Annotated in this window: 105 protein-coding genes, 1 pseudogene and 1 riboswitch (1 of these 107 cut by a window edge); of the genes and pseudogenes, 52 read left to right on the top strand and 54 right to left on the bottom strand. The window is 58.8% G+C overall.

Annotated elements, in window-relative coordinates; genetic code table 11:
• Positions 1–1,755: the 3' portion of a cation-transporting P-type ATPase gene (locus ACOI6Z_RS09400; protein WP_050532962.1), read on the top strand. 933 nt of this gene lie to the left of the window's left edge; 1,755 of the gene's 2,688 nt are visible here — the last part of the coding sequence; the start codon falls outside the window, past its left edge; the stop codon is at positions 1,753–1,755.
• 77 nt (positions 1,756–1,832) lie between these two features.
• On the opposite strand, the gene ACOI6Z_RS09395 is transcribed toward ACOI6Z_RS09400, so the two are convergent.
• Positions 1,833–3,116: a putative acyl-CoA thioester hydrolase gene (locus ACOI6Z_RS09395; RefSeq protein ID WP_065812185.1), complete on the bottom strand. Its 1,284-nt coding sequence runs from the start codon at positions 3,114–3,116 to the stop codon at positions 1,833–1,835.
• Positions 3,117–3,330: 214 nt separating this feature from the next.
• Between ACOI6Z_RS09395 and hutI the strand changes: the two genes are divergently transcribed.
• From hutI to ACOI6Z_RS09365, 6 genes are all read left to right on the top strand, one after another.
• Positions 3,331–4,590, top strand: a complete 1,260-nt coding sequence (gene hutI, locus ACOI6Z_RS09390) for an imidazolonepropionase (RefSeq protein WP_074423100.1) — start codon at positions 3,331–3,333, stop codon at positions 4,588–4,590.
• Positions 4,587–5,543, top strand: coding sequence for a formimidoylglutamase (gene hutG / locus ACOI6Z_RS09385; protein ID WP_420687230.1), 957 nt, complete (start codon positions 4,587–4,589; stop codon positions 5,541–5,543). The genes hutI and hutG overlap by 4 nt, the downstream gene beginning before the upstream one ends.
• A 57-nt stretch (positions 5,544–5,600) precedes the next feature.
• On the top strand, positions 5,601–6,326 hold the full coding sequence (locus tag ACOI6Z_RS09380) for a histidine utilization repressor (protein ID WP_023288907.1): 726 nt from the start codon (positions 5,601–5,603) through the stop codon (positions 6,324–6,326).
• 142 nt (positions 6,327–6,468) lie between these two features.
• Entirely contained in the window at positions 6,469–8,157 is a 1,689-nt protein-coding gene (gene hutU / locus ACOI6Z_RS09375) for a urocanate hydratase (protein WP_023288908.1), read from the top strand.
• The gene (gene hutH, locus ACOI6Z_RS09370) at positions 8,154–9,689 is read left to right on the top strand and encodes a histidine ammonia-lyase (RefSeq protein WP_032455192.1); all 1,536 of its coding nucleotides are present in this window, start codon (positions 8,154–8,156) and stop codon (positions 9,687–9,689) included. Before hutU ends, hutH begins: the two co-directional genes overlap by 4 nt.
• A 98-nt stretch (positions 9,690–9,787) precedes the next feature.
• On the top strand, positions 9,788–11,170 hold the full coding sequence (locus ACOI6Z_RS09365) for an amino acid permease (protein ID WP_023288910.1): 1,383 nt from the start codon (positions 9,788–9,790) through the stop codon (positions 11,168–11,170).
• Positions 11,171–12,548: 1,378 nt separating this feature from the next.
• On the opposite strand, the gene ACOI6Z_RS09360 is transcribed toward ACOI6Z_RS09365, so the two are convergent.
• Together ACOI6Z_RS09360 and bioA are read right to left on the bottom strand one after the other, a co-directional pair.
• The gene (locus tag ACOI6Z_RS09360) at positions 12,549–13,025 is read right to left on the bottom strand and encodes a kinase inhibitor (RefSeq protein WP_002895575.1); all 477 of its coding nucleotides are present in this window, start codon (positions 13,023–13,025) and stop codon (positions 12,549–12,551) included.
• Positions 13,026–13,095: 70 nt separating this feature from the next.
• Entirely contained in the window at positions 13,096–14,385 is a 1,290-nt protein-coding gene (bioA, locus tag ACOI6Z_RS09355) for an adenosylmethionine--8-amino-7-oxononanoate transaminase (protein ID WP_065812215.1), read from the bottom strand.
• 212 nt (positions 14,386–14,597) lie between these two features.
• Between bioA and bioB the strand changes: the two genes are divergently transcribed.
• The 4 genes from bioB to bioD are packed head-to-tail and all read left to right on the top strand — an operon-like array spanning position 14,598 to position 18,246.
• Positions 14,598–15,638, top strand: coding sequence for a biotin synthase BioB (gene bioB, locus ACOI6Z_RS09350; protein WP_049014538.1), 1,041 nt, complete (start codon positions 14,598–14,600; stop codon positions 15,636–15,638).
• Positions 15,635–16,792: an 8-amino-7-oxononanoate synthase gene (bioF, locus tag ACOI6Z_RS09345; RefSeq protein WP_065812183.1), complete on the top strand. Its 1,158-nt coding sequence runs from the start codon at positions 15,635–15,637 to the stop codon at positions 16,790–16,792. The genes bioB and bioF overlap by 4 nt, the downstream gene beginning before the upstream one ends.
• On the top strand, positions 16,776–17,531 hold the full coding sequence (gene bioC, locus ACOI6Z_RS09340; RefSeq protein ID WP_420687228.1) for a malonyl-ACP O-methyltransferase BioC: 756 nt from the start codon (positions 16,776–16,778) through the stop codon (positions 17,529–17,531). Before bioF ends, bioC begins: the two co-directional genes overlap by 17 nt.
• Positions 17,524–18,246 (top strand): dethiobiotin synthase, encoded by a 723-nt coding sequence (bioD, locus tag ACOI6Z_RS09335; RefSeq protein ID WP_065812182.1) that lies wholly within the window; start codon positions 17,524–17,526, stop codon positions 18,244–18,246. The genes bioC and bioD overlap by 8 nt, the downstream gene beginning before the upstream one ends.
• Here bioD and ACOI6Z_RS09330 read toward each other — a convergent pair.
• Complete coding sequence (locus tag ACOI6Z_RS09330; RefSeq protein ID WP_017900923.1) at positions 18,188–18,910, bottom strand: ABC transporter ATP-binding protein; 723 nt, start codon at positions 18,908–18,910, stop codon at positions 18,188–18,190. The genes bioD and ACOI6Z_RS09330 overlap by 59 nt on opposite strands.
• Positions 18,911–18,996: 86 nt before the next feature.
• The gene (locus ACOI6Z_RS09325) at positions 18,997–19,209 is read right to left on the bottom strand and encodes a hypothetical protein (protein ID WP_044521787.1); all 213 of its coding nucleotides are present in this window, start codon (positions 19,207–19,209) and stop codon (positions 18,997–18,999) included.
• A 410-nt stretch (positions 19,210–19,619) separates the two neighbouring features.
• Here ACOI6Z_RS09325 and uvrB point away from each other — a divergent pair, with 410 nt between their 5' ends.
• Positions 19,620–21,641 carry an excinuclease ABC subunit UvrB gene (gene uvrB / locus ACOI6Z_RS09320; RefSeq protein WP_004886127.1) on the top strand — a complete coding sequence of 674 codons (2,022 nt, stop codon included), beginning with the start codon at positions 19,620–19,622 and terminating at the stop codon, positions 21,639–21,641.
• Between the two features lie 252 nt (positions 21,642–21,893).
• On the opposite strand, the gene pmrB is transcribed toward uvrB, so the two are convergent.
• The 4 genes from pmrB to yvcK form a co-directional block, all read right to left on the bottom strand.
• The gene (pmrB, locus tag ACOI6Z_RS09315) at positions 21,894–22,991 is read right to left on the bottom strand and encodes a two-component system sensor histidine kinase PmrB (RefSeq protein WP_023288917.1); all 1,098 of its coding nucleotides are present in this window, start codon (positions 22,989–22,991) and stop codon (positions 21,894–21,896) included.
• Between the two features lie 3 nt (positions 22,992–22,994).
• A complete protein-coding gene (pmrA, locus tag ACOI6Z_RS09310; RefSeq protein WP_023288918.1) occupies positions 22,995–23,666 on the bottom strand; it encodes a two-component system response regulator PmrA in 672 nt (223 codons plus the stop codon).
• Positions 23,666–25,306 (bottom strand): phosphoethanolamine transferase EptA, encoded by a 1,641-nt coding sequence (gene eptA / locus ACOI6Z_RS09305; RefSeq protein WP_050532957.1) that lies wholly within the window; start codon positions 25,304–25,306, stop codon positions 23,666–23,668. Before eptA ends, pmrA begins: the two co-directional genes overlap by 1 nt.
• 103 nt (positions 25,307–25,409) lie before the next feature.
• On the bottom strand, positions 25,410–26,315 hold the full coding sequence (gene yvcK, locus ACOI6Z_RS09300) for a uridine diphosphate-N-acetylglucosamine-binding protein YvcK (RefSeq protein WP_023288920.1): 906 nt from the start codon (positions 26,313–26,315) through the stop codon (positions 25,410–25,412).
• A 208-nt stretch (positions 26,316–26,523) separates the two neighbouring features.
• Positions 26,524–26,662: riboswitch (molybdenum cofactor riboswitch) on the top strand.
• Between yvcK and moaA the strand changes: the two genes are divergently transcribed.
• The 6 genes from moaA to ACOI6Z_RS09270 all read left to right on the top strand — a co-directional run bounded on the left by moaA (position 26,650) and on the right by ACOI6Z_RS09270 (position 30,112).
• Positions 26,650–27,639: a GTP 3',8-cyclase MoaA gene (moaA, locus tag ACOI6Z_RS09295; RefSeq protein WP_065812180.1), complete on the top strand. Its 990-nt coding sequence runs from the start codon at positions 26,650–26,652 to the stop codon at positions 27,637–27,639. (Overlaps the previous riboswitch by 13 nt.)
• A gap of 23 nt (positions 27,640–27,662) precedes the next feature.
• Complete coding sequence (gene moaB / locus ACOI6Z_RS09290) at positions 27,663–28,175, top strand: molybdenum cofactor biosynthesis protein B (RefSeq protein WP_023288921.1); 513 nt, start codon at positions 27,663–27,665, stop codon at positions 28,173–28,175.
• 3 nt (positions 28,176–28,178) lie between these two features.
• On the top strand, positions 28,179–28,667 hold the full coding sequence (moaC, locus tag ACOI6Z_RS09285) for a cyclic pyranopterin monophosphate synthase MoaC (RefSeq protein WP_004886142.1): 489 nt from the start codon (positions 28,179–28,181) through the stop codon (positions 28,665–28,667).
• Positions 28,660–28,908 carry a molybdopterin synthase sulfur carrier subunit gene (gene moaD, locus ACOI6Z_RS09280; protein ID WP_023288922.1) on the top strand — a complete coding sequence of 83 codons (249 nt, stop codon included), beginning with the start codon at positions 28,660–28,662 and terminating at the stop codon, positions 28,906–28,908. Before moaC ends, moaD begins: the two co-directional genes overlap by 8 nt.
• Before the next feature lies 1 nt (position 28,909).
• On the top strand, positions 28,910–29,362 hold the full coding sequence (gene moaE, locus ACOI6Z_RS09275; RefSeq protein ID WP_023288923.1) for a molybdopterin synthase catalytic subunit MoaE: 453 nt from the start codon (positions 28,910–28,912) through the stop codon (positions 29,360–29,362).
• 45 nt (positions 29,363–29,407) lie between these two features.
• Positions 29,408–30,112 (top strand): Bax inhibitor-1 family protein, encoded by a 705-nt coding sequence (locus tag ACOI6Z_RS09270; protein WP_032455204.1) that lies wholly within the window; start codon positions 29,408–29,410, stop codon positions 30,110–30,112.
• 544 nt (positions 30,113–30,656) lie between these two features.
• Here ACOI6Z_RS09270 and ACOI6Z_RS09265 read toward each other — a convergent pair.
• From ACOI6Z_RS09265 to ACOI6Z_RS09255, 3 genes are read right to left on the bottom strand one after another with little or no spacing between them, the layout of a single operon-like run.
• Complete coding sequence (locus tag ACOI6Z_RS09265; protein ID WP_023288925.1) at positions 30,657–31,622, bottom strand: lysylphosphatidylglycerol synthase domain-containing protein; 966 nt, start codon at positions 31,620–31,622, stop codon at positions 30,657–30,659.
• On the bottom strand, positions 31,619–32,863 hold the full coding sequence (gene clsB, locus ACOI6Z_RS09260) for a cardiolipin synthase ClsB (protein WP_065812178.1): 1,245 nt from the start codon (positions 32,861–32,863) through the stop codon (positions 31,619–31,621). The genes ACOI6Z_RS09265 and clsB overlap by 4 nt, the downstream gene beginning before the upstream one ends.
• Positions 32,860–33,621: an endonuclease/exonuclease/phosphatase family protein gene (locus ACOI6Z_RS09255; RefSeq protein WP_023288927.1), complete on the bottom strand. Its 762-nt coding sequence runs from the start codon at positions 33,619–33,621 to the stop codon at positions 32,860–32,862. The genes clsB and ACOI6Z_RS09255 overlap by 4 nt, the downstream gene beginning before the upstream one ends.
• A 131-nt stretch (positions 33,622–33,752) precedes the next feature.
• Here ACOI6Z_RS09255 and ACOI6Z_RS09250 point away from each other — a divergent pair, with 131 nt between their 5' ends.
• On the top strand, positions 33,753–34,163 hold the full coding sequence (locus tag ACOI6Z_RS09250; protein WP_012542390.1) for a YbhQ family protein: 411 nt from the start codon (positions 33,753–33,755) through the stop codon (positions 34,161–34,163).
• On the opposite strand, the gene ACOI6Z_RS09245 is transcribed toward ACOI6Z_RS09250, so the two are convergent.
• The 6 genes from ACOI6Z_RS09245 to ACOI6Z_RS09220 all read right to left on the bottom strand — a co-directional run bounded on the left by ACOI6Z_RS09245 (position 34,125) and on the right by ACOI6Z_RS09220 (position 40,867).
• Positions 34,125–35,231, bottom strand: coding sequence for an ABC transporter permease (locus ACOI6Z_RS09245; RefSeq protein ID WP_420687223.1), 1,107 nt, complete (start codon positions 35,229–35,231; stop codon positions 34,125–34,127). The two genes, ACOI6Z_RS09250 and ACOI6Z_RS09245, sit on opposite strands and share 39 nt — an antisense overlap.
• A 129-nt stretch (positions 35,232–35,360) precedes the next feature.
• Positions 35,361–36,494, bottom strand: a complete 1,134-nt coding sequence (locus ACOI6Z_RS09240; protein ID WP_023288929.1) for an ABC transporter permease — start codon at positions 36,492–36,494, stop codon at positions 35,361–35,363.
• Positions 36,484–38,223, bottom strand: a complete 1,740-nt coding sequence (locus ACOI6Z_RS09235) for an ATP-binding cassette domain-containing protein (protein WP_023288930.1) — start codon at positions 38,221–38,223, stop codon at positions 36,484–36,486. The genes ACOI6Z_RS09240 and ACOI6Z_RS09235 overlap by 11 nt, the downstream gene beginning before the upstream one ends.
• The gene (hlyD, locus tag ACOI6Z_RS09230; RefSeq protein ID WP_023288931.1) at positions 38,216–39,211 is read right to left on the bottom strand and encodes a secretion protein HlyD; all 996 of its coding nucleotides are present in this window, start codon (positions 39,209–39,211) and stop codon (positions 38,216–38,218) included. Before hlyD ends, ACOI6Z_RS09235 begins: the two co-directional genes overlap by 8 nt.
• Positions 39,211–39,870, bottom strand: coding sequence for a transcriptional regulator CecR (gene cecR / locus ACOI6Z_RS09225; RefSeq protein WP_023288932.1), 660 nt, complete (start codon positions 39,868–39,870; stop codon positions 39,211–39,213). Before cecR ends, hlyD begins: the two co-directional genes overlap by 1 nt.
• A 73-nt stretch (positions 39,871–39,943) precedes the next feature.
• Positions 39,944–40,867, bottom strand: coding sequence for a LysR substrate-binding domain-containing protein (locus ACOI6Z_RS09220; protein WP_065812177.1), 924 nt, complete (start codon positions 40,865–40,867; stop codon positions 39,944–39,946).
• On the opposite strand from ACOI6Z_RS09220, the gene ACOI6Z_RS09215 reads away from it, so the two are divergent.
• From ACOI6Z_RS09215 to ybiB, 8 genes are all read left to right on the top strand, one after another.
• The gene (locus ACOI6Z_RS09215) at positions 40,859–40,996 is read left to right on the top strand and encodes a hypothetical protein (protein WP_032428692.1); all 138 of its coding nucleotides are present in this window, start codon (positions 40,859–40,861) and stop codon (positions 40,994–40,996) included. The genes ACOI6Z_RS09220 and ACOI6Z_RS09215 overlap by 9 nt on opposite strands.
• A 288-nt stretch (positions 40,997–41,284) precedes the next feature.
• Positions 41,285–42,619: an MFS transporter gene (locus ACOI6Z_RS09210; protein ID WP_065812176.1), complete on the top strand. Its 1,335-nt coding sequence runs from the start codon at positions 41,285–41,287 to the stop codon at positions 42,617–42,619.
• A gap of 50 nt (positions 42,620–42,669) precedes the next feature.
• Positions 42,670–43,419, top strand: coding sequence for an SDR family NAD(P)-dependent oxidoreductase (locus ACOI6Z_RS09205; RefSeq protein WP_044521813.1), 750 nt, complete (start codon positions 42,670–42,672; stop codon positions 43,417–43,419).
• A 13-nt stretch (positions 43,420–43,432) separates the two neighbouring features.
• Complete coding sequence (locus tag ACOI6Z_RS09200; RefSeq protein WP_023288936.1) at positions 43,433–44,278, top strand: transketolase; 846 nt, start codon at positions 43,433–43,435, stop codon at positions 44,276–44,278.
• Positions 44,278–45,270 (top strand): transketolase family protein, encoded by a 993-nt coding sequence (locus tag ACOI6Z_RS09195; RefSeq protein WP_050532951.1) that lies wholly within the window; start codon positions 44,278–44,280, stop codon positions 45,268–45,270. Before ACOI6Z_RS09200 ends, ACOI6Z_RS09195 begins: the two co-directional genes overlap by 1 nt.
• 215 nt (positions 45,271–45,485) lie before the next feature.
• Positions 45,486–46,829 carry an ATP-dependent RNA helicase RhlE gene (rhlE, locus tag ACOI6Z_RS09190; RefSeq protein ID WP_065812175.1) on the top strand — a complete coding sequence of 448 codons (1,344 nt, stop codon included), beginning with the start codon at positions 45,486–45,488 and terminating at the stop codon, positions 46,827–46,829.
• Positions 46,830–47,021: 192 nt separating this feature from the next.
• Positions 47,022–49,178 (top strand): ATP-dependent DNA helicase DinG, encoded by a 2,157-nt coding sequence (gene dinG / locus ACOI6Z_RS09185; protein WP_065812174.1) that lies wholly within the window; start codon positions 47,022–47,024, stop codon positions 49,176–49,178.
• A gap of 29 nt (positions 49,179–49,207) precedes the next feature.
• On the top strand, positions 49,208–50,176 hold the full coding sequence (gene ybiB, locus ACOI6Z_RS09180) for a DNA-binding protein YbiB (RefSeq protein ID WP_048334492.1): 969 nt from the start codon (positions 49,208–49,210) through the stop codon (positions 50,174–50,176).
• A 109-nt stretch (positions 50,177–50,285) separates the two neighbouring features.
• On the opposite strand, the gene ybiJ is transcribed toward ybiB, so the two are convergent.
• The 4 genes from ybiJ to ACOI6Z_RS09160 form a co-directional block, all read right to left on the bottom strand.
• A complete protein-coding gene (ybiJ, locus tag ACOI6Z_RS09175) occupies positions 50,286–50,546 on the bottom strand; it encodes a DUF1471 family protein YbiJ (RefSeq protein WP_004176772.1) in 261 nt (86 codons plus the stop codon).
• Positions 50,547–50,831: 285 nt separating this feature from the next.
• Positions 50,832–51,098: a DksA/TraR family C4-type zinc finger protein gene (locus ACOI6Z_RS09170; protein ID WP_023288941.1), complete on the bottom strand. Its 267-nt coding sequence runs from the start codon at positions 51,096–51,098 to the stop codon at positions 50,832–50,834.
• Between the two features lie 23 nt (positions 51,099–51,121).
• The gene (locus ACOI6Z_RS09165; RefSeq protein WP_065812214.1) at positions 51,122–51,382 is read right to left on the bottom strand and encodes a DUF1471 domain-containing protein; all 261 of its coding nucleotides are present in this window, start codon (positions 51,380–51,382) and stop codon (positions 51,122–51,124) included.
• A 141-nt stretch (positions 51,383–51,523) separates the two neighbouring features.
• Positions 51,524–52,138: a flavin reductase family protein gene (locus tag ACOI6Z_RS09160; protein ID WP_023288943.1), complete on the bottom strand. Its 615-nt coding sequence runs from the start codon at positions 52,136–52,138 to the stop codon at positions 51,524–51,526.
• Positions 52,139–52,234: 96 nt separating this feature from the next.
• Between ACOI6Z_RS09160 and rlmF the strand changes: the two genes are divergently transcribed.
• Entirely contained in the window at positions 52,235–53,149 is a 915-nt protein-coding gene (gene rlmF / locus ACOI6Z_RS09155) for a 23S rRNA (adenine(1618)-N(6))-methyltransferase RlmF (protein ID WP_044521825.1), read from the top strand.
• On the opposite strand, the gene ybiO is transcribed toward rlmF, so the two are convergent.
• The 6 genes from ybiO to rhtA form a co-directional block, all read right to left on the bottom strand.
• The gene (ybiO, locus tag ACOI6Z_RS09150; protein WP_065812172.1) at positions 53,150–55,345 is read right to left on the bottom strand and encodes a mechanosensitive channel protein; all 2,196 of its coding nucleotides are present in this window, start codon (positions 55,343–55,345) and stop codon (positions 53,150–53,152) included. It lies immediately after the preceding gene.
• A 110-nt stretch (positions 55,346–55,455) separates the two neighbouring features.
• Positions 55,456–56,178, bottom strand: coding sequence for a glutamine ABC transporter ATP-binding protein GlnQ (gene glnQ, locus ACOI6Z_RS09145; protein ID WP_004212183.1), 723 nt, complete (start codon positions 56,176–56,178; stop codon positions 55,456–55,458).
• The gene (gene glnP / locus ACOI6Z_RS09140) at positions 56,175–56,834 is read right to left on the bottom strand and encodes a glutamine ABC transporter permease GlnP (RefSeq protein WP_002895837.1); all 660 of its coding nucleotides are present in this window, start codon (positions 56,832–56,834) and stop codon (positions 56,175–56,177) included. The genes glnQ and glnP overlap by 4 nt, the downstream gene beginning before the upstream one ends.
• Positions 56,835–56,959: 125 nt before the next feature.
• On the bottom strand, positions 56,960–57,706 hold the full coding sequence (gene glnH / locus ACOI6Z_RS09135; RefSeq protein WP_004886198.1) for a glutamine ABC transporter substrate-binding protein GlnH: 747 nt from the start codon (positions 57,704–57,706) through the stop codon (positions 56,960–56,962).
• Positions 57,707–58,122: 416 nt separating this feature from the next.
• The gene (dps, locus tag ACOI6Z_RS09130) at positions 58,123–58,626 is read right to left on the bottom strand and encodes a DNA starvation/stationary phase protection protein Dps (protein ID WP_004886200.1); all 504 of its coding nucleotides are present in this window, start codon (positions 58,624–58,626) and stop codon (positions 58,123–58,125) included.
• A gap of 237 nt (positions 58,627–58,863) precedes the next feature.
• Positions 58,864–59,751: a threonine/homoserine exporter RhtA gene (rhtA, locus tag ACOI6Z_RS09125; RefSeq protein WP_023288946.1), complete on the bottom strand. Its 888-nt coding sequence runs from the start codon at positions 59,749–59,751 to the stop codon at positions 58,864–58,866.
• Positions 59,752–60,102: 351 nt separating this feature from the next.
• Between rhtA and ompX the strand changes: the two genes are divergently transcribed.
• On the top strand, positions 60,103–60,615 hold the full coding sequence (ompX, locus tag ACOI6Z_RS09120) for an outer membrane protein OmpX (RefSeq protein WP_004886207.1): 513 nt from the start codon (positions 60,103–60,105) through the stop codon (positions 60,613–60,615).
• A 96-nt stretch (positions 60,616–60,711) separates the two neighbouring features.
• On the opposite strand, the gene ACOI6Z_RS09115 is transcribed toward ompX, so the two are convergent.
• Positions 60,712–62,292: a phosphoethanolamine transferase gene (locus ACOI6Z_RS09115; protein WP_023288947.1), complete on the bottom strand. Its 1,581-nt coding sequence runs from the start codon at positions 62,290–62,292 to the stop codon at positions 60,712–60,714.
• A gap of 268 nt (positions 62,293–62,560) precedes the next feature.
• The gene (mntS, locus tag ACOI6Z_RS09110) at positions 62,561–62,686 is read right to left on the bottom strand and encodes a manganase accumulation protein MntS (RefSeq protein WP_023288948.1); all 126 of its coding nucleotides are present in this window, start codon (positions 62,684–62,686) and stop codon (positions 62,561–62,563) included.
• Between the two features lie 185 nt (positions 62,687–62,871).
• Between mntS and mntR the strand changes: the two genes are divergently transcribed.
• The 4 genes from mntR to ACOI6Z_RS09090 all read left to right on the top strand — a co-directional run bounded on the left by mntR (position 62,872) and on the right by ACOI6Z_RS09090 (position 66,785).
• Positions 62,872–63,345 carry a manganese-binding transcriptional regulator MntR gene (mntR, locus tag ACOI6Z_RS09105; RefSeq protein ID WP_004886216.1) on the top strand — a complete coding sequence of 158 codons (474 nt, stop codon included), beginning with the start codon at positions 62,872–62,874 and terminating at the stop codon, positions 63,343–63,345.
• Positions 63,342–64,454, top strand: coding sequence for an anion transporter (locus tag ACOI6Z_RS09100; RefSeq protein ID WP_032455222.1), 1,113 nt, complete (start codon positions 63,342–63,344; stop codon positions 64,452–64,454). The genes mntR and ACOI6Z_RS09100 overlap by 4 nt, the downstream gene beginning before the upstream one ends.
• A 169-nt stretch (positions 64,455–64,623) precedes the next feature.
• On the top strand, positions 64,624–66,000 hold the full coding sequence (locus ACOI6Z_RS09095; protein ID WP_065812171.1) for a glycoside hydrolase family 1 protein: 1,377 nt from the start codon (positions 64,624–64,626) through the stop codon (positions 65,998–66,000).
• Positions 66,001–66,068: 68 nt separating this feature from the next.
• On the top strand, positions 66,069–66,785 hold the full coding sequence (locus ACOI6Z_RS09090; protein WP_065812170.1) for a GntR family transcriptional regulator: 717 nt from the start codon (positions 66,069–66,071) through the stop codon (positions 66,783–66,785).
• Positions 66,786–66,932: 147 nt separating this feature from the next.
• Here the strand turns inward: ACOI6Z_RS09090 and ldtB are convergent, their stop codons facing one another.
• Positions 66,933–67,847, bottom strand: coding sequence for a L,D-transpeptidase (gene ldtB, locus ACOI6Z_RS09085; protein ID WP_032428696.1), 915 nt, complete (start codon positions 67,845–67,847; stop codon positions 66,933–66,935).
• Positions 67,848–68,024: 177 nt separating this feature from the next.
• Positions 68,025–68,940 (bottom strand): annotated as a pseudogene (locus tag ACOI6Z_RS09080) (tyrosine-protein phosphatase).
• A gap of 48 nt (positions 68,941–68,988) precedes the next feature.
• Between ACOI6Z_RS09080 and ACOI6Z_RS09075 the strand changes: the two are divergent.
• A complete protein-coding gene (locus tag ACOI6Z_RS09075; RefSeq protein ID WP_023288955.1) occupies positions 68,989–70,581 on the top strand; it encodes an ABC-F family ATPase in 1,593 nt (530 codons plus the stop codon).
• Between the two features lie 374 nt (positions 70,582–70,955).
• Here the strand turns inward: ACOI6Z_RS09075 and ACOI6Z_RS09070 are convergent, their stop codons facing one another.
• Positions 70,956–73,319, bottom strand: a complete 2,364-nt coding sequence (locus tag ACOI6Z_RS09070; protein ID WP_065812168.1) for a glycoside hydrolase family 31 protein — start codon at positions 73,317–73,319, stop codon at positions 70,956–70,958.
• A 15-nt stretch (positions 73,320–73,334) separates the two neighbouring features.
• A complete protein-coding gene (locus ACOI6Z_RS09065; RefSeq protein WP_004886240.1) occupies positions 73,335–74,636 on the bottom strand; it encodes an MFS transporter in 1,302 nt (433 codons plus the stop codon).
• Positions 74,637–74,936: 300 nt separating this feature from the next.
• Here ACOI6Z_RS09065 and ACOI6Z_RS09060 point away from each other — a divergent pair, with 300 nt between their 5' ends.
• A complete protein-coding gene (locus tag ACOI6Z_RS09060) occupies positions 74,937–76,010 on the top strand; it encodes a LacI family DNA-binding transcriptional regulator (RefSeq protein WP_032429114.1) in 1,074 nt (357 codons plus the stop codon).
• On the opposite strand, the gene ACOI6Z_RS09055 is transcribed toward ACOI6Z_RS09060, so the two are convergent.
• The 6 genes from ACOI6Z_RS09055 to moeA form a co-directional block, all read right to left on the bottom strand.
• Entirely contained in the window at positions 76,007–77,272 is a 1,266-nt protein-coding gene (locus ACOI6Z_RS09055) for a DUF1479 domain-containing protein (RefSeq protein WP_420687215.1), read from the bottom strand. The genes ACOI6Z_RS09060 and ACOI6Z_RS09055 overlap by 4 nt on opposite strands.
• 140 nt (positions 77,273–77,412) lie before the next feature.
• Positions 77,413–78,228, bottom strand: a complete 816-nt coding sequence (locus ACOI6Z_RS09050; protein WP_023288961.1) for a Cof-type HAD-IIB family hydrolase — start codon at positions 78,226–78,228, stop codon at positions 77,413–77,415.
• 179 nt (positions 78,229–78,407) lie between these two features.
• The gene (locus ACOI6Z_RS09045) at positions 78,408–80,840 is read right to left on the bottom strand and encodes a formate C-acetyltransferase/glycerol dehydratase family glycyl radical enzyme (protein ID WP_065812167.1); all 2,433 of its coding nucleotides are present in this window, start codon (positions 80,838–80,840) and stop codon (positions 78,408–78,410) included.
• A 5-nt stretch (positions 80,841–80,845) separates the two neighbouring features.
• Entirely contained in the window at positions 80,846–81,745 is a 900-nt protein-coding gene (locus tag ACOI6Z_RS09040; protein ID WP_065812166.1) for a glycyl-radical enzyme activating protein, read from the bottom strand.
• Positions 81,746–81,901: 156 nt separating this feature from the next.
• Positions 81,902–82,657 (bottom strand): molybdopterin-synthase adenylyltransferase MoeB, encoded by a 756-nt coding sequence (moeB, locus tag ACOI6Z_RS09035; protein ID WP_032455232.1) that lies wholly within the window; start codon positions 82,655–82,657, stop codon positions 81,902–81,904.
• The gene (gene moeA / locus ACOI6Z_RS09030) at positions 82,657–83,892 is read right to left on the bottom strand and encodes a molybdopterin molybdotransferase MoeA (RefSeq protein ID WP_065812165.1); all 1,236 of its coding nucleotides are present in this window, start codon (positions 83,890–83,892) and stop codon (positions 82,657–82,659) included. The genes moeB and moeA overlap by 1 nt, the downstream gene beginning before the upstream one ends.
• 235 nt (positions 83,893–84,127) lie before the next feature.
• Here moeA and iaaA point away from each other — a divergent pair, with 235 nt between their 5' ends.
• The 5 genes from iaaA (at position 84,128) to gsiD (ending at position 90,425) form a co-directional block, all read left to right on the top strand.
• A complete protein-coding gene (gene iaaA, locus ACOI6Z_RS09025) occupies positions 84,128–85,069 on the top strand; it encodes a beta-aspartyl-peptidase (RefSeq protein ID WP_065812164.1) in 942 nt (313 codons plus the stop codon).
• 16 nt (positions 85,070–85,085) lie between these two features.
• Entirely contained in the window at positions 85,086–86,945 is a 1,860-nt protein-coding gene (gsiA, locus tag ACOI6Z_RS09020) for a glutathione ABC transporter ATP-binding protein GsiA (protein WP_023288967.1), read from the top strand.
• A 32-nt stretch (positions 86,946–86,977) separates the two neighbouring features.
• A complete protein-coding gene (gene gsiB / locus ACOI6Z_RS09015) occupies positions 86,978–88,519 on the top strand; it encodes a glutathione ABC transporter substrate-binding protein GsiB (protein WP_023288968.1) in 1,542 nt (513 codons plus the stop codon).
• A gap of 72 nt (positions 88,520–88,591) precedes the next feature.
• On the top strand, positions 88,592–89,512 hold the full coding sequence (gene gsiC / locus ACOI6Z_RS09010; RefSeq protein WP_004886274.1) for a glutathione ABC transporter permease GsiC: 921 nt from the start codon (positions 88,592–88,594) through the stop codon (positions 89,510–89,512).
• A gap of 1 nt (position 89,513) precedes the next feature.
• Positions 89,514–90,425, top strand: coding sequence for a glutathione ABC transporter permease GsiD (gene gsiD, locus ACOI6Z_RS09005; RefSeq protein WP_023288969.1), 912 nt, complete (start codon positions 89,514–89,516; stop codon positions 90,423–90,425).
• Positions 90,426–91,225: 800 nt separating this feature from the next.
• On the opposite strand, the gene rimO is transcribed toward gsiD, so the two are convergent.
• Entirely contained in the window at positions 91,226–92,551 is a 1,326-nt protein-coding gene (gene rimO / locus ACOI6Z_RS09000) for a 30S ribosomal protein S12 methylthiotransferase RimO (protein WP_023288970.1), read from the bottom strand.
• Positions 92,552–92,786: 235 nt separating this feature from the next.
• A complete protein-coding gene (locus tag ACOI6Z_RS08995) occupies positions 92,787–94,028 on the bottom strand; it encodes an oligosaccharide MFS transporter (RefSeq protein ID WP_044521877.1) in 1,242 nt (413 codons plus the stop codon).
• 371 nt (positions 94,029–94,399) lie between these two features.
• Here ACOI6Z_RS08995 and bssR point away from each other — a divergent pair, with 371 nt between their 5' ends.
• Together bssR and ACOI6Z_RS08985 are read left to right on the top strand one after the other, a co-directional pair.
• Positions 94,400–94,783 (top strand): biofilm formation regulator BssR, encoded by a 384-nt coding sequence (bssR, locus tag ACOI6Z_RS08990; protein ID WP_023288972.1) that lies wholly within the window; start codon positions 94,400–94,402, stop codon positions 94,781–94,783.
• Positions 94,784–94,898: 115 nt separating this feature from the next.
• Complete coding sequence (locus ACOI6Z_RS08985) at positions 94,899–96,008, top strand: PQQ-dependent sugar dehydrogenase (RefSeq protein WP_044521879.1); 1,110 nt, start codon at positions 94,899–94,901, stop codon at positions 96,006–96,008.
• Between the two features lie 2 nt (positions 96,009–96,010).
• On the opposite strand, the gene ACOI6Z_RS08980 is transcribed toward ACOI6Z_RS08985, so the two are convergent.
• Complete coding sequence (locus tag ACOI6Z_RS08980; RefSeq protein WP_023288974.1) at positions 96,011–96,637, bottom strand: glutathione S-transferase family protein; 627 nt, start codon at positions 96,635–96,637, stop codon at positions 96,011–96,013.
• Positions 96,638–96,892: 255 nt separating this feature from the next.
• Here ACOI6Z_RS08980 and dacC point away from each other — a divergent pair, with 255 nt between their 5' ends.
• Positions 96,893–98,095 carry a serine-type D-Ala-D-Ala carboxypeptidase gene (gene dacC, locus ACOI6Z_RS08975; protein ID WP_004201290.1) on the top strand — a complete coding sequence of 401 codons (1,203 nt, stop codon included), beginning with the start codon at positions 96,893–96,895 and terminating at the stop codon, positions 98,093–98,095.
• Between the two features lie 53 nt (positions 98,096–98,148).
• On the opposite strand, the gene deoR is transcribed toward dacC, so the two are convergent.
• Positions 98,149–98,907 (bottom strand): DNA-binding transcriptional repressor DeoR, encoded by a 759-nt coding sequence (gene deoR, locus ACOI6Z_RS08970; protein WP_023288975.1) that lies wholly within the window; start codon positions 98,905–98,907, stop codon positions 98,149–98,151.
• A gap of 102 nt (positions 98,908–99,009) precedes the next feature.
• Complete coding sequence (ybjG, locus tag ACOI6Z_RS08965; RefSeq protein WP_023288976.1) at positions 99,010–99,603, bottom strand: undecaprenyl-diphosphate phosphatase; 594 nt, start codon at positions 99,601–99,603, stop codon at positions 99,010–99,012.
• A gap of 326 nt (positions 99,604–99,929) precedes the next feature.
• Here ybjG and kdeA point away from each other — a divergent pair, with 326 nt between their 5' ends.
• Complete coding sequence (gene kdeA / locus ACOI6Z_RS08960; RefSeq protein WP_004201293.1) at positions 99,930–101,162, top strand: multidrug efflux MFS transporter KdeA; 1,233 nt, start codon at positions 99,930–99,932, stop codon at positions 101,160–101,162.
• Between the two features lie 38 nt (positions 101,163–101,200).
• On the opposite strand, the gene ACOI6Z_RS08955 is transcribed toward kdeA, so the two are convergent.
• Positions 101,201–102,013: a Cof-type HAD-IIB family hydrolase gene (locus ACOI6Z_RS08955; protein ID WP_050532933.1), complete on the bottom strand. Its 813-nt coding sequence runs from the start codon at positions 102,011–102,013 to the stop codon at positions 101,201–101,203.
• Positions 102,013–103,215, bottom strand: a complete 1,203-nt coding sequence (locus ACOI6Z_RS08950) for an MFS transporter (RefSeq protein WP_044521889.1) — start codon at positions 103,213–103,215, stop codon at positions 102,013–102,015. The genes ACOI6Z_RS08955 and ACOI6Z_RS08950 overlap by 1 nt, the downstream gene beginning before the upstream one ends.
• 82 nt (positions 103,216–103,297) lie before the next feature.
• Between ACOI6Z_RS08950 and ACOI6Z_RS08945 the strand changes: the two genes are divergently transcribed.
• Positions 103,298–103,861 carry a TetR/AcrR family transcriptional regulator gene (locus ACOI6Z_RS08945; protein ID WP_044521890.1) on the top strand — a complete coding sequence of 188 codons (564 nt, stop codon included), beginning with the start codon at positions 103,298–103,300 and terminating at the stop codon, positions 103,859–103,861.
• 174 nt (positions 103,862–104,035) lie between these two features.
• On the opposite strand, the gene ACOI6Z_RS08940 is transcribed toward ACOI6Z_RS08945, so the two are convergent.
• The 7 genes from ACOI6Z_RS08940 to ACOI6Z_RS08910 all read right to left on the bottom strand — a co-directional run bounded on the left by ACOI6Z_RS08940 (position 104,036) and on the right by ACOI6Z_RS08910 (position 109,106).
• The gene (locus tag ACOI6Z_RS08940) at positions 104,036–104,779 is read right to left on the bottom strand and encodes a hypothetical protein (RefSeq protein WP_110275292.1); all 744 of its coding nucleotides are present in this window, start codon (positions 104,777–104,779) and stop codon (positions 104,036–104,038) included.
• Positions 104,780–104,784: 5 nt separating this feature from the next.
• A complete protein-coding gene (locus ACOI6Z_RS08935) occupies positions 104,785–105,252 on the bottom strand; it encodes a Panacea domain-containing protein (RefSeq protein ID WP_039029590.1) in 468 nt (155 codons plus the stop codon).
• Between the two features lie 165 nt (positions 105,253–105,417).
• Positions 105,418–106,437: a tyrosine-type recombinase/integrase gene (locus ACOI6Z_RS08930; protein ID WP_122117458.1), complete on the bottom strand. Its 1,020-nt coding sequence runs from the start codon at positions 106,435–106,437 to the stop codon at positions 105,418–105,420.
• Positions 106,438–106,516: 79 nt separating this feature from the next.
• Positions 106,517–106,888 (bottom strand): ASCH domain-containing protein, encoded by a 372-nt coding sequence (locus ACOI6Z_RS08925; protein ID WP_044594528.1) that lies wholly within the window; start codon positions 106,886–106,888, stop codon positions 106,517–106,519.
• On the bottom strand, positions 106,866–107,939 hold the full coding sequence (locus tag ACOI6Z_RS08920) for an N-acetyltransferase (protein WP_249476367.1): 1,074 nt from the start codon (positions 107,937–107,939) through the stop codon (positions 106,866–106,868). Before ACOI6Z_RS08920 ends, ACOI6Z_RS08925 begins: the two co-directional genes overlap by 23 nt.
• A 10-nt stretch (positions 107,940–107,949) precedes the next feature.
• Positions 107,950–108,534 carry a hypothetical protein gene (locus tag ACOI6Z_RS08915; RefSeq protein WP_039029586.1) on the bottom strand — a complete coding sequence of 195 codons (585 nt, stop codon included), beginning with the start codon at positions 108,532–108,534 and terminating at the stop codon, positions 107,950–107,952.
• 11 nt (positions 108,535–108,545) lie between these two features.
• Positions 108,546–109,106, bottom strand: coding sequence for a phage repressor protein CI (locus ACOI6Z_RS08910; protein WP_044594064.1), 561 nt, complete (start codon positions 109,104–109,106; stop codon positions 108,546–108,548).
• Between the two features lie 125 nt (positions 109,107–109,231).
• Between ACOI6Z_RS08910 and ACOI6Z_RS08905 the strand changes: the two genes are divergently transcribed.
• From ACOI6Z_RS08905 to ACOI6Z_RS08875, 7 genes are all read left to right on the top strand, one after another.
• Positions 109,232–109,453 carry a hypothetical protein gene (locus ACOI6Z_RS08905; RefSeq protein ID WP_004223867.1) on the top strand — a complete coding sequence of 74 codons (222 nt, stop codon included), beginning with the start codon at positions 109,232–109,234 and terminating at the stop codon, positions 109,451–109,453.
• 32 nt (positions 109,454–109,485) lie between these two features.
• Complete coding sequence (locus tag ACOI6Z_RS08900) at positions 109,486–109,995, top strand: phage regulatory CII family protein (protein WP_007848791.1); 510 nt, start codon at positions 109,486–109,488, stop codon at positions 109,993–109,995.
• Positions 109,996–110,002: 7 nt separating this feature from the next.
• Positions 110,003–110,203 carry a phage filamentation protein Fil family protein gene (locus ACOI6Z_RS08895; RefSeq protein WP_071990042.1) on the top strand — a complete coding sequence of 67 codons (201 nt, stop codon included), beginning with the start codon at positions 110,003–110,005 and terminating at the stop codon, positions 110,201–110,203.
• On the top strand, positions 110,167–110,508 hold the full coding sequence (locus ACOI6Z_RS08890) for a DUF5347 domain-containing protein (RefSeq protein ID WP_007848792.1): 342 nt from the start codon (positions 110,167–110,169) through the stop codon (positions 110,506–110,508). The genes ACOI6Z_RS08895 and ACOI6Z_RS08890 overlap by 37 nt, the downstream gene beginning before the upstream one ends.
• 66 nt (positions 110,509–110,574) lie before the next feature.
• A complete protein-coding gene (locus ACOI6Z_RS08885; protein ID WP_122117460.1) occupies positions 110,575–110,811 on the top strand; it encodes a DUF2732 family protein in 237 nt (78 codons plus the stop codon).
• The gene (locus ACOI6Z_RS08880) at positions 110,811–111,038 is read left to right on the top strand and encodes a TraR/DksA family transcriptional regulator (RefSeq protein WP_334261764.1); all 228 of its coding nucleotides are present in this window, start codon (positions 110,811–110,813) and stop codon (positions 111,036–111,038) included. Before ACOI6Z_RS08885 ends, ACOI6Z_RS08880 begins: the two co-directional genes overlap by 1 nt.
• Positions 111,039–111,057: 19 nt before the next feature.
• The gene (locus tag ACOI6Z_RS08875; RefSeq protein ID WP_420687208.1) at positions 111,058–113,439 is read left to right on the top strand and encodes a replication endonuclease; all 2,382 of its coding nucleotides are present in this window, start codon (positions 111,058–111,060) and stop codon (positions 113,437–113,439) included.
• Positions 113,440–113,533 lie beyond the last annotated feature (94 nt).

Below are 113,533 nucleotides of genomic sequence, written 5' to 3'. Positions count from 1 at the left end.
GCGATTATCCGCAAGCTGCCGACGGTAGAAACCCTCGGCGCGATGACCGTTATCTGTTCGGATAAAACCGGGACCCTGACCATGAACGAAATGACGGTGAAGGCGGTGATCACCGCGGACAGCGTCTATCGGGTGGAAGGGGACAGCTATGAGCCGGTCGGTAAAATCCATGCTATCGACGACCCGTCGCCGGTTGCGGTGGCGCCAGGATCGCTTCTTGAGCGCTATCTGCGCACCATCGATCTGTGTAACGACAGCCAGCTTATCAAAGAGGAAAGCGGGCTGTGGAAAATCACTGGCGGCCCCACCGAGGGGGCATTGAAGGTGCTGGCGGCGAAGATAACCCTGTCGCCGCAGCCCAGCGAGTTGCGCAGTAAAATTCCTTTTGATTCGCAATATAAATACATGTCGACGCTTTACCGGCTGGGCGAAGAGGAGGTGGTGCTGGTCACCGGCGCGCCGGATGTTCTGTTCCGCCTGTGCCAGTATCAGCAGAGCGACAGCGGGTTGCAGCCGCTGGATCTCCCGTACTGGGAAAGCAAAATTGAAGAGTACGCCCGGGAGGGGCTGCGAATGGTGGCCGCGGCCTGGAAGCCGGCTGCCGCAGGCCAGACCGAGCTGACCCATCAGGATCTGCAGCAGGGGGTCATTTTATTAGGGGTTGCCGGGATGATGGATCCGCCGCGTCCGGAAGCGATCACGGCGATTGCCGACTGCCTGCAGGCCGGGATCCGCGTGAAGATGATCACCGGCGACCACCCGCAAACGGCGATGAGCATCGGCAAAATGCTGGGGATTGGCAATGCGGGGAACGCCATTACAGGGCGCGAGCTGGAGGTGATGGACGACGCGCAGCTGAGCGTGGCCGCGCAGCAGTTCGATATCTTCGCCCGCACCAGCCCGGAAGATAAGTTCCGTCTGGTGCAGGCTCTACAGAGCAAGAAAGAGATTGTCGGCATGACCGGAGACGGGGTGAACGATGCCCCGGCGCTGAAGCAGGCTGACGTCGGCGTGGCGATGGGGATCAAGGGGACCGAGGTGACCAAGGAAGCCGCCGATATGGTGCTGACCGATGACAACTTCGCCACCATCGCCAGCGCGGTCCGCGAGGGGCGCCGGGTGTATGACAACCTGAAAAAAACCATTCTTTTTGTCATGCCGACCAACCTTGCGCAGGGGTTACTGATCGTGATCGCGCTGCTGGCGGGCAACGTACTGCCGCTGACGCCGGTGCTGATCCTGTGGATGAACATGGCCACCTCCGCCACGCTGTCGTTTGGTCTGGCGTTTGAAGCCGGTGAGAAAAATATTATGCGGCGGCCGCCGCGCGACCCGAAACTGCACGTGATGGACGGCTTTGCCATCTGGCGCGTGGCGTTTGTGGGGTCGATGATTGCGGTCAGCGCTTTTATTCTCGAAGCCTGGCTGCAGCCCCGCGGCTATTCGCCGGAGTTTATCCGTACCGTGCTGTTGCAGACTCTGGTCACCGCCCAGTGGTTCTATATGCTGAACTGCCGCGTGTCGGATGGTTTCTCGTTGACCAAAGGTCTGCTGGCTAACAAAGGGATCTGGATCGTCAGCGGCGTGCTGCTGGTGCTGCAGCTGCTGATTATCTATGCGCCGTTTATGCAGATGCTGTTCGGCACCACCGGGCTGCCGTTCCGCTACTGGGTGATCACCTTTATCATCGGCTTCGCCATGTTCCTGATTGTGGAGCTGGAAAAACCGCTGACCCGCAAATGGCGAACCGCCTGACGGCGTGAAGCGTTGAACGAAAAAGGAAAGAGGGGGCATCGCCCCCTCTTTTTATTGTGCTGTGCCGGTATCGCGATTTATTGTTTCGGCTCGGCGACCACGCTGCTTCCCACGCCGCGGTTGTTATATTCCCACATACGGTTGAAGCCGTTGTCGTTGAGGTTGCGCTGCAGATTGCCTTTGTCATCCGCGCTGCCGGTGTTGCCGCTGAACGGACGGCCGGAGCCTACCGCCGCCGCCCACGGCTGGGCGATGTTAAAGCCTTCATTGATGGCGCTGTCGCGGATCACGACCTGGCCGTTGCTGTTACCGTCAACGTCCAGCGCGCGGCCGAGCTGCGCGACGTTATCCCCGGAGGCGGTGAAGCGGCTGTTGGTCGCCAGGAAGCCGTAGGTCATGCTCTTCAGGGTGGCCGGCGCGAAGACGTAGGCTTCTTTCTGAGTACGCGAGTTCACCACGCGGAAGTCGGTGTTATCAAACACCACGGCGCCGCGGCCAGAAACGATATCCACGTCGCCTTCAATATAGCTGTTCGTCACCAGGGTGCGGGTCTGACGGTTGTCCTGCAGACGGTTCTGCACGCCGCTGTTGGTCACGAAGAAGGTGTTCTGGCGACCAAGAATGTTCACTTTATCGATCTGCACCTGGTCGCCATCGCTGCGCAGGGCAACGGCCTGGTGGGTGCCGGCATCGACGCTGTCGCCCAGGTTGTTGGCGATGGTCAGGTTCTGCAGCTGCAGGCCGTTATTCTGCGACCAGAAGACCGCGGAGCACATCACGCCGACGGTGGCGGTGGATTTGCTCTGGCAGCTGTCGAACATATACCACGCTGGTTTGCCCGGCATGTATTTGCCACCCGGATTGACCAGACGACGCCAGGTGTTGCGATCCATTTCGGAATCAATGGCTTCGCTGATCTTCACGTCGATCGGTTTATCGCCGGTACCATACAGGGTCAGGGCGCCCGGCGCCGCCGGAACGTAGACGGTGCCCGGGTATTCGCCCGGCATGATGGCGATAAACAGACGACGGTTAGAGTGGCGGGCAATCGCCGCATCCACCGCCGCCTGGACGGTGGTATGCGTCACGCCCTGGGTTCCCGCCGGGCCGACGATAAAGTCAGGCTGCGCCGGCAGGCTGATGGCGGACGGCGTCCAGGCCGCGGCATTGGGGGTCAGCGACTGGAAATAGGCCGCCTGGGTAAAGTTTTTCGCTTCATCGGCGTTCAGAATGGGACGCGCGGTGGTGCCCGGTGCAGTCTGCGTTGAGGGCTGTTGATCGGCAGGCGTCGAGCTACAGGCGGACAGCGTCACGCCGAAGGCCAGCGCCAGCGCCAGACGGGAAACGGAATATGTGTTCATGTTGCTCCGGGCAAAATTAAGCGTAGTGAAATACCCCGGCTGAGACGCCAGGGTATAAGTCCTTTAAAACCTGCTGTTTTATACTAACTTGAACGAAACGGGAAGACGTGGGCTGAAAAACTTACCTTCTTTACGCAATACGCCGCGTCGCCGGACGGTCTCCAGTCACAAATAAATAACATTTACTCGCGCTTTTGTTGACATTCCCGGCGTTATGAAAATAAATGTCTATACAACCCATGACAAGTTGAACGCTATGACTGAAGCCACCTCCGAACGCGTTATCTGGCGAAACGCCCGTCTCGCCACCCTGAACCCTGATGCTTCACAACCGTACGGTCTGCTGGAGCGCCACGCGCTACTGGTTCGCGACGGTCGCATTGCGGCGATCGTCCCCGAAGATGACCTCCCCAGCGGGCGCAGGATCGATCTCGAAGGCCGGCTGGTCACGCCGGGATTAATCGACTGCCATACCCACCTGATCTTCGGCGGCAGCCGGGCGCAGGAGTGGGAGCAGCGGCTGAACGGCGTCTCCTATCAGACCATCAGCGCCAGCGGCGGGGGGATTAATGCCACCGTGCGCGCCACCCGCGACAGCAGCGAAGCCGAATTACTGGCGCTGGCGCAGCCGCGTCTGGCCCGCCTGCTGCGTGAAGGGGTGACCACCCTGGAGATCAAATCCGGCTACGGTCTCGATCTGCAAAACGAACGCAAAATGCTGCGGGTCGCCCGCCAGCTGGCGCGTGATAACGCGGTGGAACTCTCGGCGACGCTGCTCTCCGCCCACGCCACGCCGCCGGAATATCAAGGCGACGCCGACGGCTATATTACGCTGGTCTGCGACACTATCCTGCCGACGCTGTGGCGGGAGGGACTGTTTGAAAGCGTTGACGTCTTCTGCGAAAACGTCGGCTTCAGCCCGCAGCAAACCGAGCGGGTGTTTCAGGCGGCGCAGGCGCTGGGCATTCCGGTTAAAGGTCACGTTGAACAGCTCTCCTCGCTGGGCGGCGCCCAGCTGGTGAGCCGTTATCACGGACTGTCCGCCGACCATATTGAATATCTGACGGAAGAGGGAGTGGCGGCGATGCGCGAAAGCGGCACCGTGGCGGCCCTGCTGCCCGGCGCGTTTTACTTCCTCAATGAAACCCGCAAACCGCCGGTGGAACTGCTGCGCAAGTACCAGGTGCCGATGGCGGTGGCGACCGATTTCAACCCCGGCACCAGCCCCTTCGCCAGCCTGCATCTGGCGATGAATATGGCCTGCGTCAAGTTTGGTTTAACGCCGGAAGAGGCGTGGGCCGGCGTGACGCGCCATGCCGCGCGGGCGCTGGGGCGGCAGAACAGCCACGGTCAGCTGGCGGCGGGCTTTGTGGCGAACTTTGCCATCTGGGATGCCGAGCATCCGGTCGAGATGGTGTATGAGCCGGGGCGCAGTCCGCTCTGGGGACGCGTGGTACAAGGAGAATGGCAATGATGCTGTGGCAAGCTACGCCCGCCAACCTTTGGCAGGGGCGCGATGATAGTGCGGAAGCGCCGAATGCGCTGCGCCTGTTTCAGACCATCCCCCGCGCGGAACGCTTCGCGCCGCAGGCGCTGCCCGGCGATATCGCGCTGCTTGGCTTCGCCTGTGACGAAGGCGTCCGGCGCAACAAAGGGCGTACCGGAGCGGCTGACGGCCCGGCGACCCTACGCCGGGCGCTGGCCAATATGGCCAGCCATCAGGGCCACGACCGCTGCGTGGATATGGGCACGATTAGCGTCGATGGCGAACAGCTGGAAGCCGCGCATCAGGCGCTGCGCGAGGCGGTGACCGCCTGCCAGCGCGCCGGGAAACGCACGCTGGTTCTGGGCGGCGGCCACGAGACCGCCTTCGGTCATGGCGCGGGGGTACTGGATGCCTTCCCGGGCGAAAAAGTGGGCATTATGAATCTCGATGCGCATCTTGATCTGCGCGTTGCCGAGCGCGCCAGCTCCGGGACGCCGTTCCGCCAGCTGGCGCTGGAGTGTGACGCGCAGCAGCGCGCTTTTCACTATACCTGCATCGGCGTCAGTCGGGCGGCCAACACCCAGGCGCTCTGGGAGGAAGCGGCGCGACGCGAGGTGGCTATCGTGGAGGATCTCCTGGTGCTGGAGGCCTTCGAAACCCGGGTGCTGGCGGAGCTTGAGCGCAACATCGCGCAGTACGATCGTCTGTATCTGACCATCGATCTGGACGTGCTCCCGGCGCGGGAAATGCCGGCGGTGTCGGCCCCGGCGGCGCTGGGCGTGCCGCTGGCGACCCTGCTGCGCATCGTTGAGCCGCTGTGCCGCAGCGGTAAGCTGCAGGCGGTGGATCTGGTGGAGTTCAACCCGCAGTTTGACATTGACGGTCAGGGCGCCCGCGCGGCCGCCCGTCTGGCATGGCAAATCGTCCATTGGTGGCAGTAGCCATTCCGGTATATTCTGGGTGTTTCGCCGCCCATTTTGCAAAAGGAAAGCCAGGCTATGTTTTCACAGCAACCCCGTTCCGCGCCCGCGCCTTTTTATGAGAAGGTGAAGCAGGCTATCGGTGAAAAAATTCACAGCGGCGTCTGGCGACCGCATGACCGTATCCCTTCCGAAGCGGAGCTGGTGGCCCAGTTCGGCTTCAGCCGGATGACCATCAACCGCGCGCTGCGCGAGCTTACGGATGAAGGCCTGCTGGTCAGGTTGCAAGGGGTGGGGACCTTTGTCGCCGAGCCGAAAGGGCAGTCGGCGCTGTTTGAGGTGCGCAGCATTGCCGAAGAAATTATTGCCCGTCACCATCAGCACCGCTGCGAGGTGCTGCTGCTGGAGGAGACACGGGCGGATCATATTCAGGCGGCGGCGCTCAGCGTAGCGGAAGGCACCCGCATCTTTCACTCGCTGATGGTGCATTACGAAAACGAGGTGCCGGTGCAAATCGAAGATCGCTGCGTCAATGCCGCGGTGGTGCCGGACTATCTCCAGCAGGATTATACCGCCACCACGCCCCATGATTATCTGTCGCTGATCGCCCCGTTAACAGAAGGTGAACATATTGTTGAAGCGGTGCAGGCCACGGCGGAAGAGTGCGCGCTGCTGCATATTCACGCCCACGATCCCTGCCTGCTGATCCGCCGCCGCACCTGGTCGACAACCCACATCGTCTCCCACGCGCGCCTGCTGTTCCCCGGTAGCCGCTATCGTCTGCAGGGCCGCTTTGGCTCCTGATCCACGCTGGCGTCAGCAAAACGTGATTGCTGACGCAATATAACAAAATTGTATCATTTCTGTTAAATCCTGGCTTGCGCATGCTTGTATAGACAAGTATATGTATCTACGTAAACAACGTTCATTGTCAGGAGAAACCCCGATGTCGCAAAGCAAATATCGCCAGCTGGACGTCCGTGCGCCAAGAGGCACGACGCTGACCGCGAAGAGCTGGTTGACCGAAGCCCCGCTGCGTATGTTAATGAATAACCTCGATCCCGATGTCGCCGAAAACCCGCACGAACTGGTGGTCTATGGCGGTATTGGTCGCGCAGCGCGCAACTGGGAATGCTATGACGCTATCGTGAAGGCGCTGAAGAACCTGGAAAGCGACGAGACCCTGCTGGTCCAGTCCGGCAAGCCAGTGGGCGTTTTCAAAACCCATGAACACTCGCCGCGCGTGCTGATCGCTAACTCCAACCTGGTTCCGCACTGGGCGACCTGGGAACACTTTAACGAGCTGGATGCCAAAGGGCTGGCGATGTACGGCCAGATGACCGCCGGCAGCTGGATCTACATTGGCAGCCAGGGCATCGTCCAGGGCACCTACGAAACCTTCGTCGAAGCCGGTCGCCAGCACTATCAGGGCAGCCTGAAAGGCCGCTGGGTGCTAACCGCCGGGCTGGGCGGCATGGGCGGCGCGCAGCCGCTGGCCGCGACGCTGGCCGGCGCCTGCTCGCTGAATATTGAATGCCAGCAGAGCCGCATCGATTTCCGTCTGCGCACCCGCTACGTGGACGAACAGGCCACTTCTCTGGATGACGCCCTGGCGCGTATCAAGAAATACACCGCCGAAGGCCGGGCTATCTCCATCGCGCTGTGCGGCAACGCCGCGGAGATCGTGCCGGAGCTGGTGAAACGCGGCGTGCGCCCGGATATGGTCACCGACCAGACCAGCGCCCACGACCCGCTGCACGGCTATCTGCCGAAAGGCTGGAGCTGGGAAGCGTATCAACAGAAAGCCGAATCCGATCCGCAGGGCACCATTCTGGCGGCGAAACGCTCGATGGCCGACCACGTGCAGGCGATGCTGGCCTTCCATGAGATGGGGGTGCCGACTTTCGACTACGGTAACAACATTCGCCAGATGGCTCAGGAAGTGGGCGTCAGCAACGCCTTCGATTTCCCGGGCTTCGTGCCGGCCTATATCCGCCCGCTGTTCTGCCGCGGTATCGGTCCGTTCCGCTGGGTGGCGCTCTCCGGCGATCCGCAGGATATCTACAAGACTGACGCGAAAGTGAAAGAGATCATCAAGGATGATAAGCATCTGCACCATTGGCTGGATATGGCGCGCGAGCGCATCAGCTTCCAGGGACTGCCGGCGCGTATCTGCTGGGTCGGTCTGGAATGGCGGCAGAAGCTGGGCCTGGCGTTTAACGAAATGGTGCGCAGCGGCGAAGTCTCCGCACCGATCGTGATTGGCCGCGATCATCTTGACTCCGGCTCCGTCGCCAGCCCGAACCGCGAAACCGAAGCGATGCGCGACGGCTCTGACGCGGTCTCTGACTGGCCGCTGCTGAATGCGCTGCTCAACACCGCCAGCGGCGCGACCTGGGTGTCGCTGCACCACGGCGGCGGGGTAGGCATGGGCTTCTCGCAACACTCCGGGATGGTTATCGTCTGCGATGGCACCGATGAAGCGGCAGCGCGTATCGCCCGCGTCCTGCACAACGACCCGGCCACCGGCGTGATGCGTCATGCCGACGCGGGGTACGAGATTGCCATTGAATGCGCGGCAGAACAGGGTCTGAATCTTCCGATGGTGGCGGCAACGCAGGGGAACGCGAAATGAAATCTTTAACTCTGATCCCGGGTCAACTCAGCCTGTCGCAGCTCCGCGACATCTACAGCCACCCGGTGAATATTGCCCTCGACAGCGGCGCGTTTGCCGCCATTGACGAGAGCGTGGCCTGCGTCAACGCTATCCTTGCCGAAGGGCGGACCGCCTACGGCATCAACACCGGTTTTGGCCTGCTGGCGCAGACCCGTATCTCGACGGAAGATCTGGAGAACCTGCAGCGTTCGCTGGTGCTGTCCCATGCGGCGGGCGTAGGCGAGCCGCTGGACGATGACCTGGCGCGCCTGATTATGGTGCTGAAGATTAACAGTCTGTCCCGCGGATTCTCCGGGATCCGCCTGAGCGTGATCCAGGCGCTGATTGGCCTGGTGAATGCCGGCGTGACGCCGTGGATCCCGGCGAAAGGCTCCGTCGGCGCCTCCGGCGACCTCGCGCCGCTGGCCCATATGTCGCTGACCCTGCTTGGCGAAGGTAAAGCGCGGGTACGCGGCGGCGACTGGCTGCCGGCCACCGAAGCGCTGCGTCAGGCGGGGCTGGAGCCGATTACCCTGGCGGCGAAAGAGGGGCTGGCGCTGCTCAACGGCACCCAGGCGTCGACCGCTTTTGCCCTGCGCGGTCTGTTCGAAGCCGAAGATTTGTTCGCCTCTGCGGTCGTCTGCGGGGCGTTAACCACCGAAGCGGCGCTGGGCTCTCGTCGTCCGTTTGATGCGCGCATCCATGAAGTGCGCGGCCAGCGCGGGCAGATTGACGCGGCGGCGCTGTATCGCCATCTGCTGACCGACGACAGCGCGATCTCGCTGTCGCACCATAACTGCAGCAAGGTGCAGGACCCGTACTCCCTGCGCTGTCAGCCGCAGGTGATGGGCGCCTGCCTGACCCAGATCCGCCAGGCGGCTGAGGTGCTGCTGGCCGAAGCCAACGCGGTGTCCGATAACCCGCTGGTCTTCGCCGCCGAGAATGACGTGATCTCCGGCGGTAACTTCCACGCCGAGCCGGTGGCGATGGCGGCGGATAATATCGCGCTGGCGATTGCCGAAATCGGCTCGCTCTCCGAGCGTCGCATCGCGTTGATGATGGACAGCCATATGTCGCAGCTGCCGCCGTTCCTCGTCAAAAACGGCGGGGTGAACTCCGGGTTTATGATTGCCCAGGTCACGGCGGCGGCGCTGGCCAGTGAAAACAAAGCGCTGTCGCACCCGCACAGCGTCGACAGCCTGCCGACCTCCGCCAACCAGGAAGATCACGTCTCGATGGCGCCGGCGGCCGGTCGCCGCCTGTGGGCGATGGCCGAGAACACCCGCGGCGTACTGGCCGTCGAGTGGCTGGCGGCGGCGCAGGGGCTGGATATGCGCGAAGGGCTGACCACCAGCCCGCTGCTGGAAGAGGCGCGCCATCTGCTGCGCGAACGCGTCCCTCACTATACGCAGGATCGCTACTTCGCCCCGGATATCGATAATGCCATTGCGCTTCTGGCGGCCCGTCACCTGACGCGTCTGCTGCCTGCCGTACTGCCAGGCCTGCACTAATCACCGTTGTTCTCTGTACCCGCGTCGGGGGAAATCATTCCCCCGACCGCCCTACATCGCATATTTGTCGTCAAATAAAAAAACCAGGACACCTGTATATGCAACAACAACACAAGCCACATCTGCTGCGCGGGCTCAATGCCCGACACATTCGATTTATTGCGCTCGGCTCCGCGATCGGCACCGGGCTGTTCTATGGCTCGGCTTCCGCCATCAAGGCGGCGGGCCCGGCGGTGCTGCTGGCCTATTTGATTGGCGGCGCGGCGGTGTTTATCGTCATGCGCGCGCTGGGCGAGATGGCGGTGCGCAACCCGGTTTCCGGCTCCTTCGGCAGCTATGCCCGCCAGTATCTCGGCCCGCTGGCCGGGTTTATTACCGGCTGGACCTACACTTTTGAAATGGTAATCGTCGCCCTGGCCGACGTGACCGCCTTCGGCATCTATATGGGATTGTGGTATCCCGATGTCCCGCGCTGGATCTGGATCCTCAGCATCATCTTCTTTATCGGCGCCATGAACCTGTGCAACGTGCGGGTGTTCGGCGAGATGGAGTTCTGGCTGTCGCTGGTGAAGGTGGTGGCGATTATCGCCATGATGCTGGCGGGGGCGGGGATCATCTTCTTTGGCTTCGGCCATAGCTTCCCGGCCACCGGGCTGGAAAATCTCTGGAGCCACGGCGGCTTTGCCCCTAACGGCTGGCAGGGCGTTATCGCTTCGCTTGGCATCGTGATGTTCGCCTTCGGCGGGGTGGAGATTATCGGCGTCACCGCCGCGGAAGCGAAGGATCCGAAGAAGGTCATCCCGCAGGCCATCAATACCATTCCGCTGCGCATTATCCTGTTCTACGTCTGCACCCTGGCGGTGCTGATGGCGATTTTCCCGTGGAACAGCTTTGGCGAGCAGGGGAGTCCGTTTGTGCTGATTTTCGACGGTCTGGGGATCCCGGCGGCGGCGACAATCCTTAACATCATCGTGATCAGCGCCAGCATCTCGGCGATTAACAGCGATATCTTCGGCGCCGGACGCATGATGTACGGCATGTCGAAGGAGGGGCTGGCGCCGAAAAGCTTCCAGCGCATCGCCAGCAACGGCGTACCCTGGATGACGGTGGTGGTCATGGGCGGCGCGCTGCTGGCGGCGGTGGTGCTGAACTATCTGATCCCCGAGCAGGTATTTGTGCTGATTGCTTCGCTGGCGGCATTCGCCACGGTGTGGGTATGGCTGATGATCCTGCTCTCCCATTTCGCCATGCGCCGTAGTTTGTCTGCCGAAGAGCGCAGCCAGATTGCCTTCCCCGTTCCGTTCTGGCCGGTGGCGCCGCTGTTAACGCTGCTGTTTATGGGGCTGGTCATCGCTGTGCTGGGGATGTTTGCCGAGACGCGGATGGCGCTGATCGCCGGCCTGGTCTGGCTCGGGCTGCTGACGGTGGTGTGGTACGCGCGGGTGCGTAAAACCGCGCTGCAGGTTGTCACTGAGCAGTAAATCAGATCTCCCCGGCGGCGCGGCGCTTGCCGGGGCGACGAGGTGTAGGCCTGTGAGAGGACCCCGTAGGCCGGGTAAGGCGCAGCCGCCACCCGGCAAAATCACCATGCAACAGGGTTGCCTGGAAGGTAATCAATACTTTCCCGGCGGCGCGGCGCTTGCCGGGTCTGCGAGGTGTTGGCCTGGGAGAGGACCCTGTAGGCCGGGTCAGGCGCAGCCGCCACCCGGCACAAAATCGGCTCTGTGCCTGCTGTCATCGCCCGGTGGCGCTGCGCTTACCGGGCCTACGAGGTATGAGCCTGTGAGAGGGAACTGTAGGCCGGGTAAGGCGCAGCCGCCACCCGGCAAAATAACGGCACAACCGGAAATGTCTTGTTCGCACTGCGCCTGGCAGGGCTACAACTTCTATGTCAATTCCGGGCAGATTGCGCTCCCGGTTAATTTTCTGCGTTATGTCTCTTACGGTGGAGGGAGCGCACAGGGGGCGGCCAGTCGCCGCCGCCCCCTGTACCCCCGGGCTCCGGCCAGCAAAATCGCCGCTACGCGGTACCTTCGACTTATCCCTGCAGGCTTCGGGTCGGGCCGAGGCAGCGTCCGTGCAAAACACGGCCCTCAGCCCGCATCCATGCGGGCTGCCCCGGCCTTCCGGGAACGTCTCAGCGATTTTGAGGCCGTCAGCACCGGCAGTTTCAGCAACAATGGTGAATAAATTAACGACAGGTCGCACGAACCCCAGGCCGGGTCAGGCGCAGCCGCCACCCGGCAAAATAACGGTACAACCGAAAATGTCCTTGTTCGCACTGCGCCTGGCAGGGCTACAACTTCTATGTTAATTCCGGGCAGATTGCGCTCCCGGCTAATCGTCTGCGTTATGTCAATCATGGCGCAGGGAGCGCACAGGGGGCGGCCAGTCGCCGCCGCCCCCTGTACCCCCGGGCTCCGGCCAGCAAAATCGCCGCTGCGCGGTCCCTTCGACTTATCCCTGCAGGCTTCGGGTCGGGCCGAGGCAGCGTCCGTGCAAAACACGGCCCTCAGCCCGCATCCATGCGGGCTGCCCCGGCCTTCCGGGAACGTCTCAGCGATTTTGAGGCCGCCAGCACAGGCAGTTTCAGCAAGGCTGGTGAATAAATGAACGACAGGTTGCACGAACCCCAGACCGGGTCAGGCGCAGCCGCCACCCGGCAAAATAACCATGCAACAGGGTTGCCTGGAAGGTAATCAATACTTTCCCGGCGGCGCGGCGCTTGCCAGGCCTACAGCTACGTGTATTTATTTGATATGTAAGTGTTATCTGGTAAAGATGAGTGTAGCGCCACCTGAAAAACACATGGCGCCGCAGGTAGCCCGGATAAGGCGCAAGCCGCTATCCGGGGGAAGATTAACTGAACAGGGCGGTGATGGAGGCGCTGGCGAGGGAATGGAAATGGACGTTAAAGCCGACCATTGCGCCGCTGGCCTCGGCATCCACTTCAATTTTCTCGACGTCCAGGGCGTGGACGGTAAAGATATAGCGGTGGGTTTCGCCCTTCGGCGGCGCTGCGCCGCCGTATCCCGCCTTGCCAAAATCGGTGCGGGTCTGAACGGCCTCTTCCGGCAGCTCCGCCTGGCCGGAACCGGCCCCCTGCGGCAGGACGCGCGTATCCGCAGGCAGGTTAGCCACCACCCAGTGCCACCAGCCGGAGCCGGTCGGCGCATCCGGATCGTAGCAGGTCACCACAAAGCTTTTGGTTCCTGCGGGCACATCATCCCACATCAGATGCGGCGAAATATTGTCGCCATCGTAGCCCATGCCGTTGAAGACGTGACGATTAGGCAGCTTACCGCCGTCCTGGAGATCGTGACTGATCAGTTTCATGCTTCATCCTCATTGATAATGCGCTGATTAACCAGGAAGTGTAGCCTGCACCACGACGCAATTCCGCTATTTATTCGCTAAAAAATGTTTCGTCCTGCACCGCCAGGTTAACGGCGCGGGTCAGGCGGGACAGCTGTTCAGGCGTGATGATATACGGCGGCATCAGGTAGATCAGGCGGCCAAACGGTCGGATCCACACCCCCTGCTCGACGAAAAAGCGCTGCAGGGCAGCCATATTGACCGGGCGACAGGTTTCAACCACGCCAATAGCGCCCAGCACGCGGACGTCGGCGACCAGGGCGGATCCCCGCGCCGGAGCCAGCTCGGTCTGCAGCTGGGCTTCAATCGCCGCCACCTGCCGCTGCCATTCGCCGCTCTCCAGCAGGCGCAGGCTTTCGCTGGCCACCGCGCAGGCCAGCGGGTTGCCCATAAAGGTTGGGCCGTGCATAAAGCAGCCGGCTTCACCGTTGCTGATGGTTTCCGCCACCTCGCGGGTGGTCAGCGCGGCGGAGAGGGTCATGGTGCCGCCGGTCAGCGCCTTGCCCAGACACAGAATATCGGCGGCGATACCGGCGTGCTCGCAGGCGAACAGCTTGCCGGTGCGGCCAAAGCCGGTGGCAATCTCATCGGCGATCAGCAGTATCCCTTCCCGGTCGCACATTTTACGCACCCGCTTCAGCCACTCCGGATGGTACATCCGCATCCCGCCCGCGCCCTGTACGATCGGTTCGAGGATCACCGCGGCGATGTCGTGACGGTGCGCGGCCATCAGGCGGGCAAAGGGCACCATATCCATTTCATCCCACTCGCCGTCAAAGCGGCTCTGCGGCGCGGGGGCGAACAGGTTATCCGGCAGATAACCCTGCCACAGGCTGTGCATCGAGTTCTGCGGATCGCAGACCGACATCGCGCCGAAGGTATCGCCGTGATAGCCATTGCGGAAGGTCAGGAAACGACGACGCGGTTGGCCTTTCGCCTGCCAGTACTGCAGGGCCATTTTCATCGCCACCTCAACCGCTACCGAACCGGAGTCGGCGAGGAATACGCACTCCAGCGATTGCGGGGTCATTGCCACCAGCTGACGACACAGCGCCACCGCCGAAGGGTGAGTGATCCCGCCGAACATCACGTGCGACATCTGGTCGATTTGCGCTTTCATCGCCGCATTAAGACGCGGGTGATTGTAGCCGTGGATCGCCGCCCACCAGGAGGACATACCGTCAATCAGCTGTTCGCCGCCGGCGAGGGACAGCTCGCAACCGTGGGCGGAAACCACCGGGTAGACCGGCAGGGGGGAAGTCATAGAGGTGTAGGGGTGCCAGATGTGGCGCCGATCGAAGGCGAGATCGTCCAGGGTCATAAGCGACTTGTAAACCATTTTGAAAACATTTAGGTTTACAAGTCTACACTGAACTTACTTACAATGAAACGTACACAAAATATTTCGCGCAGCATCGAGGCGGCAAGTGAGAACATCCCCAGCAGCATAGTTCACTATCTGACAGGGGTGTGCGAGTGCAGCCAACAAAGAGGCTGTGTGAAACAGGTAGTGTACGACCTTTGGAGAGGAAAATGGCTCACCACCCCCGCTGGACAATGTCGCAAGTTACGGAATTATTTAATAAACCGCTGATCGACCTGCTATTCGAAGCGCAGCAAATCCACCGTCAACACTTTGATCCGCGCCAGGTGCAGGTCAGCACCCTGCTGTCGATCAAGACCGGCGCCTGTCCGGAAGATTGTAAATATTGTCCGCAGAGCGCGCGTTATAAAACGGGTCTCGAAACCGAGCGCCTGATGGAGGTCGAGCAGGTTCTGGAGTCCGCCCGTCAGGCAAAAAACGCCGGCTCCACGCGTTTTTGCATGGGAGCGGCGTGGAAAAACCCCAACGATCGCGATATGCCCTATCTGGAGCAGATGGTGAAAGGGGTGAAGGCTCTGGGGCTGGAGTCGTGCATGACGCTCGGCACTCTGACCGACAGCCAGGCGCAGCGCCTGGCCGAGGCGGGCCTCGATTACTACAACCACAACCTTGATACCTCGCCGGAATTTTACGGCAACATCATCACCACCCGCACCTACCAGGAGCGCCTGGATACTCTGGACAAAGTGCGTGACGCCGGGATCAAAGTCTGCTCCGGCGGTATCGTCGGGCTGGGGGAGACCGTGAAAGACCGCGCTGGCCTGCTGCTGCAGTTGGCCAACCTGCCCACGCCGCCGGAAAGCGTGCCCATCAACATGCTGGTAAAAGTCAAAGGTACGCCGCTGGCGGATAACGACGACGTCGACGCTTTCGATTTTATTCGCACTATCGCCATCGCGCGCATCATGATGCCTACCTCTTACGTGCGTCTCTCCGCCGGCCGCGAGCAGATGAACGAGCAGACCCAGGCGATGTGCTTTATGGCCGGGGCGAACTCCATTTTCTACGGCTGCAAGCTGCTGACCACGCCGAACCCGGAAGAGGACAACGATCTGCAGCTGTTCCGCAAGCTGGGGATCAACCCGCAACAGACGGCGGTGCTGGAAGGCGACAATGAGCAGCAGCAGCGTCTGGAGCAGGCCTTACTCACCCCGGACACTGAGGAATATTACAACGCGGCGGCGCTATGACCTGGCAGCAGCGAATCGATCGGGCGCTGGACGAGCGACGGGCGGCGGATGCCCTTCGCCGCCGCCTGCCGGTGACGCACGGCGCCGGGCGCTGGCTGGAGCGGGAAGGGGAGCGCTGGCTTAACTTCTCCAGCAATGACTATCTCGGCCTGAGCCAGCATCCGGCGATTATCGCCGCCTGGCAGCAGGGGGCGGAACGTTATGGCGTCGGTTCCGGCGGCTCGGGACACGTAAGCGGCTATAGCGAGGCCCACCGTGCGCTGGAAGAGGAACTTGCCGACTGGCTGGGCTACCCGCGCGCATTGCTGTTTATCTCCGGCTTTGCCGCCAATCAGGCGCTGATCGCCTCCCTGGCGGATAAAGAGGATCGGATTGTGGCCGACCGCCTGAGCCACGCCTCCCTGCTGGAGGCGGCCAGTCTGAGTCCGGCGCAGCTACGCCGTTTCGGCCACAACGATCCGCAACAGCTCGCTCAACTGTTGGCTAAGCCGCTGGCGGGCGAACAGTTGGCGGTCACCGAAGGCATTTTCAGCATGGACGGCGACAGCGCGCCGCTGGCGGCCATTCACGCCGCGGCGCAGGCCGCCGGGGCGCTATTGCTGGTGGATGATGCCCACGGCGTCGGCGTGGTCGGCGACGAAGGACGCGGGAGCTGCGCCGCGCAGGCGGTGCGCCCTGAGCTGCTGGTGGTTACCTTCGGCAAGGCGTTCGGCGTCAGCGGCGCGGCGGTGCTGTGCGATGACGCGCTGGCCGATTATCTGCTGCAGTTTGCCCGCCATCTGATCTACAGCACCGCGATGCCGCCCGCCCAGGCGGTGGCGCTGAGCGCCGCGCTGCGGGTGATTCGCAGCGATGAAGGCCAGCGCCGCCGCGACACCCTGGCCGCCCGTATCCGTCAGTTCCGCGCGGGGATGGGCGAGACGTCGCTGGGTTTGACCGACTCCGTCAGCGCGATCCAGCCGCTGATCGTCGGCGATAACGGCCGGGCGCTGAGCCTGGCCAGCCGTCTGCGCGACGCGGGCTGCTGGGCAACGGCGATCCGTCCACCGACGGTGCCGGTCGGCAGCGCTCGTCTGCGCCTGACCCTGACCGCCGCCCATCAGGCTGAGGACATTAACCGTTTACTGGAGGTGCTGCATGGCCACGGTGAATAAGCAGGCGGTCGCCGCGGCGTTTGGCCGGGCGGCCAGCGGCTATTCGCAACATGATGAACTGCAGCGGCGCAGCGCGGAACTGCTGCTGCGCCAGCTGGCGCGTCGCGATTTTCCCCGGGTGCTGGATGCCGGCTGCGGCCCAGGCAGCATGAGCCGCCGCTGGCGTGAGGCGGGCAGCGTGGTGACCGCGCTGGATCTCTCCCCCGGGATGCTGGCCCAGGCGCAGCGTAACGACGCCGCCCAGCATTACCTGCTGGGCGACATTGAGGCGCTGCCGCTGCCCGATGCCTGCGTCGATCTGGCGTGGAGCAATCTGGCGGTGCAGTGGTGCGACGATCTGCGCGCAGCCCTTGGCGAGCTGTACCGGGTGGTGCGTCCCGGCGGCAGCGTGGCGTTTAGCAAGCTGCTGGCCGACTCGCTGCCGGAGCTCAATCAGGCGTGGCAGGCCATCGACGACCGGCCGCATGCCAACCGTTTTCTCAGCGAAGCGGCGGTGCGCGAGGCGCTGAGCGGCCTGCGGGCGTCCGGCGAGGTGCATCAGATTAGCCTGCCGTTCGTCGATGCGCTGAGCGCCATGCGATCGCTGAAGGGCATCGGCGCCACCCATTTGCACCAGGGGCGGGCATCGGCCCCGCTTAGCCGCGGCAAACTGCGCGAGCTACAGCTGGCCTGGCCGCAGCGGCAGGGCGTCTGCCCGCTGACGTATTCTCTTTTTACAGGAGTCATTGAGCGTGACTAAACGTTTTTTTGTCACCGGGACCGACACTGAAGTCGGGAAAACCATCGCCAGCAGCGCCCTGCTGCAGGCGGCGAATCAGCTGGGTTTTCACACCGCCGGCTATAAGCCGGTGGCTTCCGACAGCGAGCTTACCGCCGCCGGGCTGCGTAATGAAGACGCGCTGGCGCTGCAGCGTCATAGCCGGGTCGCGCTGCGCTATGAGCAGGTTAACCCGTATACCTTCGCCGAGCCGACCTCACCGCATATCATCAGCGCCGACGAAGGACGGCCGATCGCCGCGGCGAGGCTCTCCAGCGGGCTGCGCGAGTTAGAACGCCTCGCCGACTGGGTGCTGGTGGAAGGGGCCGGCGGCTGGTTTACGCCGCTTTCGGAAACCCTGACCTTCGCCGACTGGGCGCAGGCGGAGCAGCTGCCGGTGATTCTGGTGGTGGGCGTTAAGCTCGGCTGCATCAACCACGCGATGCTTACCGCCCAGGCGGTACGCCAGGCGGGGCTGCCGCTCGCGGGGTGGATCGCCAATGACGTGCTGCCGCCGGGCAAGCGCCACGCCGAGTATCTGGCGACGCTGAAAAACCGGCTGGCCGCGCCGTTCCTCGGTGAAATACCGTGGCTTGCCGATATCGCGCAGCGCGACGATCTCGGCCAGTATCTGGACCTCAGGGCGCTGGATCCGGCGTCATCCACTGCGCCAGCAGCGGTTCGTCCAGCGCCATAATATCGCCTTCGGCGACGTTACGGCCCCGGTGCAAAACACAGAAACGATCCGCCACCCGGCGGATAAAGGGCAGGTGCTGCTCGGCGAGCAGCACCGTCAGGCCGATATCGCGATTCAACCGCAGCAGCAGATCCGCCAGCTTTTGCAGACAGCGCGGCCCTCTGCCGCGCGAGGGTTCATCAAGGATCAGCAGCCGCGGCTGGACAATCAACGCCCTGGCCAGCGCCAGCTGGTACTGATCGTCGTCGCTCAGCGAGGCGCCTTTGCGCTGCCGTAGGGCATAGAGTTCGGGAAAATGTTCATAGATTTCGCCGCCGCTGGCGTTAGCCCCGGGTTTCCCGGCCGCGAGGGCAATATGTAGATTCTCTTCCACGCTGAGCTGGGAGAAGATGCGTTTATCCTGCGGCACATAGCCGATACCGATGGCACTGCGCGACTGGGCCGACAGGGGGGTGAGATCCTGCGGCGGGGCGCCAATGTCATGCCAGGTCATCCGGCCGCTGGCCACCGGCAGGTGCCCGGCAATGCAGTTAACCAGGGTGGTTTTTCCCATGCCCTCGCGTCCCAGTACGCCAATGCACTCCCCCGGGCGTAGTTCAAGATCGACATTCCACAGCGAATGCTGGTTGCCGTAAAAGTGATTTACTGCCTGTAAATTCAACATGGACGTTTTCTCCTTATCCTGGCGTCAGGGCGACAGAAAGATGCTGCAAAACTCTTGCCAGGAAAAAGAACGCTCGGAAAAAAACGCTAAACGCCGATACCATCAGGCACAGCCAGCGCCGGGGCTGCACTTTTCCGGTGCCCGACGCTAAAGGGTGGTGCAAAAAGCAGCAAAAATCGAGCGGCTTTAAGCGGATAGTTATCAAAAATAGTTCGATAAAAATTTTTCGCCGCGCGGTTTAGGCAGCCAGACGATTTGCGCCGGGCGGCGGCGGTCTTGGGCTGCAGACAGTTATCCACTATTCCTGTGGATAACCTTGTGTATTAGAGTTAGAAAACCTGCGGTAAGCTAGAGCGTACGCGGCTTGCGGCTGAATTGGCGCGAAAGGCGTCTTTTCTTTAAAAGCATTAAATATCAGCTTGTTAGATAAAATCAATGGGTGTAAGAAAAGCGTCATCTTCTGCCATAAAACTTTCACCCGTCCGCTTGACAAATGTTAAAAGGTAAAAATTTCTGGGGATAACCCTGACGGCCGGAGGATTATTCCGCCCGGCGCGCGTTTTATATCCCGGTTGCCGGCAAAAAAGGCCAAATCGTGGCGCTATCATAATCACGTACTGTTTAAATATCCAGTATATTTTGTTGGCAAAAAACGGCCCGAGGGGTAGAATTAAACACCGGCCGCTAAATCTTTTTCAGGTTCTGATTGATGAGTAAATCGTTTGTTCTGCATTCCGCCTTTCGCCCCTCCGGAGACCAACCGGAAGCCATCCGCCGCCTGGAAGAGGGGCTGGAGGATGGGCTCGCGCATCAAACGCTGCTGGGGGTCACCGGCTCCGGTAAAACCTTTACCATCGCCAACGTGATTGCCGATCTGCAGCGGCCGACGATGGTGCTGGCGCCAAACAAAACCCTGGCGGCCCAGCTCTACGGCGAGATGAAAGAATTTTTCCCCGAGAATGCCGTCGAGTATTTCGTCTCCTACTACGATTACTACCAGCCGGAAGCCTACGTCCCCAGCTCAGATACCTTCATTGAGAAGGACGCCTCGGTAAACGAACATATCGAGCAGATGCGCCTGTCGGCCACTAAAGCGCTGCTTGAGCGGCGCGATGTGGTGGTGGTGGCCTCGGTCTCGGCTATCTACGGCCTCGGCGACCCGGACCTGTATCTGAAAATGATGTTGCATCTGACGGTGGGGATGCTGATTGACCAGCGGGCGATCCTGCGCCGCCTGGCCGAGCTGCAGTATACCCGCAACGATCAGGCCTTCCAGCGCGGCACCTTCCGCGTGCGCGGCGAGGTGATCGACGTCTTCCCGGCGGAATCCGACGATATCGCCCTGCGCATTGAGCTGTTTGACGAAGAGGTTGAGCGCCTGTCGCTGTTCGACCCGCTTACCGGCCATGTGGAATCGACGGTGCCGCGCTACACCATTTATCCCAAGACGCACTACGTGACGCCGCGGGAACGCATCGTCCAGGCGATGGAAGAGATTAAGCTGGAGCTGGCGGAGCGGCGCAAGGTGCTGCTGGCCAACAACAAGCTGCTGGAAGAGCAGCGCTTAACCCAGCGCACCCAGTTCGATCTCGAAATGATGAACGAGCTGGGCTACTGCTCGGGCATTGAAAACTACTCGCGCTTCCTCTCCGGGCGCGGGCCCGGCGAGCCGCCTCCCACCCTGTTCGACTACCTGCCGGCAGACGGCCTGCTGGTGATCGACGAATCCCACGTCACGGTGCCGCAGATCGGCGGCATGTACCGCGGCGACCGGGCGCGCAAAGAGACGCTGGTGGAGTACGGCTTCCGCCTGCCGTCGGCGCTGGATAACCGGCCGATGAAGTTTGAAGAATTCGAAGCGCTGGCGCCGCAAACCATCTACGTGTCGGCGACCCCCGGCGCCTACGAGCTGGATAAATCCGGCGGCGAGGTGGTGGATCAGGTGGTGCGTCCGACCGGTCTGCTGGACCCGATCATCGAAGTGCGGCCGGTGGCCACCCAGGTCGACGACCTGCTGTCGGAGATCCGCCTGCGCACGGCCATCAACGAGCGCGTGCTGGTCACCACCCTCACCAAGCGGATGGCGGAAGACTTAACCGAGTACCTTGAGGAGCACGGCGAGCGGGTGCGCTATCTGCACTCGGATATCGACACCGTCGAACGTATGGAGATTATCCGCGACCTGCGTCTTGGCGAGTTTGACGTGCTGGTGGGGATCAACCTGCTGCGTGAGGGGCTGGATATGCCGGAGGTGTCGCTGGTGGCGATCCTCGATGCGGACAAAGAGGGCTTCCTGCGCTCCGAACGCTCGCTGATCCAGACCATCGGCCGCGCGGCGCGCAACGTCAACGGCAAGGCTATTCTGTACGGCGATAAGATCACTCCCTCGATGGCGAAAGCCATCGGTGAGACGGAGCGGCGACGGGAGAAGCAGCAGCGCTACAACGAAGAGCATGGCATCGTGCCGCAGGGGCTGAACAAGAAAGTGGTGGATATCCTGCAGCTGGGCCAGAGCCTGGCGAAAACCAAAGCCAAAGGGCGCGGTAAAGCGAAGGCCGTCGAGCCTGCCGGGCTCAGCGGCGTGGATATGACGCCAAAAGCGCTGCAGCAGAAAATCCACGAGCTGGAAGGGCAGATGATGCAGCACGCGCAGAACCTCGAGTTCGAAGAGGCGGCGCAAATTCGCGACCAGCTGCATCAGCTGCGCGAACTGTTTATCGCCGCCTCCTGAGTGTTGGCGCATACCGCCGGACGGGGATAGGCGAGGGGGCAGTGAAGGTACGGCGCTGCGCTGACCGTTCCGCAGCCAGATAACCCACGGCGGAGAAGAAAAAAGGCCGCAAAGCGGCCTTCTTAATGTTTGCTTAATCTCGCCAGGCGACACTATCCTCAACCTGATGAGGATAGTGCCCATGCAAAAAATCAACTTCCGTGAATATCTGGCGGTCGCCACCGCCCTGGTCATTATTGTTGCCTTCTTCCATCAGTGGGTGCTGACGTTCTGACCCGCACGCCGCGGGAATAACACCCACGCGCGGACCCCTGGCCCCGGCTGGCGGTTATGCAAAAAGAACTGGGCGTCATGCAGCTGAGCAATGCGCGTGACGATGCTCAGTCCAAGCCCTATGCCGCCGTAGCGACTGTCCATGCGTACAAAGGCCTTACTGAGTTCGCCGCTTTTCGCCTCATCAATTCCCGGTCCTTCATCTTCCACTGCCATCACCGGCATCAGACCCGCTTTCACCGACACGCGGATCGTCGACCCTTGCGGGCTGTAGCGATGGGCATTCTCCACCAGATTGCGCAGAATGACGCGGATGAGCGTCGCGTCGCCAGAGACGACGGCCTCGCTTTCGACATCCGTCAGCAGCAGCCGTTGCTGGCGCTCGGCCAGCATGGTCTCCAGCTCATCCTGCAGCGGTTTGACCACGTCATCCAGCAGCAGCACCTGCTGATAGCTGCCGGCGGAAAAGGACTGACCGACGCGTGCCAGCTGCAGCAGCTGCGAAATGCTGGTGGTCATCTGGTCGAGGCGCTGGATCAGCGGGTCGACGCCCATGCCATGCACTTTCGCCAGCAGCTCAAGGTGCAGCCGCAGCCCGGCCAGCGGGGTGCGCAGCTCATGCGCCACGTCGGCGGTAAACAGCCGTTCGCGGTCAAGGGTCAGATTGAGGCGGGAAACCAGCTGATTCAGGGCGGTGGTCACCGCCGTCACCTCAGGTACCGATTCGCTGAGCACGATGGGGGTGAGGTTGTCCGGCGTGCGACTCTCCAGCTCGCTTTGCAGACGTGAAAGCGGGCGGGTGATTTTGCGTACCGCCAGCATGCTGATATACAGCGCCAGACCCACGATCAGCAGGCTCGGCACCAGCAGGCTGGCGACCGCTTCCCTTACCTCATGCTCCACATGCTTCTGATTGTTGTGCCCTTCGATGGCGCTGGCCACCAGCAACTGGATCTGCTCTTTGCTCTCATGCCATAGCCAGAAGACGCTGATCAGCTGACAGACCACCAGAATGGCGCCGATGGTCAACAGCAGCCGGTGGCGCATGGTCCAGTTTTCGGTTGCAAACAGAGCCATGGTCTATTCCGTCTCGTTGTGGTTAGCCAGCATATAGCCGAAGCCCCTGACGGTGCGGATCCGCGATTTGCCAATCTTATCGCGCAGGTTGTGGATGTGCACTTCCAGGGTATTGGTCGCTGGCTCATTGTCCCAGCTGTAGATATCGTTGTAGAGGATCTCGCGATGTACCGGGCTGCCGGCTTTCATCATCAGTCGCGATAGCAGGGCATACTCCTTCGGCGTCAGATCCAGCGCCGTCTCACCGAGCCACACCTGGCGACGGGTGACGTTGAGGCGCAGGTCGCCGACGCTGATTTCGTTATCGCCCTGATTATTATGCCGACGGAGCAGGGCGCGAATGCGCGCGTTCAGCTCTTCCAGGGCAAAGGGTTTCACCAGATAGTCATCCGCGCCGGTGTCGAGACCGCTAATGCGATCCTCAAGGGTATCGCGGGCGGTGAGGATCAGCACCGGCTGAGTCATTTTCTCCCGTCGCATGCGGGCGAGAAAATGCAGGCCGTCTTCGTCCGGCAGGCCAAGATCGAGCACGATCAGGCTATAGTGATTGCTGGCCAGCGACAGCGCCGCTTCGTGCGCTGTGGAGACGCCGTCGCACACGTATCCTTCACTTTGCATCGCCAGGATTAACCCCTGCAACAGCAGCGCATCGTCTTCAATGACTAAGATTTTCATCAACCAGCCTCTCTACATGGCGTTAAAATATCATCTGCCGCCTGGTACTCGTGGGTGCTGACGCCGAGCAGGCCGAGCAGGGTGGAGAACAGATTATCCTGCGAGTAATTCTCTTTTTTCGCTCGCTGCTGCAGACACTGCGCGGAAATGCCGTAGCGTTGCTGGTAGTCGGCAGAGAGCCACATCACCATCGGCACGTGTTTCTGCGTATCGGGCGCGATAGAGTACGGCAGACCATGCAAATAGACCCCATCTTCCCCTAACGACTCGCCGTGGTCGGAAAGATAGACCAGGCTGGTAGTGAATTTGTCCTGTTTCGCCTGCAGGAGTTTTATCGCTTTATCCACCACGTGGTCGACGTACAGGATGGTGTTGTCATACGTGTTGGTCAACTGCTCCCGGGTACAGCCCTGGATCTCATTGGTGTCGCAGGTTGGGGTGAATTTTTTGAATTCAGCCGGATAGCGATTGTAGTACGTCGGCCCATGGCTGCCGATGGTATGCAGCACAATAATGCCATCCTGTTGCAGGTTATCGATATAGCTGTCGAGATGATGGAACAGCACGTCATCGTAGCACTCGCCGTCGATGCACTGCCCGGTTAGCTTCAGATCGGTCACGTTCTGATGCGGTACCCGATCGCAGGCCCCCTTGCAGCCGCCATCGTTGTCGTTCCACAACACCTGAATGCCGGCGCGCTGCAGAATATCCAGCACCCCTTCCTGATGATGGGCCAGCTCTTCGTCATAGTGCGCGCGCGGCATGTTGGAGAACATGCACGGCACCGAGACCGCCGTGGCGGTTCCGCAGGAGGTGGTGTGCGGGAAGTAGATCACCCCGTCCTGTTGCATCAGCGGGTTGGTGTCGCGCGGATATCCGCCCAGCGAGAAGTTGTCCGCCCGGGAAGTTTCGCCCAGCACCACAATCGTCAGGTTCTTACGGGGACCGTTATGCATCACCGGTTTCTGTTTGGCATCTTCGCCAATCTTCACCAGCGGCAGGTTGTCCATGCGATGGTGCGCATACCAGGAGTTCACCGCCACAATGCTGTTGGAGGGGCTCAGGGATTTCACCAGCTCCTTGTTGTTGCGAAACAGCGAGGCATAGTCTTTATAAAAGAGGACGGCAATCAGGACGATCAGCAGCGCGGAGGCCACCATATTCACCAGGCGCCAGGCCACGCCGCGCCATAGCGTGGCCGGTTTACGAATTTTAACCCACCAGGCGACCAGCACCGCCAGCACCCCGGAGAGGCCAAGGACAACGATCATTTCGCCGGAGAGCAGGGCAAAGCTCTCCGCTGGGGTGGTGTCGAGGATGTTGGTGATCATGCTGCGGTCGATCACCACGCCGAAGCTCCAGATGAAGTACTGCGCCGATGCGCTGAGCAGAATAAAAAGGCTAATCACCAGCCGGTCAAGCTTGAGAAACGAGGCGAGGGTGGTGAGGATATTCATCACGCTGAATGCCACCAGCGGCATACTCAGAAACACCAGCGCGGTGTGCAGGTTGTTCACCGGCAGCAGCGTATACGCCTGGCGGTAGAAGGCGAGGTTAAGAAAAAGCCCGATATAGACCGCGAAAATAATCAGATAAGTCGTGCGGCTGACGACCGGCCGACGCAGAGGCAATAACGACATAGTACATACCCACAGGAAGAGATAAGGGTATAGTGCCAGCTCTGTTTTAAGACAACCTTAAGATTTTAAGGTGCGCCGAAAACCGAGCCTTCGGCGCGCAGGATCAGCCCGGCAGCTGGAGCGCTTTCTCCAGCGCCCCGCGAAGCAGCGCCCGGTCATGGCGATAGGGCACGTCGCTGGCTTCCAGCGGCGTCTGGATCACCAGCCGGTCGTCGATGCCGCTGATATCGGCTTTTGGGCCGGCGATGACTGCATCCACCACCCGCTTGCCCACGTAGCGCTCCATAATCGCGATGCGCTCCGCCAGCGAGAGCCTCGCGGCCGGGCTGTGCTCTTTGCCGAGGTTATCAATAAACACCATCGGCGCCGGAGTGCGGCGCAGCGCCTGGGCCATCTCGTCAAGCAGCAGGATCGGCAGCAGGCTGGTATAGAAACTGCCCGGGCCGATGAGGATCAGATCGGCTTCGGCGATGGCCTCTACCGCCTCGCGGGTGGCCGGTACCGGCGGGGTGAGCATCAACTCCTGCGGCACGCTATCCAGCTGATCGATATTCACTTCACCGTATACTTCATGGCCTTCATGATCGAGCGCCATTAAATCCACCGGTTGTTCCGACATCGGAATAAGAAAAGCGTCCACTTTGAGCAGGTTTCTGATCAAATTGATCGCTTCTAACGGCCGCACGCTGAGGTGATCCAGCGCCTTTAACATCAGATTTCCCAGGTTATGGCCGGAAAGCTCGCCATTGCCGCTAAAACGGTACTCAAACATCGCCGACGCCACGCTCGGCTCGGCGATTAACTGATTGATGCAGTTGCGCATATCGCCCCAGGCAATGCCGCCTTCCGAGCGGCGGATCCGCCCGGTGGATCCCCCGTTGTCGGTGGTGGTCACAATGCCGGTCAGCCGTGAGCCCAGCGAGGAGAGGGAGGACATCACCCGACCCAGACCATGCCCGCCGCCGAGCGCCACCACCCGATCCAGGTCAGCGAATGTACGATTGCGCATAGAAATTCCTTATTTCACATAAACGGCCACACACTACCCGATCTACCCCTAAAAGACGATGGGAGGAGCCCGACAAACTGACCGATATCAAGGCAAAAAGATGATTTATGGCTATTCTGTAACGAAAATGCACGAAGGTAGCGATATATACAAGAATATATAGCGAAATCGCAAATGGCGAAACCGCCTGGAACGCGCTACTATCGGCATAACCTGTTAACACTCTAGCCTCTTCGCCTGTGTCAAAAGATATGGCGGTTTGGCCGCGACGCCCCCGGTTGTCGCCAGGGCGTGGGAAGAAATGACCGCGTCTCCCGTATTTGGAAAGGTGTATATGGCCTCACAGCTTACCGATGCATTCGCGCGTAAGTTTTATTACCTGCGTCTGTCGATTACCGATGTGTGCAATTTCCGTTGCACCTACTGCCTGCCGGATGGCTACAAGCCCGGCGCCGTCAATAACAACGGCTTTCTCAGCGTAGACGAAGTGCGCCGGGTTACGCGCGCTTTCTCCGCGCTGGGCACTGAAAAAGTTCGCCTCACCGGTGGGGAACCCTCCCTGCGCCGTGACTTCACCGAGATCATCGCCGCCGTGCGTGAAAACCCGGCGATCCGTCAGATTGCCGTCACCACCAACGGTTACCGCCTGGCGCGCGATGTCGAACGCTGGCGCGATGCCGGGCTGACGGCGATCAACGTCAGCGTCGATAGCCTCGACGCCCGCCAGTTCCATGCCATCACGGGCCAGGACAAATTCCACCAGGTGATGGACGGGATTGACGCCGCTTTCGCCGCGGGCTTTGACAAGGTGAAGGTGAATACCGTGCTGATGCGCGATGTTAACCATCACCAGCTTGATACCTTCCTCGCGTGGATCCAGCCGCGTCGAATTCAGCTGCGGTTTATTGAGCTGATGGAAACCGGCGAGGGCAGCGACCTGTTCCGCCGTCACCATCTCTCCGGCATGGTGCTGCGCGACGAGCTGCTGCGCCGCGGCTGGATCCACCAGATCCGCCAGCGCAGCGATGGTCCGGCGCAGGTCTTTTGTCATCCGGACTACGCCGGCGAGATCGGCCTCATCATGCCGTACGAAAAAGACTTCTGCGCCACCTGCAACCGTCTGCGCGTCTCCTCCGTCGGCAAACTGCACCTGTGCCTGTTTGGCGAAGGCGGCATCGACCTGCGCGACCTGATGGCCGATGATCGGCAGCAGGCTGCGCTGGAAGCGCGGATCGCCGAAGCCTTAACCCACAAAAAGCAGACCCATTTCCTGCATCAGGGCAACACCGGCATTACGCAGAACCTGTCCTATATTGGCGGATAATCGTATTCGAAAGGAGCATTCAGATGAGCCAGGCTAGCGCTGAGTTTATTCCGACCCGTATTGCTATTCTTACCGTTTCCAGTCGTCGCGGCGAAGAGGACGACACTTCCGGCCACTGGCTGCGTGAGGCGGCGCAGGAGGCGGGGCACCATGTCGTCGATAAGGCGATAGTCAAAGAGAACCGCTACGCCATCCGCGCCCAGGTATCGGCGTGGATCGCCAGCGATGAGGTGCAGGTGGTGCTGATCACCGGCGGGACCGGATTCACCGAAGGGGACCAGGCGCCGGAAGCGCTGCTGCCGCTGTTTGACCGTGAGGTGGAAGGTTTTGGCGAAGTGTTCCGCATGCTGTCGTTCGAAGAGATCGGCACCTCGACGCTGCAGTCCCGGGCGGTGGCCGGCGTCGCCAACCACACGCTGATCTTCGCCATGCCGGGCTCGACGAAAGCCTGCCGCACCGCGTGGGACAACATTATTGCCCCGCAGCTGGATGCCCGCACCCGTCCTTGTAATTTTATTCCTCACCTGAAGAAATAATTTATGTCACAACTGACCCATATTAACGCCGCGGGCGAAGCCCATATGGTGGATGTCTCCGGCAAAGCGGAAACGGTGCGCGAAGCGCGCGCTGAGGCTTATGTCGAGATGCAGGCGACGACCCTGGCGATGATTATCGACGGCAGCCACCATAAAGGCGACGTTTTCGCCACCGCGCGTATCGCCGGGATCCAGGCGGCCAAGCGCACCTGGGAGCTGATCCCGCTGTGCCATCCGCTGATGCTCAGCAAAGTGGAAGTCAATCTGCAGGCGCAGCCGGAACATAACCGGGTGCGCATCGAATCGCTCTGCCGCCTGACCGGCAAAACCGGCGTCGAGATGGAAGCCCTTACCGCCGCCTCGGTTGCCGCGCTGACCATTTACGATATGTGCAAAGCGGTGCAGAAGGATATGGTGATTGGCCCGGTGCGTCTGCTGGCGAAAAGCGGCGGCAAATCCGGCGATTTTAAGGTGGACGAACGCCATGATTAAGGTTCTGTTTTTTGCCCAGGTGCGCGAGCTGGTGGGTACTGATTCGCTGACTCTCGACGCCAGCGACCTGGCCACCGTTGAGGCTGTGCGTCAGCAGCTTGCCGCTCGCGGCGATCGCTGGGCGCTGGCCCTGGAGGAGGGCAAACTGCTGGCGGCGGTTAACCAGACGCTGACCGCCTTTGACCATCCTGTCGCCAGCGGGGATGAAGTGGCGTTCTTCCCGCCGGTCACCGGAGGCTGACATGACGCAAACTCGTATCGTCGTTAGCCCGGCGCGCTTTAGCGTCGGCGAGGAGTATCCCTGGCTGGCCGAACGCGATGAAGACGGCGCGGTGGTCACCTTCACCGGCAAAGTGCGCAATCACAACCTCGGCGATAGCGTGAAAGCGCTGACCCTCGAGCACTATCCGGGGATGACCGAGAAATCGCTGGCGGAGATCGTCGACCAGGCGCGCGAGCGCTGGCCGCTGGGCCGGGTGACCATTATCCATCGCATCGGCGAAATGTGGCCGGGGGAAGAGATTGTGTTTGTCGGCGTCACCAGCGCCCACCGCGGCAGCGCCTTCGCCGCCGGCGAGTTTATGATGGACTACCTGAAAACCCGCGCGCCGTTCTGGAAACGCGAGGCGACGCCGGAGGGCGAGCGCTGGGTCGACGCCCGCGACAGCGATCGCCAGGCGGCAGAGCGCTGGTAGTGTGATACGCTTACAGAGTGAAACTTTGTTAATCAGGAGAGAGTCATGGACAGATATCCGCGTTCCGATTCAATAGTGCAGGGCCGCAGCGGCCTGCAGACTTATATGGCGCAGGTGTACGGCTGGATGACGGTTGGCCTGCTGCTGACGGCGTTTATCGCGTGGTTTGCGGCTAACACCCCGGCGGTGATGATGTTCGTCTTTTCGAGCAAAATCACCTTCTTCGGGCTGATCATCGCCCAGCTGGCGCTGGTGTTTGTGCTGTCGGGGATGGTACAGCGGCTGAGCGCCGGGATGGCGACCACCCTGTTTATGCTCTATTCGGCGCTCACCGGGCTGACGCTGTCGAGCATTTTTATCGCCTATACCTACTCATCTATCGCCAGCACCTTTGTGGTCACTGGCGGGATGTTCGGGGCGATGAGCCTTTACGGCTACACCACTAAACGCGATCTGAGCGGCTTCGGCAGCATGCTGTTTATGGGGCTGATTGGCATCGTGCTGGCGTCGCTGGTCAACCTGTGGCTGAAGAGCGAGGCGCTGATGTGGGCCGTGACCTACATTGGGGTGGTGCTGTTTGTCGGCTTGACCGCCTACGACACCCAGAAGCTGAAAAATATCGGCGAGCAGATTGATACCCGCGACAGCGCCACGCTGCGTAAATACTCGATCCTCGGCGCCTTAACGCTGTATCTGGATTTCATCAACCTGTTCCTGATGCTGCTGCGTATTATGGGCAATCGCCGCTAACCTCTTTATATCAAGGGGTTGCATCTCAGAACGCCCGGCAAGCGCAGCGCCGCCGGGCAAGCATTGATTACCTTTCAGGCAACCCTGTTGCGCCGTTTTTTTGCCGGGTGGCGGCTGCGCCTGACCCGGCCTACAGGGTGTCGTTCATTTGTTCACCATTGTTGCTGAAACTGCCGGTGCTGACGGCCTCAAAATCGCTGAGACGTTCCCGGAAGGCCGGGGCAGCCCGCATGGATGCGGGCTGAGGGCCGTGTTTTGCATGGATGCTGCCTCGGCCCGACCCGAAGCCTGCAGGGATAAGTCGAAGGGACCACGCAGTGGCGATTTTGCTGGCCGGAGCCCGGGGGTACAGGGGGCGGCGGCGACTGGCCGCCCCCTGTGCGCTCCCCGCGCCGTAAGAGACATAACGCAGAAGACTAGCCGGGAGCGCAAACTACGCTGAAGCCACAGATAACATAAACAACCCCACGGCAGTGCTTCCCCTCTCCCGGAAACAGTCCGGCTGGCGTTCAGGCCCATGCAAGCGCAGCGCCGCCGGGCGATTTCACTCGCGGGCCAGCTTGCGCTGGTTCTTTTGCCGCAGCTTTTTCGCCCGACTCTCCAGCAGCAGATAGGCCACCGTCGCCAGCAGCAGCGGCAGGAAATAATAGAGCGCGCGCCAGGCGAGGAGGGCGGCGATGATCGCCCCCTTCGAAATCTCTTCCCCGGAGAGCATGGCGATAAACACCGCCTCCAGCACGCCAATCCCGGCCGGGATGTGGATAATCACCCCGGCGATACTGCTCACCAGCAGCACTCCCAATACCAGGAAATAGTTAATCTCGCTGCCCAACAGCAGCCAGATGATCGCCCCCATCGCCATCCAGTTCGCCGCCGAGACCCCCATCTGCAGCAGCGCGAATCGCCAGGAGGGCAGCACCAGCCGCTGGCCTTTGATCGTCAGGTGACGGCGTTTGGCGAACGCGCAGCCGAAGAGATAGCACAGCGTGAGAAATAGCATCGCTCCGCCGATAATCCGCAGGGTGGTCTGGCTGATGTACCAGTGCGACGGCAGCTTCACCAGATCCGCCGTAAAGATCACCCCACCGAGCAGGATATAGCCCAGCCAGTTGGTGGTGATGCTTAAGGAAAAAATACGGGTGATGGTGCTATTGTTCAGCCCCAGCCGGGAGTACAGCCGGTAGCGCATGCCGATGCCGCCGACCCAGGTGCTGAGGGTCAGGTTGAAGGCATAGCAGATAAACGACACCAGCATTACCTGGCGTTTCGCTAGCTTGTGTCCGCACCAGGCGCGGCCAAGCAGATCGTAGCAGCCGTAGATCAGATAGCTGACGATGACCAGCGCAATGGCGCTGAACAAGGCCAGCCGATCGTAGCCGCGGATCACCTTCCACACTTCCTGCCAGTCGACCTTCTGCGCGTAAATCACCAGCAGGACGATCACGGCGATAAAAAAGAGCACGGTCAGCACTCTTTTTGCCATCCGCCAGCGCGGGTGCGATTTGCTCATAGTGGATTATCCCTGGTAGGTGACTCGACGCGATCCTGCGTTTCAATCTCCGGCTGCACCGGCGGGCTAACCCTGGCCAGCCGCGGAGTATGGGCCGGCAGCCAGCCGACCCACGCCGGAAAGTGGCGCAGAAAGTGGAAGGCCATCACGCTCACCCCCAGCCGCCACCAGTTGCGTTTCGGCAGCATTGCTTTATCGATCCGCTGGCAATCCCGGGCGATAAGCCCGTTAAGGTTATCGCGCAGCGTCTGGTTAAACACCCGGTCGTGGATGATCAGATTGGCTTCCAGATTCAGCGACAGGCTGAGCGGGTCCAGGTTGCTCGACCCGACGGTGGCCCAGTGGTCGTCCGCCAGGGCGACTTTGCCATGCAGCGGACGGCGGCGATATTCGTAGATCTGCACGCCGCCTTTGACGAGGTAGTGATAGAGCAGGTGGGCGCCAAATTTCACAATTGGAATATCCGGTTCGCCCTGGACGATCAGCTTCACCCGCACCCCGCGCCGCGCGGCATTGCGCATCGCATGCAGCAGACGGTAGCCGGGGAAAAAATAGGCGTTCGCGATTATCACCTCCCGGCGGGCGCTGGTCAGCATCTTCAGGTAGTGGCGTTCGATATCGTCGCGGTGATCCTGATTATCGCGCCAGACGAACAGCGCCTGCGCCTCGCCGGGGGTCTGGTTGATCTCCGGCTGATGGCGACGACGGCGCCACCAGCGGCGGGTGGTTTCGCTGTTGGGCAGATTCTCCAGTTCGAACTGCAGAATATCGAGCACCACCGGCCCCTCGACCTGCACCGTGTAATCCTGCTTCGCCTCCGGGCCATAGTCGCTCATATGTTCGGCGGAGTAGTTAATGCCGCCGACAAAGGCGGTGGTGTCGTCGATCACCACGATTTTACGGTGCATGCGACGGAACAGGTTAGTGCGCATTCCCATCAGCTTAGGGCGCGGATCGTAATAGCGGAAAATCACCCCGGCGGCGGTCAGTTCGCCGACAAACTCATCGCTAAGATCCGGCGAGCCGTAGCCGTCAAGCAGCACTTCCACCTGGATGCCGCGGCGGGCGGCCTTCAGCAGAACCGCGTGCAGCTGTCGGCCGACCTCATCTTCAAACCAGATAAAGGATTCGAGGATAACCCGCCGGCTGGCGCGACCGATGGCCGCAAACAGCGCCGGATAGTACTGGTCGCCGTTCTCCAGTAGCGTAATGCGGTTGCCTTCCTGCCAACGACATTTCACAAATGAATCTCCACGCTAAGGGGTGCATGATCGGACAGATGCCGCCACTGTTTGAGGGCCAGCGCCTTCGGGCGGCTGGCGTGGGCGTTCTTGACGTAAATGCGATCGAGGCGCAGCAGCGGAAAACTGACCGGAAAGGTGCGCGCCGGGCGTCCGCGGGCGCGGGTAAAGATCTCTTCCAGCCCCGCCTGGGCTTTTAACGGCTGGTTAGCCTGCTGACGCCAGTCGTTAAAATCCCCAGCCACCACCACCGGCTCGCCGGCGGGCAGGGTGTTGACCCATTCCGTCAGCATCCCCAGCTGCGCCTGCCGCTGGTCGGCACGCAGTCCGAGATGGACGCAAATGACGTGAATCGTGACGCCGCTCTGAGGCGGCACGATGCGGCAGTACAGCAAGCCGCGTTTCTCCCCGTTGCCGACCGAGATATCGCGATTCTCATAGTATTCAATCGGGAAGCGCGACAGCACGGCATTGCCGTGGTGACCTTCCGGATAGACCGCGTTGCGCCCATAGGCGTAGTCGCTCCACATGGTGTCGGCGAGAAATTCGTAATGGGTCGTATCTGGCCAGTTTTCGATATGCAGCGGGTGAACTTCGTGAGCGCCCATCACTTCCTGCAGGCAAACTATGTCAGCGCTGACGCTGCGAACGGCTTCGCGCAGCTCGGGCAAAATAAAACGCCGATTAAACGCCGTAAAGCCTTTATGGGTGTTAATTGTCAGCACGTTCAACGAAAATCCCGACGTTGGCTCAGCCATAATTCTCCAGTAAATGTCACTTTCCTGAATAAAATAGTGTAGTAGACGTCACAAAAAGATGCGGTGTTACGGAATTTTCCGTAAAGTGCGGTACTCTGAGTAGCAGAGAAAAATCCTTCAGGAGAGAAGCCATGAAGTGGCAACAACGTGTACGCGTCGCAACAGGTCTTAGTTGCTGGCAGATTATGTTGCATCTACTGGTCGTGGCAGTGCTGGTGATGGGATGGATGAGCGGCGCGCTGGTGCGCGTCGGATTAGGGCTGTGCGTCCTCTACAGCGTCACGCTGCTGGCGATGCTGTTTCTGCAGCGTCATCACGAGGCGCGCTGGCGCGATGTGGGAGACTTCCTTGAGGAGCTCACCACCACCTGGTACTTCGGCGCCGCCATGATAGCGCTGTGGCTGCTGTCGCGCGTGCTGCACAACAACCTGCTGCTGGCCCTCGCCGGGCTGGTGATACTGGCAGGCCCGGCGGTGGTCTCGCTGCTGGCGAAAGATAAAAAATTACGCAATCTTTCTTCGGAACATCGCATACGCCGCTGAGCCGGTGGTGGCCGCTATGACCAGTAGCGGCCACAAACTTCCCCACACAATCTCCAGACTCGCATCCTTCAGATAAATTTGCTTGGTGATATCGGTAAAGTGGCGGATCGGGTTTATCCAGGTCAGATCCTGCAGCCACTGCGGCATGTTTTCCACCGGTGAAACGTAGCCGGAGAGAAGAATCGCCGGCATCATAAAGACGAACACGCCGATAAACGCCTGCTGCTGCGTGGCGCACAGCGATGAGATCAATAAGCCAAAGCCCACCAGCGATAAACCGTAAATCACCATGGTGAAATAGAACAGCAGCAGCGAGCCGGCAAACGGGATCTGATAGGCCCAGATACCAATCGCCAGCACGATAGTCGCCTGCAGGGTGGCGACGATCAGCGCCGGCACCGCTTTACCAACAAAGATTTGCCAGGTGGCGAGAGGCGAGACCAGCAGCTGATCGAGGGTGCCCTGCTCGCGCTCGCGGGCCACCGACAGCGAGGTGACGATCATCACCCCGATGGTGGTGATCATGGCGATGAGCGACGGCACCACGAACCACTTGTAGTCGAGATTCGGGTTATACCAGTTGCGCACCACCAGTTCGCTATTGTTCGGCTTCGCTTTGTCCTCCAGCAGTTCCTGCTGGTAATTTTTCACGACCTGATGCAGATAGTTGGCGGCGATTTGCGCGCTGTTGGAGTTGCGCCCGTCAAGCAGGAGCTGCAGCGGGGCGGTTTGATAGTTGTCGAGGTTGCGTGAGAAATCCGCCGGGAAGCGCACCACCAGCAGGGCTTTTTGTTCATCGATGGTCGGCTGGATCGCCTGCGGGCTTTTCAGCAGCAGGACGTGGGTAAAGGCTTTGGCGCGGGCAAAGCGCTGAGTGAGTTCCACCGCGTGGCGACCGCTGTCCTCGTTATAGATGGCGATGGTGGCGTTGGTCACCTCCAGCGTCGCGGCAAAGGGAAACAGCAGCACCTGAATCAGCACCGGCATGATTAAAATCGCCCGCGTCTGCGGTTCGCGCAGCAGCGACTGCAGCTCTTTGCGGATCAATGTCCATAAACGGTGAAACATAATAGCTCCTTTGGCCCATTCAACAACGCCGGGCGGCACTGCGTACGCCCGGCCTACGGGTTCGGCGAACCGTATAATCGATGTTGGTTAAACCGTAGGCCCGGTCAGCGCAGCGCCACCGGGCAAAACCTAATCCAGACGCCGTTTGGTTTTCAGCCACGTCAGGCCGATAAACATCACCGCCGAAGCAATCAAAAACAGCACATTCACCAGCAGCACCACCGGAATATTGCCCGCCAGAAACAGGCTTTGCAGGGTGTTGACGAAATAGCGCGCCGGGATCACATAGGTCACCGCGCGGATCACCGCCGGCATGCTGTCTATCTGGAAAATAAACCCGGACAGCATTATCGACGGTAAAAAGGCGGCGTTCAGCGCCACCTGCGCGGCGTTAAACTGGTTGCGGGTGATCGTCGAGATCAGCAGTCCCATCCCCAGGGTGCTGAGCAAAAACAGACTGGTGATGACAAACAGGATCGGCAGCGAACCGCGATAGGGGACGCCGAGAATAAACACCGACACCAGCATACACAGCAGCATCGCCAGCATGCCGAGGAAGTAGTAGGGGATGAGCTTGCACAGCAGCAGTTCAGCGCGGGTGATCTCCGTCGACAGCAGCGCCTCCATGGTGCCGCGCTCCCATTCGCGGGCCACCACCAGCGAGGTCAATATGGCGCCGACCACGGTCATGATAATGGTGATCGCCCCGGGGATAATAAAGTGCTGGCTGATGGCCGCCGGGTTAAACCAGTAGCGCATCTGCACGTCGATCAGCGGTTCAAAGGTCTCGCCGCGGTCTTCCGCCCGCTGCTGCTGCCAGATCTGCCAGATACCCTCCACGTAGCCCTGGGCGAAGTTAGCGGTATTGGGCTCGCTGCCGTCGGTGATGAGCTGGAGCGGCGCAGTGGCGCCGGGGCGGGCCATCTGGCGGTCGAAGTCCACCGGAATAACCACCATCGCGCGGATGCGACCGGCCTGCATCAGCTCAATTAGCCGCTGGCGATTGTCACTGACGGTGGCGTCGATATAGGGCGATCCGGTCATGGTATGCACGAAGTCCAGCGCCTCTTCGCTCTGCTGCTCCAGCAGAACCCCCACCCGCAGCTTGCTGGAGTCGAGGTTAATGCCGTAGCCGAAGATAAACAGCAGCAGCAGAGGGATCACCACCGCAATCAGCCAGCTGCTGGGATCGCGGACGATCTGCCGGGTCTCTTTGACGCACAGGGCGCGGACCCGCCGCCAGGAGAGGAGATTACTGCTCATGGCCATTCTCCTTATCCCAACGGTTAATCAGGGTAATAAACGCCTGCTCCATGGTCGGGTCCGTCTGGTTGTCATCCGCCGCCTGGGCCTTCAGCGCGTCCGGGGTGCCGCTGGCGATAAGCTTGCCGTGATAGACCAGCCCAATGCGGTCGCAATACTCCGCTTCATCCATAAAGTGAGTGGTGACCATCACCGTCACCCCTTTATCCACCATGCTGTTGATATGCAGCCAGAACTCGCGACGGGTGAGGGGATCGACCCCGGAGGTGGGTTCGTCGAGAAAAAGAATGTCGGGCTCATGCATCAAGGAGCAGGCCAGCGCCAGCCGCTGCTTATAGCCGAGCGGCAGCTCGTCGGCGGCGTGGCGGGCGATGCTGTTCAGACCGAAGGCATCGCTCATGCGGGCAATTTTGTCATTTTGCGCCCGGCCGCGCAGGCCGTAGACCCCGGAGAAAAAGCGCAGGTTCTGCTCGACGCTGAGGTTGCCGTACAGCGAAAATTTTTGCGCCATATAGCCCAGATGCTGACGCGCCTTGCCGGAGCTGACCTTGAGATCCATCCCCAGCACCAGCGCTTTGCCGGAGGTGGGCACCAGCAGGCCGCACATCATTTTGAAGGTGGTGGATTTCCCTGCGCCGTTGGGGCCGAGCAGGCCGAAGATCTCGCCGCGCTTGACCTGGAAATCGACGTGGTCGGTGGCGGCGAAATCGCCAAATTTTTTAGTCAGCGACTGCGCCTCAATCACCGTTTCGTCTTTGCTGCCGTCAACGCGATGGATAATCGCCCCCAGCGGCGATTCGGCGGTCCCGGCGCCGCCGAGCAGGTCGATAAAGGCGTCTTCAAAGCGCGGCGCGGTGTCGGTCACCTGCAGCGATGGCATATCGTCATGTTGCTGAACCTCATCGATGCGCGCCTCCTTTTTCAGGATCAGACGCACCGATTTGCCCTGAATCACGCCGTCGCTAACCTGCGGCAGCTTCAGCGCCCGCTGCAGCAGGCGGCGGTTGTTCTCCTGCGGGCTGGAGACCAGAAAGCTGCGCCCGGCCATGGTTTGCGTCAGGGCCGTCGGCTCCCCTTGATAGAGCAGTTTGCCTTCGTTCATCAGCAGCACATCGCGACACTGCTCGGCTTCATCGAGATAAGAGGTGCTCCACAGGATCAGCATGCCGTCGCCGGCCAGCTCGTGCACCATCTGCCATAGCTCGCGGCGAGAGATCGGATCGACGCCGACGCCGGGCTCATCCAGCAGCAGCACCTTCGGGTCACCCACCAGGGTACAGGCGAGCCCCAGCTTTTGCTTCATGCCGCCGGAGAGCTTGCCCGCCAGCCGCCCGGTGAACGGGCCAAGGGCGGTGAATTCCAGCAGGCGGTCGAAAATTTTCTTCCGCGCCTCGCCGGTAACGCTGCGTAGATCGGCGTACAGGGTGAGGTTTTCCATCACCGTCAGATCTTCATACAGGCCGAACTTCTGCGGCATATAGCCGAGCACCGCGTGCAGAGCGCTGTCGTCTTTTAGCGGATCAAAGCCAATCACCCTGGCGCTGCCCTCATCAGGCTTAAGCAACCCGGCGAGCATCCGCATGAGGGTGGTTTTCCCTGCGCCGTCGGGGCCTACCAGTCCCGTGACGTAGCCGGCGCGGATCGTACAGGTCAGCGGGGCCACCGCTGGCCTGTCCATCCCGGGGAAACGGCGGCTCAGGCCGTTTAAGGCGATGACGGCCTCACTCATGTCCGTTCCCGTTGTCAAAGGAGACGGTCACCGGCATCCCCTGGCGCAGCGCGCCGTCGGCGTCGGTTACCACGATGCGCAGACGGTAGACCAGATCGGTGCGCAGGTCCGGCGTCTCGACAGTCTTCGGCGTGAACTCAGCGCTCGGCGAGACAAAGCCGATTTTGCCGTGATAGGGCTTATCCGGCCGGCTGTCGGTATAGAGCAGCACTGCTTGTCCCGGCTGCGCCTGGCCAAGGTTTTTCTCGTCAACGTAGGCGCGGACCCATACTGGATGGGTCAGGGAGAGGGTTAGCACGGTGCCGCCGGCGTTGAGCATGGTGCCGGGCTCGACGGCGCGGGTCATCAGCGTGCCGTCGGAAGGGGCGGTCAGCACGGTGTCGTGCAGGTCCAGTTTAGCCTGGGCCAGCGCCGCCTGCGCCTGTTCGAGGCTGGCTTTGGCCTGGGCTATCTCCTGCGGACGATTGCCGGCGCGGTATTGACGCAGTTTATCCTGCGCTGACTTCAGCGTTGCCTGCGCCTGGTCGCGCGAGGAGCGGGCGTTCTCCAGATCGTTGGCGGAAATGGCGCTGCTGGCGCGTAAACCCAGCTGGCGCTGATAAAAGTTTTGCGCGTAGTCGTAAGCGGCCTGCGCCTGATTCACTGCCGCCGCGGCCTGGGCAATCTCTTCCGAGCGGTAGCCGGCCATCATCAGGTCATACTGCGCCTGGGCGGTGGAGACGTTGGCCTGCGCCTGCAGCAGGGCGTTTTCATAGGGGGCACGGTCAAGCTCGCCGAGGGTTTGCCCGGCGCGGATGCTGTCGCCTTCGTCGACGGTCAGCGAGGCCAGTCTGCCGCCGACGCGGAAGCTCATATTGACGGTGCGGATATCGACATTGCCATACAGAGTCAGCGGCTGCTGCCGGCTGCTCTGGTACCACCACCAGCCGCCGCCCAGCGCGGCGAGAAGAATCACGATCAGCAGAATGACGACGACGGGTTTTTTCATCAGCCCAAACTCCTTTGCGATAACCCATGCAGAATGAAATCGATATGACAGGTAATGACCTCAAAAATCTGTTCGGTTTTTTGCGCGTCAAACTGCGTCCAGCCGGTGCGCAGCAGGATGGTTTCACGCCCGAGACGGAAAGCGAGCACCTCGCCCAGCAGGGCGTGGGTATGGAGGATCATTTGCGTATCACCGGCATCGCGACCCGTCCAGGCGGCGATCAGCCGGGTGAGATAGTGGTGCAGGGGGGCGATCACCTGCTGGTGGATCAGATGGTACGCGGCGGTGGGCGCCAGCTGTTCCCGGGAAATAAATTTGCTCAAGTTGACCGTATCATCCTGGGTCAGCAGCAGAATCATGTTATGGCAGGCGCTGAGGATGAGGGCGCGGATCGCCTGGCGATCCGGCGACTCTCCGGCGAGCAGGGCCTCCGCCGCTTCGGCGTGCGGGCGAAAATTGTCACCGATAAAATCGGCGATCCACTGGCCGCAGGCGAGATACAGGTCGTCTTTCGAGCCAAAATAGTAGGTGATAGCGGCGATATTCTGCCCGGCCTGGGCGGCGATATCGCGGGTGGTGGCATGCTGGCCGTACTCGCCAAACTGGGCGATAGCGGCCGCGATAAGCTGGCTTTTTGCCTGTTCGCCTTTGCTGGTCATCGCGCTCTGAAAAAATTAATCAATCGATTGATTAACTTTAGGCGCCGACTGGCGGTTTGTCCACCAGCCTGGACTAAATATGAAAACCGTCTTCCTGTAGCTCCCCGGCGACCCAGGCGAAGAAGCGCTGGACCTTTTCCTTCTGTTCATTGGCGTGGGGAAGGACGAAGTGGTGCGCGCCGACCGGCATACTCCGCTCGTCGGCAAACACCGGCGTCAGCTGCCCCTGACGCACGTGGCCGCCGGCCAGCAGATTGCTTTCCAGGATCACCCCCATCCCCATCCGGGCCGCCTCGATGCTCATGTACGACCGGTCGAAATTAAAGATAAAGTTTTTGTGCCAGCCGCGGACCTTGTGCCACGACAGCCAGTTGCTCCAGTTAATTAAGGTGCTGTCGGAATGGATCAGATCGCAGGCCAGCAGATCTTCCGGGGCGCGAACCGCATGGCGGGCTAAATAAGAGGAGGCGCTGTAGGGCAGGACGCACTCATTTTTAATGGTCCTGACCAGCAGCGTTGGCCACTGCGACAGCCCGTGGCGAATATCGATATCAATATTATCCCGGGAGAACTGAATGCTTTCGTAAGAGCAGGTCAGGCTAATTTTTAGCTCCGGCCATGCCTGACGGAATTTATTCAGCCGCGGCATCAGCCACAGCAGGCCGAAGCTCGGCGCTGAGTGAATGCGTAAATAATCCTGATGAATATCGTTGATCACCTGGCTGGTGGCCTGGCCAATCATATTCAGCGCTCCGGAGACCTCTTTGAGATATTTTTCTCCCACTGCGGTTAACATCACGCCTTTGCTGCTGCGGGAGAACAGTTTTTTTCCCAGCAAGTGCTCCAGACTGGCTATCTGGTGGCTGACCGCCGAGGCGGTAATGTTGAGGTTCTCTGCGGCCAGGTTGAGGCTGCCGGTTGCGGCGACTTCAATAAAAGCCTGGATATTGCGTAAAGAGGGCATCGGCAGATTTTTATTGGGCAGCGGTTGACTCATGGCGGCATCCTGCGCGGGGCGCGAATAAAAGAAAATGGCGAACAGCGTGGCGCAGCCGTGATGAACAGCATAGGGAAAAGCGAAAATAACCTTTTAATTTGTGATGGGCTTAACAATTTATCTCGTTAAAATCGCGCCTCTCAGTAAACGCTAAAATTTGCGGGGAGTCACTAACTCAATTTTTCTCAATCATAATTGAGCTTTTTTGAATACCTTTTCATTTTTGGGTTGTTATATTCCCCTCACAGGTCTGATCACAAACTGCGATGCGCTTGGGTCGCAATAATAAAACACCTAACCACCTGTTTCGCTGTGCGAAAAGACATGTCTCTCTTGTTGCGCCAGGGCGCGTGAAACGCGGCGAACCCAGGCGGCAACCTACGGCGAAGTGGATGAGGTATAAGATGAGGAAACCCTATGTCACGTATAGATACGCTGGTCTGTACTGACGCCAGGAAAACAAAATATCGTTATGTGGTTTTGACGATGATTTTCCTGGTGTATGCCATCAATTACGCCGACAGAACGAATATCGGCGCGGTACTGCCGTTTATCATTGATGAATTTCATATCAATAATTTTGAGGCCGGAGCGATTGCCAGTATGTTTTTCCTCGGCTATGCGGTCAGCCAGATCCCGGCCGGCTTTTTCATCGCCAGACGCGGCACTCGAGGGCTGGTTTCGCTATCTATTTTCGGCTTCTCCGCTTTTACCTGGCTGATGGGCACGGTGAGCTCCGTATTTGGCCTGAAGCTGGTGCGGCTGGGCTTGGGGCTAAGCGAAGGTCCCTGCCCGGTGGGGCTGGCGTCGACGATAAACAACTGGTTTCCGCCGAAAGAGAAAGCCACGGCAACCGGCGTTTACATCGCGGCGACCATGTTTGCCCCGATTATCGTGCCGCCGCTGGCGGTGTGGATTGCGGTGACCTGGGGCTGGCGGTGGGTCTTTTTCTCCTTTGCTATTCCCGGGATCGTAGCAGCGATAGCGTGGTACCTGTTGGTGAAGTCAAAGCCCGCGGAAAGCGGATTCGTATCTCCAAGCGAACTGGCAGAGATTAATGCCGGGCGGGACAGCCATCATAATGACGGTGTACGTGAAAATATATTAATCGCCGATCGCTTCACCTGGCTGGATAAAATTATCCGGGTGAAAAAAATGCCGCCTGTGGATACGGCGAAGGGATTATTTACCTCAAAAAATATTCTCGGAGACTGCCTCGCATATTTTATGATGGTCAGCGTGTTATATGGATTATTAACCTGGATCCCGCTGTATTTAGTGAAAGAGCGCGGTTTCGATGTGATGAGTATGGGGTTCGTGGCCAGTATGCCGTGCATCGGCGGCTTTATTGGCGCGATTGGCGGCGGATGGATTTCGGATAAATTATTAGGCCGTCGGCGTAAACCAACCATGATATTCACAGCGGTATCAACCGTAGTCATGATGTTAATTATGCTGAATATACCGGCAAGCACCCTGGCGGTCTGTATTGGTTTATTCTTTGTCGGTTTCTGTTTGAATATCGGCTGGCCGGCTTTTACCGCCTACGGTATGGCCGTTTCGGACAGCAAAACCTATCCGATCGCCTCTTCCATTATTAATAGCGGCGGCAACCTCGGCGGATTTGTGGCGCCGATGGTGGCCGGTTTCTTACTGGATAAAACGGGGAGCTTTAATTCTGTCTTTACCTATTTTGGTATCTGCGCCGCAATCGGTTTGGTGGTGATTCTTTTCCTCGATGAGCCACAATAACGAAAATAGATCCTGTTAATTAATATGACGTAATGTCATGGAGTGAAACTATGTTATTAAAAGATAAAGTCGCCATTATTACTGGCGCGGCCTCCGCACGCGGTTTGGGTTTTGCGGCCGCGAAATTATTCGCCGAAAACGGCGCGAAAGTGGTCATTATCGACCTCAATGGCGAAGCCAGTAAAACCGCCGCGGCGGCGCTGGGCGAAGGCCATCTCGGCCTGGCGGCGAACGTCGCCGACGAAGTGCAGGTGCAGGCGGCCATCGAACAGATTCTGGCGAAATACGGCCGGGTCGATGTGCTGGTCAATAACGCCGGGATCACCCAGCCGCTGAAGCTAATGGACATCAAGCGCGCCAACTATGACGCGGTGCTCGATGTCAGCCTGCGCGGCACGCTGCTGATGTCACAGGCGGTGATCCCCACGATGCGGTCGCAAAAATCCGGCAGCATCGTCTGCATCTCGTCCGTTTCCGCCCAGCGCGGCGGCGGTATTTTCGGCGGTCCGCACTACAGCGCGGCAAAAGCCGGCGTGCTCGGCCTGGCGCGGGCGATGGCGCGCGAGCTTGGCCCGGACAACGTCCGCGTTAACTGCATCACCCCGGGGCTAATTCAGACCGACATTACCGCCGGCAAGCTGACGGACGACATGACGGCCAATATTCTTGCCGGCATTCCGATGAACCGCCTCGGCGACGCGGTGGACATCGCCCGCGCCGCGCTGTTCCTCGGCAGCGACCTCTCTTCCTACTCCACCGGTATCACCCTGGACGTTAACGGCGGCATGTTAATTCACTAAGCGAGGCACAGAGATGAACATCACCGAATCACAAAAAGTCGCCGCGGCGGCGTGGCGTATCCGCCGCTATGCCCTGCAAATGGGGGAAGTTCAGGGGCAGGGCTATATTGGCCAGGCGCTGGGGTATGCCGATGTGCTGGCTACCGCCTTCAGTTACGCCATGACCTATCGCCCGGAAGATCCTGAGTGGGAGGGGCGCGATCGCTTCCTGCTTTCTCATGGCCATTACGCTATCGCTTATTATGCCGCGTTGCTGGAGGCGGGCATTATTCCGGAAGCGGAACTGGAAACCTACGGCTCCGACGACAGCCGCCTGCCGATGTCCGGCATGGCGACCTACACCCCGGGGATGGAGATGTCCGGCGGCTCGCTGGGGCAGGGGCTGTCTATCGCCGTCGGCATGGCGCTCGGCCTGCGGCAGAAACAGAGCAAGGCCTGGGTCTATAACTCGATGTCCGATGGGGAGCTGGATGAAGGTTCGACCTGGGAAGCGGCGATGTCGGCGGCTCACTATGGCCTGACCAACCTGATTAACCTTGTCGACGTCAACAAACAGCAGGCCGACGGCGATTCACGCAAAATCCTCGGCTTTGAGCCGCTGCAGGATAAATGGGCCGCCTTCGGCTGGTACGTGCAGCGCGTGGACGGTAACGATCTGTCGGCGGTGATGGCCGCCTTTGACAACGCGAAAAGTTATTCCGGCAACCAGCCGCGGGTCATTTTATGCGACACGCTGATGGGCAAAGGGGTGCCGTTCCTCGAAACCCGCGATAAGAACCATTTTATTCGCGTCGATGCCGACGAATGGCAAAAAGCGATTGCGGTGCTGGACGCTAACAAACCGGAAGGAGTGCTGTAATGAGCCAGAGTAAACCCCGTTTAAAAACGTCGGCGATGATCGCTTCGATTGCCGATGAAGGCCAGGCCACCGTCTCTGCGCCCTTCGGCGTCGCGCTGTCGAAACTCGCGGCGCAGCGCCCGGCGATCGTCGGTATGACCGCGGACCTGTCAAAATATACTGACCTGCATATTTTCGCCCAGGCCTTCCCGGATCGCTTTTTCCAGATGGGAATGGCGGAGCAACTGCTGATGGCGGCGGCGGGAGGCATGGCGAAGGAGGGATTTATTCCCTTCGCCACCACCTATGCCGCCTTTGCGACCCGTCGCGCCTATGATTTTATTCATCAGGTGATCGCTGAAGAGCATCTGAACGTCAAGATTTGCGCGGCGCTACCGGGCCTGACGACCGGCTATGGCCCCAGTCATCAGGCCACCGAAGATCTGGCGATCATGCGTGGTATCCCTGGAATGGTCATCGTCGATCCCTGCGATGCGCTGGAGATTGAGCAGGCGGTACCGGCCATTGCCGATCATCATGGCCCGGTTTATATGCGCCTGCTTCGCGGGAAGGTGCCGCTGGTGCTGGATAAATACGACTATCAGTTCGAACTGGGCAAAGCGAAGCTGCTGGAGGACGGCAACGACGTGTTGATTATCTCCTCCGGGCTAATGACCATGCGCGCGCTGGAGGCGGTTGAAAAGCTGCGGGACGATAATATCAGCGTGGCGGTCCTGCACGTGCCGACCATCAAACCGCTGGATGAACAAGCGATTATTGAACAGGCGTCGAAGCCGGGTCGCCTGGTGGTCACCGCCGAAAACCACACCGCGGTCGGCGGGTTAGGAGAGGCGGTGGCCGCCCTGCTGATGCGCAATGGGGTTCGCTGCGAGCTGGATACCGTAGGGCTGCCTGACGCGTTCCTGTTAGCCGGCGCGCTGCCGACCCTCCACGATCGCTACGGCATCTCCACCGCGAAGATCGTTGAAAAAATTAAGTATCGTCTGCGTTAACCGCGCTGCGGCGACCCGCCTGGCCGCTGAGCGCCCTCAGCGGCCTTCTTCCCCCCGCCAGCCAGGCGCGGCATTCTTTTGCAGATTTTATGCGGCCTGTCACAAAATCTGCTAGACTGCGCCCCTTCATGGCATTGTGGTTTTTGCCATCTCTTATCGCAATAATCTCCCTGAAAACTACGCCCTTCACCGGGCCGGGGCGGTTCGGAGTTGTTATGTCTTTTGATTCCCTTGGCCTGAATCCCGATATCCTGCGCGCTGTCGCTGAGCAGGGCTACGTTGAGCCGACCCCTATCCAGCAGCAGGCGATCCCGGCGGTACTGCAGGGCCGCGACCTGATGGCCAGCGCCCAGACCGGCACCGGTAAAACGGCGGGCTTTACTCTGCCGCTGCTGCAGCGCCTGATCCAGAACGAGCCGCACGCGAAGGGTCGTCGCCCGGTGCGCGCGCTGATCCTGACCCCGACCCGCGAGCTGGCGGCGCAGGTGGGCGAGAACGTGCGGGATTACAGCAAATATCTGAATGTTCGCTCGCTGGTGGTGTTCGGCGGCGTGAGCATCAACCCGCAGATGATGAAGCTGCGCGGCGGCGTCGATATCCTCGTCGCCACCCCGGGCCGTCTGCTGGACCTGGAACACCAGAACGCCGTCAGCCTCGATAAAGTGGAAATCCTCGTACTGGATGAAGCGGACCGCATGCTGGATATGGGCTTTATCCATGACATCCGCCGCGTACTGGCTAAACTGCCGCCGCGTCGGCAGAACCTGCTGTTCTCGGCGACCTTCTCCGACGAGATCAAAGGCCTGGCTGAGAAACTGCTGCACAACCCGCTGGAAGTGGAAGTGGCGCGTCGCAACACGGCCTCCGAGCAGATCACCCAGCACGTCCATTTTGTTGACAAAAACCGTAAGCGCGAACTGCTGTCGCAGCTTATCGGCGAAGGCAACTGGCAGCAGGTGCTGGTCTTTACCCGCACCAAGCATGGCGCCAACCACCTCGCGGAGCAGCTCAACAAAGACGGCATCCGCAGCGCGGCGATCCATGGCAACAAGAGCCAGGGGGCGCGTACCCGCGCGCTGGCCGACTTTAAATCCGGCGGCATTCGCGTGCTGGTGGCGACCGATATCGCCGCCCGCGGTCTGGATATCGAAGAGCTGCCGCACGTAGTGAACTACGAGCTGCCGAACGTGCCGGAAGATTATGTCCACCGTATCGGCCGTACCGGTCGCGCCGCGGCCACTGGCGAAGCCTTGTCGCTGGTGTGCGTGGATGAGCACAAGCTGCTGCGCGATATCGAGCGCCTGCTGAAGAAAGAGATCCCGCGCATCGCGATTGCCGGCTATGAGCCGGATCCGTCCATTAAAGCCGAGCCTATCCAGAACGGTCGCCAGCAGCGCGGCGGCGGTCGTGGTCAGGGACGCGGCGGCCAGGGGCGCAGCGGACAGCCGCGCAGCCAGAGCAGCGCCCCGCGTCGTCAGGACGGCGAGGCGCCGAAAGCGCGCACTCAGGACGGCAAACCGCCGCGCCGCCGTCGCCCGCGTAAACCGGCTGGCGAATAACAGGCTGATGCCCGGACCGCGAGAATGCGGTTAAGCACGGCTCAGGCCCGTCTGTCCGCTACGCGGCGGCGGGCCTTTTTCTTTCCATTACACTATTTGTCGAGCACGCTTCCACACTGAGCAGAAAGCAATACCTCCGGGCGGGCAAAAATGGCACAATAGTGGCTGTTTATACAGTATTCAGGTTTTCTCATGGCTTTGACCGCTGCGCTGAAAGCGCAAATCGCCGCCTGGTATAAGGCGCTTCAGGAACAGATCCCGGACTTTATTCCCCGCCCCCCGCAGCGGCAGATGATCGCTGATGTGGCGAAAACCCTCGCCGGGGATGAGGGCCGGCATCTGGCTATCGAAGCGCCGACCGGCGTGGGTAAAACGCTGTCATATCTGATCCCCGGCATTGCCATCGCCCGTGAGGAACAAAAAACGCTGGTGGTCAGCACCGCCAACGTCGCCCTGCAGGATCAAATCTACAGTAAAGACCTGCCGCTGCTGCGCAAGATCATCCCCGACCTGCGCTTCACCGCCGCCTTCGGTCGCGGACGCTACGTCTGCCCGCGCAATCTGACGGCGCTGGCCAGCACCGAGCCGACGCAGCAGGATCTGCTGGCCTTCCTCGACGACGATCTCACCCCGAACAACCAGGCCGAGCAGAAGCTGTGCGCGACGCTGAAGCAGGATCTCGACAGCTACCGCTGGGACGGCCTGCGCGACCATACCGACAAAGCCATCGACGATGGGCTGTGGAGCCGGTTGAGCACCGATAAGGCCAGCTGCCTGAACCGCAACTGCCACTACTATCGGGAGTGTCCGTTCTTTGTGGCGCGGCGGGAAATTCAGGAGGCGGAAGTGGTGGTGGCCAACCATGCGCTGGTGATGGCGGCGATGGAGAGCGAGGCGGTGCTGCCGGAGCCGAAAAACCTGCTGCTGGTCCTCGATGAAGGCCATCATCTGCCGGACGTCGCCCGCGACGCGCTGGAGATGAGCGCCGAGATCACCGCCCCCTGGTTTCGCCTGCAGCTGGATCTGTTCTGCAAGCTGGTGGCTACCTGCATGGAGCAGTTCCGCCCGAAAACCACGCCGCCGCTGGCCAATGCGGAGCGGCTCGCTGGCCATTGCGAAGAGCTGTTCGAGCTAATTGCGTCGTTGAATAATATTCTCAATCTCTATATGCCCGCCGGTCAGGAAGCGGAGCATCGCTTCCCGATGGGCGAACTGCCGCAGGAGGTGATGGAGATCTGCCAGCGGCTGGCGAAGCTCACCGAGACGCTGCGCGGGCTGGCGGAGCTGTTCCTTAACGATCTCAGCGAAAAGACCGGCAGCCATGACGTGGTGCGCCTGCATCGGGTGCTGCTGCAGATGAACCGCGCCCTCGGCATGTTTGAAAGCCAAAGCAAGCTGTGGCGTCTGGCGTCGCTGGCGCAGTCCTCTGGCGCGCCGGTGACCAAATGGGCGACGCGGGTGGTGCGCGACGGCCAGATCCACGTCTGGTTCCACTGCGTCGGCATCCGTGTCAGCGATCAGCTTGAACGACTGCTGTGGCGCAGCGTGCCGCATATCGTGGTGACGTCAGCGACGCTGCGCTCTCTAAACAGCTTCTCGCGCCTGCAGGAGATGAGCGGCCTGAAGGAGAAAGCGGGCGACCGCTTCGTGGCGCTGGATTCGCCGTTCAACCACGTAGAGCAGGGGAAAATTATTATTCCTCAAATGCGCTATGAACCGCTGATGGATAACGAAGAGCAGCACATCGCCGAGATGGCGGCCTATTTTCGCCAGCAGGTGGAGAGCAAGAAACATCTCGGGATGCTGGTGCTGTTCGCCAGCGGGCGAGCGATGAATCGCTTCCTGGAGCATGTGACCGATCTGCGCCTGATGCTGCTGGTGCAGGGCGACCAGCCGCGCTACCGGCTGGTGGAGCTGCATCGCAAACGGGTGGAAAGCGGCGAGCGCAGCGTGCTGGTGGGCCTGCAGTCCTTCGCCGAAGGTCTCGATTTAAAAGGCGATCTGTTAAGCCAGGTGCATATCCATAAAATCGCCTTTCCGCCCATCGACAGCCCGGTAGTGATCACCGAAGGCGAATGGCTGAAAAGCCTCAATCGTTATCCCTTCGAGGTACAGAGTTTGCCCAGCGCCTCCTTTAATCTTATTCAGCAGGTGGGACGTCTGATCCGTAGCCATCACTGCTGGGGAGAGGTGGTGATTTACGATAAGCGTCTGTTGACCAAAAACTACGGCTCGCGTCTACTGAACGCGTTACCTGTTTTTCCCATAGAGCAGCCGGGCGTCCCGGAGGTTATAGTAAAACGTAAAGCAAAACAGACAGCAAAACAGACAGGCCGCAAACGTCGTTGACGCCGGCGCGTGACGCAACAGGGGGAGCCATGGAGTACAGCAAAATTATAAAAGAGGTGGGCCGCGGTAAGAATCATGCCCGCGACCTGGATGAAGAGACCGCCCGTGCGCTCTACGCGCGGATGCTGAACGGCGAGGTGCCGGAGCTGGAGCTGGGGGGAATATTAATCGCCCTGCGCATCAAAGGCGAAGGCGAAGCGGAGATGAAAGGCTTTTACGCCGCGATGCAGCAGCATACTCTGCGCCTGACCCCGCCGGCAGGCAAGCCGATGCCGATCGTTATCCCCAGCTACAACGGCGCGCGCAAGCAGGCGAACCTGACGCCTCTGCTGGCGATGCTCCTGCACAAGCTGGGGTTTCCGGTCGTGGTTCACGGCGTCAGTCACGATCCGACCCGGGTGCTGACCGAGACCATTTTTACCCTGCTGGACATTCCGGCTACCCGGCATGCCGGCCAGGCTCAGGCGCAGCTGGAGGGGCATGAACCGGTATATATCCCGGTGGGGGCCTTCTGCCCGCCGCTGGAGAAACAGCTGGCGATGCGCTGGCGGATGGGCGTGCGCAACAGCGCCCATACGTTGGCCAAACTGGCCACGCCGTTTGGCGAAGGGGAGGCGTTACGTCTCTCCAGCGTATCGCATCCGGAATATGTTCCCAGGGTGGCGGGCTTCTTTCGCGAGACCGGTGGCCGCGCGTTGCTGATGCACGGTACCGAAGGCGAAGTGTATGCCAACCCGCAGCGCTGCCCGCAGATCAGCCTGATCGATGACCAGGGCGTGCGGGCGCTGTGCGACCGTCAGACCGAGGCAGCGGCGGAGGAAGTCATTCTGCCGGCCTCGAAAGATCCCGAAGTGACCGCGCGCTGGATCGAACGCTGCGTCGCCGGCGTCGAACCGGTACCCCACTCGCTGAAGATCCAGCTGGCCTGCTGTCTGCTGGCCTGCGGGGAGGTCTCAACCCTGGAGCAGGGGCTCAGCCGCGTCAACGACTGCTGGTGATTGGCTCGGCAGAATAAAAAAAAGCCCGTCCGGTGGCTCGGACGGGCAAGGCAAGGGTATTAAAGGTCTTTTCAGGGTTAATTCAGTGGCTTACAAGGTTGAGCTGCGATTATTTATAGATAACCGCGGTACCGCTCAGTTTGTTGTTGGTGTTAGCGGAAGTGATGCTATAGCCGGTTGCGCCAGCGGCTTCGGCTTTAGCAGCCAGTTTCGCTTCCAGACCATCTAACGTGGTTGCGCCTTGCGCAGACACCACGCCGATCTTATTCATGCTTTCAGCCTGAGCGGGGGTAACCGGCTCGGCGGCAAAGGCGCCGAAGGAAAGGGCGGTCAGAGCGATGGCAGCGGCAGCATATTTGATGTTTTTCATAGTTAATCTCTCGCAGGTTGTTCTGTTCAGGGGACGATGTTCCGTCGATGTGATAAGTATCACGCTTTTTTGCGGGAGATAAAATCGAAGGAAATTCACAGTCTTCATCTAATTTTTTGAATGATTAATAATTTACTGATTATTAATAAATTATTTCTCATTCTTTTCGTCTGATGGCGGAGCGAGGGGGACCGGCACGCTTAAGGGCACATATTGCGACATTTATCGCCAAAAAGTGTGCGCGAAAAGATAATGCGAAAGGCTGTCATGAACGGTAAAGGAAAGTCAGCGTAGCTGGCTATCCTTGGAACCACGGCGATTATATCCTGAAAATGTATTGTTATGTAAATCTTTCTCCTGCTGGCACTTCACGCAGTATCTCACCCCGGGTATCGCCTGTCGGCGCGCCTCTGGAATCGGCTCTCCGCATTCATCACAAAATTTGTTGCTTTCGCCGTGCGGAAGCTCGCGGCGGGCGCGAGCCACCGCATCGTCAATGGTGCTGTCGATCTGATCCTGTACGGCGCCGTCGCCTGCCCAACCTGATGCCATTGTCTGCCTCCTGTAAAAAAGGGTTATTGATAAATTATAGCTGAACCGTACAGCCGGTTACCGCTGCTGGCGGCATTGACCCGCCAGGCTATCGCCCCACGACGGAGGGCCTTATCCGCGAGGGCGGCCACCAGGTCGTCAAGGGTGCGGGCGCCGGAGGCGGAGACGGTGCCGACAGGACGCAGCGGCCCGTCATAGGGCAGTACGGGGGGCGGCGGCAGGGAAGAGGCCGCGTCGGCATGAGCGGCAAGCGCAGCGGCAAACAGCAGCGAGGTGATTTTCATCAGCATATCCTCATAAACAGCATGGGACATAGCTTAAGTGTAGGCCTTTCCAGCCCGCGCGGTAGGGAATTTTTTATGCAAAAACAAGGCGTTTCGCCCGCAACCGGCGCAGGGTAGCGGTCCCCGCGCCAGGGATATTATTTAGCGGGCATCCGGGCGGATCATGTCAAAACGCAGGCTGTCATCAATACTGTAATAGGCGCTCGGCCCCCCGGCACGCAGGATCGGCTGAGCGCGGGCGGTTTGATAGATGCCGTTCTCCAGCAGTGATTCATCGATATGCACGGCGACCACTTCGCCGAGCACCAGCCATGTATCGACAAGGTTGCCGTCGGCGGTGGTGAGCTGAATACATTGCGACAGGCGGCACTCAAAGTTCACCGGGCTCTCCGCCACCCGGGGGGCCTTGACCAGGCGGCTGGCGGCGGCGGTGAGTCCGGCGCGCACGAATTCATCCTCATGGTGCGGGATCGAGGCGGAGGTTTCGTTCATCGCGGCGGCCAGCGGGCGCGTCGCCAGGTTCCAGACGAACTCCTTCGTTTCGACGATATTTCGCACGCTGTCTTTCCAGCCGCTGCTGGCGAAACCAATGATCGGCGGGCGATAGTTAAAACAGTTAAAAAAGCTGTATGGCGCCAGATTACGCTGGCCCTCGGCGTCCTGCGAGGCGATCCAGCCTATCGGGCGAGGCCCGATTATTGCGTTGAGCGGGTCATGCGGCAGGCCGTGGCCCTGCGAAGGTTGATAAAAGTACATGCTGCACCTGTCACGGATAAAGGAGATATCCAGACTCCCTTATTTACCGAGCGGCCGTCAACGGGTATCTTACGCGGCTGTTCAAAGGAGATTGTCATGAAAGCCCAGAAACCGGGGTTACACCCGCGTAACCGCCACCATCAACGCTACGACCTGCCCGCGCTCTGCCAGGCGCATCCTGACCTGCAGGGATACATTACGCTCAATCCGCTGGGTGAGCAGACCATTGATTTTGCCAATCCGCAGGCGGTAAAGGCGTTGAATAAAGCGCTGCTGGCGCATTTCTACGCGGTCAAACACTGGGACATTCCTGATGGTTTTCTCTGTCCGCCGGTGCCCGGGCGGGCCGATTATATTCATCATCTGGCGGATCTGCTGGCCGGGGACAGCGGCGAAGTGCCGAAGCAAGCCACGATCCTCGATATTGGCACCGGCGCCAACCTCATTTATCCCCTGATCGGCGTTCACGAGTACGGCTGGCGCTTTACCGGCAGCGAAATCAGCCCGGAAGCCTTCGCCAGCGCGCAGGCGATTGTCAATGGCAACCCGGGATTGACCCGGCAGATCCGTCTGCGTCGGCAAAAAGAGAGCCAGGCTATCTTCCACGGCGTGATCCACAAAAACGAGACCTATGACGCCACGCTGTGTAATCCGCCGTTCCATGACTCCGCAGAGAGCGCCCGGGCGGGCGGTGAGCGCAAGCGCCGCAATCTCGGACTCGGCGCCGACAGCGGGCTTAACTTTGGCGGTCAGCAGCAGGAGCTGTGGTGCGAAGGGGGCGAAGTGGCCTTTATCTCGCAGATGATCCGCGAAAGTCAGGCCTTCGCCCGCCAGGTGAAATGGTTTACCTCGCTGGTGTCGCGCGGCGACAATCTGCCGCCGCTCTACCGCCTGCTGACCGAGGTCGGGGCAGTGAAAGTGGTGAAAAAAGAGATGGCCCAGGGGCAAAAGCAGAGCCGCTTTATCGCCTGGAGCTTTATGGACGACGCCAAACGCCGCCGTCCGTTCTAACTACTCCGCGGCCGGGCTGTCGGCGCCCGGCATCGGCAGCTGCTGCCAGGTTTGTACCGGGGCGCGAACCCCGGCGCGGTCGAAGTGCTTTTTCACCTGGGTGTCGAGGGCAAAACGCACCGTCCACTGCTTCAGCGGCAGGGTGGTGAAGCTGACGCGCAGCGTAAAGGCGGTATTGCTCAGCCCCACCAGCCCGGCGAACGACGGTTCGCCAATGATCAGGCCGCGGATCTCCTCCTGGGCCAGCAGATCGTCCACCGCCGCCTTCAGCGCCTGACTGGCTTTTTCCAGATCCTCATGGCGGTCGACGTCATAGTTGGCCACCACCGAGCCAATGCCGCGCACGAAGTTGGCAAAGGTGGTGATCGAGGACCAGGGGATAATGTGATAAGCGCCGGTATCCTGGCGCACCCCCACTGAGCGAATCGACATCCGTTCCACCGTGCCGGTCAAGGGACCGATGGTGACCAGATCGCCGGTATTCATCCCGTTCTCAAACTGGATAAAAATACCGGTGATAATGTCTTTGACCAGGGTTTGCGCGCCAAACGAGATGGCCAGCCCCAACGCCCCGGCGCCGGCCAGCAGCGGCGCGATATTGACCCCAATCTCCGAGAGCAAAATCATCACCGTGATGGTGCTGATCACCACCGCCAGCGCGTTGCGAAACAGCGTCAGCAGCGTCCTGGCCCGCGCGCTGGGCAGCGGGCGGCCATGGATATCCGAGGCCAGTCGGTTTTCGATCAGGCTGGCCAGCACCGTCCAGCCGATAGCGGAGAAGAAGAGGATAAGGGCGATACGGATCAGCACATCCACCGTTTTTTGCCCGGCATCGTTGTGCAGCCATTCGCGGAAGTCAAACAGCCCCCAGGCGCTCAGGAGCAGCATGATGGCGACGCAGACGGTGAGAATACGCGCTGCCTTCAGCGACGCGGAGATCCAGCCGTTCAACCGCTTTTGCAGCTCAGGATAGTTGCGCTGAGTGGCAGGGGAGAGGGTGATGGTTTTGGCTATCCAGCGCGACAGAATGCCGGACACCAGCGCCGCGCCGCCGATGATCGCCAGGCTGCGCAGGGTGGCGCCCATCATAAATTTCAGGCTGTTGCCTGGGTCGAACAGGGAAAAGAAAAAGAGCACCACAAAGTAGGCGCAGGCCAGCCAGTGCCAGATCAGGGCGAAGGCGCGGATAAACAGGCTAAAGAAGGAGAGCGAGCGGTCAGCCAGATGGATCAGCCCCTGCGTAATCACCGCTTTGTTATGGAAAATCAGATACAGCGCCCACAGCGTAATGCACAGCATGATGACGACGTTAGCCAGCGCGCCGACCTGAACATTCACCTGGTTGGAGATAATCGGCACCGCGACGATCAGGCCGTAGCCGATCAGGCTGCTGAGGGCGCTCAGGCGCAGGCTCCAGTAGGAGGCGGCCTCGTCGCTGAGGTTAAAGGGCCTGAGCGCCGGGATGCGCGGGCAGAAAATGAGCCGCAGGATGGCTTTAAAGAATTCGATCAGCGCGAAGGCGTTGAGGAAAAGGCTCTGCTGGAAGGCGATAGTAGGGTTGTCGCCATTCAGGCGATCGCTCAACAGCTGACCGATAAACAGGGTCAGCGCCAGCAGCAGCAGATCGATGATAAACGCCCCGGCGATGGTCAACGGCAGCTGGAGCCAGTTTCCGCGATCGCGGTTTTTATGCCGTCCCCATTCGCCCATTTTACGATACAGCGGCAGCGCCGCGAGGCGTACCAGCCACCAGAAGGCAAACACCAGCCCGGCCAGCAGTAAAAAATGCCAGGCGGCGCTGGTAAAGGTTTGCGGATTAAAGGGCTTATGCGGCGAGCCGGTAATATTGCGCCACAGCTGGGAGAAGCGCGATGAGAACTCATCGCCATATTCCCGGCTGATCTGCGTGACGTTCTCCAGCACCGTGGTCTCTTCTTTCACCGCCGGCGGCGTCAGCGTCGGGGTGCTGTCGGGCGGCGGCGTTGCGGCCGCTTTACGCAGCTGGTCAATGAGCTCCTGGCGGGCGGAGTCGTTGGCCAGCACGTCGGCCAGCGCGGCATAGGCCGCTCTTTTCTGTTCTACATCGGGTTCGCTGGCGCTGGTTTTATCGGCATTAGCGGTCGGCACGCCGGGCAGGGCGGCGGCGGAAAGCGGGGGAGTAAACAGCGCAGCGAGCAAAAGCAGGATCCACGGCATGGGCACCTCCGTTGCAACGTAAACGGGTAAGTATAGAAGCCGATGGCGGAAGGGGAGGGAAGAGGAATCTGGAAAGCGGCTCTCTCCGCGACGGAGAGAGCCGTTGTGGGTCAGGCGACGTGCTGCAGGAATTCCCGCAGACGCGGGCTTGGCGGGTTGTTCACCAGCTCCTGTGGGTTGCCGTCTTCGGCAATTCGTCCCTTGTCGATAAAGATCAGTCGCGAGGCCACTTTTTCGGCAAAGCCGATTTCGTGGGTCACAATCACCATCGTCATGCCCTCTTCCGCCAGATCCTGCATCACCTTGAGCACTTCATGACGCAGTTCCGGGTCGAGCGCGGAGGTGGGCTCATCAAACAGCATCATCTTCGGCTTCACCGCCAGCGCGCGGGCGATGGCCACACGCTGCTGCTGGCCGCCGGAGAGTTCAGACGGATAGTGATGCGCGCGCTCTGCCAGACCGACTTTCGCCAGCAGATCTTTCGCCAGCTTCTCCGCCGCCTGCTTGCTGGCGCCGCGTACCCGCAGCGGGCCAAACATCACGTTTTCCAGCGCCGTGAGGTGCGGGAACAGGTAAAACTGCTGGAACACCATCCCGGCTTCCTGACGAATCAGACGTTCGTCCACCTTCGGATCGTTGACCTTCAGGCCATCGACAATCAGATCGCCGCTGGTGATCTCTTCCAGTTTATTGATGCAGCGCAGCATCGTCGATTTACCGGAGCCGGACGGGCCGATAATGACCACCACTTCACCCTGATTGATTTTCAGAGAGATATCGTGCAGCACCTGGGTCGGGCCAAAGTGCTTGGAGACGTTTTTAAATTCAATCACAGGATTTTCATCCTTCTTTCAAGACGACGCAGAATAAAGCTCAGGACCAGGGTGATGATCAGGTAGATCACGGCAACGGCGCTCCAGATTTCCAGCGCGCGGAAGTTGCCGGCGATGATCTCCTGTCCCTGACGGGTCAGTTCGGCGACGCCGATGACGATGAACAGCGAGGTGTCCTTGATGCTGATGATCCACTGGTTGCCCAGCGGCGGCAGCATGCGGCGCAGCGCCAGCGGCAGGATCACGTGGCGAATGGTTTCGCGACGCGACAGGCCCAGCGCCAGGCCCGCTTCGCGGAAGCCTTTATGAATGGAGAGCACCGCGCCGCGGGTAATTTCCGCGATATAGGCGCCCGAGTTAATCATGATGGTCACTACCGCCGCGGAGAAGGGGTCAATGCGCAGATCGCTAAAGGCCATCGGCAGCGCAAAGTAGATGAACATAACCTGCACCACAATCGGGGTGCCGCGAATGATTTCAATAAACACCAGCGCGATGTGGTTGGCGATCCAGCCGCCGAAGCAGCGGGCAAAACCGGCCACCAGACCGATGATCAGGCCGCCGGCCAGGCCGAGGACGGAAATCCACAGCGTCATTTTGGCGCCTTCCAACAAAATCGGAATGGCAGGCCAGATGGCACTCCAGTCAAACTGCATAATACGTTCCTGTTACCGTGTCGAGAGCAGAGGAAAGCCTCCGCCAAAATACTGTCTCCCGCAACGTCTGTGCCGGAAGACCGTTGTGAAGTCGCCGGGACTGCGCCCGGCGATGTACGTTTTTATTATTTTGGTTCAGTGCCGAACCATTTTTTATAAATTTCGTTGTAGGTGCCGTTCTCGCGCAGCGTTTTCAGCGCACCGTTCACTTTCTCACGCAACTCGTCGCTGCCTTTCGGGAAGGCGATACCGTAGTTTTGCGCTTCCAGTGATTCACCTACCGCTTTGAATTTGCCGTTGCCCGCGGTTTTGATGAAGTAGAGGATGTTCGGCGTATCGTGCAGGACCGCATCCGCGCGGCCGGTACCCAGCTCCATGTAGGCGTTATCGATGTTCGGGAACTGACGCAGATCTTTGGTTTTGATATTGGCTTTCGCGTAGTCAACGGAGCCGGTGCCGCTCTTCACCGCGACCACTTTGCCGTTCAGATCTTTCACATCTTTGATGTCGTTATTATTGGCGTTGACCATCACCAGCAGGCCGCTCTTGTAGTAGCCGTCAGAGAAGTCGATGGCTTTTTTACGCTCGTCGGTAATGGTGATCCCCGCCAGCGCCAGATCGATATTTTTGGTTTGCAGCGCCGGGATAATGCCGCTGAAGTCCATTGGCTTCAGGGTGTAGTCGAGCTTCAGCTCTTTGGCGATGGCCGCCCACAGGTCAACGTCAAAACCCACATACTTATCGCCTTGCTTAAATTCGAACGGGACGAACGCCGTATCGGTGGCGACAACCAGGGTCTTATTGGCGGCATGGGAAGAAACCGCAAAAGCCAGGGTCAGTGCAGCCAGTGAAACTTTAAATACAGACTTCATAGCATTTCCTTTTATATCCACGGGACGATCCCCTGCGAGAACGACTAGCCTAATGAAAAAATCGTGCCACTTTTACAAGCTGTTGTTTTTCAACAAACGAAGCGGTAGCCGTTGCACAATATCGATCGTTTCAGGCAAAGAGTGCACCATAACGGGGCGTTATTTTGGTGCATCCTGAGGTCGCTGAATAACGAGCCCATTTTTAGCGCAAACCCTGATGGGAAAACAATCTCGCCGTAACGATTGTGTGAGGTGATTATTACAATTGTTTTACTTTTGTGCGCATTTTCATCAATTTGACGCCCTGAAATGGTGCAAGGCCAGCGGGTGAGGGAAAACCGAGGAGGGAAAAACAACAAGGGCTGGGTGGGGAAAGCAAAGGCGCCGTCGACCGCGCTGCGGCCGACGGCAAAGCCTTACTCGATATTCGCTTCAATAAACCACAGGAATTTATCCAGGTCGCGGGAAGCGGCGGTGAAGATATCTGCGGTATCTTCGTCTTTAGCTTCGCCGATCGCTTTGCGCACATCGTTAGCCACTACCGCGTAGCGGTCAGCCAGCGCTTTCAGGTGATCCTGAACATGATGGATATCCAGTGGGTAGCTCTGCAGCGGGGTTTTGCTGTTGATCACCTGAGTGGTGCCCAGGGCGACGCCGCCCAGCTGCACGGCGCGCTCCGCCATGGTATCCAGATGCTCAGTGAGCGCAGTACGGAAACCGTCCAGCATTTCGTGCACGGCGATAAAGTTCGCACCGCGCATATTCCAGTGTGCCTGCTTGGTGATAAGGGACAGGTCAATGAACTGGATCACCTGGCGATTCAACAGCTCAATGGTCGCTTTCTTTTCGCTGTCAGCGACATCGTTGCGGGTATAGACCAGATTAGATGCTTTTGATTTAACCAGTTTAGCGGTACTCATCGTTTCATATCCTCTTGATATTGATGCTCGTCACACTTCAAAACTGAATGATGTGGAGCGTTGTCCCAGGTAACTTCGGGACTAAGTATAGCAAGGGTTTTAAAGTATGAGGCATCGGCAGGCCATATCACTCCGATAGCGCAAAGTGGTTGGCTATTTGAAAAAACAAGTCCAATCAGAAGGTTAGCGAAGGCTGGCAGGCCCGCAGCTGGCGCGGGCCGCCGCCGTAACAGAATGTTAATTGATATCGACTTGCTTGATTTTGCTCTGCCGCTGCATGGTCAGCGTGGCGCCCATTGAGGCGATGATAATGGCGCCCAGCGCCAGGGTCTGGGAGAGGTTCAGGGTTTCGCCAAGGAAGATCATACCGGACAGGGCGGCTAGCGCCGGCTCGAGGCTCATCAGCGTACCGAAGGTGCGCGTCGGCAGGCGCGTCAGGGCCATCATCTCCAGAGAGTAGGGGAGTGCGGTGGAGAGAATGGCAATCCCCAGCCCCAGGGGCAGCAGCGACCATTGCCACAGCGTATCGGTGGCTTGCGCCATACCTAACGGGACAAAGACCAGCGAGGCGATAAGCGACCCCATCGCCACCGTGGCTGGACCATGCTCCTCGCCCGCGCGCTGGCCGGTCAGAATATAGACCGCCCAACAGGCCCCGGCGCCGAGAGCAAACAGCGCGCCGGTTAAATCCACCTGCGCCACGTTCTGCCCCAGCGGCAGGAGATACCACAGCCCGAGGATCGCCAGCGCCACCCAGACAAAATCCAGCGGGCGGCGCGAGCCGAAAAGCGCCACCGCCAGCGGGCCGGTAAACTCGAGGGCCACCGCCACGCCGAGCGGAATACGCTGCAGGGATAAATAAAACAGATAGTTCATCGCCCCGAGCGCCAGGCCGTACAGCAGCAGCGGCACGCGCTGCGCCGGAGAGAAACGTAGCCGCCAGGGCTTGAACACCACCACCAGGATCAGCGTCCCGAGCGCCAGGCGCAGGGCGGTAACTCCCGGGGCGCCGACCACCGGGAACAGCGATTTGGCGAGCGATGCGCCGCTCTGAATCGAGGTCATAGCGATTAAAATCACCACTATCGGCAACCATGCCGCCGCTTTTCGGGATGGACCGGGCATCCTTTCTCCTGTCAATTTTTGTCAAAAGGGGTAAAAGTTCCAGTGTACTGGAATTAGCTGCTGGCGGTTGAGCTAATGTTGAAAAAAACAGGGGCAAAAACAGTACAATGGCGAAAATTGCTGAGAAATTCACCAGGTGATTAGGATTAATCTGGATGCTTGCGAATTTCTTAATGAGCGTTAAACTGTAAGTTAACGCCAAAAACTGTTGTTTTCCATATTGTTATAGAAATATGGAAACTTTTGGTTACATGAAAAAGTATGTTAGACAATGTAAACTCCAAAGAGTTTCCCAAAAGTTTTTGATATATTTAAGGCTTAGGACTTATTAGAAACACATTTGAGGTGGTTATGAATAAAATTGCACGTCTTTCAGCACTGGCCGTTGTTCTGGCTGCATCCGTAGGTACTACTGCATTTGCTGCAACTTCTACCGTAACCGGCGGTTACGCGCAGAGCGACATGCAGGGTAAAGCGAACAAAGCTGGCGGTTTCAACCTGAAATACCGTTACGAGCAAGATAACAACCCGCTGGGCGTTATCGGTTCCTTCACCTACACCGAAAAGGATAATAACAGCAACGGTACTTACAACAAAGGTCAGTACTACGGCATCACCGCTGGTCCGGCTTACCGTCTGAACGACTGGGCAAGCATCTACGGCGTAGTGGGTGTTGGTTACGGTAAATTCCAGAACAACAACTTCCCTAATAAATCCGATATGAGCGACTACGGTTTCTCCTACGGTGCTGGTCTGCAGTTCAACCCGATCGAAAACGTTGCCCTGGACTTCTCCTACGAGCAGTCTCGTATTCGTAACGTTGACGTCGGCACCTGGATCGCTGGCGTGGGTTACCGCTTCTAATCACTCCGGTGATATAAAAAATCCGCCTCCTGGGGCGGATTTTTTTTGCCTGCTGACCGCCAGCCCGGCCGGTTGGCCGGCGCTGACCGCGTCGTTTTAGTTGATGGTGAACTCATCGCTGCCGAGGTGTGAATAGTCCACCTTCTGCAGCTGGAAGTTGGTGATATACACCGGGCCGGCCTTCTGCTCAGAGATAAACCGATAGCGCGGGGCGATTTCCGCCGCCTTGATGCCGGTCCATTGCGAGAAGAAGCTGAGGAAATCATTTGCCGAGCGCTGCGCCTTAATGACTTTATGCGCTTTGTCATCGCTGGAGAGCACCATAAACGGCACCTGGAAGTTCTGCTGGAACTTATCGTCGTGCGCCAGATACTGCACCTCTTTTCCTCGCTCCTTGAACGCCAGACCATGATCGGAAAAGTAGGTCAGGGAAAAGGTGTCGCCGGAATTTTGCAACTGGCTGTAGAGCTTAGCCAGCAGGGTATCGGTTTGCGTCATGCTGTAGAGATAGCAGGAGGTCTCTTTCGACTGGACGAAAACCGTATATTTGCCTTTGGTCCGGTCGCAGGCCTGCGGGTGCGAGCCCATCAGATGCAGAACAATCAGCTGCGGCTGGGTGCGCTGGGTGGAGAGCACCTGCTCGGTCAGCTTCAGTAACTGCTCGTCCTGGGTGTTTTTATTGGCTTCGAAATCGCCGTTTTTCAGGAACTGCACTTCATCCGCCCGTTTGGCGATACTGGCGATAGCGGTGTCGTACTCGCCGATCTGCCCCTGGTTGGAGAACCACCAGGTCTGGAAACCGGCGCGGTTGGCGAGGGTGACAAAGTTATCCTGAAACTGCGGTTTGCCATCGACCACCCGGTTAAGGGTCAGGCCGAGGGATTTTTGCGTCGAGCCGCTGGCGGCGACGTAGTTGTTAAACAGATACCCGTTCACCGAGCTGGCAAACGGCGTGTTGTCCCAGTGGCCGCCGAAGGCGCCGAGGGCGTCGCGGCGGGCGCTTTCACCGATCACCACCACATAAAGATGGTACTTCGGCTTCACCGCCAGCACGTGCCAGCTATCTTTCATGCCGGCCAGCTGCGCCATCCGCGCCTGCTCGTCCAGCACCTCGTTATTATTCACCACCACGTCTTTGACAAAACGGAAGGCCGGGTAACCAGTATCGATCACCTTGAATACACCGCCCCAGGCGAGATTTTGCACCGGCTGAAGAAAGAAGATCCCGATGCTGAACAGCAGGCCCAGGGTCTCCATTTTTCCCCAGCGGGTCTGCTCGACGATCCTGCGGCGGACCGCGATGATCCCCAGCGCGAAGATAAATACCGCCAGCAGATAGTTGTACCACGGGAAGATGGTGAGGATTTCCGTGGACTCTTCCACGTTGGTGGCGTGCAGCGCCAGCAAGGTATTGAAGTTGGGCGCGCCGTAAGCCTGGCCAAACGGGTAGTAGAGGGCCGCCAGCAGAGAATAAGCGCCGACCACTCCTTTCTGCACGCGCGGAAAGGCACGCCACAGAAGATGTAACACGCAGGTAAATGCCACGGTATAGAGCAGGCTAAATTCATAGCCCAGCGCCAGGTTAATCAACAGCGATTGCAAAAAGTAGAATCCTGTCCATGGGTTCAGTGCCAGTCGGCGGGCGACCAGCGTATCTTTCAGGGTGGTGACATTCATAGTAAACAATCAAAAAGAGGCCATGCGCATCCCCTGGCTTCAAGGGGTAAAACCTGCTGGACAGTGCGTGAAGAGGGTCTCTGCGAGCCGCGAATGTGGCAGGGCTGTGCAAAGATAGGGCTTGTAAATGGTAAGGTCAACCAGACATAACAGATTGTTTTGCGAGGACGCTTACAAAACTTGAAAAAAGGTGGGGGAAACGGGATAAACAGGTCAGTTTAGCGGCAGATGATGACGGAAAAATGAAGCGGCGTACCGCGACGCCGCCTTAGCGATGGGGTTTGTCCTGCTGCGGTTTACCGTTGATCATCTCGCACAGCATACCGAGCAGCATTAAGCGTACTTTAAAGGGTGAATGGCTGAACACGTTTAAGCACCTCTTGAATTCGTTCATCTGCTCTCCTCCTGCCTGTTCGCTCCATCACTCCCTGATGGATGTTTGCATTATATACAGATATAGCACAGGCTATATTTTATAGCTATGGCTAAAACGTTAAATTTTTGTGCTCTTGGCGCAATCCATTACAATGTGGATCTTTTTATATGATGCTTGACGCGTCACACGAATGAGGAAGCACAATGAACCGTCGCGCAGGTAAGCCAATAACAAAAAAAGTGACGCAGTTAGTAAATGTTGAAGAGCACGTTGAAGGGTTCCGCCAGGTGCGGGAAGCGCATCGGCGCGAGCTGATTGACGACTATGTTGAACTGATTTCCGACCTCATCCGCGAGGTGGGCGAGGCGCGTCAGGTGGATATGGCCGCCCGGCTGGGGGTCTCGCAGCCCACCGTCGCCAAGATGCTCAAACGGCTGGCCAGCGTCGGCCTTATCGAACAGATCCCGTGGCGCGGCATATTCTTAACCGCGGAGGGTGAGAAGCTGGCCCAGGAGAGCCGTGAGCGCCATCAAATCGTGGAGAACTTCCTGCTGGCGATCGGCGTCAGTCCGGAGATCGCCCGTCGTGATGCCGAAGGGATGGAGCATCACGTGAGCGAAGAGACGCTGGCGATGTTCCTGAAATTTACCCAAACACAGGGATCTCAGGAAGCATGACTCTTCCCTTCGTCCAGTCGCTGCTGCGCGATCGTTTTCTCCATCTGCTGCTGATTATCGCCTGCGTGCTCAGCGTGATGGTGCCGTTTGTCCCGGCAAGCTGGCCGGCGGCCATTGACTGGCATACCATCATTACCCTCAGCGGCCTGATGCTGTTGACCAAGGGGATTGAACTGAGCGGCTATTTTGACGTGCTGGGGCGTAAAATGGCCCGCCGCTTTGTCACCGAGCGTCAGCTGGCTATGTTTATGGTGCTGGCGGCGGCGCTGCTGTCCACCTTCCTCACCAACGATGTCGCGCTGTTTATTGTGGTGCCCCTGACCCTGACCCTGAAGAAGTGGTGCGCCATCCCGGTAAACCGGCTGATTATTTTCGAAGCGCTGGCGGTGAACGCCGGGTCGCTGCTGACGCCGATCGGCAACCCGCAGAACATCTTGCTGTGGGGACGCTCCGGTCTCTCTTTCCCTGGGTTTATCGGCCAGATGCTGCCCCTGGCGGCGGCAATGATGCTGACCCTGCTGGCGCTGTGCTGGTTCTGTTTCCCGGCAAAGCGGCTTACCTACCAGAGCAGCGATATGGCGCCATCGTGGCAGCCTAAGCTCGTCTGGAGCTGTCTGGGGCTCTATCTGGTGTTCCTGACGGCGCTGGAGATGGATCAAGCGCTGTGGGGACTGGCGCTGGTGCTGCTGGGCTTTCTGGCGCTGGCCCGGGCGGTGATCGTCCATGTTGACTGGTCGCTGCTGCTGGTGTTTATGGTGATGTTTATCGACGTCCATCTGCTGACCCAGCTTCCGGCGCTGCACCAGGTGCTGAGCGGGGTCGGGACGCTCTCCGGCGGTGGACTGTGGCTGACCGCCATCGGCCTGTCGCAGGTGATCAGCAATGTGCCCTCGACCATTCTGCTGCTCAACTATGTCCCACCGTCGATCCTGCTCGCCTGGGCGGTTAACGTGGGGGGCTTTGGTCTGCTGCCGGGCTCGCTGGCCAATATCATCGCCCTGCGCATGGCTGGCGATCGGCGGATCTGGTGGCGTTTCCATCTCTACTCCATTCCCATGCTGCTGTGGGCGGCCCTCACCGGCTATTGGCTCTTCAAACTCTGCGCCTGATTTCCGCAGCAGTCTGCCGCCCTCCACGTCGTTCGACAGGATCGCCCTCCGGGGCGATCTTTTTTTGCCCGGCTCACAGAAAACGATCCCTGGCTTTGCGCATCCGTTCGCTTTTCGATATATGACTAGTCATGAAATTTAAATGACTAGTCATATATCGAGGCGCAGGATGAACAACAGACTACCGGCAGATTTCTTATGGGGTAATTCCGTCTCCAGCATGCAGACGGAGGGAGCGTGGAACGAGGGCGGCAAGGGGATGTCGGTGTACGATATCCGGCAACCGGCAGAATTCGCTTCCGACTGGAAGGTGGCGACCGACTCCTATCATCGCTTTAGGGAAGATTTCGATCTGATGCAGGATCTGGGCATGAACTGCTACCGTTTTCAGATCGCCTGGAGCCGGGTGTGCCCTGAAGGAGACGGCGAGTTCAATGAAGAGGGCATCGCCTTCTACCATCAGTTTATTGATGAACTGATCGCCCGCGGCATCGAGCCGATGATCTGTCTGTACCACTTCGATATGCCGCTCTCGCTGGCGGAGCGCTACAACGGATTTACCGACCGCCGGGTGATGGACGCCTTTATTCGCTATGGCCAGAAGATGATCGCCTGCTATGGCGACAAGGTGAAATACTGGCTCACCTTTAATGAACAGAATCTGTACCATTCGCCGGAAGCGTTTCTGATTTCCGGCTATCTGGAGGGGGAGAAGACCCTGCGCGAGCTGTACCTGATCCAGCATCATGTGATGATGGCGCACGTCCATCTGACCGATCACCTGCATCAGACGAAGCCGCAGTGTCTGATGGGCGGGATGCTGGCCCACGCCCTGGTTTATCCGGCGACCTGCAAACCACGCGATATCCTGTGCACCCAGCAGCTGGACGAGTTTTTAAACCAGAACCTGCTGCGGGCTTACGCCGGGGAGGGCTACAGCCCGGAGGTGATGCATTTTGTCGCCACCGAAGGGTTCGATGATATCTATCGTCCGGAGGATCTCGCGCTGATGGCGACGGTGAAGGTCGATTATCTGGCGTTCAGCTATTACGCCAGCCGGACGCTGAACAGCGACGCGATCCCGCCGGGAACGGCGGTCAACAACTATATGCTGTATGGCAATCAGGATAACCCGTTCCTGAACGCGACAGAATGGAACTGGCAGATCGATCCGCTGGGCTTCCGGACCATTATCACCCGCTATTATAACGACTGGCGCCTGCCGGTTTTCCCGATTGAAAACGGCATCGGGGTGATTGAGTCGTGGGACGGTGAACATCCGGTTGCCGACGATTACCGCATCGCCTACCATCGCGACCATATCAACGCCATGAAAGCGGCCATGTTTGAGGATGGGGCGCAGGTGATCGGCTATCTCGGCTGGGGATTAATCGACATCCTCAGCTCGCAGGGCGATATGCGTAAGCGCTACGGCGTGGTCTACGTCAATCGCGAGAACCATGACCTCAAGGATCTGCGGCGGGTGCCGAAGAAGAGCTATGCGTGGCTGAAGCAGGTGATCCACAGCAATGGCGACGTGATGTAATGGTGTTCTGGCGGTCAGGCCGTGGATCCTGTCCGCCAGCCACTCACTGAATGTATAAGGACCGGGGAATGACGGCGAAGTATCTGCAAATCGCGCGGGAAATAAAAAAACGGATCATCAGCCAGCAGTATCCTGCCAGCGCGCCGTTACCTGACCAGTTTGCGCTGGCGGCAGAGTTCAGCACCAGCCGGATGACCATCCAGCAGGCGATGCGCCAGTTAATCGTCGAAGGGCTGATCTATACCCGCAAAGGGCAGGGCACCTTTGTGCGGAAAAATTTCCTTCAGCTGTCGCAGTGGGAGCTGCCCGGCAGCGACTATTTCGGCGCCACCAAAACCTGGGAGCATCTTGGCGAGATACAAAGCGAAGTGGTGCGCTTTGAGGTGCGTTTTCCCACTGACAAGGAGCAGAGTTCGCTGCTGATCGACGCCGATGCCCCGGTGTATGACTTTGTTCGCCTGCGGTTGCTCAACGGGGAACCGGTGTCGCTGGATCTGACGGTCATGCCGGTGGGGCTGGTGCCGGGGCTCAATAAAAGCCATCTGGAAAGCTCGGTGTTTCGCTATATCCAGGAGACGCTGGGGCTGAAGCTGATGGGATCTTACCGCGTGGTGCGGGCGATGAAGCCGGATGAACTGGATAAACAGCATCTTCACTGCGAGCCCACCGATCCGGTGCTGGAGGTGGAGCAGGTTATCTATCTGGAAGACGGCACGCCGCTGGAGTACGCCCACTGCCACTATCGCTACGACCACGGCGGGATTATTCTGGTGAATAACGGCTAGACCGGGGGCCCCGGTTGGCGCAGCGCTTAGCAGAGCCAGGGTGTTGTCAGGTTCAGTCGCCAGGCAAGGCGTCAGCCGCAGCCCGGCACAACACCGATAAAAAAAACGGCGGGCATCAGGCCCGCCGTTTTTATTGTCATGCAGAACTTAGTTCAGACGCACCGGCATACCGGAGCGGTTCTGGATAGCCTGCTCGACCACGTTCTGATCGACATCAGACTGGCTGGTGATCGCCTGTACCGGCTGAGTCAGGGTGATCGGCACGATCTCGCCGCCCTGGAACTGCGCTTCGGTGGTCGACAACGGGTTGTGAACCTCGATGTAACGGCTGCCGTCCGGCTCGGTGGTGGCTTTTACCGGCTCATCGATAAACTGCACGCGGGTGCCGACCGGCACGTTCTCAAACAGGAATTTGATGTCATCGTTGCGCAGACGTACGCAGCCATGGCTCACGCGCAGGCCGATGCCGAAGTTAGCGTTGGTACCGTGGATGGCGTACAGACGGCCGATATACAGCGCGTACAGGCCCATCGGGTTATCCGGACCGGCCGGTACGACGGCTGGCAGCGGGTTGCCGGCGGCAGCGTATTCCGCATGCATCTTGGCGGTCGGCGTCCAGGTCGGGCCAGCCTTCTTACGTTCGACTTTGGTGGTCCAGTTGATTGGCGTGTCTTTGCCTAACTGGCCGATACCGATCGGCAGAACAATCACGGTGTTGGTGCCTTTCGGGTAGTAGTACAGACGCATTTCGGCGCTGTTGATGATGATCCCTTCATGGACGGTATCCGGCAGGATCAGCTGCTGAGGGATGTTCAGGACGCTACCGCCCTTCGGCAGATAGGTATCCACCCCCGGGTTGGCTTCCAGCATGTTGGAAAGCCCCATCTGATATTTCGCCGCGAAGTATTCCAGCGGCTGCTTGTTATCATCCGGAATGGTGATGACCTGGTTCTGACCAACCAAACGGCTGCCATCGGTTGGCAAAGGATAGGTGACAGCAGACGCTGTATTGCAAAAGCCTACGATGGCGAAGGCTGCCGCTAAGAGTGTAGATAATTTCATAGTTTTTAATGTCGTGTGCGAAATCAACGCCACACAGGCCTTTGTTAATGATTGAGACAGTAGATGGGAGCGCATTATATGTGCATTCCGCTGAACAGGTAAATCAGATGTGTACGAAATCACATTTTTTTCCCTGTCTCCTCGGCTGCCGCGCCCTGGCATTCGGGGCGACGAGGGTTAGTCTTCCAGCAGCCGGGCCTGCAGCGCCGCGCGGACCGGGGCGGTCAGTTGGTACTCTTCCGCCAGCCAGGCGTCGACATTGCCATAGCGCTGCTGAATAACCGACAGCGCGGCGGCGAGATAGGACTCTTTCACCGTCAGGATGTCCGCCAGGCTCTGGCGCCCCTGGGCCGTCAGGTCGTTGCCGAGCATCTCCAGTATCCAGGCCTCCACCTGCGTCAGCATGCCATGGGTAAGGAGATACTCCTCCATCACCGTCTCGCTGTCGCATCCGACGGCGAACAGGGTTAACGCGCAGCCGACGCCGGTGCGATCTTTACCGACCGCGCAGTGTTGCAGCAAGGCGCCGTCGAAAGGGGTCGTCAGCCATGCGGCGAGCTGGCGATAGGCCGGATTGTTAAACGGCAGCTGGCGATAGAGTTGCAGCATAAACTGCTCGCCGTTGAGCGCATTAAGGGTGGCGGCATTCAGCTCGGTGACCTTCGCGTTGACCTCGCCGATCGGCGGATTGGCCGGCGCGTTGAGATAGTGGGTGAGCGGGCTCAGTTTGTCCGGCGTGCGCTGTACTTCACCGGGGTCGCGGTAGTCGAGCACCCGGCTGAGCGGCAGGGTATCCAGGTGGTCGAGATCCTCTGCCGTTAGCCGGTTTAGCGCACCGGAGCGTAGCAGCTTGCCGCTGCGTACCCGGCGTCCGTCGGCGGCGCGCTGGCCGCCCAGGTCGCGAAAATTAATGCCGCCCTGCAGGGATAAAAAGGCCGGATGTCGCGGTTGACTGGTGGTCATGGGACTCCTCATCATCACGTACAGAATAACGGTTTGCGCGCAGGTCTCTGGCGCATCTGACAAAGACCTTAGCACAAGCGCCGCGGCGGAATTTACCGCAGACCGTGAAAAGTGCGTCATTTACTGGCATAATGTCTGCTGTATCACACCCCTCATACTCTTTTTTCAGGATATCCCCGTGCTAGTATCCAGCAACGTTACCATGCAGTTTGGCAGTAAGCCGCTGTTCGAAAATATCTCCGTTAAATTTGGCGGCGGCAACCGTTATGGTCTGATCGGCGCCAACGGCAGCGGTAAATCGACCTTTATGAAGATCCTCGGCGGCGATCTCGAACCGACGCTGGGCAACGTTTCTCTCGACCCGAACGAGCGCATCGGTAAGCTGCGTCAGGATCAGTTCGCCTTTGAAGCGTTCACCGTGCTGGATACGGTCATCATGGGCCACGGCGAGCTGTGGGAAGTGAAGCAGGAGCGCGATCGCATCTACTCGCTCGCCGAGATGAGCGAAGAAGATGGCTATAAAGTGGCCGACCTGGAAGTGAAATATGGCGAAATGGATGGCTACTCTGCTGAAGCGCGCGCGGGCGAACTGCTGCTGGGCGTGGGCATTCCGGTTGAACAACATTACGGCCCGATGAGCGAAGTCGCCCCAGGCTGGAAGCTGCGCGTCCTGCTGGCGCAGGCGCTGTTCTCTAACCCGGACATTCTGCTGCTCGATGAACCGACCAACAACCTGGACATCGACACCATTCGCTGGCTGGAGCAGACGCTGAACGACCGCGACAGCACCATGATTATCATCTCGCACGACCGTCACTTCCTGAACATGGTTTGCACCCACATGGCGGATCTGGACTACGGCGAGCTGCGCGTCTATCCGGGCAACTACGATGAATACATGACGGCGGCCACCCAGGCGCGTGAACGTCTGCTGGCGGACAACGCCAAGAAAAAAGCGCAGATTGCTGACCTGCAGTCCTTCGTTAGCCGCTTCAGCGCCAACGCCTCTAAATCGCGTCAGGCCACCTCGCGCGCGCGTCAGATTGACAAAATCAAGCTGGAAGAGGTTAAAGCCTCCAGCCGTCAGAACCCGTTTATCCGCTTCGAGCAGGATAAGAAACTGTTCCGTAACGCGCTGGAAGTGGAAGCCCTCACCAAAGGCTTTGAAGACGGTCCGCTGTTCAAAAACGTCAATCTGCTGCTGGAAGTGGGCGAGAAGATTGCCATTCTGGGCGCCAACGGCGTGGGTAAATCCACGATGCTGAAAACCCTGGTGGGTGAACTGCAGCCGGACAACGGCACCGTGAAATGGTCTGAAAATGCGCAACTCGGCTACTACGCGCAGGATCATGAGTACGAGTTCGAAAACGACCTGACGGTCTTCGAGTGGATGAGCCAGTGGAAACAGGAAGGCGACGACGAGCAGGCGGTGCGCAGTATCCTTGGTCGACTGCTGTTTAGCCAGGATGACATCAAGAAGCCGGCGAAAGTATTGTCCGGTGGTGAGAAGGGCCGCATGCTGTTTGGTAAGCTGATGATGCAGAAGCCAAACATCCTGATAATGGATGAACCGACCAACCACCTGGATATGGAATCCATCGAATCGCTGAACATGGCGCTGGAGATGTATCAGGGCACCCTGATCTTCGTCTCCCACGACCGTGAGTTCGTCAGCTCGCTGGCCACCCGCGTGCTGGAGATTACCCCGGAACGGGTGATCGACTTCAGCGGCAACTACGAAGATTACCTGCGCAGCAAAGGTATCGAGTAATCCCGCTTCGTTACCCGGGGTGCGGCTACGCCTTACCCGGGCTACGCCTGGCATGTGATCTGTAGGCCCGCGCAAGCGTAGCGCCGCCGGGCAATAACCGCGGGTAAAGAGCCACTTTCGCGCCGGATGGCGGCTGCGCCTTATCCGGCCTACGGTCCGTGCCATTGTGAGCTTAAGAGCTCTATCTTGTACCCATGGTTACTGAAACTGTCCGTTACCCGGGCTACCAAACCGCACAGTGCTGTAGCCCCGGTAAGCGGTAGCGCCACCGGGGTTTTGAGGCCACCAGTTTGTAGCCCGGATTAGCGTAGCGCCATCCGGGAACATTATTAAATCCAGGCCGGGCGAGGCGTAAGCCGCCGCCCGGCATATGCTCAGAGCCTCCACTCCGTTCCTTCGACGCCATTCACCAGCAGTTTGCGTTTTTCTCCCGCCGGTAATGACAGCTTCAGCGCTTTCCACGCCGGGCGATAATTGCCGCGGGCGTTGACCTTCAGGTTGATAGTGCTGCTGTCGCACGCCATTTCCCACTCCAGCCACAGCGCATCGCCCTGTTTATAGCCCCAGCTTTCGCCGTCATCCTCAAACAGTAGACCCGAAGTGGTTCCGACGCCTTTCAGCGGGAACAGCTGCAGTTCGCGGCGATCGTCCTGTTGCGCAGCAACATGGCGGATGCGCTCGCTGAGCGGCAGTCCGGCCCCGGCGCGCACCAGCAGCGGCAGCGTTTCCAGCGGCGCGTCGAGGGTGACCCACTGGCCGCCGGCGAACCACTGGTGGCTGTAGAAATCGTACCATCCGGCCTGATTATCCGGCAGCCACACCTCACGCTGGCGGGCGCCAGGCTCGACCACGCTGGCCACCAGCAGATCGCGGCCCAGCAGGAAGTCATCGCATTCGGCGAAGGTCTGCGCGTCGTGCTGATGATCGAGGAAGGTCGGGCGCAGCATCGGCTCGTCGTCAGCATGCGCCTGCCACAGCAGGGTGTACAAATAGGGCAGCAGGCGGTAGCGCAGCTCAATAGCGGAACGAATGGCCGGGGTGACGGCCGGATACATCCAGGCTTCGTTGACCGTCTGGTCGTCATTCCACGAATGAATAGTAAAGCGCGGGTGCATCACGCCGTTTTGTACCCAGCGCACGAACAGCTCCGGCTCAGGTTTATCGCCGGAGAAACCGCCGACGTCGTGGCCGACGTTAAACAGCCCGGAAAGGCTCATGCCCAGCCCCATGCGGATGTTATAGCGCAGCGTATCCCAGTTGGTGCGGTTATCGCCGCTCCAGGTCTGGACGTAGCGCTGCATCCCGGCGCAGCCGGAGCGGGAGATGAGATACGGGCGCTTTTGCGGCGCAAAGCGCTGCTGGGCCTCCATCGAGGCGCGCATCATCAGCAGCGGCATCACCGGGCGAATATGCTTGATGGCGATTTCACGGCCAAAGCCGTAGCAGCGCGCTTCGCCGTTCCACACCTCATACTCGTTATTATCGTTCCAGGTCGAATCAATGCCCATCTCCAGCAGCTGGCTGGTGACCCCTTCCTGCCACCAGGCCACGGTTTGCGGATTGGTAAAGTCGAGATGCGATCCTTCATCGTCCCAGAAGCTGGAACGCTCCGGAGCGTCGGTTTGCGAATCGCGCACGAAGAGACCGCGCTCCGCCACCTCGCCATAGCGCGGATGGTCCTGCAGCAGGCAGGGTTTGATATTAGCGGCCAGCTTCAGCCCGGCGTCGTGGAACGACTGGCTCATCACTTTCGGCTGCGGCACCTTGTCGTGGTTCCAGTTAAAGACGTAGCGCTTGCCGTTGATCGAGGTATAGCCGGAAGAGAGCTGGAACGAATCGCACGGAATAGCGTGCTCATCGCACAGGCGGATGAAGTTCATCAGCTGATTTTGCGCATCCGGCGCGTCGGTATAGTGCATGGTCGAGCCGCTGTAGCCGAGGCTCCATTTGGGCCCGAACAGGGTTTTACCGGTCAGACGGACGAAGGCTTTGGTCACATCCAGCACCTGTTTACCGGTGAACAGGTAGTAATCGATATCGCCGGCTTCCGCCTGCCAGCGGCGATAGGCGGTATGATAGTTGTCGATTTCGTTACCCAAATCCAGCCAGCAGCTGCTCAGGTTGTCGTAAAACAGGCCATAGCTAACGTCGCTGCGTTGCGTGATGGTGAACGGAATATGTTTATACAGCGGGTCGGTGCTGGCGGCGTTGTAGCCCATGGCATCAAGGTTGCGCATTTCATAACGCTTACCGGTGCGCTGCAGGTCGCCGGCCTTTTCGCCCAGGCCATAGAAACGCTCGTCTTTGCGGCGGCTCAGATAGTGGGCGACGCCGTCGCCGTGGGCATTGGCCAGATAGGCGCTGGTGGGGCGGTCGTTGGCAAGCTGCTGCCATTCCCCGGCATCGTCGCGATAGCTCCACTCCAGCCACAGCGGCTGATGGACGGTGACGCGCAGCTGGCGGGTGGCGATGGTCAGCGTATCGTCCTCCTGGGTCAGCTGCCAGGCCGGGAGACTAAAACCGCTGAGGTCATCCCGGGCGCGGCCTTCCCACGGTACATCCTGCTGCGGAGCGATGCTCCAGGTGCGATCCAGCGCCAGCTGGCCCTGGCGTTTCAGCAGCACGCGGAATAGATTCTCTTCCAGTACGTACAGGCACAGGGTGTGCTGGCCATCGACCGTCAGTTCAACGTGATGCTCCAGCTGTTGATGCAAACTCCAGTGTTTCAACGTCTTCATATCTTACATCCACTCTCAGGCGCGCTTGGCGCGACGTTCAGCAATAAATGCCACCAGGAAAACGGCGCCAATCAGGTCAAAGAAACCCATGGCGATGAACAGCGGGTTGAAGCCAATTTTGTCGGCGGTCACCCCGATTAATAACGAGAACAGGAAGCTGGCGATCCACGCCGCGGATCCGCGCATACCGTTCACCGTCGCCATTTGTCCCTTGTCGAACGACTCCACCACCAGCGCGCTGAGCATGCAGGAGATGATCTGATGTCCGAAGCCGCCAATGGAGATCAGGACGATGGTGATATAGGGATCGCGGGTGATAGCGACGAGGGCCAGGGAGATCATCAGAAACGCGCCGGTCACCGAGCTGGCGATCACCGAGTTGACTCGCGTACAGCCGAACCAGCGAACGTACAGGCGGGTGAGGTAGCCGCTGACCACGCTGCCGAGGTCGGCGGCAAGGAACGGCAGCCAGGCGAACATGGCAATCTGCTTGAGATCCATGCCGTGCTCTTTGGCCAGGTACAGCGGTACCCAGAAGCTCAGCACCGCCCAGGCGGGCTCGGCCATAAACGCGGGAATGGCGATCCCGTAGAAACGTTTATTCTTCGAGACGGTTTTGAGTGCGGTAAAGAAGGGCTGTTTCACCGGCGGCGCTTCGTTATCCTGCTTGATGTACTCGAGCTCGCTTTTGCTGAGATTGGGGTGCTTTTCCGGGTTCTGATAGAAGGCCCACCACAGCACCACCCACAGCAGGGCCAGCGCGCCGGTAAACATAAACGCCCCCTGCCAGCCGAAGGAGGCATGGGCGAAGTAGATGATCGGCGGGGCGAGCATGGCGCCGATGGAGAACCCGACGCCAGCCCAGCCGGCGGCGATTGGCCGTTCAGACTTCGGGAACCACTCGCCGATGGTCTTGGCGTTGGCCGGGGTGGCGGCCGCCTCGGCCCCGCCCATAAAGAAGCGCAATATAGCCAGGTGCAGCCAGCTGCCGGCCCCGGCGTGGGCGATGCAGGCCAGCGCCCACAGGGTGGCGCAGATCATAAACCCGAGCTTCAGGCCGATGACGTCGATAAGCCAGCCACAGAGCGGTTGGAAAATCGTGTAAGCCAACTGAAACGCGCCGACGATCCAGGAATATTGTTCGGTGGTGATACCGAGCGTCGCTTTCAGTTCCGGGGCGATAATCCCCAGCGAGTTGCGTGTGATGTAGTTGACGGTGACGCCAAGTAAAAACAGGACCAGCACCCACCAGCGCAGGTTTTTTACCACCCGGCGCGTTTTGCTGACCGCGATATCATTGTTGAGGCCTTGACTCATAGCACACTCCACATGACGTTAGTAGGGGGAAAGTGACGATCTCAATCCGTGAGCGGTCACGTAGTGTTGTTAACTATTTGAATAGTCTATTTTTTTATCTCAACACCATTGGTATAACTAGTATGGGAGATGTTGGACCAATTCAGGCTAAGGGAGAAAAAACGTCGGGCAAAGCGCTATTTATGCAAGTTTTTTCATGAAATGACCGGGATCTCAAATTTTGCGCTGTCATTTGCTTACAGGGAGCGCTTTGGCGATTATGAAAATTCTTTCATTTTCCAATCGGAGCTGGATCACAAAATGGATAAAAAGCTGCGCGTCGCCGAAATCGCCGCCCGCACCGGGCTGTCGGCCAGTACCGTTTCGCGCGTCCTGGCCGGGAAGGCGAATACCAGCGACAAGGCGCGCCGGGCGGTGCTGGAGTGCGCCCGCGAGCTGGGGGTCATGCAGGGACTGGCCGCCGGACGTCTGTTGCTCAATAATCTACTGGTGTTTGCCCCACAGCGCGCCTTCGATGAGCGGTCGGATATCTTCTACTACCGGGTGATCCAGAGCATCAATAACGCGCTGGCGGCGCATGAAGTGCGCCTGCGCTACTGCGCGCTGGACGAGAACGACAGCGACGCCAATCTGTTTCTTGCCCGCATGAACGAAGCGGAGACCCAGGCCGCGGTGCTGCTGGGGATCGACGATCCGCATATTCATGGCCTGGCGGCGGACCTGGGCAAACCCTGCGTATTGATCAACTGTCGGGATGAAGGGATGCGGCTGCCGTCCATTGCCCCCGATCATCGTCTGATTGGCCTGTGCGCCGCCCGCTATCTGTTTGATATGGGGCATCGCGTGGTGATGAACGTCATGTGCCTGCGCCGCTATACCATGGAGCTGCGGCTGGGGGGGATCCAGGAGGCGTGGCGCGCGCGCAATTTGCGCTTTACCGCCAGCCGGGATCTCATCAGCGTCGCCAACTTTAGCGCCAGAGAGACCGAAGAGCAGGTGGGGGCCTGGCTTGATGGCTTACAGGGCAGGCCGTTGCCCACCGCTTTCCTGGTGGGCGGCGATTTTATGGCCGCCGGCACGGTCAGCGCATTGCAAAAGCGCGGCCTGCGGGTGCCGCAGGATGTCTCGGTGATGAGCATCGACGGGTTTAATCTGGCGGCGATCCAGGAGGTGCCGCTGACCGCGGTGCATGTGCCGCGGGATGAGCTGGGCAGCGAGGCGGTGCACCTCCTGCAGCAGCGCCTGCTGCGCCCGGAGGCGCCGCACGGTTCGCTGCTGCTGCACGGCACGCTGGTGGTGCGCGATTCGGTACGGCGGATCCGGCCGGGCAAAGGCCATACCGCCGTGGAGCCGCAGGGGCTGTATGACGATTAAACCGGGATACCCAGCGCCCGTTTGCCGTGGATGTTCAGATCCTCCAGGGTGAAGCGCCCCTGCCAGCTGGCCTCATAGTCCTCGCGCGGGAAATCACCCGGCGAGGCCCCTTTTTCCAGAGCGATTTTCACTTTCTGCGCGTAGGCGAGGTTCTTCTCGCACATCGGCGCCGCCGGAATGTACATCACATTGCCCCAGCCCTGCTGATTTTCCACCGGCGCCACCGAGTGAATGACGTCGCAGTGCCACCAGACGGAATCGCCAGCGTTCAGCGCCGGGATCGAACTGAGGGCTTTGATCAGCAGCGGGTGCCACTGCTCAGAGATCGGCAGCACTCTGCCCGGCGCGACGCCGCACAGCTCATCCTCCGGCACATCGTCAAGCAGCGGGCGCAGCAGCACATAGGCCATCGCCTCGGGGATCGGCACCACGTGCAGCAGTCCCTGACCCGGGATCATATCCGACAGCGCGGTCCAGCCCTGGAAAGTGCGGAACACCGAGCACTTGGTGGTGTTGTCGACAGTGTACTCTTCCACTTCAGTACGGTGCGCGGCGTCCCACGGATCGTAAGCGTCGACATGACAGTTAAAAACGTTGGCGAAGACCTGCTGGTAGGCGGGGAGTAGCCAGCGCTCCAGCGCACCGGAATCGGTATGCGCGCCCAGCCCTTTCGAGGTGGTTCCCGGCGGACGGCGGCGAATGCGGTCGGGGTAAATGACGCTGACGTCCGGATCGAACCAGCGCTTGCCGTCCTGCTCAAAGCGCCACAGGCGGTTTAGGAAGGACTGCGCCGCCGCCATTTCATCGCTCTGGCGGGCCTGCATTTGCGAGGGCGACCAGTAGATGGGATAGATTTCCGGCCGCGAAGCCTCAAGCGTACCGAAGAAGCTGTCGCCTGGCCCTTTGTAGACCTCGTCGAAATGGTTCAGATCCAGATATTCCAGCATCGCGGTATCCCAGGCCAGCGCCTGTTCGCGCGGAAAGTGGCCTTTGATCACCGCGCAGCCCCGGCGCTTAATGGCCGCGCGCTGGGCATCGCTCACGGTTCCCTCGGCGATATCGCGGAACGGAATGGTTGGCCAGACCTCCTGGCCTGCGGCTTTCAGCGTCTCAATCTCCTGCAGGCGCTCGCTGATGCGCGCTGAGAGCTTATCGAACACCGCCTGGACGTCGCCGATTTGCGCCCGCAGCGCCTGCTTCATCTGGCGAATCGCCGCTTTGTGGTCGGCGGGGAGTGTTTCGTGGGTCGGGAGAGCAGCCATAATAACCTCGCTGTATCTTTCATTCGAAAGTGTTAAATCTTACAAACGTTAATTTAAGTTAAAATGGAGTTAATGCAAGTTTAAAATCTTGCTGCGGCGCACAAAATGGACAAGCCGGGGCTCGCAGCCCCGGAGAGCGGTCAGGCGTTGAAGGGAGCGCGGTTATCGAGGACGGCCTGAATGACGTTCAGCGCGCCGTCATGATTATTATCGTCGGTCGCGTATCCGGCGATAGCTTTGATGCTGTCGGCGGCGTTACCCATGGCGAAAGCGTATTTCACCAGCTTCAGCATTTCGGCGTCGTTGCCGCTGTCGCCGATGGCCACGCACTGCTGCGGCGACAGGTTCCAGCGCTTGAGCAGGCGGCTGATGCCGTTGGCTTTATGCAGACCGGGAATAATCAAATCGACAAAGCCAAAGCCGCTGGTGACCGGCTTCATAATGCCGTCGAGCGAGACGTGCAGTTTATCGATCAGCTGCGGGATCTCGCTGTCCGGCAGGTTCAGAGAGAATTTGAACAGCGTATCGTCGATGGCGTGATAGTCGCTTACCCGCTGCAGACGGTGGTAGTGCTTTGACATCAGGTCGACGAAGGCGTCCGGGGCGTTATCGCTCACGTAGGCGCTGTGCAGGCCGCAGGCGACGAAGTTCAGCTGCGGATCTTTGAGTAATTCGCCAATCACCACCTGCGATTCGTGGCGGGTCAGTTCGCCGTGGAACAGCTGCTTACCATGCTCAAAGACCAGCGCGCCGTTTTCGGCGACGAACGAGATCTGCTCGCGGATCTCCGGGAAGAAGGAGATCAGCTGATAGTACTGGTTGCCGCTGGCGACAACGAATTCAATGCCGCGCTGCTGCAGCTGGGCGAATTGCGCCAGAAACCGTGAGCGGTCGTAGGTTTTGGCGTCATTGAGAAAAGTTCCGTCCATATCGGTGACGATAACTTTAACGGTCATAAGGGGATGCTCCTGGCTTAACTTCGACCAGTAACATTCTAATTACAATGTGATGGGGAGCACAAATTTATTTCGAATGAAAGTTCACGCATTCAGAAAATGCCGGGAGTCGGCCTTGCCTTTCCCGGCCAGCAGGACAGGGGAGGCCCGCTAAGCGTCGCGCCAGCGGGCCTGAAGGGTTATAGCGTATGCTCGGTACGGGCGATAATATCGTCCTGGGTATCCGGCGACAGAGCGGTAAAGAACGCCGAGTACCCGGCGACGCGCACCACCAAATCGCGGTACTGATCAGGATGTTTCTTCGCCTCCAGCAGCGTGTCGCGCGAGACAATGTTGTACTGGATATGCCAGCCTTTATGCACCTCGAAGAAGGTGCGCAGCAGCACCATCAGCTTCTGCTTGTCGGACTCGTTTTCCAGGGTGGACGGATTCAGCTTCTGGTTTAGCAGCACGCCGCCGAGGATCGCCCCGGTGGGCAGTTTACCCACCGAACTGATGACCGCCGTCGGCCCCAGATGGTCGGTTCCGGAGGCCGGGCTGGCCCCTTCCGCCAGCGGGGTGTGCGCTTTACGGCCATCCGGCGTCGCCATGGTCTGCGCGCCGAACGGAACGTTGGCGGAGATAGAGGACGTGCCGGCGTAATAGTTGCCGCCGATCGGGCCGCGGCCATAGCGCGGGTTGTGATACTGCTTCAGCTCGTCGATATAGGTCTGGTAGGCCCGCGCCAGCAACGCGTCCACGCTGTCATCATCGTTACCGTACTTCGGCGCGCCGTTGATCAACCGCTGGCGCAGCTGCTCGTGGGTCAGGCCGTCAAAATCTTCCGCCAGCGCCTTCGCCAGTTCCTGCTGGCCGATAACGCCCTGATCGAAGACCAGCTTTTTCACCGCCGCCAGGCTGTTGCCGAGGTTGGCGATGCCCACCTGCAGGCCGGACACCCAGTCATACTTAGCGCCGCCCTGCTTAATGCTCTTCGCCCGTTCGATGCAGTCGTCCACCAGCGCCGAACAGAGAATATCGTGGACGTTCTCTTCCAGCATAGTATCGACCACATACTCAATCTCAATCGACTTACGGGTGTAGTAGCGGATCTGGCGGTCCCAGTCGGCCAGCACCTCGTCGAAGTTAGTGAAGTTGCCTTTCGACAGGGCGTGCTCCTGCGGCAGGAACACCTGGCCGCTGGTGGCATCGCGGCCGCCTTCCAGCGTCGCCAGCATCACCCGCGCGAAGTTGATAAAGCTCATGCCGGTGCAGCGATAACCCCATTTGCCGCCGACCGCGGTTTCGATGCAGCCGATGGCCGCATAATCGTAGGCATCCTGCGGCTCGATTCCCAGCTTGATAAATTCCGGGATCACGATCTCGTCGTTATTAAACGCCGGCATGCCGAAGCCGCAGCGGATCACCTGGACGCAGGCGTCGAGGAAGTCGTTGCTCATTCCGGCGTGGTAGCGCACGCTGAGGTTCGGCTGGGTCGAGCGCAGACGACCGCAGGATTCCAGAATGGCGTACGACAGCGGGTTGACCGCGTCCTGCGGCTGGCCGTCCACCAGGTTCTGGCCGCCGATGGTGACGTTCTGATACAGCGGGCTGCCGGCCGAGGCCTTGGAGTGCGAGCCAGAGCGGATCTTGTTGACCTCCAGCAGCTTCAGCCAGCAGCTGTGCAGCAGCTCAATGGCCTGTTCGCGATCCAACGATTGCTGCAGCTCAACGTCGCGGCGGTAGTACGGATAGAGGTACTGGTCCATGCGGCCAAAGGAGACCGAGTGGCCATTGGATTCAATCTGCAGGATCAGCTGAATGAAGTAGCACAGCTGCAGCGCCTGCCAGAAGGTCTTCGGCGGCTCATGGGCGATGATGTCGCAGTTTTCGGCAATCGCCAGCAGCTCATCGCGGCGTGCGTCACGGGATTCTGCCGTCGCCATCTCGCGCGCCAGCGCGGCAAAGCGTTTGCTGTGGTCGCTGACCGCCGCCAGCACAATATCAATCGCTTTCAGGAACTGTTCGCCGTGCAGGTCTTCCAGCACCGTCAGGTTGATGCGCGACCGGCGTTCGGCGACTTTCGCGCGCATGCCGTCCAGTCCTTTCTCCAGCAGCAGCGGGTAGTTGACCGCCAGGTGGGCGTCGCCGGAGGTCATGTTGCCCTCCGCCTTAATAATGCCGGTGGCGAGGAGCGCTTTCTGCTCATCGGTAAACATGCCGTAGCAGCGGTCCTGTACGGTCTGGCCGCGCCACCACGGGCACACTTCGTGCAGTACGCGCTTGTTCTCTTCGCTGACCGCGAAGCCGGCGCCGGGGCGGTCGGCGAGATCGTCGATCTCTTTCTCGATCCAGCTGACGGTGTATTCCGGGAAGATTGGCGCGGCGCGCACTTCGCTGGCCTGGTTGCCGACGATCAGCTCATCGTGCTTGATCCAGATGGTGCGCTCGGCCAGGTGGTGAGCGAGGGCCAGGGCGCGGCGCACCGGGATCGGCTTATCAAGATGCTGCTGATACATCTCAGTATAGTGGCGGGCGCGTTCGGTACAGACCGGCGGCTTGACGATATGCACCAGCGCCATTTTATGGGCCTGGATACGGGCGCTGAGGGTGTTGAGTTTCAGGGTAGTCATAGGGGTTATCCTCGTAAGATCGCCGTTAGCCCCTTGCTCCGCGCATAATCCTGCGCAAAGGCGAGCAGCTCGGGAGCATCCAGCGGTTTGTCCGGTGCGGTGTAGGGCTGACTGAGTAACTGGTATTTATTCATTCCCAGCGTGTGGTAGGGCAGGAAATGGATTTCGCTGACCCGCAGGCGGTCGGCGGCAAAATCAGTGATGGCGGTAATGTCGGCTTCGCTGGCGTTGAATCCCTGGATTAACGGCACGCGAATAATGATGTTTTTCCCCGCCTGCGCCAGGCGCTGCAGGTTGTCCAGCACCCGGCGGGCGCTGCCGTCGGTCCACTGCCGGAAAACGACCTCGTCGACGTGCTTCAGGTCGGCGAGAAACAGGTCGATGAAGGGTAAAGCCGGCTCAATGTATTTCCACGGTACGTGCAGACAGGTTTCCACAGCGGTATGGATACCCGCCTGATGGCTGGCCTCCAACAGCGCCTGCGCCAGGGCCGGGTTCATAAAGGGTTCGCCGCCGGAAAGGGTGATGCCGCCGCCGCTGCGATCGTAAAAGGGTTTGTCGCGCAGCACCGTCGCCATGATCTCCTCGACGCTCTTCTCCTCGCCGCACACCGTGAGCGCGGTGGTGGGGCAGCAGTCGCGCAGCGTGGCGATATGGCTGTCGTTAACGTGTTGCCGGTGAATGATCAGACCCTCGAGGGTGCGGGTGATAACCGTCGGCGCCGCCTGCTGGCACAGCTCGCAGCCGGCCAGGCACAGGCGCGGGTCATACAGCAGGTCTTCGTTGCGGGCGCGGCTCTCCGGGTTCTGGCACCAGCGGCAGCCCAGCGAGCAGCCTTTCAGGAAGACGACGGTGCGGATCCCTGGGCCGTCATGGGTGGAATAGCGCTGGATATTGAAGATCATGGCTTACCCTCTTGTTTGCGTATGAATATAAAAACACTTTCGAATGAAAGTTATATTGACGCAAATCAACAAGCGGGATGGCGATAATCGCCAGGGGATAGAACAACGGCAGAGGTCACATCTTCACCGGCGACGACCCTCGCCGGCGGCTGAACGTTAGCGGGTACCGCATACCTCGCACTGCGGGTGGCGCATCAGCTTCATTTCACGAAACTGGCAGGTCATGGCGTCGTACATCACGATTTTCCCGCTGGCGGGCGTGCCGTAGCCGGTCAACAGCTTAATGGCCTCCATCGCCTGCAGGGAACCGATAGTGCCCACCAGCGGGGCCATCACGCCGGCTTCGACGCAGGTGAGGGCGTTTTCGCCAAACAGGCGGCTCAGGCAGCGGTAGCAGGGTTCGCCCTCCTGATACGTGAAGACGCTGATCTGCCCCTCCATACGGATCGCCGCCCCGGAAACCAGCGGGGTTTGGTGGCGGAAGCAGCCGGCGTTGAGCTGGTTACGAATGGCGACGTTGTCGGTGCAGTCGAGCACCAGATCGTGCCCGGCAATCTGCCCCGCCAGCGCCGCTTCGTCCAGTAAGGCATTGAGCGGCGCCAGATGAACGTGCGGATTAATGCGCGCCAGCGCCTCGCGGGCGGAGTCCACCTTCGGCTGGCCGATGGCTGCGTCGCTGTGCAGCGTCTGGCGCTGCAGATTAGAGAGCGAGACGGTGTCGAAATCGAGCAGGGTGAGCTGTCCCACCCCGGCGGCGGCCAGATACTGCGCGGCGGCGCAGCCAAGTCCGCCGAGGCCGACCACCAGCACGCGAGCGGCCTTTAGCCGCTCCTGGCCGTCAAAATCAAAACCGCGCAAAACAATCTGCCGGTTATAGCGCAGCATCTCTTCATCGCTCAGCTCCACGGCCATTAAAGCCCCCCAAACAGATGGCTGAACGGTTCGACGTCGACCCATTCGCCCGCTTCAACGTGGCCGCGCTCGCGCTCCAGCACGATAAAGCAGTTGCCGAGGCTGAAAGAGCTGAAAATGTGCGAGCCCTGATGACCGGTGGTGGTCACCACCAGCTCGCCGTCCGGGTTGCGCTGCAGAATACCGCGCTGAAAATCGAGGCGGCCCGGGGACTTTTTCAGCCGCGCGGCGGCCCGCACCCGCAGGCGGGTCGCCTGAAGCGGACCGTGCTTACCGGAGAGCTTCGCCAGCAGCGGCTGTACCAGCTGACAGAAGGTGACGGTGGCGGAAACCGGGTTGCCCGGCAGACCGCAGAACCAGCTGCTGCTGAGCTTGCCGAAGGCGAAGGGTTTGCCCGGCTTGATCGCCAGCTTCCAGAAGCCGATCTCCCCCAGCTCTTCAAGAATGGTTTTGGTGTAGTCGGCTTCGCCCACCGAGACGCCACCGGAGCTGATGACCACGTCGGCCTGCTGGTCGGCGGCGATAAAGGCCTCACGCAGTTGCGTCGGATCGTCAGGAATAATGCCGAGGTTAATGACCTCGCAGCCCAGCTGTTCGAGCATCAGATGCACCGCCAGGCGGTTGGTATCGTAAATCTGGCCGTCGCCGAGCGGTTGACCCGGCAGCTGCAGCTCATCGCCGGTCGAGAAGACCGCGACGCGAACCTTGCGCACCACCTCGACGTCGGCAATGCCCAGCGAGGCCAGCACCGGCAGCTCGGCTACCGTCAGCGGCGTTCCCGCCGGGAAGACCACCGCGCCGTGGGCGATATCTTCCCCGCGGCGGCGAATATGCTGCCCGGCTTTCACCGGCGCGGCAAAGCGCACGCCGGCGTCGGTCTGTTCGGTCTCTTCCTGCATGACTACCGCGTCGCAGCCCGCAGGCACCGGCGCGCCGGTCATGATGCGGATACAGGTGCCGGTGGGCCAGGCGTCGTGAAACGGCTGGCCGGCAAAGGCCTTCCCGGCGACCGGCAGGGCCGCGCCGTCGTTGAGGTCGCTCAACCGGACGGCATAGCCATCCATCGCCGCGTTATCAAAGCCGGGGACATCCAGCGGGGAGATAATGTCATGGGCGGTGACGCGCGCGAAGGCCTGCAACAGCGGTACAGTTTCCGTCGCGCTCAGCGGCGTAATACGATCGAGCATCTGGATGAGGGCTGTGTCGAGCGGCATCAGTCCGGCGGTAAAATCCATGGGTCACTCCTGCGGGCAAAACGGCGAAAACGCCTATTATGGCAGAAAAGCGGCGCGGGCTGTATGCCACCTGGGTACGAGGCTTTACATCGACCGCAGCTCTTTCTATATTCAAAAATTGTATAAGGCATTCAGCAATATAATGATATCAATACCCTTATTCCTGACGTGACCGGCGCCGCGACGCGGTACGACAGGGCGGGGGCTATCCACTTCATCGTTAAGGACTGGCGAAATGGGCAAGGCGGTTATAGCAATTCACGGCGGCGCAGGGGCGATTTCTCGCGCGCAGATGACGCCGGAGCGGGAGCGGGAGTACGTGGCGGCGCTGTCGGCTATCGTCGAAAGCGGGCAGAAAATGTTGGCTGCAGGCGCCAGTGCGCTGGATGCCGTGACCGAGGCCGTCCGTCTGCTGGAGGAGTGTCCGCTGTTTAACGCCGGGATGGGCTCGGTATTTACCCACGATCAAACCCACGAGCTGGACGCCTGCGTGATGGACGGCTACAGCCTGCAGGCGGGGGCGGTGGCCGGGGTCAAACATCTACGTAATCCGGTGCTGGCGGCGCGTCTGGTGCTGGAGGAGAGCCCGCACGTGCTGCTGATCGGCGAGGGGGCGGAAAATTTCGCCTTCTCCCACGGAATGGCGCGCGTCGATAACGATCTCTTTTCCACCCCCGAGCGTCTGCTGCAGCTGCAGGAGGCGAAAGCGGACGGGGAGATCATCCTTGACCATCACGCCGCTCCGCTCGACGAACGGCAGAAAATGGGCACCGTCGGGGCGGTGGCGCTCGATCTGGCCGGCAATCTGGCGGCGGCGACCTCCACTGGCGGCATGACCAACAAACTGCCCGGACGCGTCGGCGACAGCCCGCTGCCGGGCGCGGGGTGCTACGCCAACAACGCCAGCGTGGCGGTCTCCTGCACCGGCACCGGCGAAGTCTTTATGCGTACCCTGGCGGCCTACGATATCGCCGCCCTGATGGAGTACGGTCAGCTCAGTCTCTATTCCGCCTGCGAGCGGGTGGTGATGGAGAAGCTGCCGGCCCTCGGCGGCAGCGGCGGGCTGATTGCCGTCGATCGCGAAGGCAACGTCGTTTTACCGTTTAACAGCGAAGGCATGTACCGCGCCTGGTGCTATGCCGGCGATACGCCGACCATTGGCATTTATCGCGAATAGAACAAGGGAGAGGAGAGTGCCGCAAACTCACGAAACGGATACCTGCGAAGTACTGGTGGTGCGCAACCTGAACGTGGCGTTCCGCCAGCAGGATGCGCCAGAGGTGCAGGCCGTGCGTCAGCTTTCCTTCAGTCTGCGCCGCGGCGAGACGCTGGCGATTGTCGGGGAGTCCGGTTCGGGAAAATCGGTCACCGCGCTGGCGCTGATGCGTCTGCTTGACGCCGCCAGCAGCGAGGTGAGCAGCGAGGGGCTGTGGCTGCGACGGCGCAACCGGCAGGTGATCGCGCTCAATGAGCAATCGGAGGCCGAAATGCGCCGGGTACGCGGCGCGGATCTGGCGATGATTTTTCAGGAGCCGATGACCTCGCTGAACCCGGTATTCACCATCGGCGAGCAGATCGCCGAATCCCTGCGCCTGCACCAGGGGCTGGGGCGCGAAGAGGCGCTGCGCGCGGCGAAAAAGATGCTCGACCAGGTGCGTATTCCCCAGGCGGAAGAGATGCTCTCACGCTATCCGCACCAGCTCTCCGGCGGTATGCGCCAGCGGGTGATGATCGCCATGGCGCTCTCCTGTCGGCCGGCGGTGCTGATTGCCGACGAGCCGACCACGGCGCTGGATGTCACCATTCAGGCGCAAATTTTGCAACTTATCGCCGTCCTGCAAAAGGAGATGGCGATGGGGGTGATCTTTATCACCCACGACATGGGGGTGGTGGCCGATATCGCCGATCGGGTGCTGGTCATGTATCGCGGCGAGGCGGTGGAGACCGGCAGCGTCGAGGAGATTTTCCGTTCCCCGCAGCACCCTTATACGCAGTCGCTGTTGGCGGCGGTCCCCCGGCTGGGGGAGATGCGCGGTCAGGATCTGCCTCGCCGCTTTCCGCTACCGGGGCAGCCGCTGGCGGAGACAGACACGCCAGACACGGTGGTGGCGGGGGAGCCTATTCTGCAGGTGCGCGATCTGGTGGCCCGTTTCCCGGTGCGCGGCGGACTGCTCAATCGCGTGACGCGCGAAGTGCATGCGGTGGAGAAGGTGAGTTTTGATCTCTGGCCGGGAGAGACCCTGTCGCTGGTGGGCGAGTCCGGCTGCGGCAAGTCGACCACCGGCCGGGCGCTGCTGAGGCTGGTTGAGACCCAGGGGGGCACCATTACCTTCGATGGTCAGCGGATCGATACCCTCTCCGGCAGCAAGCTGCAGTCCCTGCGGCGCAATATTCAGTTTATTTTTCAGGACCCTTACGCCTCGCTCGATCCGCGCCAGACGGTCGGCGATTCGATTATGGAGCCGCTGCGGGTGCATGGCCTGCTGGACAGGGAGGCGGCGCGCGAGCGGGTCGCCTGGCTGCTAAAGCGCGTGGGGCTGCAGCCGGAGCATGCCTGGCGCTACCCCCACGCCTTTTCCGGCGGCCAGCGGCAGCGGATCTGCATTGCCCGCGCGCTGGCGCTTAATCCGAAGGTGGTGATTGCCGATGAGTCGGTGTCGGCCCTGGATGTCTCCATTCGGGCGCAGATTATCAATCTGATGCTCGACCTGCAGCGCGAAATGGGCATCGCGTTTCTGTTTATTTCCCATGATATGGCGGTGGTGGAGCGCATCAGCCACCGCGTGGCGGTGATGTATCGCGGCCGGATTGTCGAAATCGGCCCGCGCCGCGCGGTGTTTGAAAACCCGCAGCACCCCTATACCCGTAAGCTCATGGCCGCCGTACCGGTGGCCGACCCGGCCTACCGTCATCCGCAACGGGTCCTGCTGTCAGATGACGTTCCGGGCAATATTTATAAGCGGGGCGAGGAGATCGCCAGCCCGCCATTGCAGCAGGTTGGGCCGGGCCACTTCGTCGCCCGCGACGCCGCCGATGTGCTGGGCAGAGCATAACAACACATAACGCACCTTTTCAGGAGAACACGATGACACAACCTGTTTCACGCAAATGGTGGCTGGCGCTGAGTATCGCGGCGGCCCTGGCGAGCGCCCCCGCTTTTGCCGCCAAAGATGTGGTGGTGGCGGTCGGGTCTAACTTCACGACGCTCGACCCCTATGATGCCAACGATACCCTGTCGCAGGCGGTGGCGAAGTCCTTTTATCAAGGCCTGTTCGGCCTTGATAAAGAGATGAAGCTGCAAAATGTCCTTGCCGAGAGTTACACCGTGTCGCCGGATGGCCTGGTGTACACCATCAAGCTGCACAGCGGGGTGAAATTCCAGGATGGCACCGACTTTAACGCCGAGGCGGTCAAGGCTAACCTCGACCGCGCCAGCAACCCGGAAAACCATCTTAAGCGCTATAACCTGTATAAAAATATCGCCAGCACCGAGGCGGTCGATCCGACCACGGTGAAAATTACCCTCAAGCAGCCGTTCTCGGCGTTTATTAATATTCTCGCCCATCCGGCGACGGCGATGATTTCGCCGGCGGCGCTGAAAAAATATGGCAAAGATATCGGCTTCCACCCGGTGGGCACCGGGCCGTATAAGCTCGATACCTGGAACCAGACCGACTTCGTGAAGGTCAGCAAGTTCGATGGCTACTGGCAGCCGGGGCTGCCGAAGCTGGATTCCATTACCTGGCGACCGGTGGTCGATAACAATACCCGGGCGGCGATGCTGCAGACCGGCGAGGCGCAGTTCGCCTTCCCGATCCCCTATGAGCAGGCGCCGCTGCTGGCGAAAAACAGCAAACTGGAGCTGGTGGCCAGTCCGTCGATCATGCAGCGTTACATCAGCATGAACGTGACGCAGAAGCCGTTCGATAATCCGAAGGTGCGCGAAGCGATCAACTACGCCATCAACCGCCAGGCGCTGGTCAAGGTGGCGTTTGCCGGCTATGCCACCCCGGCGACCGGCGTGGTGCCGCCGTCGATTGCCTACGCCCAGAGCTACCCCGCGTGGCCTTACGATCCGGCGAAAGCGCGCCAGCTGCTGAAAGAGGCCGGCTACCCCAACGGGTTTAGCACGACGCTGTGGTCGTCACATAACCACAGCACCGCGCAGAAAGTGCTGCAGTTTACCCAGCAGCAGCTGGCGCAGGTGGGCATTAAGGCGCAGGTGACGGCGATGGACGCCGGTCAGCGGGCGGCGGAAGTGGAAGGTAAAGGGCAGAAAGAGAGCGGGGTACGGATGTTCTATACCGGCTGGTCCGCCTCCACTGGCGAAGCCGACTGGGCGCTGTCGCCGCTGTTTGCTTCCCAAAACTGGCCGCCGACCCTGTTCAACACCGCCTTTTACAGCAACCCGCAGGTGGATAGCGCGCTGAGCGAGGCGCTGAAAACCACCGATCCGCAAGAGAAAACCAAACTCTATAAAGCGGCGCAGGATATTATCTGGAAAGAGTCGCCGTGGGTGCCGCTGGTGGTGGAGAAACTGGTCTCTGCCCACAGCAAGAATCTCACCGGCTTCTATATCCAGCCGGACACCGGCTTCAGCTTCGAACAGGCAGATTTAACACCGTGAAGGTCGAGATGATGCCCTCCGGCACGGGTGGGAGGGGGGCGGTTTTTCCGCGGGGCGGGTGGTGGAGGTACGATGCTCAACTATGTGATTAAGCGCCTGCTGGGGCTGATCCCCACCCTGCTAATCGTCGCGGTGCTGGTGTTTCTCTTCGTCCATATGCTGCCCGGCGATCCGGCGCGGCTGATTGCCGGACCGGAAGCCGACGCCCAGGTGGTGGCGATGGTGCGCCAGCAGCTGGGGCTTGACCAGCCGCTGCATGTCCAGTTTTGGCACTACATCACCAACGTGCTGCGCGGCGATTTTGGCATGTCCATGGCCTCGCGGCGTCCCGTTGCCAGTGAGATAGCCAGCCGCTTTATGCCCACCCTGTGGCTGACGCTGGCCAGCATGAGCTGGGCGGTGCTGTTTGGCATGGCGGCGGGGATCGCGGCGGCGGTGTGGCGCAATCGCTGGCCTGACCGTCTGGGAATGGCGCTGGCGGTGAGCGGCATTTCGTTTCCGGCCTTTGCCCTCGGCATGCTGCTGATGCAGGTGTTTTCGGTTGAGCTGGGCTGGCTGCCGACGGTGGGCGCCGACAGCTGGCGGCACTATATTTTGCCGTCGTTGACCCTCGGCGCGGCGGTGGCGGCGGTGATGGCGCGCTTTACCCGCGCATCGTTCGTCGATGTGCTGCATGAAGACTATATGCGTACCGCCCGGGCGAAAGGGGTGAGCGAAACGCGGGTGGTGCTCAAGCATGGTCTGCGCAATGCGATGATCCCGGTCGTCACCATGATGGGGCTGCAGTTCGGCTTTCTGCTCGGCGGCTCGATCGTCGTGGAGAAGGTCTTCAACTGGCCGGGGCTGGGGCGACTGCTGGTCGATTCGGTAGAAATGCGCGATTACCCGGTGATTCAGGCGGAAGTGCTGCTCTTTTCGCTGGAGTTTATTCTTATCAATTTAGTGGTGGATGTGCTGTACGCGGCCATAAACCCGGCTATCAGGTATAAGTAAGGTGCGATTGCTTAACTGGAGAAGGCAGGCGGCGCTGAACGCCATGCCGGGCATCAGGCCCGGCGAGATCCATACCCCCTGGCATGAGTTCTGGCGGCGCTTTCGGCGTCAGCCGGTGGCCATGGGCGCCGGTATTTTTGTGCTGTTGCTGATTGCGGTGGCCATCGTCGCCCCATGGATAGCGCCGTACGATGCGGAAAATTATTTCGACTATGACCGGCTTAACGAGGGGCCTTCGCTGGTGCACTGGTTCGGCGTCGACTCGCTGGGGCGCGATATTTTTAGCCGGGTGCTGGTGGGCGCGCAGATCTCGCTGGCCGCCGGGGTGCTGGCGGTGCTGATTGGCGCGGCCATCGGTACGGTGCTTGGGCTGCTGGCCGGCTACTATGAGGGCTGGTGGGACCGGCTGATTATGCGTCTGTGCGATGTGCTGTTCGCCTTTCCGGGGATCCTGCTGGCGATCGCGGTGGTCGCCGTCATGGGCAGCGGGATGGCCAACGTGATTATCGCCGTGGCGATCTTCTCGATCCCGGCGTTCGCCCGGCTGGTGCGCGGCAACACCCTGGTATTAAAGCAGCAGACCTTTATTGAATCGGCGCGCAGCATTGGCGCCAGCGATGCCACCATCCTCTTCCACCACATCCTGCCGGGGACGGTGTCGTCAATCGTGGTTTATTTCACCATGCGCATTGGGGTATCGATTATTTCGGCGGCCAGTCTGTCGTTTCTCGGCCTCGGCGCGCAGCCGCCCACGCCGGAGTGGGGTGCCATGCTCAACGAGGCGCGGGCGGATATGGTGATGTCTCCGCACGTGGCGCTGTTTCCGGCGGTGGCGATTTTCTTGACCGTGCTGGCGTTTAATCTGCTGGGGGATGGCCTGCGCGATGCGCTGGATCCGAAGTTAAAGGGGTAGGGGACGTCGGGGGACGGTCTGGCGCACGACGGGGGGATAAGCTGCATCGGTTGCCCCTTTCTCATCCGGGAAAAGCGTTTATCACGTGTGGCGTCAGCGCATATTGCGCTCCCGGTTAATTTTCTGCGTTATGTCAATCATGGCGCAGGGAGCGCACAGGGGGCGGCCAGTCGCCGCCGCCCCCTGTACCCCCGGGCTCCGGCCAGCAAAATCGCCACTGCGTGGTGCCTTCGACTTTTCCCTGCAGGCTTCGGGTCGGGCCGAGGCAGCGTCCGTGCAAAACACGGCCCTCAGCCCGCATCCATGCGGGCTGCCCCGGCCTTCCGGGAACGTCTCAGCGATTTTGAGGCCGTCAGCACCGGCAGTTTCAGCAACCATGGTGAATAAATTAACGACAGGTCGTACGAACCCCAGGCCGGGTAAGGCGGAGCCGCCACCCGGCAAAATAACGGTGCAACAGGGTTGCCTGGAAGGTAATCAATGCTGCGCTTGCCGGGCCTGCGAGGTATGAGCCTGTGAGAGGACCCTGTAGGCCGGGTAAGGCGGAGCCGCCACCCGGCATAAAAGTGGCTCCGTACCTGCTGTCATCGCCCGGTGGCGCTGCGCTTACCGGGCCTACGATGTGTCAGCCTGCGAGAGGACCCTCCAGGCCGGGTAAGGCGCAGCCGCCACCCGGCAAAATAACGGTGCAACAGGATTGCCTGGAAGGTAATCAATGCTGCGCTTGCCGGGCCTGGGGGGAGCCTACGGGAGGACCCCCAGGCAGGGGAATGCGATAAGCCGCTATCCGGGAAGCTGGACTAGATCCGGGTTCCCCACAGATCGTATTCGTCGGCGTGCTCGACTTTCACCCGCACCACGTCGCCCGGCTTAACGCGGGTTTCGCCGTTCAGGTAGACCGCGCCGTCGATTTCCGGGGCGTCGGCCATGCTGCGGCCAATGGCGCCTTCTTCATCCACTTCATCCACCAGCACCAGGATTTCGCGGCCCACTTTTTCCTGCAGACGCTCGGCAGAGATCTGCTGCTGCAGCTGCATAAAGCGGTTCCAGCGCTCCTCTTTCACCTCTTCCGGCACCTGGTCCGCCAGCTCATTGGCGGTGGCGCCTTCAACCGGGCTGTACTTGAAGCAGCCGACGCGGTCGAGACGCGCCTCTTTCAGGAAGTCGAGCAGCATCTGGAAATCTTCTTCCGTTTCGCCCGGGAAGCCCACAATAAAGGTGGAGCGCAGGGTCAGATCCGGGCAGATTTCTCGCCACTGCTTGATGCGCGCCAGCTGACGGTCCGCGGATCCTGGACGCTTCATCAGCTTCAGGATACGCGGGCTGGCATGCTGCAGCGGAATATCGAGGTACGGCAGAATTTTGCCTTCCGCCATCAGCGGGATCACATCGTCGACGTGCGGGTACGGGTAGACATAGTGCAGGCGCACCCAGATGCCGAGCTTCGCCAGCTCTTCGCACAGGCTGACCATGCTGGTCTTCACCGGCATACCGTTGTGGAAACCGGTGCGGTGCTTGACGTCGACGCCGTAGGCGGAGGTGTCCTGCGAAATCACCAGCAGCTCTTTCACGCCAGCGTCAGCGAGGCGTTTGGCTTCCGCCAGCACTTCGCCAATCGGACGGCTCACCAGATCGCCGCGCATGGACGGAATAATGCAGAAGGTGCAGCGATGGTTGCAGCCTTCGGAAATTTTTAAGTAGGCGTAGTGGCGCGGCGTCAGCTTAACACCCTGTTCCGGCACCAGGCTCAGGAACGGGTTGTGCTTCGGCTTTGGCGTATAGTGGTGGACGTGCTCCAGCACCTGCTCATAGCTGTGCGGACCGGTGATCTCCAGCACCTTCGGGTGCACTTCGCGGATCTGATCCTCTTTTGCGCCGAGACAGCCGGTGACGATCACCTTGCCGTTCTCTTTCAACGCTTCGCCGATCGCTTCCAGCGATTCCTGCACAGCGCTGTCGATAAAGCCGCAGGTGTTAACGATCACCATATCGGCGTTGTCGTAGGTAGGTACGACGTCATAACCTTCGGTGCGCAGTTCGGTCAGGATACGCTCTGAGTCCACGAGGTTTTTCGGGCAGCCCAGGGAGACGAAGCCGATTTTCGGCTGGTGCGTGACATTGCTCATAGCTTAAAAAGTGTTCAATTATTGGAATGGTCAGGGCAGGAATTCTACAGATCTTTGCGAAAAAGAGTATAGCTCCGTCACGGTTAATGGTGAAAAAGCGCACCCAACCCTGCCTTTCACGACCCTGCCGCTACAGCGGATCCCGCACGCCCCGGGGCAGAGGGGCGGGAAACGCTTCCGGCACGCCGTGCGCGCGGGCGGCGACTCATGCCCGGCGTTGCTGCCGGGCAGAGACTTATTGCGCCGGGGTGACGGCTCCGGAGGGGGCGACGCCGGGCTTTTTCGGCTCGCGCTTATCCTGCAGCGTGAAGACAGAGATCAGAGTAAAGAGCCCGGCTATGCCGCCGAGGATCAGATAGGTGTCGGCGAAGCCAATGGTATCGTACAGATAGCCTGCCAGCGGCGAGTAGATGGCGGTGGCGATCGAGGCGACAAACAGCACCAGTAAATAGACTGTTGAAGAGAGCTTGTGGTCGAAGTTGGCGGCGATGAATTTAAAGACCGACACCAGAATTAACGGTTTCTCCAGGGCATGCATCATTTTTACTGCGCCAATCCACACCGGGCCGAGAGGCACCGCCGAGCCAGCAATACGTACCGACATGATCAGCCCGGCAATGATCAGCGCCCATTTGGCGCCGGTCCGGTTAACAAACCACGGCATCAGGCATAAGAACAGCGTTTCGCCGCACACCTGAATGGAGGCGAGGATCCCATACCAGCGGTTGCCTTCCTCCGGCGTCGGGAATTGCAGCGAGAAGTACTGGGCAAATTGCTGATCGTAGGTGTCATAAATCTGCGTGACGAACAGGGTAAAGATCAGCAGCATCCAGAACTGGCTGTTCTTCGCCAGCTCAAGGGCATGGGAGACCTTCAGCGATTCGCTTCGCGCCACATCGGCGTCAGTTAATTCGATTTTGGTCAGCATAAAGCAGACGGCGGCGATGACGATGGCGAGGCTGGCGAGCCAGAAGGCCAGATTGGGATTGCTGTCGATATATTTACCGACGATCCAGGCCGCGGCCGCCCAGCCTAACGAGCCCCACATCCGCACCCGACCGTATTCGAACTGGTAGCGGCGGGAAATCTTATCGATATAAGAGTCGATCACCCCGCAGCCGGAGTTAAAGATGATCCCCAGATAGATGCCCCCCAGCAGCGCGCCAATCCAGAAGCTATGCATCAGCAGCGGCGCGTAAACGTAGATAAAGAAGGGGCCTACCGGCAGGAGCAGCGCCACCAGCAGCCAGATAAGGCGTTTTTTCAGGCCGAACTTGTCGGAGATAAAGCCGAAGAAAGGCTGCATCAGCAGGGCGATAAAGGCGTTGATCGAATAGAGCAGGCCGGTTTTCGTGGCGCTGATGCCAAGGTGCTGGGTGGTCCAGATGACAAAGAAAGCCATGGTCGACGACCAGGCGAACAGGTAGAGGAAATCGAAAAGACTCAACAGAAGGTAGTTTCTTTTACCGGGCGTCATGGTTCAGTTCCTTGCAAAGGGGCAGAGAGATCATCAGCGAACCGCGGTCGCTGTTTTTATTAAATGTTATACGTATTACATTAATGATTTGTTATGGCATCCTGAGTGGCCATCGCGCAATAGCTCCAGCGATATAATGTGATCATTGCATCACTATTTTGGCCTTTTTATGGCGGCGAATGCGAATTAATTTCTTTGTGAAATCAAATGTGATCGTATAACATAATCTTTGTTATATACCTGACAATGCGGCAAGGTTGTTACATTGTAAAGGGTGTTAAAGGCTTGGGAATAATTGACCTGGCGCATCATTTTGTACAAAAAATAACCGTATTATGGATGAGGTAAAGGACGACAGAGGAGGAACCGTGATGACCGTTGACAGACTATACCGCCACCTTTTGCAGAAGCTCATTAACGCCAATATCGATATTGACGCCTATCTGCAGCTGCGAAAGGCCAAAGGCTACATGTCAGTCAGCGAAAATGACCATCTGCGTGAAAACTTGTTTGAGCTTTGCCGTGAAATGCGTGCCCAGGCGCCGCGCCTGCAGAATGTCATTTCACCGGAGGAGAGGGATGCCCTTCGTTTGGCCGGCGAGTCCGTCGCCGCCGCTGCAGTATGCCTGATGAGCGGACATCATGATTGTCCGCTGTACATCGCTGTTAACGTAGAGAAGCTAGAACGCTGTCTGACAGGATTGACTTCAAATATTCATAAATTGAATAAATTGTCGCCAATCCCTCATGCCTGATCGGCTGAAACCCAGGGGAAGTGGACGCTTCCCCTGTTAAAGGTTATGTAAAAATCCCCGCGCAAATCTCCCCGCTGGCTACCCTTTAGCGCAGAGCTGACGAAAGGAGAATGCCATGCGTCCGATCCCGCTGCTGTTGCTATTGAGCGCCCTGTCGCTGCCGGCCCTGAGCCAGGCCGCGGTGCGGGTGGAAGTATTGCAGAACCGGCTGGCCCATCCGTGGAGCCTGGCGTTTCTCCCCGGCGACCAGGGCATGTTGATTACTCTGCGCGGCGGCGAGCTCAAGCGCTGGCAGCCGGGTAAAGGCCTGTCGGCGCCGATAGCCGGCGTGCCGCAGGTGTGGGCCAACGGCCAGGGAGGCTTACTGGACGTGGCGCTGGCCCCGGATTTCGCGCAGTCGCGGCGGGTGTGGCTAAGCTATGCGGAGAGCGACGCCAGCGGCAAAGCGGGCACCGCGGTGGGCTACGGGCAGTTGAGCCAGGATGCCACGCAGCTGACGAACTTCACCGTGGTGTTTCGCCAGCAGCCGAAACTCTCCGTCGGCAATCATTTTGGTGGCCGGCTGGTATTCGACGGCAAAGGGCATCTGTTTATTGGCCTCGGGGAGAACAATCAGCGTCCCACCGCTCAGGATCTCGGCAAGCTGCAGGGAAAAGTGGTCCGTCTGACGGAGACCGGGGGCGTTCCGCCGGATAACCCCTTTGTTGGCCGGGCCGACGTGAGGCCGGAGATCTGGGCCTACGGCATCCGCAATCCGCAGGGTATGGCGATGAATCCGTGGAGCGGGGCGCTGTGGCTGAACGAGCATGGTCCGCGCGGCGGGGATGAAATTAATATCCCGCAGGCGGGAAAAAACTACGGCTGGCCGCTGGCGACGCACGGCATTAACTACAGCGGCCTGCCCATTCCGGAGGCCAGGGGCAAGACGGTGCCGGGGACCGAGCCTCCCCTGCATGTCTGGCCGGTCTCACCGGGAGTGAGCGGGATGGCCTTTTACGCGGCGCAGACCTTTCCCCAGTGGCAACATAAGCTGTTTATCGGCGCGCTGAAGGAGACGTCGCTGATTGTTCTGGCGGTGGACGGCAATCAGGTCCGTGAGGAGGAGCGCCTGCTGGAGGCGCGCGGGAAACGGATCCGCGACGTCCGCGTGGGACCCGACGGCTATCTGTATGTGTTAACCGACGAGTCTAACGGCGAGCTATTGCGGCTGAGTCCGGAGAGTTAATTTCAGGTGACCGGGATCTGCACCACTTCGCGCCAGGCCGGACGCTGGCTAATCTGCTGATACCAGCGCTGCAGATGGGGACGCGGTTGCCAGCTGTCGAGGATCGACAGCAGGTTGTAGACGAAGGGGGCGACGGCAATATCGCCAAGGCCGAACTGCCCGCCGGAGAGCCACGGCGTTTTCGCCAGCTCGTCATCCAGCATGGCGAACAGCGCTTCGCAGGCGCTGATCCCCGCGGCGATGGCCGCCGGGTCGCGTTGCTCCGGCGGCGTCCTCACCAGGCCCATTAACACCGGGCGATGGGCGGGAGAGAGCGTGCCGTTGGACCAGTCCATCCACTTATCGCCTTGCGCGCGCTGCGCCGGCGCGGCCAGCCACAGACGGTCAGCGCCATACTGGGCGGCAAGGTAGCGAATAATCGTATTTGATTCCCACAACACCACCCCGGTGGCGTCGTCCTTTAACAGCGGCACCAGCCCGTTGGGGTTCATCGCCAGATATTCCGGGTCACGATTGAGACCAAACTCCAGCCCGGCGAGGATTTGCTCATACGGCAGATCCAGCTCCTCCAGCACCCAGCGCACTTTCTTCACGTTGGTCGAGTTATTACGTCCCCACAGTGTAATCATTTTCGCTCCTGAGTTTGTTTCACTGCCGTTGCAGCGCGATCGGCGATCATGTTGGGATAAAGTTAATATTTAGGCAATCACGATCAAAAAAATTGTTCTGATTAAAGCACAGCGGCATGTTATTGCGTAAACTTTAAAAACTTTACCAACTCGCTGTTTCTTTAAGGTCATTTGTACGCTTTACTCACCGGTTGCTGCGGCGCGGTCAGAGTGGCGCGGCATATTTTGTTTGGAAAGGATACTTGGGTGGCTCTTATGATGCATGACGCTTTTTCCCTTCGCGGCCTCGCGGCAGGTTGCGCGCTGTTATTTCTTGTCGCACCTGCGGTGCAGGCTGCAGAACAACTCCCCGACGCCCCTTCGATTGACGCTCGCGCCTGGATCCTGATGGACTACGCCAGCGGGAAGGTGCTGAGCGAAGGCAATGCCGATGAAAAACTCGACCCGGCCAGTCTGACGAAGATCATGACCAGCTACGTGGTGGGGCAGGCGATAAAAGCGGGAAAAATTAAACTGACCGATATGGTGACCGTCGGGCGCGATGCCTGGGCGACCGGCAACCCGGCGCTGCGCGGTTCATCGGTGATGTTCCTCAAGCCCGGCATGCAGGTTTCAGTAGAAGATCTGAACAAAGGGGTCATCATTCAGTCCGGTAACGACGCCAGCATTGCCATTGCGGACTACGTGGCGGGCAGCCAGGACGCTTTCGTCAGCCTGATGAACGGCTACGCCAAAAAAATGGGGCTGACCAACACCACCTTTATGACCGTCCACGGCCTCGATGCGCCGGGGCAGTTCAGTACCGCCCGCGATATGGCGTTACTGACCAAAGCGATGATCCACGACGTACCGGAAGAGTACGCGGTACATAAAGAGAAAGAGTTTACCTTTAATAAAATTCGCCAGCCAAACCGTAACCGCCTGCTGTGGAGCACCAACCTCAACGCCGATGGCGTGAAAACCGGGACCACCGCCGGGGCCGGCTATAACCTGGTTTCTTCGGCCACTCAGGGCGATATGCGTCTGATTGCCGTGGTGCTGGGGACCAAAACCGACCGCATTCGCTTTAACGAGTCGGAAAAACTGCTGACCTGGGGCTTCCGCTTCTATGAAACCGTGACGCCGATTAAACCGGATGCCACCTTCGTCACCCAGCGCGTGTGGTTTGGCGACAGCAGCGAAGCGAAACTGGGGGCCGGCGAAGCGGGCTCTATCACCCTGCCGAAGGGCCAGCTGAAAAACCTGAAAGCCAGCTACACCTTAAACCAGCCGCAGCTTACCGCGCCGCTGGAGAAGGGGCAGGTGGTCGGGACTATCGACTTTAAGCTGAATGATAAAACCATCGAGCAGCGCCCGCTGATCGTCATGGAGCCGGTGAAAGAGGGCGGCTTCTTCAGCCGGATGATCGACTTCGTACTGATGAAACTGCACGGCTGGTTCGGCAGCTGGTTCTCCTGATGCCATGACCGCGCCCGGCGGGGCGCGGTCAGTTACGCTTCAATAGTGACGCTTCAATACAGCAGGGAGATCTGCTGTGCCTTCGCCAGCGCCACCAGCTCATCATCCGGGCAGATATCGCTGGCGATCACGTCAAACTTCGCTAACGCACCCATGCGCGCCGGACGCACTTTGCCAAACTTGCTGTGGTCGACCACCAACACGTGGTAGCGCGCGTGTCGCATCGCCCAGTGTTTGACCGGCAGCTCCTCCAGGTTATAGCAGGTCGCCCCCTGTTCGCAGTCAATGCCCGCCGCCGAGTAAAAGGCGATGTCAGGGCTCAGATGGCTGAGGGTATCCTCAAGGCTCAGCGGCATAAAAATCGCGTTGCTGGCATGAAATTCTCCACCACACAGGACCGCGCGGCACTGGGGCTTTTCCTGCAGGGCCAGAAAGGTGTTCAGGGAGTAGCAGACGCCGGTGAAGGGCAAGGCATCGTCAATGGCGTCAATGATCCACGGGGTGGTGGTCCCGCAGTCGAAGAAGGCCATCTGATGGGGCTCCAGCAGCGCGGCCGCATGGCGGGCGGCGCGGCGTTTCTCCTCGACCAGCCGGGTCTTTTGGTCGCTGAGCAGGTAATGGGTGGCGCTGCGCGGCTCCAGCACAATGTATCCGCCGAGCAGCACGACCGGACCGCTGTGGCCGTTGAGGTCGCGACGAATGGTCATTTCCGACACCCCAAGCAGGGAGGCCGCTTCTTTCAGATGCAGCTTATCGCTGCGCTTGAGTGCCTGAATGAGTTGACTGATGCGTTCGTCACGGCGAGTTTCCATATTCCCTCTGCGCTAAAATCGCCCTGCGGAGGCAGGGCGTTAGCGGGATTTTACCTGTCGCTTGCGGGTTAGTCACGCGGTGGCCGCCGCGACGGTCGGCGTTTAGCCGCGCACCCAGCCTTTGCGGATCGGCAGGGAGAAGCAGAGGCGATAGAGGCGCTGCAGCTGACGGTACAGCGCCGGGCCGACAGTATGCCAGATTAGCGCCGCGCCAAGGCAGCCGCACATCCCGGCCAGCAGGCCGCCAACCATGTCCAGCGGCCAGTGGACGCCGAGATAGACGCGGGACCAGGCGATGGCGGCGGCAAGGGCCATCAGCAGGGCGCCGGACCACAGGCGATGCCAGAACAGGAAGGCCAGGGCAAAGGTAAAGCTGACGGTGCCATGGTCGCTGGGGAAGGAGTCGTCCGCCGCATGGTGCAGGAAGTTATAGCCCACGCCGGCGACAAATGGCCGATCGTGCGGATAGAGGTGGCCGATCGCCCATGAGACGGTCAGGCTGATCGTCAGCGCCAGCATCAGCTTAAAAACCATCTGCCGCTGGGCAGGCCCCCACAGCCACAAGGTCACCACCAGCAGGGGCACGATCAGAATCAGATCTTTAGCGATGAAAATCGCCACCTCAATGGCCCACTGCGGCGAGGCCGGGGTCGCGTTGAGCAGGGCGAACAGCGCGTAGTTAATATTTTCCAGCATAGACTTCCAGGCTCGTTGGTCCGATAGCAAATAAGCCGCCTACCCTAAATAAAAGCGGTGCGGAGATAAAGCAGCATTGTCTTAAAGATCAGGTTGTTATGAAATGTCGCCTCCTGAGGCGCGGCGCTAACCCCCTGAAAAGCGTCAGTATATCCTTTGTCACATTGCTGAAACATAAACGGAATATATACGCCGAGTGAATTGCAAAGAAGAAGCCTGACGGTGGCGCGCAACTCGCAATATTGTGCGGTGTCACCCACAATTCACTATCTCCGCGCCGGGAGTTTCATTACACTTTGCGCGATTTTTGATAGATAAGAGATTTCATGCAAAATTATTCGCTTTCAGGCCGCCGCCTCGGAAGGCAGGCGCTGCTGTTCCCGCTATGTCTGGTGCTGTACGAGTTTTCCACCTATATCGGCAACGATATGATCCAGCCGGGTATGCTGGCCGTGGTGCAGGAATTCCAGGTGGGCAACGAGTGGGTACCCACCTCGATGACCGCCTATCTGGCCGGCGGCATGTTTTTACAGTGGCTGCTGGGGCCGCTGTCGGACCGTATTGGCCGCCGTCCGGTGATGTTGACCGGGGTGGTGTGGTTTATCGTCACCTGCCTGGCGACGCTGCTGGCGCAGACCATTGAGCAGTTCACCCTGCTGCGCTTCCTGCAGGGGATCAGCCTGTGCTTTATCGGCGCGGTCGGCTACGCGGCGATCCAGGAGTCCTTTGAGGAGGCGGTGTGTATTAAAATCACTGCCCTGATGGCCAACGTGGCGCTGATTGCTCCGCTGCTGGGGCCGCTGGTGGGCGCCGCCTGGGTGCATATCCTGCCGTGGGAGATGATGTTCGTGCTGTTCGCCGTGCTGGCGGCCATCTCGTTTGTCGGCCTGCAGCGGGCGATGCCGGAGACCGCGACGCGGCTGGGTGAAAAGCTGTCGGTCAAAGAGCTGGGCCGCGATTATCGCCTGGTGCTGAAAAACCTGCGCTTCGTCGCCGGCGCGCTGGCCACCGGCTTTGTCAGCCTGCCGCTGCTGGCGTGGATTGCCCAGTCGCCGGTCATTATTATCAGCGGCGAACAAGCCACCAGCTATGAGTATGGCATGCTGCAGGTGCCGATTTTCGGCGCGCTGATTGCCGGCAACCTGGTGCTGGCGCGCCTGACTTCGCGCCGTACCGTGCGCTCGCTGATTATCATGGGCGGCTGGCCGATCGTGTTTGGCCTGCTCCTCTCCGCGGCGGCGACGGTGGTCTCTTCCCACGCCTATCTGTGGATGACCGCCGGCCTGAGCTTCTACGCCTTCGGGATTGGCCTGGCGAACGCCGGCCTGGTGCGCTTAACCCTGTTCGCCAGCGAGATGAGCAAAGGCACGGTTTCGGCGGCGATGGGAATGCTGCAGATGCTGATCTTCACCGTCGGCATCGAGCTCAGCAAACATGCTTACGAGCTGGGCGGCAATGGGCTGTTCAGCCTGTTTAACCTGCTGGGCGGGGTGCTGTGGCTGGGGCTGATGATCTACTTCCTGAAAGATAAAAGCGTCGGCAATTCGCAGCAGGGGTAACCGGTTTTCAACCCGGATGCGCTTGCATCCGGGTCTTATCAGGCGAACGGCGCTTCGCGATCCAACACCTTATCGATAATCTGCAGAACCCCCTCTTCGTTGTTGTGCGGCGCATGATAGCGGGCGACGGCTTTGACGTCTTCCCGGGCGTTGGCCATGGCGAAGCCAAACCCGGCGTGCTGCAGCATTTCGATATCGTTGCCGCTGTCGCCGAACGCCACCACCTCATGATCCTCGATGCCCCAGCGCTGCTGCAAAATACGCAGGCCGTTGGCTTTGTGCACCCCCGGGATAATTAAGTCGATGCTGCCGTAGCCGGTGGCCACTGCGGTCACCATGTCCCCCAGCGCCGCGTGCAGCCTCGGCTGAATTTCCGGGATCAGGCGGTCCGGCACGTTGAGACCAAATTTGAGGATGGTGTCATCGAGATGGTTAAAATCATCCACCAGTTCAAGGCGGTGATAATACTTCGCCGCCACCGTCTTCAGCGCGTCGTTGTAGCGGTTGAGGGTGTAGGCGCTGCGCTTCCCGCAGGCGATGATTTCGATATTCGGCAGCGTCTGCAGATGATCGACCACGGCGTTGAAATGGTGAACCGGCAGCTGGCAGTTGAAGACGTCTTCATTGTCGCTCACTACCCAGCCGCCGTTTTCCGCCACGAAGGCGATCTGGTGGGCGATCTCCGGAAAGAAGGAGATCAGCTGGTAGTACTGGTTGCCGCTGGCGACCACGAAGCGAATGTTCTGCTCGCGCATTCGTTGATACTGGGCGAGGAAGCGCGGCCGGTTGTAGGTTTTGGCATCGCTTAAAAAGGTGCCGTCCATATCCACCGCAATCAGTTTGATGCTCATTAGCTGTTCTCCATAACGGGTTCAGACTGTGGCTTAGCCACCGCGCGGGCGACCAGCGCCGCCACCATCACCAGGCCCAGCACCACCAGCATCGCGCTGCGCAGGCCGAAGTGCTCGCCCAGGAAGCCCAACAGCGGCGGCCCGACGAGGAAAGCAAGATACCCGGTAATTGCCACCACGCTGACGCGCTTAGGGGCATCCGGACCGGTATCGCTGGCGGCGGAAATAGTCAGCGGGAAGCCGAGCGAGGCGCCGATGCCCCACAGCAGCACCGAGATGCCCGCCACCCAGGGGTTATCGACGAAGATAATCAGGCCGATACCCAGGGCGCCCATCACCGCGCTGCCGCGAACCACCGTCACCCGGCTGTAGCGATCGATAAACCAGCCGCCGGTAAAGCGGCCCAGCGTCATGCCGAGGGTGAAGCCGGCATAGATCAGCGAGCCGGAGGTGGGGCTAAAGCCGTGGCCGTCCACCATCAGCAGCGGCAGCCAGTCATTGGCCGAGCCTTCGGCAAAGGCCATCGCCAGGACGATGACCCCGATAAGCAGCAACTGCGCGTCGCGCCATACCGGCAGACCTTTCGCCTCGCCGTGGGCGGCTTCGGCGGCATTTTTACCGGTACCCTCCGGAATGGCGCGGATGGCAATGGCGATGGGCAGAATGGCCACCAGCGCGGCCGCCAGGATATGCGGGGCGGCGGGCAGGCCGAACCCGGTCACCGCCATGCCCACCCCGGCGCCGAACAGGGTGCCAAAGCTGTAGAAGCCGTGCATCATCGGCAGCACCGTTTTATTCATCTCCCGCTCAACCGCCGCGCCCTCGACGTTAATGGCGACCTCTGCCGAGCCAAAGCTGGCGCCAAAGATGGCCAGACCGAAGGCGAACAGCGGGGCGGAGGTGACCCACAGCGCCAGGCTGAGCACCAGCATGCCGAGTACGGCGAAGGACATGGTGGTGCGGATGACCTTGCGGGTGCCAAAGCGCTTCACCAGCCACGCCGAGCAGAGAATACCGCTCATCGATCCCACCGACAGGCCAAACAGCACGACGCCCATCTCTGCGGTAGAAAGCGCCAGCAGATCGCGGATCGCCGGCGTGCGGGTGGCCCAGGAGGCCATTAATAAGCCGGGGATGAAAAAGAACATAAACAGCGCCCACAGTCGAAGCTGGAGCGCTCTGCGCGAAGATTGCGTCGTCATCCGTAAACGCCTTAAAGGAGAAGAGTGAAGACAACAGTAGCAAGCATGTGTACATTTGTACATAAACCGGAAGAGGAAAATCATGGCCCGTAGACCGAACGATCCGCAGCGCCGCGAGCGCATCCTGCAGGCGACGCTGGACACCATCGCGGCGCACGGCGTCCATGCGGTGACGCACCGTAAAATCGCCACCTGCGCGAATGTGCCGCTGGGGTCGCTGACCTACTATTTCAGCGGCATCGAGGCGCTGATCGCGGAGGCGTTCAACCTGTTTACCGCCGAGATGTCGGCGCAGTATCAGCAAAGCTTCGCCGGAGTAACGAACCGGCAACAAGCCTGCGATGCCATCGCGGAGCTGATCTTCAGCGCCCAGGTGACCACGGCGCGCAATATGGAGCTGATGTACCAGCTGTACGCGTTCTGCAGCAGCCAGCCAGCGCTGAAGGCGGTGATGCAGAACTGGATGCGGCGCAGCCAGCAGACGCTGGAGCAGTGGTTTGCCCCCGACACCGCCCGCGGCCTTGACGCCTTTATTGAAGGGATGACCCTGCACTTTGTCACCGACCGCGCGCCGCTGTCGAAGGCGGCGATCCGCATGATGGTCGGGCAGCTGGCAGGGGAGAGGGCGCAGGAAGAGGGGCGCTGAGGCGGTGTTTTACCCGGGATGGCTAAACGCAGGCAACAAAAAACCCATTTATGTAAACGGGTTAGTGAAAACAATGACTTGCAAGATAATCAATAAGTTAGTTTGGTGGTGAAAAGTGATGATTACGGGGTATTGCCAACCGCTGCCGCCACTTTGTCGCCACTTGGCAGGTGGTTACTGGTCCCTGATAGCCAGTAGCCCCCAAGAGAAAACTTCTTTGGCATCGCTTATCAAACCATCCGCTATAAATTGCTGTGTCTCAGCCCATTCCATGTCACTGACATAGTGTACAAGCGTGTTTGTCTGGATTGGAATTTCTTCAAATTGCTCGATTCGACGTTTGAAGCTACATTCAGGATCTGAACAATGGCATGTGCGTCTTATATCATCTACTCTACAGAGTAAAAGTGAGTAGGGGGTCTCAAGCGGTGCACAGTAGTCAACTCGATAGTTATGAGAGCGTGTTGGCTGTATGTTATGAAGAGGATCTAAAAGCACAACATTAAAAATTTGGTTCTCATCCCAAAAGCCTACAACTCTACCAAGGGCAGTAGATATCTGAAATTGCAATAATGGGTATTCTTCGTCATTTTCAAGGTAGTCAGAGTCAATCCAGGTCAACTGGTTACGTTGTACGGGGATATTTCTTTGTTCCCAGTTTATTGAATGATAGCGCCATGCCTCTCTTTCGGCCCCACTGGTAATAAAGCCTTTGACATCTTTTTGAGAAAGCTCAGATAATTTTCCAATTAGTGAAACAAACCAGCCTGAATCGGTACGATCTAACCCAAAATTCTCAATTTGACGCCAATAACGAAAAGAAAACGCCCACTTTTTTTCGGGGGCTGAGGGCGTTTTAGGGGTCTGTACCGCTGTGGGCTGATTTGTCCCTAATGAAGGGCGGAAGGCTTTCACCATGGTTATTAATTCAATCGGCTACGGTAAAAATCTCTAGTTATGTTGCGATCAATGACTACCTCGCAACGTGCTGACGGTCTGTAACCCTCACGAGCCTTAATCCATGGCTCTTCTTTATGGGTCATATCTTCAAGTTGTGCACCAGAAAAAGCACCATAGACTTCAAGAACGCCATCAATATGAGCTGCGGCAGCGGCTGGAATAGATGAAAGATCAAATCCAGGAGTGCAATCTGCAATCGTGATGTCCGAATACAGTGATTTTGTAGAAGAGAATCGGTTATAAATCGCACGGCTTACTGGGCCGTGAATCCACGCTTGAAACCCCTCATCCACTAACTTTTCATCAAAAAAAGCCAGATACCAAGCATCCGCGTAATACGCCAATTTTTGCAGCTTCAAATTAGACATAGTTTCGCCTGAAGCTGAGATTTTTGTGATGATGTAATCACATAGTTGATTGATATTTATCATTATTTATCCCTCTTAACTTGGTGTCTAGGTAGCCAAATTTATTAGAGAAATCAGCTGCTAAGAATCTTTGAAAACCAAGCTAACTTATAGTGGCATACATAGTTGAATAAATCGAGATTCAAACGTGCTAAAACGCGGTGAGTGCGGATGAGCGGTGCTTTCAATTTAAGCAGTTATCATGGTAGCTAACGGGTTAAAACGTAGCGCTGTCTCAAGGTGATCTGGGGCTAAATGGGCATAACGCATGGTCATTTTTATGTCGTGATGGCCCAGGATTTTCTGTAGGGCAAGGATATTGCCGCCAGACATCATAAAGTGTGCTGCGAACGTATGGCGCAGAACGTGGGTAAGCTGGCCGCGTGGAAGCACGATGGAGGTTTTGTCCATCACAGACAAAAACTGGAAGTAGCAGTCAGTAAAGAACTTGAAACCATCCAGGGCAATGATTTCCTCGTACAACTCTTTGCTAATCGGAATACTACGGTTCTTCTTGCCTTTGGTCCTGACGAACGTGATTCGGTATTTTGTGACCTGAGAGCGGGTCAGGTTCACAGCTTCGCGCCAGCGTGCACCAGTGCTCAGGCAAATTTTGACAACCAATGCAAGAAGGGGGCTTTGGCGATTGCAGTCATAAAGTAATTCAGTTATTTGCTCATGCGTTAGCCAGGCCATTTCTTTTTCGGCAATGGTGAACTTACGCATGTTCTCCAGCGGGTTCGGTGCTGCCCATTCTCCGAGTCGGGCCAGCTCGCTAAAAACGCCACTCAGATAGCTTTGTTCGAGGTTGATTGTTACTGGGCTGGCACCTTTCTTCCACTTCTCACTGAAATAGATTTCACCCGTCAGGCGTTTGTCACGGTAATGCGCGAACACTTTCGAGCTGAGATCAGTAGCAAGAGGATTTCCGAGTGCATCGACCATCAGGACCAGCTTGTCGTAAACATGTTCACCAGCCGTAAGAGATTTGCCGTGCAGTTTGAACCAGAGTTCAACCACGTCTTTCAGGGTTCGACGGTCTACCGATTCACCCAGCCAAGGCTTAGCCTCTGCCTCATCCATCGTGTGACGCTCAAAGGACAATGCTTCGCCTTTGGTGGCGAACTGCTTGCGTACACGACGCCCGCTGCGCCCGGCGGGGTAGCATTCGCAAATCCATTTTCCTGTGTCGAGTTTTCGTACTGCCATAAAAAATGCCCTCCATATGGAGAGCATTTTTACTGTATACATAAACAGTGTCAACGTATGTTGTTCTAAGTAACATACATCACAGGTATCTATAAGATTGAGGTGCTGTGATGTTTTCGCCTAATGAGCTAAGGTGACGGGGCTGATCGTAAATTTTTAACTCACCGATTTTTATAGCAAAGGCTTTCTCTTTACTGTGAAAATACGAATCAAAAAACTGTTTGCTAATGCCAGCATAACGACAGGTTTTTTTCCATACGGTACTTGGATTGTCTTCTATAACATCAGCGATATCAAACTCAGCAACAATCATACCTACTGGCATAGTTGAGTAAATAACCACAGATTTGACATCCGGGTTTTTGAAGATTCCTTTTCTGAATTCAAACTTCTTTGTTCCATCAAGAATCTTTTCAACATATTCAGGTTTAATTGACAATAACACTTTCATCTACTTCACCAAGTTTAATAATATGTTCAAATTGTTGGTCGGATAAATCTAATACCCCCCAGTAGGCATTAGGATTCAAACCAACTTCAGTAATAAGTTTAGCACGGTTTGGTCTTTTAGGAAAAGCTAAATTATATGTAAATGAAACTATGAATGGATATTTTTTTGAACGATAGAAATAACTTAAATCTTTAATGTCAAAAACACTATATTTTTTACAATAATTTATAAAGCTATCTTCTGTATCAAATTCATCTATATGCCTAATATTACTAACCACACATAAGGAAGTGATTACTGAATTATAATACGCAGAACCAGATAGTCCTTTGTTCGTCCGATAGATTAAAACAAGGTCATTAGGTCTAAATGATGTAACACCGTGCATTGCACAAATATATATTTTTCTTATGCTATTCGTATGTGACACGTCGCTGACGATGCTAGGAGATTCTGTACGGAGTATGGAGTCCGGGAAAAGATTTGTATGGTAATGGGGATCTACCGAGAGAATGAATTTTCTATTACTATCTGAATGATGCATGAATGGATAATCATTGACTATATCCCCAGTCAACTGAACGTTGTGCATTTCTTTTAGTAAAACGTCTTCCGCATTATCGTCAGGACCTTTCGAACCAACAATATCAAATCCAAACGATTTGAATAATCTAATAAGATAAGCGTGTTTTGGATAAACCGTTACATAAATATCATCTGCATCGCATTCTAAAGCATGGTCGAATATCTTCTTAATAAAACGTTCACCTCGAAGAGTTCCACGTGATTCAAATTTGAATGTACCAACCTTTAGATGCTTTCTCATCGGTAATTGAGGGGTTACGTCAGTAACATTCTCATTTTCGATTTTCAGATACAAAAAACCTTCAATGTTGTTTTGTTCATTAAAAAGAACATAGGCTAATGCTGATGGATCATTTTTTTTCTTATCAATCCATCCTGCAAAGTCCGGATAATCAATGTTTAGTGAATCGAAGAAGGGATCGTTAAAGTCTATATGGCTGAACTGAGTGTAGTATAAGTTTTCCATTTGATATTCCTTATATCCAAAGAATCAAGAAATGACGTCCAATAAAACTATATATACCTAGGGATAGCCAAAGGGCGAAAAATGTTAAAGCAGTGTATATTGGTATGCGACTAACTGAAAATTTACAAGATACTAAAAATTTTATTATCATGTTTGTGCTTGAGCGATTTAATCGATCTTTGACTTTAGCATCTACTTCTACCATCGCAATGCTGAATATGCGGTAAACTTTCTCACGTGTTTCATGCCCTTTCAGTGACATCACACGGAGTAATTCTTCCTCAATTTCTTTAACCGCCTCCTCCCAATATTCTTGCCAATATTTTGCACCAGAAGAAATTCCTATCTGAAAGAACGATACAATCAAGCCAACAAGCGCAATGAAAGGTACGAATGCTTCACCCTTGTCATTTTGGTATAAGGTGGCTAAACCTGCGAAAAGAACGCCCTGAAAAATCATGAAAAAATTATTACGTTGAGATAACTGAGTTATCTCAAAGTCTCTTATGCGAATAGTCAGCTCATAGAGGCGCTTTACGGCCCTAAGATCACCATTTTCATTCTGTTCATCATTGGATTCGGACGTCGTTGTCATAAAAATTCCTTTTATCGGATGCAACTAACTAAAACTTTAGCAAGTATCTCAATATCCGCAATTGCGCATTCGAATGAACTATTGCCCCCATCTATGCGAAGTCGGCTACCAGGAAGACGTGTCAAACTCCTTAGAGCAACCTCTCCATCAATACTCACTACCCACATGCCGTCACGCACATCTCCATAATCCATATCGCAGATAAATTCTGAAGTGCCGTCGATCACAACAACAGGATTTTTAAGATTATCAGGCAAAAAGCTTGCATCAAAAACATATGAGCCATCTTTGCGTAATGACCCATTGGTCAAAACATGCTTCTCAAGTTCTTTAGTGTTTGCTTTATGTGAACTTTGTTTTGAACCTTGTCCTGTGGTGAGCCAGTTTAGAGATATACCAGTTTCTAAGGAGCATTGAATCACCCACTCAGCCGGAAAAGAGTCGCGCATATAACGTGTTGCTAAGGTACTTTTCGAAATTCCCAAATGGTCGCACAAAGCTTGTCTTGTCTTGAAACCATAAGCTTCAACCATACGCTCTATGGCTCCACGGCCGCCTTTCTCCAAATTCATGGTCACTCCAGGTGAACTTTTACCTTGACGATTTCATGATGCGATCGTATGTTTGTGGTGTTCACAAAATACAAACGATCAGTATTCATCCTGATTAATCATTGCTAAACGAGGAATGTTGCATCATGAGACCTAACATTTCAATCACTCTCATCACCCCCCACGTCACTATTGAAAGATATAGTGAACTCACTGGGTTATCTATCGACACCATCAACGACATGCTTGCAGATGGTCGATTGCTTCGTCATCGCCTACGCAAGGACAAAAAGCGTGAAAAAGTGATGATTAACATCGCTGCGATGACTGTCGATGCACTCTCAGATTGCAACGTGACTATCAACTAGTTCCATTTTGAGACTTCACGGAGCAACTGACTATGTTTGACTATCGCATATCAAAACATCCTCATTTCAATGAAGCCTGTCGGGCTTTCGCTATACGCCACAACATGGCGAATCTGGCAGAACGTGCAGGCATGAACGTTCAAACCCTGCGTAATAAGCTCAACCCGGAGCAACCGCACCAGCTCACAGCGCCAGACATATGGCTGCTGACAGATCTCACCGAAGACTCAACGTTAGTTGATGGTTTTCTGGCGCAGATCCATTGCCTGCCATGTATACCAACCAATGAAGTTGCACGGGAGAAAATGCCGCAGTACGTCCTGAAAGCCACTGCCGAGATCGGCCGTGTTGCCGCAAGTGCGGTTTCTGGTGTTCAGCTAAATGCGGCCACCCGCCGTCAGGTTGTCGAAAGCGTCAACTCTGTTACTCGCCTAATGGCGCTTACCGCTATTTCGCTGCAGGCGCGGCTACAGGCTAACCCAGCAATGGCAAGTGTCGTCGATACTGTGACGGGCCTTGGCTCTTCGTTTGGGCTGAGCTGAGGTGTTTATGCTGAACAATGAACCCTCATTTGCGTCTCTTCTCGTTAAGCAAAGCCCGGCAATGCACTGCGGCCACGGCTGGATCATGGGGAAAGATGGTAAGCGCTGGCATCCGTGCCGCTCGCAGGATGCACTTTTGGCCGACCTGTCCACTATCCAACAGGGGAAACCATGGCTATTGAAGGTCCTGCAGCGACTGTTCCACTGAGTACCGGTCAGCGCCTGAATGGGCTGAACCACATCGCGGAGCTGAGAGCAAAAGTGTTTGGTCTGAATATTGAACGGGAGCTGGAACGGTTTATTAATGAGATGCGCGATCCCCGCGACATTAACCATAAACAAAACGAGAGGGCACTGGCCGCCATATTCTTCATGGCAAAAATTCCGGCAGAACGTCACAGCGTCAATATTAATGAGCTGACCACTGACGAAACGCGGGAGCTGATTAAAGCAATGAATCATTTTCGTGCAGTGGTGAGCTTATTTCCGAAACGGCTAACCATGCCGAATTAACCCAAAACAGAAATTAATGGCGTAAACCCGCCGGGCATTCTTTTGCCCAAGTTCAGGAGAAATGTTATGCGAAATAGTGAAACCCGTACCACCAAAACCGCACCGGATGATGCCGGTTTATTCCAGCTGTTTAACGAGACTCGCCTGGATGAGCGTAAAAGCTGTGCCTTTGCCGTTTCCATCCGCATGGAGGCACTGGCGCTTCATATCCTGCAGAAGGAAATGACCGGAATAGAGGCAGCAGAATTATTGCGCCGTGAAGTTGCCCGTTATGAAGCCGAATCACGCGGAGACTGGCACTGATGGCTGATTCCATGGATCTCGTACAGCAGCGCGTCGAAGAAAATCTGCAGCGTCATATTCATAACGCCCGTACCAGAAACCCCGGTACAGCTCGCGTTCTTTGCATCGACTGTGACGCGCCAATCCCAGCGGCTCGCAGGCAAGCTATCCCTGGCGTTCAGTGCTGCGTGACTTGTCAGGAAATTGCTGAGCTGAAAGGGAAGCACTACACCCGAGGCGCGCTGTGAGCTTCGGAGCCTGTCAGTGATGCCTGAATTAACAAACGACAAAGGCGGCCCTACTGAGGCCGCCGGGGTTTTCCCATGGAACGCCCCGAAAAAAGCAGTTAACCCCTATCTGGACCCGGCGGAAGTTGCGCCGGTGTCTGCGCTTTCAAACCTGATCACTCTTTACGCTGCGGATAACGAGCAGGAACAGCTGCGCCGCGAGGCGCTGAGTGATGAGGTCTGGGAACGTTATTTCTTCAATGAATCCCGCGATCCTGTTCAGCGTGAACTGGAGCAGGACCGGCTCATCAGCCGCGCCAAAATGGCACGTGAGCAGCAGCGCTTTAACCCCGATCTGGTCATTCTGGCAAACGTCATCGCCGAGCCTGCTCACGTCAGCAAACCTCTGCTGGAGAGAATTAAATTCTTCCAGGGGCTGGGAAGGCCAAAGGCATATTCCCGGTATCTGCGTGAGACCATCAGGCCGTGCCTTGAGCGACTGGAGCGCGTGCGTGAAAGTCAGGTGTCTGCCTCTTTCCGGTTCATGGCGAGCCATGAAGGGCTGGAGGGGCTGCTGATTCTGCCCGAAATGAACCAGGAACAGGTCAAGCGACTGTCTACGCTGGTTGCGGCACATATGAGCATGTGTCTCGATGCAGCCTGCAGCGATCTGTTTGTGACGGATGACGTGAAGCCTGAGCAAATCCGTCGGTCATGGGAAAAGGTGGCCGCTGAGGCAATGCGCCTTGATGTGATTCCGCCTGCCTTTGAACAACTGCGCTGCAAGAAACGCCGTCGCAAGCCAGTGCCCTATGACCTTATTCCGGGTTCGCTGGCGCGGATGCTGTGTGCAGACTGGTGGTATCGCAAGCTGTGGCAGATGCGTTGCGAGTGGCGGGAGGAGCAGCTGCGTGCCGTTTGCCTGGTCAACAAGAAAGCGTCCCCGTATGTCAGCTATGAAGCCGTGATCCACAAACGCGAGCAGCGCCGTAAATCGCTGGAATTTTTCCAGTCGCACGAGCTGGTTAATGCCGACGGAGACACGCTGGATATGGAAGACGTGGTGAACGCCAGCAGCAGCAACCCGGCGCACCGTCGTAATGAAATGATGGCCTGTGTGAAAGGGCTGGAGCTGATCGCAGAAATGCGCGGCGACTGCGCCGTGTTTTATACCATCACCTCCCCGTCACGCTTCCACGCCACGCTCAACAACGGCAGACCCAATCCGAAGTGGACCAGCGAAACGGTCCGACAGAGCAGTGACTATCTGGTGGATACCTTTGCTGCATTCCGCAAAGCCATGCACAAAGCCGGGCTGCGCTGGTATGGCGTCCGAGTTGCAGAGCCACACCATGACGGCACCGTGCACTGGCACTTGCTATGTTTCATGCGCAAAAAAGACCGTCGCACACTCACTGCATTGTTGCGTAAATTCGCCATTCGCGAGGACCGTGACGAGCTGGGCAACAATACCGGCCCGCGCTTCAAGTCTGAACTCATCAACCCGCGCAAAGGCACACCGACCAGCTACATCGCCAAATACATCAGCAAGAACATCGACGGGCGTGGACTGGCGAAAGAGATTAGCAAAGAAACTGGCAAATCATTGCGTGATAGCGCCGAGCATGTCAGTGCCTGGGCATCCCTGCACCGCGTCCAGCAATTCCGTTTCTTCGGCATTCCAGGGCGTCAGGCGTACCGCGAATTGCGCCTGCTGGCCGGGCAGGCCGCGAGGGCGCAGGACGGTAAAAAAGCTGGTGCGCCGGTGCTGGAAAATGCGCGGCTTGATGCCGTGCTGGCTGCCGCCGATGCGGGCTGCTTTGCCACCTACATCATGAAGCAGGGTGGTGTACTCGTTCCCCGCAAACACCACCTTATTCGAACCGCATACGAGCTTAACGACGAGCCGGGCACCTACGGCGATCACGGCATCCGTATCTATGGCATCTGGTCCCCGATTGTTGAGGGCCGGATCTGCACACACGCGATGAAGTGGAAAATGGTTCGTAAGGCCGTTGACCTTCAGGAGGCGGCAGCCGACCAGGGCGCTCGCGCCCCTTGGACTCGTGACAATAACTGTCCCCCTGTTGAAAAAACGTACCAGACAGGGGGCGAACTACCGGGCAGCGAAGAACCTGCAGCGCTGCCGGACTTCGAAAACATGAGCAAAAAGGAACTGCGCGAGCTGACGGCAAGGCTGCGGCTGGTTAAACCGAAGCGCCGAAAAGGCTACAAACAGGAAATTACGGAACACCAACGGCTACAGCTCAATGCGGAGTTGCTGTCCAGAGGCTTTGACGCCAGTGAAACGGAAGTGGATCTGCTTCTTCGTGGCGGCAGCCTGCCATCTGGTGCCGGGCTGCGCCTGTTCTACCGGAATCAGCGCCTACAGGAGGATGACAAATGGCGTCAATGGTACTGACAGCTCAGAGAAATGGCATATCTATTAATCAAAGAGTTAGCTGAGTAAAAAACTATTTCAGCTTTAAAATCATATGATGTACTGTATATATAAA

The sequence above is a fragment of the Klebsiella sp. C239 genome (assembly GCF_048822715.1).
In the GTDB taxonomy this organism is placed as follows: Bacteria; Pseudomonadota; Gammaproteobacteria; order Enterobacterales; family Enterobacteriaceae; genus Klebsiella; species Klebsiella quasipneumoniae.
Note: the sequence above shows the minus strand (reverse complement) of the source record. Positions and strands in the feature narration are given on the sequence as shown.

Excerpts from the sequence above, each read along its gene's own strand:
- ACOI6Z_RS09395 (WP_065812185.1), bottom strand. The coding sequence starts at position 3,116 with ATGAACACATATTCCGTTTCCCGTCTGGCGCTGGCGCTGGCCTTCGGC.
- hutI (WP_074423100.1), top strand. The coding sequence starts at position 3,331 with ATGAAAATAAATGTCTATACAACCCATGACAAGTTGAACGCTATGACT.
- hutG (WP_420687230.1), top strand. The coding sequence starts at position 4,587 with ATGATGCTGTGGCAAGCTACGCCCGCCAACCTTTGGCAGGGGCGCGAT.
- ACOI6Z_RS09380 (WP_023288907.1), top strand. The coding sequence starts at position 5,601 with ATGTTTTCACAGCAACCCCGTTCCGCGCCCGCGCCTTTTTATGAGAAG.
- hutU (WP_023288908.1), top strand. The coding sequence starts at position 6,469 with ATGTCGCAAAGCAAATATCGCCAGCTGGACGTCCGTGCGCCAAGAGGC.
- hutH (WP_032455192.1), top strand. The coding sequence starts at position 8,154 with ATGAAATCTTTAACTCTGATCCCGGGTCAACTCAGCCTGTCGCAGCTC.
- ACOI6Z_RS09365 (WP_023288910.1), top strand. The coding sequence starts at position 9,788 with ATGCAACAACAACACAAGCCACATCTGCTGCGCGGGCTCAATGCCCGA.
- ACOI6Z_RS09360 (WP_002895575.1), bottom strand. The coding sequence starts at position 13,025 with ATGAAACTGATCAGTCACGATCTCCAGGACGGCGGTAAGCTGCCTAAT.
- bioA (WP_065812215.1), bottom strand. The coding sequence starts at position 14,385 with ATGACCCTGGACGATCTCGCCTTCGATCGGCGCCACATCTGGCACCCC.
- bioB (WP_049014538.1), top strand. The coding sequence starts at position 14,598 with ATGGCTCACCACCCCCGCTGGACAATGTCGCAAGTTACGGAATTATTT.
- bioF (WP_065812183.1), top strand. The coding sequence starts at position 15,635 with ATGACCTGGCAGCAGCGAATCGATCGGGCGCTGGACGAGCGACGGGCG.
- bioC (WP_420687228.1), top strand. The coding sequence starts at position 16,776 with ATGGCCACGGTGAATAAGCAGGCGGTCGCCGCGGCGTTTGGCCGGGCG.
- ACOI6Z_RS09330 (WP_017900923.1), bottom strand. The coding sequence starts at position 18,910 with ATGTTGAATTTACAGGCAGTAAATCACTTTTACGGCAACCAGCATTCG.
- uvrB (WP_004886127.1), top strand. The coding sequence starts at position 19,620 with ATGAGTAAATCGTTTGTTCTGCATTCCGCCTTTCGCCCCTCCGGAGAC.
- pmrB (WP_023288917.1), bottom strand. The coding sequence starts at position 22,991 with ATGGCTCTGTTTGCAACCGAAAACTGGACCATGCGCCACCGGCTGCTG.
- pmrA (WP_023288918.1), bottom strand. The coding sequence starts at position 23,666 with ATGAAAATCTTAGTCATTGAAGACGATGCGCTGCTGTTGCAGGGGTTA.
- eptA (WP_050532957.1), bottom strand. The coding sequence starts at position 25,306 with ATGTCGTTATTGCCTCTGCGTCGGCCGGTCGTCAGCCGCACGACTTAT.
- yvcK (WP_023288920.1), bottom strand. The coding sequence starts at position 26,315 with ATGCGCAATCGTACATTCGCTGACCTGGATCGGGTGGTGGCGCTCGGC.
- moaA (WP_065812180.1), top strand. The coding sequence starts at position 26,650 with ATGGCCTCACAGCTTACCGATGCATTCGCGCGTAAGTTTTATTACCTG.
- moaB (WP_023288921.1), top strand. The coding sequence starts at position 27,663 with ATGAGCCAGGCTAGCGCTGAGTTTATTCCGACCCGTATTGCTATTCTT.
- moaC (WP_004886142.1), top strand. The coding sequence starts at position 28,179 with ATGTCACAACTGACCCATATTAACGCCGCGGGCGAAGCCCATATGGTG.
- moaD (WP_023288922.1), top strand. The coding sequence starts at position 28,660 with ATGATTAAGGTTCTGTTTTTTGCCCAGGTGCGCGAGCTGGTGGGTACT.
- moaE (WP_023288923.1), top strand. The coding sequence starts at position 28,910 with ATGACGCAAACTCGTATCGTCGTTAGCCCGGCGCGCTTTAGCGTCGGC.
- ACOI6Z_RS09270 (WP_032455204.1), top strand. The coding sequence starts at position 29,408 with ATGGACAGATATCCGCGTTCCGATTCAATAGTGCAGGGCCGCAGCGGC.
- ACOI6Z_RS09265 (WP_023288925.1), bottom strand. The coding sequence starts at position 31,622 with ATGAGCAAATCGCACCCGCGCTGGCGGATGGCAAAAAGAGTGCTGACC.
- ACOI6Z_RS09255 (WP_023288927.1), bottom strand. The coding sequence starts at position 33,621 with ATGGCTGAGCCAACGTCGGGATTTTCGTTGAACGTGCTGACAATTAAC.
- ACOI6Z_RS09250 (WP_012542390.1), top strand. The coding sequence starts at position 33,753 with ATGAAGTGGCAACAACGTGTACGCGTCGCAACAGGTCTTAGTTGCTGG.
- ACOI6Z_RS09245 (WP_420687223.1), bottom strand. The coding sequence starts at position 35,231 with ATGTTTCACCGTTTATGGACATTGATCCGCAAAGAGCTGCAGTCGCTG.
- ACOI6Z_RS09240 (WP_023288929.1), bottom strand. The coding sequence starts at position 36,494 with ATGAGCAGTAATCTCCTCTCCTGGCGGCGGGTCCGCGCCCTGTGCGTC.
- ACOI6Z_RS09235 (WP_023288930.1), bottom strand. The coding sequence starts at position 38,223 with ATGAGTGAGGCCGTCATCGCCTTAAACGGCCTGAGCCGCCGTTTCCCC.
- hlyD (WP_023288931.1), bottom strand. The coding sequence starts at position 39,211 with ATGAAAAAACCCGTCGTCGTCATTCTGCTGATCGTGATTCTTCTCGCC.
- cecR (WP_023288932.1), bottom strand. The coding sequence starts at position 39,870 with ATGACCAGCAAAGGCGAACAGGCAAAAAGCCAGCTTATCGCGGCCGCT.
- ACOI6Z_RS09220 (WP_065812177.1), bottom strand. The coding sequence starts at position 40,867 with ATGAGTCAACCGCTGCCCAATAAAAATCTGCCGATGCCCTCTTTACGC.
- ACOI6Z_RS09210 (WP_065812176.1), top strand. The coding sequence starts at position 41,285 with ATGTCACGTATAGATACGCTGGTCTGTACTGACGCCAGGAAAACAAAA.
- ACOI6Z_RS09205 (WP_044521813.1), top strand. The coding sequence starts at position 42,670 with ATGTTATTAAAAGATAAAGTCGCCATTATTACTGGCGCGGCCTCCGCA.
- ACOI6Z_RS09200 (WP_023288936.1), top strand. The coding sequence starts at position 43,433 with ATGAACATCACCGAATCACAAAAAGTCGCCGCGGCGGCGTGGCGTATC.
- ACOI6Z_RS09195 (WP_050532951.1), top strand. The coding sequence starts at position 44,278 with ATGAGCCAGAGTAAACCCCGTTTAAAAACGTCGGCGATGATCGCTTCG.
- rhlE (WP_065812175.1), top strand. The coding sequence starts at position 45,486 with ATGTCTTTTGATTCCCTTGGCCTGAATCCCGATATCCTGCGCGCTGTC.
- dinG (WP_065812174.1), top strand. The coding sequence starts at position 47,022 with ATGGCTTTGACCGCTGCGCTGAAAGCGCAAATCGCCGCCTGGTATAAG.
- ybiB (WP_048334492.1), top strand. The coding sequence starts at position 49,208 with ATGGAGTACAGCAAAATTATAAAAGAGGTGGGCCGCGGTAAGAATCAT.
- ybiJ (WP_004176772.1), bottom strand. The coding sequence starts at position 50,546 with ATGAAAAACATCAAATATGCTGCCGCTGCCATCGCTCTGACCGCCCTT.
- ACOI6Z_RS09170 (WP_023288941.1), bottom strand. The coding sequence starts at position 51,098 with ATGGCATCAGGTTGGGCAGGCGACGGCGCCGTACAGGATCAGATCGAC.
- ACOI6Z_RS09165 (WP_065812214.1), bottom strand. The coding sequence starts at position 51,382 with ATGAAAATCACCTCGCTGCTGTTTGCCGCTGCGCTTGCCGCTCATGCC.
- ACOI6Z_RS09160 (WP_023288943.1), bottom strand. The coding sequence starts at position 52,138 with ATGTACTTTTATCAACCTTCGCAGGGCCACGGCCTGCCGCATGACCCG.
- rlmF (WP_044521825.1), top strand. The coding sequence starts at position 52,235 with ATGAAAGCCCAGAAACCGGGGTTACACCCGCGTAACCGCCACCATCAA.
- ybiO (WP_065812172.1), bottom strand. The coding sequence starts at position 55,345 with ATGCCGTGGATCCTGCTTTTGCTCGCTGCGCTGTTTACTCCCCCGCTT.
- glnP (WP_002895837.1), bottom strand. The coding sequence starts at position 56,834 with ATGCAGTTTGACTGGAGTGCCATCTGGCCTGCCATTCCGATTTTGTTG.
- glnH (WP_004886198.1), bottom strand. The coding sequence starts at position 57,706 with ATGAAGTCTGTATTTAAAGTTTCACTGGCTGCACTGACCCTGGCTTTT.
- dps (WP_004886200.1), bottom strand. The coding sequence starts at position 58,626 with ATGAGTACCGCTAAACTGGTTAAATCAAAAGCATCTAATCTGGTCTAT.
- rhtA (WP_023288946.1), bottom strand. The coding sequence starts at position 59,751 with ATGCCCGGTCCATCCCGAAAAGCGGCGGCATGGTTGCCGATAGTGGTG.
- ompX (WP_004886207.1), top strand. The coding sequence starts at position 60,103 with ATGAATAAAATTGCACGTCTTTCAGCACTGGCCGTTGTTCTGGCTGCA.
- ACOI6Z_RS09115 (WP_023288947.1), bottom strand. The coding sequence starts at position 62,292 with ATGAATGTCACCACCCTGAAAGATACGCTGGTCGCCCGCCGACTGGCA.
- mntS (WP_023288948.1), bottom strand. The coding sequence starts at position 62,686 with ATGAACGAATTCAAGAGGTGCTTAAACGTGTTCAGCCATTCACCCTTT.
- mntR (WP_004886216.1), top strand. The coding sequence starts at position 62,872 with ATGAACCGTCGCGCAGGTAAGCCAATAACAAAAAAAGTGACGCAGTTA.
- ACOI6Z_RS09100 (WP_032455222.1), top strand. The coding sequence starts at position 63,342 with ATGACTCTTCCCTTCGTCCAGTCGCTGCTGCGCGATCGTTTTCTCCAT.
- ACOI6Z_RS09095 (WP_065812171.1), top strand. The coding sequence starts at position 64,624 with ATGAACAACAGACTACCGGCAGATTTCTTATGGGGTAATTCCGTCTCC.
- ACOI6Z_RS09090 (WP_065812170.1), top strand. The coding sequence starts at position 66,069 with ATGACGGCGAAGTATCTGCAAATCGCGCGGGAAATAAAAAAACGGATC.
- ldtB (WP_032428696.1), bottom strand. The coding sequence starts at position 67,847 with ATGAAATTATCTACACTCTTAGCGGCAGCCTTCGCCATCGTAGGCTTT.
- ACOI6Z_RS09070 (WP_065812168.1), bottom strand. The coding sequence starts at position 73,319 with ATGAAGACGTTGAAACACTGGAGTTTGCATCAACAGCTGGAGCATCAC.
- ACOI6Z_RS09065 (WP_004886240.1), bottom strand. The coding sequence starts at position 74,636 with ATGAGTCAAGGCCTCAACAATGATATCGCGGTCAGCAAAACGCGCCGG.
- ACOI6Z_RS09060 (WP_032429114.1), top strand. The coding sequence starts at position 74,937 with ATGGATAAAAAGCTGCGCGTCGCCGAAATCGCCGCCCGCACCGGGCTG.
- ACOI6Z_RS09055 (WP_420687215.1), bottom strand. The coding sequence starts at position 77,272 with ATGGCTGCTCTCCCGACCCACGAAACACTCCCCGCCGACCACAAAGCG.
- ACOI6Z_RS09050 (WP_023288961.1), bottom strand. The coding sequence starts at position 78,228 with ATGACCGTTAAAGTTATCGTCACCGATATGGACGGAACTTTTCTCAAT.
- ACOI6Z_RS09045 (WP_065812167.1), bottom strand. The coding sequence starts at position 80,840 with ATGACTACCCTGAAACTCAACACCCTCAGCGCCCGTATCCAGGCCCAT.
- ACOI6Z_RS09040 (WP_065812166.1), bottom strand. The coding sequence starts at position 81,745 with ATGATCTTCAATATCCAGCGCTATTCCACCCATGACGGCCCAGGGATC.
- moeB (WP_032455232.1), bottom strand. The coding sequence starts at position 82,657 with ATGGCCGTGGAGCTGAGCGATGAAGAGATGCTGCGCTATAACCGGCAG.
- moeA (WP_065812165.1), bottom strand. The coding sequence starts at position 83,892 with ATGGATTTTACCGCCGGACTGATGCCGCTCGACACAGCCCTCATCCAG.
- iaaA (WP_065812164.1), top strand. The coding sequence starts at position 84,128 with ATGGGCAAGGCGGTTATAGCAATTCACGGCGGCGCAGGGGCGATTTCT.
- gsiB (WP_023288968.1), top strand. The coding sequence starts at position 86,978 with ATGACACAACCTGTTTCACGCAAATGGTGGCTGGCGCTGAGTATCGCG.
- gsiC (WP_004886274.1), top strand. The coding sequence starts at position 88,592 with ATGCTCAACTATGTGATTAAGCGCCTGCTGGGGCTGATCCCCACCCTG.
- rimO (WP_023288970.1), bottom strand. The coding sequence starts at position 92,551 with ATGAGCAATGTCACGCACCAGCCGAAAATCGGCTTCGTCTCCCTGGGC.
- ACOI6Z_RS08995 (WP_044521877.1), bottom strand. The coding sequence starts at position 94,028 with ATGACGCCCGGTAAAAGAAACTACCTTCTGTTGAGTCTTTTCGATTTC.
- bssR (WP_023288972.1), top strand. The coding sequence starts at position 94,400 with ATGACCGTTGACAGACTATACCGCCACCTTTTGCAGAAGCTCATTAAC.
- ACOI6Z_RS08985 (WP_044521879.1), top strand. The coding sequence starts at position 94,899 with ATGCGTCCGATCCCGCTGCTGTTGCTATTGAGCGCCCTGTCGCTGCCG.
- ACOI6Z_RS08980 (WP_023288974.1), bottom strand. The coding sequence starts at position 96,637 with ATGATTACACTGTGGGGACGTAATAACTCGACCAACGTGAAGAAAGTG.
- dacC (WP_004201290.1), top strand. The coding sequence starts at position 96,893 with ATGATGCATGACGCTTTTTCCCTTCGCGGCCTCGCGGCAGGTTGCGCG.
- deoR (WP_023288975.1), bottom strand. The coding sequence starts at position 98,907 with ATGGAAACTCGCCGTGACGAACGCATCAGTCAACTCATTCAGGCACTC.
- ybjG (WP_023288976.1), bottom strand. The coding sequence starts at position 99,603 with ATGCTGGAAAATATTAACTACGCGCTGTTCGCCCTGCTCAACGCGACC.
- kdeA (WP_004201293.1), top strand. The coding sequence starts at position 99,930 with ATGCAAAATTATTCGCTTTCAGGCCGCCGCCTCGGAAGGCAGGCGCTG.
- ACOI6Z_RS08955 (WP_050532933.1), bottom strand. The coding sequence starts at position 102,013 with ATGAGCATCAAACTGATTGCGGTGGATATGGACGGCACCTTTTTAAGC.
- ACOI6Z_RS08950 (WP_044521889.1), bottom strand. The coding sequence starts at position 103,215 with ATGACGACGCAATCTTCGCGCAGAGCGCTCCAGCTTCGACTGTGGGCG.
- ACOI6Z_RS08945 (WP_044521890.1), top strand. The coding sequence starts at position 103,298 with ATGGCCCGTAGACCGAACGATCCGCAGCGCCGCGAGCGCATCCTGCAG.
- ACOI6Z_RS08940 (WP_110275292.1), bottom strand. The coding sequence starts at position 104,779 with ATGGTGAAAGCCTTCCGCCCTTCATTAGGGACAAATCAGCCCACAGCG.
- ACOI6Z_RS08935 (WP_039029590.1), bottom strand. The coding sequence starts at position 105,252 with ATGATAAATATCAATCAACTATGTGATTACATCATCACAAAAATCTCA.
- ACOI6Z_RS08930 (WP_122117458.1), bottom strand. The coding sequence starts at position 106,437 with ATGGCAGTACGAAAACTCGACACAGGAAAATGGATTTGCGAATGCTAC.
- ACOI6Z_RS08925 (WP_044594528.1), bottom strand. The coding sequence starts at position 106,888 with ATGAAAGTGTTATTGTCAATTAAACCTGAATATGTTGAAAAGATTCTT.
- ACOI6Z_RS08920 (WP_249476367.1), bottom strand. The coding sequence starts at position 107,939 with ATGGAAAACTTATACTACACTCAGTTCAGCCATATAGACTTTAACGAT.
- ACOI6Z_RS08915 (WP_039029586.1), bottom strand. The coding sequence starts at position 108,534 with ATGACAACGACGTCCGAATCCAATGATGAACAGAATGAAAATGGTGAT.
- ACOI6Z_RS08910 (WP_044594064.1), bottom strand. The coding sequence starts at position 109,106 with ATGAATTTGGAGAAAGGCGGCCGTGGAGCCATAGAGCGTATGGTTGAA.
- ACOI6Z_RS08905 (WP_004223867.1), top strand. The coding sequence starts at position 109,232 with ATGAGACCTAACATTTCAATCACTCTCATCACCCCCCACGTCACTATT.
- ACOI6Z_RS08900 (WP_007848791.1), top strand. The coding sequence starts at position 109,486 with ATGTTTGACTATCGCATATCAAAACATCCTCATTTCAATGAAGCCTGT.
- ACOI6Z_RS08895 (WP_071990042.1), top strand. The coding sequence starts at position 110,003 with ATGCTGAACAATGAACCCTCATTTGCGTCTCTTCTCGTTAAGCAAAGC.
- ACOI6Z_RS08890 (WP_007848792.1), top strand. The coding sequence starts at position 110,167 with ATGGCTATTGAAGGTCCTGCAGCGACTGTTCCACTGAGTACCGGTCAG.
- ACOI6Z_RS08885 (WP_122117460.1), top strand. The coding sequence starts at position 110,575 with ATGCGAAATAGTGAAACCCGTACCACCAAAACCGCACCGGATGATGCC.
- ACOI6Z_RS08880 (WP_334261764.1), top strand. The coding sequence starts at position 110,811 with ATGGCTGATTCCATGGATCTCGTACAGCAGCGCGTCGAAGAAAATCTG.
- ACOI6Z_RS08875 (WP_420687208.1), top strand. The coding sequence starts at position 111,058 with ATGCCTGAATTAACAAACGACAAAGGCGGCCCTACTGAGGCCGCCGGG.